The 112781-nt window shown below is 62.2% G+C and carries 107 protein-coding genes, 5 tRNA genes and 1 pseudogene (1 of these 113 only partly in view); 28 read left to right on the forward strand and 85 right to left on the reverse strand.

The window, feature by feature from the left end:
* Positions 1-176: 176 nt before the first annotated feature.
* From prpC to AC07Y9_RS01550, 3 genes are all read right to left on the reverse strand, one after another.
* Positions 177-1304 (reverse strand): bifunctional 2-methylcitrate synthase/citrate synthase, encoded by a 1128-nt coding sequence (gene prpC / locus AC07Y9_RS01540; protein WP_087088669.1) that lies wholly within the window; start codon positions 1302-1304, stop codon positions 177-179.
* Positions 1305-1487: 183 nt separating this feature from the next.
* Entirely contained in the window at positions 1488-2384 is an 897-nt protein-coding gene (gene prpB / locus AC07Y9_RS01545; protein WP_009042912.1) for a methylisocitrate lyase, read from the reverse strand.
* Between the two features lie 11 nt (positions 2385-2395).
* Entirely contained in the window at positions 2396-3091 is a 696-nt protein-coding gene (locus AC07Y9_RS01550; RefSeq protein WP_102678789.1) for a GntR family transcriptional regulator, read from the reverse strand.
* Between the two features lie 269 nt (positions 3092-3360).
* Here AC07Y9_RS01550 and rloA point away from each other — a divergent pair, with 269 nt between their 5' ends.
* From rloA to pabB, 4 genes are all read left to right on the forward strand, one after another.
* The gene (gene rloA / locus AC07Y9_RS01555; protein WP_007930640.1) at positions 3361-3903 is read left to right on the forward strand and encodes a retropepsin-like aspartic peptidase RloA; all 543 of its coding nucleotides are present in this window, start codon (positions 3361-3363) and stop codon (positions 3901-3903) included.
* 5 nt (positions 3904-3908) lie between these two features.
* Entirely contained in the window at positions 3909-5441 is a 1533-nt protein-coding gene (gene rloB / locus AC07Y9_RS01560; protein WP_097134335.1) for an osmotic stress tolerance membrane protein RloB, read from the forward strand.
* On the forward strand, positions 5441-6427 hold the full coding sequence (locus tag AC07Y9_RS01565) for an alpha-L-glutamate ligase-like protein (RefSeq protein ID WP_007930638.1): 987 nt from the start codon (positions 5441-5443) through the stop codon (positions 6425-6427). Before rloB ends, AC07Y9_RS01565 begins: the two co-directional genes overlap by 1 nt.
* A 243-nt stretch (positions 6428-6670) precedes the next feature.
* Complete coding sequence (pabB, locus tag AC07Y9_RS01570; RefSeq protein WP_102678788.1) at positions 6671-8014, forward strand: aminodeoxychorismate synthase component I; 1344 nt, start codon at positions 6671-6673, stop codon at positions 8012-8014.
* Positions 8015-8133: 119 nt separating this feature from the next.
* On the opposite strand, the gene thrH is transcribed toward pabB, so the two are convergent.
* Entirely contained in the window at positions 8134-8751 is a 618-nt protein-coding gene (gene thrH / locus AC07Y9_RS01575) for a bifunctional phosphoserine phosphatase/homoserine phosphotransferase ThrH (protein WP_009047891.1), read from the reverse strand.
* A 169-nt stretch (positions 8752-8920) separates the two neighbouring features.
* On the opposite strand from thrH, the gene AC07Y9_RS01580 reads away from it, so the two are divergent.
* The 3 genes from AC07Y9_RS01580 (at position 8921) to AC07Y9_RS01590 (ending at position 12536) form a co-directional block, all read left to right on the forward strand.
* Positions 8921-9655 (forward strand): phosphoadenylyl-sulfate reductase, encoded by a 735-nt coding sequence (locus AC07Y9_RS01580; protein WP_007930635.1) that lies wholly within the window; start codon positions 8921-8923, stop codon positions 9653-9655.
* 549 nt (positions 9656-10204) lie between these two features.
* Entirely contained in the window at positions 10205-11752 is a 1548-nt protein-coding gene (locus AC07Y9_RS01585; protein ID WP_009042905.1) for an NCS1 family nucleobase:cation symporter-1, read from the forward strand.
* 55 nt (positions 11753-11807) lie between these two features.
* Complete coding sequence (locus tag AC07Y9_RS01590; RefSeq protein ID WP_009042904.1) at positions 11808-12536, forward strand: aspartate/glutamate racemase family protein; 729 nt, start codon at positions 11808-11810, stop codon at positions 12534-12536.
* Positions 12537-12593: 57 nt separating this feature from the next.
* Here the strand turns inward: AC07Y9_RS01590 and AC07Y9_RS01595 are convergent, their stop codons facing one another.
* A complete protein-coding gene (locus AC07Y9_RS01595) occupies positions 12594-13517 on the reverse strand; it encodes a LysR family transcriptional regulator (RefSeq protein ID WP_102678787.1) in 924 nt (307 codons plus the stop codon).
* A gap of 127 nt (positions 13518-13644) precedes the next feature.
* Between AC07Y9_RS01595 and AC07Y9_RS01600 the strand changes: the two genes are divergently transcribed.
* Complete coding sequence (locus AC07Y9_RS01600) at positions 13645-14391, forward strand: 3-oxoacyl-ACP reductase family protein (RefSeq protein ID WP_009042902.1); 747 nt, start codon at positions 13645-13647, stop codon at positions 14389-14391.
* A 158-nt stretch (positions 14392-14549) separates the two neighbouring features.
* On the opposite strand, the gene AC07Y9_RS01605 is transcribed toward AC07Y9_RS01600, so the two are convergent.
* The 9 genes from AC07Y9_RS01605 to AC07Y9_RS01645 all read right to left on the reverse strand — a co-directional run bounded on the left by AC07Y9_RS01605 (position 14550) and on the right by AC07Y9_RS01645 (position 18682).
* Complete coding sequence (locus tag AC07Y9_RS01605) at positions 14550-15245, reverse strand: HAD-IA family hydrolase (protein ID WP_062823147.1); 696 nt, start codon at positions 15243-15245, stop codon at positions 14550-14552.
* Between the two features lie 190 nt (positions 15246-15435).
* Positions 15436-15612 (reverse strand): hypothetical protein, encoded by a 177-nt coding sequence (locus AC07Y9_RS01610; RefSeq protein ID WP_256581614.1) that lies wholly within the window; start codon positions 15610-15612, stop codon positions 15436-15438.
* A 182-nt stretch (positions 15613-15794) separates the two neighbouring features.
* Positions 15795-15983 carry a hypothetical protein gene (locus tag AC07Y9_RS01615; protein ID WP_007923002.1) on the reverse strand — a complete coding sequence of 63 codons (189 nt, stop codon included), beginning with the start codon at positions 15981-15983 and terminating at the stop codon, positions 15795-15797.
* Positions 15984-16025: 42 nt separating this feature from the next.
* Positions 16026-16184: a hypothetical protein gene (locus AC07Y9_RS01620; protein WP_009042898.1), complete on the reverse strand. Its 159-nt coding sequence runs from the start codon at positions 16182-16184 to the stop codon at positions 16026-16028.
* A gap of 116 nt (positions 16185-16300) precedes the next feature.
* Positions 16301-16708 carry a hypothetical protein gene (locus tag AC07Y9_RS01625; RefSeq protein ID WP_102678389.1) on the reverse strand — a complete coding sequence of 136 codons (408 nt, stop codon included), beginning with the start codon at positions 16706-16708 and terminating at the stop codon, positions 16301-16303.
* A gap of 351 nt (positions 16709-17059) precedes the next feature.
* Positions 17060-17248 (reverse strand): hypothetical protein, encoded by a 189-nt coding sequence (locus tag AC07Y9_RS01630; protein ID WP_007922997.1) that lies wholly within the window; start codon positions 17246-17248, stop codon positions 17060-17062.
* Positions 17249-17474: 226 nt separating this feature from the next.
* A complete protein-coding gene (locus AC07Y9_RS01635; protein WP_007922994.1) occupies positions 17475-17846 on the reverse strand; it encodes a cupin domain-containing protein in 372 nt (123 codons plus the stop codon).
* A 138-nt stretch (positions 17847-17984) separates the two neighbouring features.
* Positions 17985-18269 carry a hypothetical protein gene (locus AC07Y9_RS01640; protein ID WP_009042896.1) on the reverse strand — a complete coding sequence of 95 codons (285 nt, stop codon included), beginning with the start codon at positions 18267-18269 and terminating at the stop codon, positions 17985-17987.
* 323 nt (positions 18270-18592) lie between these two features.
* Positions 18593-18682: transfer RNA gene (locus AC07Y9_RS01645), tRNA-Ser, on the reverse strand.
* Positions 18683-19000: 318 nt separating this feature from the next.
* Between AC07Y9_RS01645 and AC07Y9_RS01650 the strand changes: the two genes are divergently transcribed.
* The 3 genes from AC07Y9_RS01650 to AC07Y9_RS01660 all read left to right on the forward strand — a co-directional run bounded on the left by AC07Y9_RS01650 (position 19001) and on the right by AC07Y9_RS01660 (position 21729).
* Positions 19001-19690 carry a crotonase/enoyl-CoA hydratase family protein gene (locus AC07Y9_RS01650; protein WP_009042893.1) on the forward strand — a complete coding sequence of 230 codons (690 nt, stop codon included), beginning with the start codon at positions 19001-19003 and terminating at the stop codon, positions 19688-19690.
* Between the two features lie 213 nt (positions 19691-19903).
* Complete coding sequence (locus tag AC07Y9_RS01655) at positions 19904-20626, forward strand: lysophospholipid acyltransferase family protein (RefSeq protein WP_007928160.1); 723 nt, start codon at positions 19904-19906, stop codon at positions 20624-20626.
* Positions 20627-20757: 131 nt separating this feature from the next.
* Positions 20758-21729: a magnesium and cobalt transport protein CorA gene (locus tag AC07Y9_RS01660; protein ID WP_101337248.1), complete on the forward strand. Its 972-nt coding sequence runs from the start codon at positions 20758-20760 to the stop codon at positions 21727-21729.
* Positions 21730-21810: 81 nt separating this feature from the next.
* On the opposite strand, the gene AC07Y9_RS01665 is transcribed toward AC07Y9_RS01660, so the two are convergent.
* The 3 genes from AC07Y9_RS01665 to AC07Y9_RS01675 form a co-directional block, all read right to left on the reverse strand.
* The gene (locus AC07Y9_RS01665) at positions 21811-22539 is read right to left on the reverse strand and encodes an amidotransferase (RefSeq protein WP_092418144.1); all 729 of its coding nucleotides are present in this window, start codon (positions 22537-22539) and stop codon (positions 21811-21813) included.
* A gap of 104 nt (positions 22540-22643) precedes the next feature.
* Complete coding sequence (locus AC07Y9_RS01670) at positions 22644-24788, reverse strand: 3-hydroxyacyl-CoA dehydrogenase NAD-binding domain-containing protein (protein WP_102678390.1); 2145 nt, start codon at positions 24786-24788, stop codon at positions 22644-22646.
* 25 nt (positions 24789-24813) lie between these two features.
* A complete protein-coding gene (locus tag AC07Y9_RS01675; protein WP_102678391.1) occupies positions 24814-26019 on the reverse strand; it encodes an acetyl-CoA C-acetyltransferase in 1206 nt (401 codons plus the stop codon).
* 687 nt (positions 26020-26706) lie between these two features.
* Here AC07Y9_RS01675 and AC07Y9_RS01680 point away from each other — a divergent pair.
* Positions 26707-27519 (forward strand): c-type cytochrome, encoded by an 813-nt coding sequence (locus AC07Y9_RS01680; RefSeq protein ID WP_102678392.1) that lies wholly within the window; start codon positions 26707-26709, stop codon positions 27517-27519.
* A 405-nt stretch (positions 27520-27924) separates the two neighbouring features.
* On the opposite strand, the gene AC07Y9_RS01685 is transcribed toward AC07Y9_RS01680, so the two are convergent.
* From AC07Y9_RS01685 to AC07Y9_RS01735, 11 genes are all read right to left on the reverse strand, one after another.
* Complete coding sequence (locus tag AC07Y9_RS01685; protein WP_009042886.1) at positions 27925-28266, reverse strand: ribonuclease E inhibitor RraB; 342 nt, start codon at positions 28264-28266, stop codon at positions 27925-27927.
* Positions 28267-28488: 222 nt separating this feature from the next.
* Positions 28489-28746: a hypothetical protein gene (locus AC07Y9_RS01690; protein ID WP_007928144.1), complete on the reverse strand. Its 258-nt coding sequence runs from the start codon at positions 28744-28746 to the stop codon at positions 28489-28491.
* A gap of 113 nt (positions 28747-28859) precedes the next feature.
* Positions 28860-29468 carry an START domain-containing protein gene (locus tag AC07Y9_RS01695; protein WP_007928143.1) on the reverse strand — a complete coding sequence of 203 codons (609 nt, stop codon included), beginning with the start codon at positions 29466-29468 and terminating at the stop codon, positions 28860-28862.
* A gap of 43 nt (positions 29469-29511) precedes the next feature.
* Complete coding sequence (locus AC07Y9_RS01700) at positions 29512-29766, reverse strand: YkgJ family cysteine cluster protein (RefSeq protein WP_080710501.1); 255 nt, start codon at positions 29764-29766, stop codon at positions 29512-29514.
* Positions 29767-29934: 168 nt separating this feature from the next.
* Complete coding sequence (locus AC07Y9_RS01705; protein WP_102678393.1) at positions 29935-30447, reverse strand: translation initiation factor 2; 513 nt, start codon at positions 30445-30447, stop codon at positions 29935-29937.
* A gap of 79 nt (positions 30448-30526) precedes the next feature.
* Positions 30527-31966, reverse strand: coding sequence for an aminotransferase-like domain-containing protein (locus AC07Y9_RS01710; RefSeq protein WP_007928140.1), 1440 nt, complete (start codon positions 31964-31966; stop codon positions 30527-30529).
* Positions 31967-32168: 202 nt separating this feature from the next.
* Positions 32169-32981, reverse strand: coding sequence for an OmpA family protein (locus AC07Y9_RS01715; protein WP_053260229.1), 813 nt, complete (start codon positions 32979-32981; stop codon positions 32169-32171).
* Complete coding sequence (locus tag AC07Y9_RS01720) at positions 32978-33334, reverse strand: DUF4398 domain-containing protein (RefSeq protein ID WP_009042881.1); 357 nt, start codon at positions 33332-33334, stop codon at positions 32978-32980. Before AC07Y9_RS01720 ends, AC07Y9_RS01715 begins: the two co-directional genes overlap by 4 nt.
* Before the next feature lie 9 nt (positions 33335-33343).
* Positions 33344-34168 carry a substrate-binding periplasmic protein gene (locus tag AC07Y9_RS01725; RefSeq protein WP_053260228.1) on the reverse strand — a complete coding sequence of 275 codons (825 nt, stop codon included), beginning with the start codon at positions 34166-34168 and terminating at the stop codon, positions 33344-33346.
* A gap of 82 nt (positions 34169-34250) precedes the next feature.
* The gene (locus tag AC07Y9_RS01730) at positions 34251-35180 is read right to left on the reverse strand and encodes an electron transfer flavoprotein subunit alpha/FixB family protein (protein WP_009042879.1); all 930 of its coding nucleotides are present in this window, start codon (positions 35178-35180) and stop codon (positions 34251-34253) included.
* A 2-nt stretch (positions 35181-35182) separates the two neighbouring features.
* Positions 35183-35932: an electron transfer flavoprotein subunit beta/FixA family protein gene (locus AC07Y9_RS01735; RefSeq protein ID WP_007928126.1), complete on the reverse strand. Its 750-nt coding sequence runs from the start codon at positions 35930-35932 to the stop codon at positions 35183-35185.
* Positions 35933-36478: 546 nt separating this feature from the next.
* Between AC07Y9_RS01735 and AC07Y9_RS01740 the strand changes: the two genes are divergently transcribed.
* On the forward strand, positions 36479-38143 hold the full coding sequence (locus tag AC07Y9_RS01740; protein ID WP_062823162.1) for an electron transfer flavoprotein-ubiquinone oxidoreductase: 1665 nt from the start codon (positions 36479-36481) through the stop codon (positions 38141-38143).
* Positions 38144-38318: 175 nt separating this feature from the next.
* On the opposite strand, the gene AC07Y9_RS01745 is transcribed toward AC07Y9_RS01740, so the two are convergent.
* Positions 38319-39209, reverse strand: coding sequence for an AraC family transcriptional regulator (locus tag AC07Y9_RS01745; protein WP_102678394.1), 891 nt, complete (start codon positions 39207-39209; stop codon positions 38319-38321).
* A 179-nt stretch (positions 39210-39388) separates the two neighbouring features.
* On the opposite strand from AC07Y9_RS01745, the gene AC07Y9_RS01750 reads away from it, so the two are divergent.
* Positions 39389-40441, forward strand: coding sequence for an NAD(P)-dependent alcohol dehydrogenase (locus tag AC07Y9_RS01750; protein ID WP_102678492.1), 1053 nt, complete (start codon positions 39389-39391; stop codon positions 40439-40441).
* Positions 40442-40529: 88 nt separating this feature from the next.
* Here the strand turns inward: AC07Y9_RS01750 and AC07Y9_RS01755 are convergent, their stop codons facing one another.
* From AC07Y9_RS01755 to AC07Y9_RS01780, 6 genes are all read right to left on the reverse strand, one after another.
* Positions 40530-41327: an IclR family transcriptional regulator gene (locus tag AC07Y9_RS01755; RefSeq protein WP_053260224.1), complete on the reverse strand. Its 798-nt coding sequence runs from the start codon at positions 41325-41327 to the stop codon at positions 40530-40532.
* A 55-nt stretch (positions 41328-41382) separates the two neighbouring features.
* Positions 41383-42501, reverse strand: a complete 1119-nt coding sequence (locus AC07Y9_RS01760; RefSeq protein ID WP_102678395.1) for an MFS transporter — start codon at positions 42499-42501, stop codon at positions 41383-41385.
* A 135-nt stretch (positions 42502-42636) separates the two neighbouring features.
* Positions 42637-43785, reverse strand: coding sequence for a galactonate dehydratase (dgoD, locus tag AC07Y9_RS01765; RefSeq protein ID WP_102678396.1), 1149 nt, complete (start codon positions 43783-43785; stop codon positions 42637-42639).
* Positions 43786-43832: 47 nt separating this feature from the next.
* Positions 43833-44453 (reverse strand): 2-dehydro-3-deoxy-6-phosphogalactonate aldolase, encoded by a 621-nt coding sequence (locus tag AC07Y9_RS01770; protein WP_102678397.1) that lies wholly within the window; start codon positions 44451-44453, stop codon positions 43833-43835.
* 13 nt (positions 44454-44466) lie between these two features.
* Positions 44467-45465, reverse strand: a complete 999-nt coding sequence (locus AC07Y9_RS01775) for a 2-dehydro-3-deoxygalactonokinase (protein WP_102678398.1) — start codon at positions 45463-45465, stop codon at positions 44467-44469.
* Positions 45466-45928: 463 nt separating this feature from the next.
* A complete protein-coding gene (locus tag AC07Y9_RS01780) occupies positions 45929-46408 on the reverse strand; it encodes a GNAT family N-acetyltransferase (RefSeq protein ID WP_007928100.1) in 480 nt (159 codons plus the stop codon).
* A gap of 263 nt (positions 46409-46671) precedes the next feature.
* Between AC07Y9_RS01780 and AC07Y9_RS01785 the strand changes: the two genes are divergently transcribed.
* Both AC07Y9_RS01785 and AC07Y9_RS01790 read left to right on the forward strand, forming a co-directional pair.
* Positions 46672-47322: an HD domain-containing protein gene (locus AC07Y9_RS01785; RefSeq protein WP_102678399.1), complete on the forward strand. Its 651-nt coding sequence runs from the start codon at positions 46672-46674 to the stop codon at positions 47320-47322.
* A 131-nt stretch (positions 47323-47453) separates the two neighbouring features.
* Positions 47454-48643 (forward strand): annotated as a pseudogene (locus AC07Y9_RS01790) (MFS transporter).
* Positions 48644-48959: 316 nt separating this feature from the next.
* Here the strand turns inward: AC07Y9_RS01790 and AC07Y9_RS01795 are convergent.
* A complete protein-coding gene (locus AC07Y9_RS01795) occupies positions 48960-49940 on the reverse strand; it encodes a DUF3829 domain-containing protein (protein WP_102678400.1) in 981 nt (326 codons plus the stop codon).
* Positions 49941-50336: 396 nt separating this feature from the next.
* On the opposite strand from AC07Y9_RS01795, the gene AC07Y9_RS01800 reads away from it, so the two are divergent.
* Complete coding sequence (locus tag AC07Y9_RS01800; RefSeq protein WP_102678401.1) at positions 50337-50717, forward strand: Rho termination factor N-terminal domain-containing protein; 381 nt, start codon at positions 50337-50339, stop codon at positions 50715-50717.
* 76 nt (positions 50718-50793) lie between these two features.
* On the opposite strand, the gene AC07Y9_RS01805 is transcribed toward AC07Y9_RS01800, so the two are convergent.
* The 8 genes from AC07Y9_RS01805 to AC07Y9_RS01840 all read right to left on the reverse strand — a co-directional run bounded on the left by AC07Y9_RS01805 (position 50794) and on the right by AC07Y9_RS01840 (position 58289).
* The gene (locus tag AC07Y9_RS01805; protein WP_102678402.1) at positions 50794-51726 is read right to left on the reverse strand and encodes a PfkB family carbohydrate kinase; all 933 of its coding nucleotides are present in this window, start codon (positions 51724-51726) and stop codon (positions 50794-50796) included.
* Complete coding sequence (locus tag AC07Y9_RS01810; protein ID WP_102678403.1) at positions 51719-53185, reverse strand: purine-cytosine permease family protein; 1467 nt, start codon at positions 53183-53185, stop codon at positions 51719-51721. The genes AC07Y9_RS01805 and AC07Y9_RS01810 overlap by 8 nt, the downstream gene beginning before the upstream one ends.
* 155 nt (positions 53186-53340) lie before the next feature.
* Positions 53341-54339, reverse strand: a complete 999-nt coding sequence (locus AC07Y9_RS01815; protein ID WP_087088731.1) for an ADP-ribosylglycohydrolase family protein — start codon at positions 54337-54339, stop codon at positions 53341-53343.
* Entirely contained in the window at positions 54336-55049 is a 714-nt protein-coding gene (locus AC07Y9_RS01820; RefSeq protein ID WP_007928081.1) for a GntR family transcriptional regulator, read from the reverse strand. Before AC07Y9_RS01820 ends, AC07Y9_RS01815 begins: the two co-directional genes overlap by 4 nt.
* Positions 55050-55119: 70 nt before the next feature.
* Entirely contained in the window at positions 55120-55683 is a 564-nt protein-coding gene (locus tag AC07Y9_RS01825; protein WP_102678404.1) for a DUF1285 domain-containing protein, read from the reverse strand.
* A gap of 21 nt (positions 55684-55704) precedes the next feature.
* Entirely contained in the window at positions 55705-56307 is a 603-nt protein-coding gene (locus AC07Y9_RS01830; RefSeq protein ID WP_102678405.1) for a DUF4823 domain-containing protein, read from the reverse strand.
* A 235-nt stretch (positions 56308-56542) separates the two neighbouring features.
* Positions 56543-57511 carry a GTP 3',8-cyclase MoaA gene (locus AC07Y9_RS01835; protein ID WP_007928078.1) on the reverse strand — a complete coding sequence of 323 codons (969 nt, stop codon included), beginning with the start codon at positions 57509-57511 and terminating at the stop codon, positions 56543-56545.
* 139 nt (positions 57512-57650) lie between these two features.
* Positions 57651-58289, reverse strand: a complete 639-nt coding sequence (locus AC07Y9_RS01840) for a TetR/AcrR family transcriptional regulator (RefSeq protein WP_007928069.1) — start codon at positions 58287-58289, stop codon at positions 57651-57653.
* 78 nt (positions 58290-58367) lie between these two features.
* On the opposite strand from AC07Y9_RS01840, the gene AC07Y9_RS01845 reads away from it, so the two are divergent.
* Positions 58368-59501, forward strand: coding sequence for an aminotransferase class V-fold PLP-dependent enzyme (locus tag AC07Y9_RS01845; protein ID WP_102678406.1), 1134 nt, complete (start codon positions 58368-58370; stop codon positions 59499-59501).
* A gap of 217 nt (positions 59502-59718) precedes the next feature.
* Here AC07Y9_RS01845 and AC07Y9_RS01850 read toward each other — a convergent pair whose 3' ends face one another.
* The 12 genes from AC07Y9_RS01850 to AC07Y9_RS01905 form a co-directional block, all read right to left on the reverse strand.
* A complete protein-coding gene (locus AC07Y9_RS01850; RefSeq protein ID WP_007928065.1) occupies positions 59719-60504 on the reverse strand; it encodes a TatD family hydrolase in 786 nt (261 codons plus the stop codon).
* An 82-nt stretch (positions 60505-60586) separates the two neighbouring features.
* Positions 60587-61573: a DNA polymerase III subunit delta' gene (locus AC07Y9_RS01855; protein ID WP_009042853.1), complete on the reverse strand. Its 987-nt coding sequence runs from the start codon at positions 61571-61573 to the stop codon at positions 60587-60589.
* On the reverse strand, positions 61566-62198 hold the full coding sequence (gene tmk, locus AC07Y9_RS01860; protein ID WP_007928062.1) for a dTMP kinase: 633 nt from the start codon (positions 62196-62198) through the stop codon (positions 61566-61568). Before tmk ends, AC07Y9_RS01855 begins: the two co-directional genes overlap by 8 nt.
* Before the next feature lie 19 nt (positions 62199-62217).
* Complete coding sequence (gene mltG, locus AC07Y9_RS01865; protein ID WP_102678407.1) at positions 62218-63438, reverse strand: endolytic transglycosylase MltG; 1221 nt, start codon at positions 63436-63438, stop codon at positions 62218-62220.
* Positions 63439-63441: 3 nt separating this feature from the next.
* Complete coding sequence (gene pabC / locus AC07Y9_RS01870) at positions 63442-64257, reverse strand: aminodeoxychorismate lyase (protein WP_102678408.1); 816 nt, start codon at positions 64255-64257, stop codon at positions 63442-63444.
* Positions 64257-65501 carry a beta-ketoacyl-ACP synthase II gene (gene fabF / locus AC07Y9_RS01875; protein WP_007928055.1) on the reverse strand — a complete coding sequence of 415 codons (1245 nt, stop codon included), beginning with the start codon at positions 65499-65501 and terminating at the stop codon, positions 64257-64259. The genes pabC and fabF overlap by 1 nt, the downstream gene beginning before the upstream one ends.
* A gap of 111 nt (positions 65502-65612) precedes the next feature.
* Positions 65613-65849 carry an acyl carrier protein gene (gene acpP / locus AC07Y9_RS01880; RefSeq protein ID WP_003175607.1) on the reverse strand — a complete coding sequence of 79 codons (237 nt, stop codon included), beginning with the start codon at positions 65847-65849 and terminating at the stop codon, positions 65613-65615.
* Positions 65850-66045: 196 nt separating this feature from the next.
* Positions 66046-66786: a 3-oxoacyl-ACP reductase FabG gene (gene fabG, locus AC07Y9_RS01885; RefSeq protein WP_053260206.1), complete on the reverse strand. Its 741-nt coding sequence runs from the start codon at positions 66784-66786 to the stop codon at positions 66046-66048.
* 16 nt (positions 66787-66802) lie between these two features.
* Positions 66803-67741, reverse strand: a complete 939-nt coding sequence (gene fabD / locus AC07Y9_RS01890) for an ACP S-malonyltransferase (RefSeq protein ID WP_009047834.1) — start codon at positions 67739-67741, stop codon at positions 66803-66805.
* Positions 67742-67867: 126 nt separating this feature from the next.
* Positions 67868-68878, reverse strand: a complete 1011-nt coding sequence (gene plsX, locus AC07Y9_RS01895; RefSeq protein ID WP_102678409.1) for a phosphate acyltransferase PlsX — start codon at positions 68876-68878, stop codon at positions 67868-67870.
* 3 nt (positions 68879-68881) lie between these two features.
* Positions 68882-69064, reverse strand: a complete 183-nt coding sequence (gene rpmF, locus AC07Y9_RS01900; protein ID WP_003179396.1) for a 50S ribosomal protein L32 — start codon at positions 69062-69064, stop codon at positions 68882-68884.
* A 13-nt stretch (positions 69065-69077) separates the two neighbouring features.
* Positions 69078-69605: a YceD family protein gene (locus AC07Y9_RS01905; RefSeq protein WP_007928051.1), complete on the reverse strand. Its 528-nt coding sequence runs from the start codon at positions 69603-69605 to the stop codon at positions 69078-69080.
* A gap of 105 nt (positions 69606-69710) precedes the next feature.
* On the opposite strand from AC07Y9_RS01905, the gene AC07Y9_RS01910 reads away from it, so the two are divergent.
* Positions 69711-70289: a Maf family protein gene (locus AC07Y9_RS01910; protein WP_102678410.1), complete on the forward strand. Its 579-nt coding sequence runs from the start codon at positions 69711-69713 to the stop codon at positions 70287-70289.
* 56 nt (positions 70290-70345) lie between these two features.
* Here the strand turns inward: AC07Y9_RS01910 and sppA are convergent, their stop codons facing one another.
* From sppA to rluC, 3 genes are read right to left on the reverse strand one after another with little or no spacing between them, the layout of a single operon-like run.
* Positions 70346-71335 carry a signal peptide peptidase SppA gene (gene sppA, locus AC07Y9_RS01915; RefSeq protein ID WP_009042847.1) on the reverse strand — a complete coding sequence of 330 codons (990 nt, stop codon included), beginning with the start codon at positions 71333-71335 and terminating at the stop codon, positions 70346-70348.
* An 18-nt stretch (positions 71336-71353) separates the two neighbouring features.
* Positions 71354-72016, reverse strand: a complete 663-nt coding sequence (locus AC07Y9_RS01920; RefSeq protein ID WP_102678411.1) for an HAD-IA family hydrolase — start codon at positions 72014-72016, stop codon at positions 71354-71356.
* Entirely contained in the window at positions 72006-72962 is a 957-nt protein-coding gene (gene rluC / locus AC07Y9_RS01925) for a 23S rRNA pseudouridine(955/2504/2580) synthase RluC (RefSeq protein ID WP_102678412.1), read from the reverse strand. Before rluC ends, AC07Y9_RS01920 begins: the two co-directional genes overlap by 11 nt.
* A 716-nt stretch (positions 72963-73678) precedes the next feature.
* Between rluC and rne the strand changes: the two genes are divergently transcribed.
* On the forward strand, positions 73679-76885 hold the full coding sequence (gene rne / locus AC07Y9_RS01930; protein ID WP_102678413.1) for a ribonuclease E: 3207 nt from the start codon (positions 73679-73681) through the stop codon (positions 76883-76885).
* 103 nt (positions 76886-76988) lie between these two features.
* On the opposite strand, the gene AC07Y9_RS01935 is transcribed toward rne, so the two are convergent.
* The 12 genes from AC07Y9_RS01935 to AC07Y9_RS01990 form a co-directional block, all read right to left on the reverse strand.
* Positions 76989-77582, reverse strand: a complete 594-nt coding sequence (locus AC07Y9_RS01935) for a nucleotidyltransferase family protein (RefSeq protein WP_102678414.1) — start codon at positions 77580-77582, stop codon at positions 76989-76991.
* Positions 77579-78574: an XdhC family protein gene (locus tag AC07Y9_RS01940; protein ID WP_102678415.1), complete on the reverse strand. Its 996-nt coding sequence runs from the start codon at positions 78572-78574 to the stop codon at positions 77579-77581. The genes AC07Y9_RS01935 and AC07Y9_RS01940 overlap by 4 nt, the downstream gene beginning before the upstream one ends.
* On the reverse strand, positions 78574-80892 hold the full coding sequence (locus tag AC07Y9_RS01945) for a xanthine dehydrogenase family protein molybdopterin-binding subunit (protein WP_102678416.1): 2319 nt from the start codon (positions 80890-80892) through the stop codon (positions 78574-78576). Before AC07Y9_RS01945 ends, AC07Y9_RS01940 begins: the two co-directional genes overlap by 1 nt.
* A complete protein-coding gene (locus AC07Y9_RS01950; protein ID WP_007931672.1) occupies positions 80889-81359 on the reverse strand; it encodes a (2Fe-2S)-binding protein in 471 nt (156 codons plus the stop codon). Before AC07Y9_RS01950 ends, AC07Y9_RS01945 begins: the two co-directional genes overlap by 4 nt.
* 248 nt (positions 81360-81607) lie before the next feature.
* Positions 81608-82627 carry a UDP-N-acetylmuramate dehydrogenase gene (gene murB / locus AC07Y9_RS01955; RefSeq protein ID WP_102678417.1) on the reverse strand — a complete coding sequence of 340 codons (1020 nt, stop codon included), beginning with the start codon at positions 82625-82627 and terminating at the stop codon, positions 81608-81610.
* A complete protein-coding gene (locus AC07Y9_RS01960) occupies positions 82624-83088 on the reverse strand; it encodes a low molecular weight protein-tyrosine-phosphatase (protein ID WP_007931667.1) in 465 nt (154 codons plus the stop codon). Before AC07Y9_RS01960 ends, murB begins: the two co-directional genes overlap by 4 nt.
* Positions 83088-83852: a 3-deoxy-manno-octulosonate cytidylyltransferase gene (gene kdsB, locus AC07Y9_RS01965; RefSeq protein ID WP_102678418.1), complete on the reverse strand. Its 765-nt coding sequence runs from the start codon at positions 83850-83852 to the stop codon at positions 83088-83090. The genes AC07Y9_RS01960 and kdsB overlap by 1 nt, the downstream gene beginning before the upstream one ends.
* Positions 83849-84034 (reverse strand): Trm112 family protein, encoded by a 186-nt coding sequence (locus AC07Y9_RS01970; RefSeq protein WP_007931663.1) that lies wholly within the window; start codon positions 84032-84034, stop codon positions 83849-83851. Before AC07Y9_RS01970 ends, kdsB begins: the two co-directional genes overlap by 4 nt.
* A gap of 22 nt (positions 84035-84056) precedes the next feature.
* Positions 84057-85067: a tetraacyldisaccharide 4'-kinase gene (gene lpxK / locus AC07Y9_RS01975; protein WP_102678419.1), complete on the reverse strand. Its 1011-nt coding sequence runs from the start codon at positions 85065-85067 to the stop codon at positions 84057-84059.
* Complete coding sequence (locus AC07Y9_RS01980) at positions 85067-85495, reverse strand: ExbD/TolR family protein (RefSeq protein WP_007931660.1); 429 nt, start codon at positions 85493-85495, stop codon at positions 85067-85069. Before AC07Y9_RS01980 ends, lpxK begins: the two co-directional genes overlap by 1 nt.
* Positions 85492-86127: a MotA/TolQ/ExbB proton channel family protein gene (locus tag AC07Y9_RS01985; RefSeq protein ID WP_173679740.1), complete on the reverse strand. Its 636-nt coding sequence runs from the start codon at positions 86125-86127 to the stop codon at positions 85492-85494. Before AC07Y9_RS01985 ends, AC07Y9_RS01980 begins: the two co-directional genes overlap by 4 nt.
* Positions 86128-86229: 102 nt before the next feature.
* A complete protein-coding gene (locus AC07Y9_RS01990) occupies positions 86230-88461 on the reverse strand; it encodes a DNA internalization-related competence protein ComEC/Rec2 (RefSeq protein WP_102678420.1) in 2232 nt (743 codons plus the stop codon).
* 148 nt (positions 88462-88609) lie between these two features.
* On the opposite strand from AC07Y9_RS01990, the gene AC07Y9_RS01995 reads away from it, so the two are divergent.
* The gene (locus AC07Y9_RS01995) at positions 88610-89125 is read left to right on the forward strand and encodes a DUF2062 domain-containing protein (protein ID WP_007931653.1); all 516 of its coding nucleotides are present in this window, start codon (positions 88610-88612) and stop codon (positions 89123-89125) included.
* A 48-nt stretch (positions 89126-89173) separates the two neighbouring features.
* Here the strand turns inward: AC07Y9_RS01995 and AC07Y9_RS02000 are convergent, their stop codons facing one another.
* From AC07Y9_RS02000 to AC07Y9_RS02015, 4 genes are all read right to left on the reverse strand, one after another.
* Positions 89174-89953: an ABC transporter permease gene (locus tag AC07Y9_RS02000; RefSeq protein WP_007931651.1), complete on the reverse strand. Its 780-nt coding sequence runs from the start codon at positions 89951-89953 to the stop codon at positions 89174-89176.
* A complete protein-coding gene (locus tag AC07Y9_RS02005; protein WP_007931649.1) occupies positions 89950-90882 on the reverse strand; it encodes an ABC transporter ATP-binding protein in 933 nt (310 codons plus the stop codon). The genes AC07Y9_RS02000 and AC07Y9_RS02005 overlap by 4 nt, the downstream gene beginning before the upstream one ends.
* A 132-nt stretch (positions 90883-91014) precedes the next feature.
* Positions 91015-91638, reverse strand: coding sequence for a glutathione S-transferase family protein (locus AC07Y9_RS02010; RefSeq protein WP_102678421.1), 624 nt, complete (start codon positions 91636-91638; stop codon positions 91015-91017).
* Positions 91639-91680: 42 nt separating this feature from the next.
* Complete coding sequence (locus AC07Y9_RS02015) at positions 91681-92340, reverse strand: transglutaminase-like domain-containing protein (RefSeq protein ID WP_007931646.1); 660 nt, start codon at positions 92338-92340, stop codon at positions 91681-91683.
* 246 nt (positions 92341-92586) lie between these two features.
* Between AC07Y9_RS02015 and AC07Y9_RS02020 the strand changes: the two genes are divergently transcribed.
* Both AC07Y9_RS02020 and AC07Y9_RS02025 read left to right on the forward strand, forming a co-directional pair.
* The gene (locus AC07Y9_RS02020; protein ID WP_102678422.1) at positions 92587-95034 is read left to right on the forward strand and encodes an acyl-CoA dehydrogenase; all 2448 of its coding nucleotides are present in this window, start codon (positions 92587-92589) and stop codon (positions 95032-95034) included.
* An 84-nt stretch (positions 95035-95118) separates the two neighbouring features.
* Positions 95119-95526: a PA2817 family protein gene (locus AC07Y9_RS02025; RefSeq protein WP_007931642.1), complete on the forward strand. Its 408-nt coding sequence runs from the start codon at positions 95119-95121 to the stop codon at positions 95524-95526.
* 73 nt (positions 95527-95599) lie between these two features.
* Here AC07Y9_RS02025 and AC07Y9_RS02030 read toward each other — a convergent pair whose 3' ends face one another.
* Entirely contained in the window at positions 95600-96583 is a 984-nt protein-coding gene (locus AC07Y9_RS02030; RefSeq protein ID WP_009042832.1) for a LysR family transcriptional regulator, read from the reverse strand.
* A gap of 91 nt (positions 96584-96674) precedes the next feature.
* Between AC07Y9_RS02030 and AC07Y9_RS02035 the strand changes: the two genes are divergently transcribed.
* From AC07Y9_RS02035 to AC07Y9_RS02045, 3 genes are all read left to right on the forward strand, one after another.
* Positions 96675-97301, forward strand: coding sequence for an alanyl-tRNA editing protein (locus AC07Y9_RS02035; protein WP_007931638.1), 627 nt, complete (start codon positions 96675-96677; stop codon positions 97299-97301).
* A gap of 101 nt (positions 97302-97402) precedes the next feature.
* Positions 97403-98173, forward strand: a complete 771-nt coding sequence (locus tag AC07Y9_RS02040) for a 2OG-Fe(II) oxygenase (RefSeq protein ID WP_007931636.1) — start codon at positions 97403-97405, stop codon at positions 98171-98173.
* Between the two features lies 1 nt (position 98174).
* Positions 98175-98813, forward strand: coding sequence for a LysE family translocator (locus AC07Y9_RS02045; protein ID WP_009042830.1), 639 nt, complete (start codon positions 98175-98177; stop codon positions 98811-98813).
* Positions 98814-98880: 67 nt separating this feature from the next.
* Here the strand turns inward: AC07Y9_RS02045 and AC07Y9_RS02050 are convergent, their stop codons facing one another.
* The 4 genes from AC07Y9_RS02050 to AC07Y9_RS02065 form a co-directional block, all read right to left on the reverse strand.
* A complete protein-coding gene (locus AC07Y9_RS02050) occupies positions 98881-99702 on the reverse strand; it encodes an alpha/beta hydrolase (protein ID WP_102678423.1) in 822 nt (273 codons plus the stop codon).
* A gap of 442 nt (positions 99703-100144) precedes the next feature.
* Positions 100145-103021 carry an ATP-binding protein gene (locus AC07Y9_RS02055; RefSeq protein ID WP_102678424.1) on the reverse strand — a complete coding sequence of 959 codons (2877 nt, stop codon included), beginning with the start codon at positions 103019-103021 and terminating at the stop codon, positions 100145-100147.
* 316 nt (positions 103022-103337) lie between these two features.
* Positions 103338-104297: a fimbrial protein gene (locus AC07Y9_RS02060; protein ID WP_102678493.1), complete on the reverse strand. Its 960-nt coding sequence runs from the start codon at positions 104295-104297 to the stop codon at positions 103338-103340.
* A 107-nt stretch (positions 104298-104404) separates the two neighbouring features.
* Positions 104405-105121, reverse strand: coding sequence for a fimbrial biogenesis chaperone (locus AC07Y9_RS02065; RefSeq protein WP_102678425.1), 717 nt, complete (start codon positions 105119-105121; stop codon positions 104405-104407).
* 1077 nt (positions 105122-106198) lie between these two features.
* Here AC07Y9_RS02065 and AC07Y9_RS02070 point away from each other — a divergent pair.
* Entirely contained in the window at positions 106199-109651 is a 3453-nt protein-coding gene (locus tag AC07Y9_RS02070) for a GLUG motif-containing protein (RefSeq protein WP_102678426.1), read from the forward strand.
* 129 nt (positions 109652-109780) lie between these two features.
* Here the strand turns inward: AC07Y9_RS02070 and AC07Y9_RS02075 are convergent, their stop codons facing one another.
* The 5 genes from AC07Y9_RS02075 to AC07Y9_RS02095 all read right to left on the reverse strand — a co-directional run bounded on the left by AC07Y9_RS02075 (position 109781) and on the right by AC07Y9_RS02095 (position 111687).
* Positions 109781-110995, reverse strand: coding sequence for a sugar transporter (locus AC07Y9_RS02075; RefSeq protein ID WP_102678427.1), 1215 nt, complete (start codon positions 110993-110995; stop codon positions 109781-109783).
* Positions 110996-111274: 279 nt separating this feature from the next.
* Positions 111275-111350 (reverse strand) — tRNA-Gly (locus tag AC07Y9_RS02080).
* A gap of 3 nt (positions 111351-111353) precedes the next feature.
* A tRNA-Glu gene (locus AC07Y9_RS02085) sits at positions 111354-111429 on the reverse strand.
* A gap of 104 nt (positions 111430-111533) precedes the next feature.
* Positions 111534-111609, reverse strand: a tRNA-Gly gene (locus AC07Y9_RS02090).
* 2 nt (positions 111610-111611) lie between these two features.
* A tRNA-Glu gene (locus AC07Y9_RS02095) sits at positions 111612-111687 on the reverse strand.
* A 365-nt stretch (positions 111688-112052) separates the two neighbouring features.
* Here AC07Y9_RS02095 and AC07Y9_RS02100 point away from each other — a divergent pair.
* A protein-coding gene (locus tag AC07Y9_RS02100; RefSeq protein WP_007931618.1) for a hypothetical protein crosses the window boundary here: on the forward strand, positions 112053-112781 show its 5' portion. Its footprint extends 42 nt past the window's final position; 729 of the gene's 771 nt are visible here — the first part of the coding sequence; it begins with the start codon at positions 112053-112055; its stop codon lies beyond the right edge, outside the window.

Here is a 112781-nt window from a genome sequence, read left to right on the forward strand (position 1 = left end):
GTCACGGTGATTGCAAAAGGTGGTGCTGGCACCGGCACTGAACCGCCCTCTGTAGGAGCGAAGCTTGCTCGCGATAGCGGTGTAACGGTCGACATAGATGTTGAATGTCATTCCGTCTTCGCGAGCAAGCTCGCTCCTACAGGGCTTCGGGTTCAGCCAGTGACAGCGGCCACCGGTCAGCGACGTTCGATTGGCACGAACTTGCGCTGTTCAACGCCGACGTACTCGGCGCTTGGACGGATGATGCGATTGTTGGCGCGCTGTTCGAACACATGGGCGGCCCAGCCGGTCAGGCGCGAGCAGACGAAAATCGGGGTGAACAGCTTGGTCGGGATGCCCATGAAGTGGTACGCCGAGGCATGGTAGAAATCGGCGTTGGGGAACAGCTTCTTCTGCTCCCACATGGTCTTGTCGATGGCTTCGGAAACCGGGAACAACACCTTGTCGCCCACCTCAATGGCGAGCTTTTTCGACCACCCCTTGATCACCTCGTTGCGCGGGTCGTTGTCTTTGTAGATCGCGTGGCCGAAGCCCATGATCTTGTCCTTGCGCTCGAGCATGCCGAGGGTGCCCTTGATCGCCTCTTCCGGCGAAGCAAAGCGCTCGATCATCTCCATCGCCGCCTCGTTGGCGCCGCCGTGCAGCGGGCCGCGCAGCGAACCGATGGCCGCGGTGACGCAGGAGTACAGGTCCGACAGGGTCGAGGCACAGACCCGGGCAGTGAAGGTCGAGGCGTTGAATTCGTGCTCGGCGTAGAGGATCAGCGACACGTTCATCACCTTGGTGTGCAGCTCGCTCGGTTTCTTGCCGTGCAGCAAGTGCAGGAAGTGGCTGCCGATGCACGGCTCGTCGGTCACGCAATCGATGCGTTTGCCGTCGTGGCTGAAGCGGTACCAGTAGCACATGATCGCCGGGAAGGCGGCCAGCAGACGGTCGGTTTTGTCGCGCTGCTCGGAGAAATCCTGTTCCGGCTCGATATTGCCGAGGAACGAGCAGCCGGTGCGCATCACATCCATCGGATGGGCGTCCGCCGGAATGCGTTCCAGCACTTCCTTGAGCGCCTGCGGCAGGTCGCGCAGCTTGCTCAGCTTCCGGGTGTAGGCGTCCAGTTGCGCCTGGGTCGGCAGCTCGCCGTACAGCAGCAGGTAGGCCACTTCCTCGAACTGCGCGTCAGCCGCCAGTTCGCGGACGTCGTAACCCCGATAGGTCAGCCCGGCACCGGCCTGGCCCACGGTCGACAAGGCAGTCTGTCCGGCCACCTGGCCACGCAGGCCAGCGCCACTCAATACTTTTGCTTCGGCCATTGCTCTCTCCAATCTTGAATTTGTTAGGGAATCGGCAAATCGTCAAAACCAATACTGCTTTCTGTAGCCGCTGCCGCAGGCTGCGACAGGACCGAAGATCCTCCTGCGTCGAGAGGCGCGCCGCGGCCGTGCCTGCCGATCGCAGCCTGCGGCAGCGGCTACAGGTTTTGCATCAGTACGGCATCACCCCTTCTTCTGGGCGAACAGCGCATCGAGCTTCTGCTCGAAGGTGTGGTAGTCGATGCGGTCGTACAGTTCCATGCGGGTCTGCATGGTGTCGATCACGTTCTGCTGGGTGCCATCGCGACGGATCGCGGTGTAGACGTTCTCCGCCGCCTTGTTCATGGCGCGGAACGCCGACAGCGGGTACAACACCAGGGAAACATCCACGGATTTCAGTTGCTCGGTGGTGTACAGCGGCGTGGCGCCGAACTCGGTGATGTTGGCCAGGATCGGCGCTTTCACCCGGCTGGCGAAGATCTTGTACATCTCCAGTTCAGTGATGGCTTCCGGGAACACCATGTCGGCGCCGGCTTCGATGCAGGCGGCGGCGCGATCCAGGGCCGACTCCAGCCCCTCCACCGCCAGGGCGTCGGTGCGGGCCATGATCACGAAGCTGTCGTCGGTGCGGGCATCCACCGCGGCCTTGATGCGGTCGACCATTTCCTGCTGGGAAACGATCTCCTTGTTCGGCCGGTGGCCGCAGCGCTTGGCGCCGACCTGGTCCTCGATATGAATCGCCGCCGCGCCGAACTTGATCATCGACTTGACGGTGCGCGCCACGTTGAACGCCGACGAACCGAAACCGGTGTCCACGTCCACCAGCAGCGGCAGGTCGCAAACGTCGGTGATGCGGCGCACGTCGGTCAGCACGTCGTCCAGCCCGGTGATGCCCAGGTCCGGCACGCCGAGGGAGCCGGCCGCCACCCCGCCACCGGACAGGTAGATCGCCTTGAACCCGGCGCGCTTGGCCAGCAGCGCATGGTTGGCATTGATGGCGCCGACTACCTGTAACGGTCGTTCGCTGGCGACCGCATCGCGAAAGCGCTGGCCTGGAGTGCTCTTGTTGTTGGAACTCATGACTCACCTCTCTAGGGCGCGCACTCTGGAAAGTGACGGGCAATGTTGCGTTTGGAAGCACCGATGTGACGGCGCATCAACAACTCGGCCAGTTCGCCGTCGCGATCGGCAATGGCATCGAGAATCCGGTGGTGCTCGGCGAACGCCTGGTGCGGGCGATTGGGCGTGGCGGAAAACTGGATGCGGTACATGCGCACCAGTTGGTACAGCTCGCCGCAGAGCATCTGCGTGAGGGTGCTGTTGCCGGCGCCCTGGATGATCCGGTAATGGAAGTCGAAATCGCCTTCCTGCTGGTAGTAGCCGAGCCCGGCCTGAAATGCCGCGTCGCGCTCGTGGGTATCGAGGACCCGGCGCAGCTCGTCGATTTCCTCGTTGGTCATGCGCTCGGCGGCCAGGCGGCAGGCCATGCCTTCCAGGGATTCGCGGATTTCATAGAGCTCGATCAGTTCGGCATGGCTCAGGGACACCACCCGCGCCCCGACATGGGGCACCCGCACCAGCAGGCGCTGGCCTTCCAGACGGTGGATCGCCTCGCGCAAGGGGCCACGGCTGATGCCGTAGGTGCGCGCCAGTTCCGGCTCGGAAATCTTGCTGCCCGGGGCGATCTCGCCCTTGACGATGGCCGCCTGAATGCGTCTGAAGACGTTTTCGGACAAGGTTTCCGAATCGTCCTGCGTCACGGCGGGGGGATCGAGCTGATCCAACATATTGTCGACACCTTGAAAATCAATGCGACAAAAACTAGCCAATACAACTCATGCAGTCAAAGGAAAAATAGATATTGTCGACAATCGTCTAATAACCCTTTGCACCAAACCGGCACAAAAGCCCCCGCCCCGCCGCTGGCGCCATAAAACCAGCATGCTAGAATGCCGCCCGCATTTGCCTGTCACATTAATAAGGCAGCACACGAGGGAGCTTGCGCAGCAATGCCAGTCGCCTTGAACTGAAGAACCCATGCAACGCACCAGGATCTATGAGACTCAAGGCCTTCTCCATACTGTTCTGCCTGCTCGGCCTGCCGGGCCTGAGTGCCGCCGCCGGCAAGACCGTTTACGGTCTGAATGAATACGCCAGACTGTCCGGGATCGACCTGGAAGTCGCCGCCAAGCTCGACACCGGCGCCAAGACCGCCTCTCTCAGCGCCCGCGATATCAAGCGCTTCAAGCGCAATGGCGAGTCCTGGGTACGCTTTTACCTGGCCATCGACGCCGCCCATTCCCACCCCATCGAACGTCCGCTGGCCCGCGTCAGCAAGATCAAGCGCCGCGCCGGCGACTACGACCCCGATGAGGAAAACAACAAGAAGTACACCGCGCGCCCGGTCATCGAACTGGATATCTGCATGGGCGGAGCCCTGCGCAGCATAGAAGTGAACTTGACCGACCGCAGTGCATTCCAATACCCGCTCTTGATCGGTTCCGAAGCGCTCAAGCGCTTCGATGCACTGGTCGACCCCAGTCTTAAATACGCTGCTGGCAAACCTGCCTGCGCCACCGACGCTCATACCGCAGAGTAATTCCAATGCGCTCTCTTACCCTCCATCTGAAAATCCTGATCGCCATCCTGGTGGTGCTGGGCATTTCGATCACGGCCTATCAGATTTTCGTGCTCGGCATCCCGGTGACCGAAGACGCCACCGACGACCTGTGGAATATCGACGCCAAGGTCGAGTTCGTCGCCAACGCCAAGGACCCGATCAAGATCCAGATGTTCGTGCCGCCGCTGAGCCGCGACTATGTCAGCCTGAACGAGAGCTTCATCTCCAATAATTACGGGGTGGCGGTGAACCGCGTCGACGGCAACCGCAAGGTGACTTGGTCGGCCCGCCGCGCCAAGGGCAACCAGACCCTCTACTACCGCCTGGTGCTGACCAAGCGCTACACCGCGGAAAAAGCCAAGATCAAGGGCCCGACCTTCCGCGACAGCATCGCCGTCGAAGGCCCGGAAAAGATCGCCGCCGAAGCCCTGCTCGCGCCGATCCGCCAGCACTCGGCCGACGTCGAGACCTTCATCAGCGAAGCCATCAAGCGGGTCAACAACAGCAGCGACGACAACGCCAAGATGCTCCTGGCGGGCGATCCGTCGCCGGCGAACAAAGCCAAGATCGTCGACCTGCTGCTGTCCATCGCCCACGTGCCGATGGAAAAGGTCCACACCATTCGCCTGGTGGCCGACCAGCCGCAGGCCCCGGAACTGTGGCTGCGCAGTTTCAACGGTACCGACTGGCTGTACTTCAACCCGGAAACCGGCGAACAGGGCCTGCCCAGCGACCGCCTGCTGTGGTGGATCGGTGACGACAACCTGATCACCGTCGATGGCGGCAAGAAAGCCACCGTCACCTTCAGCCTGAACAACAGCGAAATGAACGCCATTCGCCTGGCCAAGCTGACCGACGAGAACACCGACGCCAACTTCCTCGAATACTCGCTGTACGGTCTGCCGCTGCAGACCCAGCAGACCTTCATGATCATGGTGATGATCCCGATCGGCGTGCTGGTGATCCTGGTACTGCGCAACCTGATCGGCCTGCAGACCCTGGGTACCTTCACCCCGGTGCTGATCGCCCTGGCCTTCCGCGAAACCCAGCTGGGCTTCGGTATCGTGCTGTTCACGGTGATCACCGCGCTCGGGCTGTCGCTCAGGTCCTACCTGGAACACCTGAAGCTGCAGATGCTGCCGCGGCTGTCGGTGGTGCTGACCTTCGTCGTGGTGTTGATCGCCGCCATCAGCCTGTTCAGCCACAAGCTCGGCCTGGAACGCGGCCTGTCGGTGGCCCTGTTCCCGATGGTGATCCTGACCATGACCATCGAACGCCTGTCGATCACCTGGGAAGAACGTGGCGCCGGCCATGCGATGAAAGTCGCCATCGGCACGCTGTTCGCCGCCTCCCTGGCACACCTGATCATGAGCGTGCCGGAGCTGGTCTACTTCGTCTTCACCTTCCCGGCGATGCTGCTGATCCTGGTGGGCTTCATGCTGGCGATGGGTCGCTACCGCGGCTACCGCCTGACCGAGCTGATCCGTTTCAAAGCCTTCGTCAAGGCTGATTCGTAATGTTCGGCCTGTGGAAGACCTGGAAGGCCCTGGAAGCCCGGGGCATCATGGGGATCAATCGGCGTAACGCGGACTACGTGCTCAAGTACAACAAGCGCAGCCTGTACCCGATCGTCGACGACAAGATCATCACCAAGGAGCGCGCGATCAAGGCCGGCATCCATGTGCCGGAACTGTACGGCGTGATCTCCACCGAGAAGGAAATCGACAAGCTCGACGAGATCATCGGCGGGCGCAACGACTTCGTGATCAAGCCGGCGCAAGGCGCCGGCGGCGACGGCATCATCGTGATTGCCGACCGTTTCGAGGGTCGCTACCGCACGGTGTCCGGCAAGATCATCAGTCATGAAGAAATCGAGCACCACATCTCCAGCATCCTCACCGGCCTCTATTCCCTGGGCGGCCACCGTGACCGGGCGCTGATCGAATACCGGGTGACCCCGGACCAGATCTTCAAGAGCATCAGCTACGAAGGCGTGCCGGACATCCGCATCATCGTGCTCATGGGCTACCCGGTGATGGCCATGCTGCGCCTGCCGACCCGCCAGTCCGGCGGCAAGGCCAACCTGCACCAGGGCGCCATCGGCGTCGGTGTCGACCTGGCTACCGGCCTGACCCTGCGCGGCACCTGGCTGAACAACATCATCGCCAAGCACCCGGACACCACCAATGCGGTGGACGGCGTGCAACTGCCCTACTGGGACGGCTTCATGAAGCTGGCGGCCGGCTGTTACGAGCTGTGCGGCCTGGGCTACATCGGGGTCGACATGGTGCTGGACCAGGAAAAGGGCCCGTTGATCCTCGAGCTCAACGCCCGCCCCGGCCTGAACATCCAGATCGCCAACGACTGCGGCCTGACCCAGCGCACCCACGCGGTCGAAGCGCACCTGGCAGAACTGAAAGCCCGCGGCATCAGCGAAACCGTCGAGCAGCGCGTGCAGTTTGCCCAGGACCTGTTCGGCCATATCCCGGCGGTGGAAGGCTAGACCACAGCAACGGAAAACCCTGTAGCCGCTGCCGCAGGCTGCGCCCGACCGCGAAGCGGGCGCCGCTTTCGACATCGCCGAGGACCTTCGGTCCTTTCGCAGCCTTCGGCAGCGGCTACAGGGTATGCGGCGAGGCGGGCAATGCGTCGTAAACCGGGCAATCGCCGACATCCCCACTAGGAGCAAATCCCTGAGGGGACTACAATCGCCAGCCGCGCTCCTCCGATGGCTGATCCGCCCCGCATGTCGACCTGTTCTGTACACCCGCTGCCCTATCGCACCAACCCCGCCGAGTATTTCGCGGCGATCCGCCATGCTCCTGGTGCCGTCCTGCTCGACAGCGGCCGGCCCAGTGCCGAACGCGGCCGCTATGACCTACTCAGCGCCTGGCCACGGACGCAGTTGGCCGTCCTCAAGGACGAAAGCGGCGAAGATTTCCTGCAACGCCTGCGGCTCAACCTGGACCAATTGGGCCAGGCGGCGATCCCCGCGCCTTACCAGTTGCCTTTCGCCGGCGGACTGATCGGCTACCTGAGCTACGACTTCGGACGCCATCTGGAACGCCTGCCCAGCCAGGCCCTGGATGACCTGCAACTGCCCGATGCGCGCTTCGGCCTCTACGACTGGGCACTGATCAGCGACCATCAGCAGCGCACCAGCCAACTGGTGTTCCACCCCGCGCTTGCCGCCAGCGAACGCCAGCGCCTGATCGCCCTGTTCGGCCAGGCGCCAGTCAGCGCCAACGACAGCTTCAAGCTCAGCGGGCCGATGCTGCCTGACCTCAGCGCCGCGCAGTACCAACAGGCGTTCGAGCGCATCCAGGCGTACATCCAGGCCGGCGACTGCTATCAGGTCAACTTCGCCCAGCGCTTTCGCGCGCCCTGCGCTGGCGATCCGTGGGTTGCCTACTGCGCGCTGCGGGCGGCCTGCCCGACGCCTTTTTCCGGGTTCCAGAGCCTGCCGGAAGGTGGCGCGGTGCTGAGCCTGTCGCCGGAGCGCTTCGTGCGGATCAGTGATCGACAGGTGGAAACCCGGCCGATCAAGGGCACCCGCCCGCGCGGCCAGGATGCCGCCGAAGATGCGGCGAACGCCGCCGAGCTGCTGGCCAGCCCCAAGGACCGCGCGGAAAACCTGATGATCGTCGACCTGCTGCGCAACGACCTGGGCCGCACCTGCCGCATCGGCTCGGTGCGGGTGCCGGAGCTGTTCAGCCTGGAGAGTTACCCCAACGTGCACCACCTGGTGAGCAGCGTCACCGGTGAACTGGCGGACGACAAGGACGCCCTGGACCTGATCGCCGGAAGCTTCCCCGGCGGCTCGATCACCGGCGCGCCGAAGATCCGCGCGATGCAGATCATCGACGAGCTGGAGCCGACCCGGCGCGGGCTGTATTGCGGTTCGCTGCTGTACCTGGACGTGCGTGGCGAGATGGACAGCTCGATCGCCATCCGCAGCCTGCTGGTCAAGGATGGACAAGTCTGCTGCTGGGGCGGTGGCGGGATTGTCGCGGACTCGGACTGGCAGGCCGAGTATCAGGAGTCCATCACCAAGGTGAAGGTCCTGCTGGAGACCTTGCAGAACCTCTGATCATGCCCCTGTAGCCGCTGCCGAAGGCTGCGATAGGGCCGCAGGCCCTTCAGCGTTGGGGAAGACGCCGCGGCCGTACCGGCCGATCGCAGCCTTCGGCAGCGGCTACAGGTACAGCGTTACAAGCTCAATTCGCGATTCGACGCCTTGAGGAACTCCTGCTTCAGCTCGGCAAAGCTGTGCACCGCCGGGAACTGCGGAAACTCGCGAATCACGTTGTCCGGGGCATGGAACAGAATGCCGGCATCGGCCTCGCCGAGCATGCTGGTGTCGTTGTACGAATCCCCCGCCGCGATCACCCGGTAATACAGGCTCTTGAAGGCCAGCACCGACTGGCGCTTGGGGTCTTTCTGGCGCAGCTGGTAACCGGTCACCCGGCCGCTGTCGTCGGTGACCAGGCGGTGGCACAGCAGCGTGGGAAAGCCCAGCTGGCGCATCAGCGGCTGGGAAAACTCATAGAAGGTGTCGGACAGAATCACCACCTGGAAACGCTCGCGCAGCCAGTCGACGAACTCGATGGCGCCGTCCAGCGGCTTGAGGGTGGCGATCACTTCCTGAATGTCCGAGAGCTTCAGGCCGTGCTCGTCGAGAATCCGCAGGCGCTGCTTCATCAGCACGTCGTAATCGGGAATATCCCGGGTGGTCGCCTTGAGGGATTCAATCCCGGTTTTTTCGGCAAAGGCGATCCAGATTTCCGGGACCAGTACACCTTCCAGGTCGAGACAGGCAATTTCCACAAGACACTCCCATTTGTATTGGTTATTCGAGCGAGCAAAAGGACTGCCGAACTCTAGCGATTCGACCTGGCCCACGCAACGCGAGGAGCGCGCCAGCCGGGGGCGGATTTTGTTACCATCGCCAGTATCTAGAGCGCTCAGCGCCACCGACCTGTAGGAAACCGCCCTGATGAGCCCATCGTTCAATGTCGCTGAACTCGCCGCGACCTATGCCCAAAAATCCGCCCAGGACATTCTCAAACTGGCATTCGCCGAGTTCGGCGATGACCTGTGGATCTCTTTCAGTGGTGCCGAGGATGTGGTGCTGGTGGACATGGCCTGGAAGCTGAACAAGAACGTCAAGGTGTTCAGCCTCGACACCGGGCGCCTGCACCCGGAAACCTACCGCTTCATCGAGCAGGTACGCGAGCACTACAAGATCGATATCGAAGTGGTTTCGCCGGACCACGCCAAGCTCGAACCCTTCGTCAAGGAGAAAGGCCTGTTCAGCTTCTACAAGGATGGCCACGGCGAGTGCTGCGGCATCCGCAAGATCGAACCGCTGCGCCGCAAGCTGTCCACCGTCAGCGCCTGGGCCACCGGCCAACGCCGCGACCAGAGCCCGGGTACCCGCAGCCAGGTGGCGGTACTGGAGATCGACAGCGCCTTCTCCACCCCGGAACGCACCCTGTACAAGTTCAACCCGCTGGCGCAGATGACCAGCGAAGAGATCTGGGGGTACATCCGCATGCTCGAGCTGCCGTACAACAGCCTGCACGAACGCGGCTTCATCAGCATCGGCTGCGAGCCTTGCACCCGCCCTGTGCTGCCGAACCAGCATGAGCGCGAAGGCCGCTGGTGGTGGGAAGAAGCCACGCAGAAGGAATGTGGCCTGCACGCCGGCAACATCATCAGCAAGGGCTAAAGCCCCAATTCCTCTTTCTTCTGTTCTGCCGGAGTGAAGCTGGCTCGCGAAGCGGTGTGTCAGATACGCCGTCTCGCGAGCCAGCTTCGCTCCTACAGAAGCCCCTCCTTCCGGTAAAAATCTTGTACACATAAGTGTCACCGCAGGTGCCATTTTTGTGTGCACTTTATGCCTCTACGCCCCAAAAAGTTACACCCTCCTCCCTGGGCCATTCTCCACCCCGCTCACACCCTACCCCCTCGAAAAATAAATACCTGTTCGAACGGTCAATTTATAACTTTGCAATTTCAGTCATTTAGAAATTATTAAGAACAAACAGAAATTATCGGTCGCTTGCTTAGATTGGGATCTGGCACGGAAGTGGCTTAAGTCGCTTAGCATCTTGTATACAACTTAAATAAAAAATACATACACTTTATATCCGCAAGCCGGGTTCCCGAATCCGCCTGCAGATGCCCAGAACCCAGTGATTCCCGGACTGCGCCGAAGACTGCCGAGCCTTGCGCTCAAGCACAGTCAGCGCGGATCCGCGATCAGGAGCCTGCCGGAATGCGTACCAGTCCTTCCAATAACATCGCACTGGATTTGCCCTCTTCCCATACCCACGCCAACCTCGACCCCAGCATCGCCCGCGGCACCGCTTCGCCGGTCGACCTCAGCCCGCGCCTGCACAACCGCGACCTGGCGCCGACCAAGGTCGAAGGCCGGCGCTGGGGTGGCTACAGCATCTTTGCGCTGTGGACCAATGACGTGCACAACATCGCCAATTACTCCTTCGCCATCGGCCTGTACGCCCTGGGCCTGGGCGGCTGGCAGATCCTCCTGTCCCTGGGGATCGGCGCGGCGCTGGTGTACTTCTTCATGAACCTGTCCGGCTACATGGGCCAGAAGACCGGCGTGCCCTTTCCGGTGATCAGCCGTATCAGCTTCGGCATCCATGGCGCGCAGATTCCGGCGCTGATCCGCGCGGTGATCGCCATCGCCTGGTTCGGTATCCAGACCTACCTGGCCTCGGTGGTGTTCCGGGTATTGCTCACGGCCATCCACCCCGGCTTCGCCGACTACGACCACAACTCGATCCTCGGCCTGTCTAGCCTGGGCTGGGTGTGTTTCGTGGCGATCTGGCTGGTGCAGCTGGCGATCCTCGCCTACGGCATGGAAATGGTCCGGCGCTATGAGGCCTTTGCCGGCCCGGTGATCCTGGTGACCGTTGCCGCCCTCGCCGCCTGGATGTACACCCAGGCCAACGCCAGCATCGCCTGGTCGATCCGCGAGCCGTTGAGCGGTGGCGAAATGTGGCGCCAGATCTTCGCCGGCGGCGCGCTGTGGCTGGCGATCTACGGCACGCTGATCCTCAATTTCTGCGACTTCGCCCGCTCTTCGCCCTGCCGCCGGACCATCAAGGTCGGCAACTTCTGGGGCCTGCCGGTGAACATCCTAGTGTTCGCGGCCATCACCGTGTTGCTCTGCGGCGCGCAGTTTCAGATCAACGGCAAGATCATCGAAAGCCCGACCGAAATCATCGCCTCGATCCCCAACACCTTCTTTCTGGTACTCGGTTGCCTGGCATTCCTGATCGTCACCGTGGCGGTGAACATCATGGCCAACTTCGTCGCCCCGGCCTTCGTGCTCAGCAACCTGGCGCCGAAATACCTGACCTTCCGTCGCGCCGGGCTGATCAGCGCGACCCTCGCGGTGCTGATCCTGCCGTGGAACCTCTACAACAGCCCGCTGGTGATCGTGTACTTCCTGTCCGGGCTCGGTGCCCTGCTGGGGCCGCTGTACGGGGTGATCATGGTTGACTACTGGCTGCTGCGCAAAGGTCGGATCAACGTGCCCGAGCTGTACAGCGAGCACCCGCAAGGCGCGTATTTCTACAGCCGCGGGGTCAACCTGCGGGCGGTGGCGGCATTCGTTCCCTCGGCGCTGATCGCCATCGTCCTGGCCCTGGTGCCGGGGTTTGCCAGCGTCTCGCCCTTCTCCTGGCTGATCGGCGCCGGCATTGCCGGCCTGCTGTACCTGATCGTCGCCAAACGCCAGCCCTACTATGCGGATGTCAGCGGCGAATCCATCGCCGTCGATAACGTCAGCCACTAACCTTGAACGGCCCGCCTGCAGCGGGCCCCGAATGCCTCAACGATAAGGACAGCCCATGCGAATTCTCGTGGTCAACGTCAACACCACCGACTCCATCACCCAGGCCATCGCCCGCCAGGCCCAGGCCGTGGCCGCGCCCGGCACCGAAATCATCGGCCTGACCCCACACTTCGGCGCCGACTCCATCGAAGGCAACTTCGAAAGCTACCTGGCCGCCATCGCCGTCATGGACCGCGTGCTGTCCTACGACCAGCCCTACGACGCGGTGATCCAGGCCGGTTATGGCGAGCACGGCCGCGAAGGCCTGCAGGAGCTGCTCAACGTGCCGGTGGTGGACATCACCGACGCCGGCGCCAGCACCGCGATGTTCCTCGGCCACGCCTATTCGGTGGTGACGACCCTGGATCGCACCGTGCCGCTGATCGAGGACCGCCTGAAACTCTCCGGCCTGTACGACCGTTGTGCCTCGGTACGGGCCAGCGGCCTGGCAGTGCTGGAGCTGGAAGAGGACCCGGCGCGTGCCCTGGAAGCCATCGTGCGCCAGGCCGAACTGGCGGTCAGCGAAGACAAGGCCGAGGTGATCTGCCTGGGCTGTGGCGGCATGGCCGGCCTGGACGAGCAGATCCGCCAGCGCACCGGCGTACCGGTGGTGGACGGCGTGACTGCGGCGGTGACCATCGCCGAATCCCTGGTGCGCCTGGGGCTGTCCACCTCCAAGGTACGCACCTACGCCACGCCACGGCCGAAGACCATCATCGGCTGGCCAGGGCGCTTCGGGCGCTGAGCCATCGCCTGTCGCGAGCAAGCCCGCTCCTGCCAGGAAGCGGGTTTGCGCGCCTCTTCAAACCGCGCTGAAACGTCGCTCCAGACCCTGCTCGGCGAACTGCTCGATCACGAAGTCGACGAAGGCCCGGGTCTTGCCCGGCAACAGTTTGTGCTCGGCGTAATAGATCGAGATGTTGCCGTCGTCGACGTACCAGTCCGGCAATACCCGCACCAGGGTGCCGGCGTTCAAGTAACCGACGGCGAACGGCATGCTCACCAGGGCCACCCCCAGGCCCTGGGCGGCAGCGGCGCAGGCCGCTTCCGAATCACTCATGGTCATCCGTGCCTTCAGGCTCAACGGGCTTTGCTGCCGGGTGCGACTGGTCAGGGCCCAGGAGCGCACCCGCCCGGTCTGTGGCGAGCGGATCAGGATGCCTTCGCAATATTGCAAATCCTCGGGCTGCTCGACCGCCGAGCAGCGCGCCAAATAGTCCGGCGAGGCCACCAGGATGCGGTGGGCCGGGGTCAGCCGTCGCGCCACCACCCCTTGGGGCAGCTCAAAGCCGCCGCCGATCGCCGCGTCGAAACCCTGGCCGATCAGGTCCACCTGGCGATTATCGAAATGCCAGTCCGGGCTGATCTCTGGGAAACGCCGCAGGAATTCGCCGAGCATGGGCACGATGTACAGCCGTCCAAACACTGTGCCCATGCTGACTTTCAAAGTACCCGCCGGACGCCCTTCGGCGCTGGCCAGGTTGGCCACGGCGTTCTGGATGGTGTACAGGCTGGCGCTGACCTCGCCAAGAAACAGTTTGCCGGCCTCGGTCAGGGTCAGGCTGCGGGTGCTGCGCTGAAACAGCCGGACCCCGAGCCGAGCCTCGAGCTTGGCCACGCTTTTACCCACCGCGGCGGGGGTCAGGCTCAAGCGTCGCGCGGCTTCGGCAAAGCTGCCGACTTCGGCGCTGCGCACAAAGCATTCGATGCTGCTGAAGGTTTCCATGGCGCCTCACTATAAACTTCTGGTTTATACAGACTAGAGCGATTCCTATCTACACAGCACCTAATCCGAAGTCGATACTCGACTCCAACCACAAGGCAGCCCGCCTTGGACTTTTTTGGAGAACGACATGACCACTCAATCCCTCAGCGGCAAAGTAGCCCTGGTTCAAGGCGGTTCCCGCGGCATCGGCGCGGCCATCGTGCAACGCCTGGCGGCCGAAGGCGCCGCCGTCGCCTTCACCTATGTCAGCTCTACCACCAAGGCCGAAGCCTTGCAGGACAGCATCACCGCCGCTGGCGGCAAGGCCCTGGCGATCCTCGCCGACAGCGCCGATGCCGCGGCCATCCGCCAGGCGGTCGAGAGCACGGTCGAAACCTTTGGTCGCCTGGACATCCTGGTCAACAACGCCGGCGTCCTGGCCATCGGCCCGCTGGAAGACTTCAAGCTGGAAGATTTCGACCGAACCCTGGCCATCAACATCCGCAGTGTGTTCGTCGCCACCCAGGAAGCGGCCCGGCATATGGGCGAAGGCTCGCGCATCATCAACATCGGCAGTACCAACGCCGAGCGCATGCCCTTTGCCGGTGGCGGTACCTATGCCATGAGCAAGTCGGCCCTGGTCGGCCTGACCAAAGGCCTGTCCCGCGACCTCGGCCCACGGGGCATCACCATCAACAATGTGCAGCCCGGCCCAGTCGACACCGACATGAACCCGGCCCACGGCGACTTCGCCGAAAGCCTGATCCCGCTGATGGCCATCGGGCGCTATGGCCACGCGGAAGAAATCGCCAGCTTCGTGGCTTACCTGGCAGGCCCGGAAGCGGGTTACATCACCGGCGCCAGTCTGACGATCGACGGCGGCTTCAGCGCCTGATTCCTGTGCCCATGAAAAACGCCGGGCCACCTCCATCAGGTGGTCCGGCGTTTTTGTAGCCGCTGCCGCAGGCTGCGATCGATTCCACTGGAGGCGCCGCACTTGAGACCGCTGAAGCCCTGGCGGGCTTATCGCGGCCTGCGGCAGCGGCTACAGGTTCAGGACCACGCCAACTGCGGCAAACCACAGGCCGCCGGCTGGAAGCCCTTCAGCGAACGCAGGATGGCATCGGCATGGGCGTACTTGGCGTCCGCCATCGCCGGATCGGGAATGGCGATCGCGGTCATCCCCGCCGCCTTCGCCGCGGTGACACCAAAGGGCGAATCCTCGAACACCAGACAATCCCCGGGCGCGACACCCAGGCGCCGAGCGGCGGTAAGGAAGATGTCCGGCGCCGGCTTGGCCGCGCCCACTTCCGGGTCGTCGGCGGTGACTATGGTGTCGAACAGCGCGAACCAGTCGCCGTGCAAGGTGGTTTTCTGGGCGAAAGACTGGCGCGAAGAACTGGTGCCCACGGCAATCGGCACGTTATTGGCCTTGAGGTGCTGCACCAGCTCCTGCGCGCCCGGCATCGCCAGCGCCCGGGGAAAGCGTTCGCGCATCAGCGGCTCGCGAATCACCAGGAACTCCTCGGGCGTGATCGGCAGATCCAGGGCTTGCACCACGTAGCGGGCCAGGTCCGCGGCGCCACGGCCAATGATGTTCTGCTTGATCGTCCAATCGAAGGTGCGGCCATAACGATCGGCGATGATCTGCGTCACCTCGGTGTAGATGCCTTCGGTGTCCAGCAGCAAACCGTCCATATCGAAAATCACGGCCTTGATCGGGCCCACGTCATTCAACTGTGCATTCATCGCATCTGATCCGTTAACAAAAAACATCCCGGGGAGCGGCTCAGGTACGGCCAGTTTCTTGCCCGATTAAAGGGTTCAGCAGCATAGCCGCGGCAGATGACGGGGAGCAACCGCGGGTCAGCGTGCAGGCAGACAAAAGCCCGGACAGGCCGGGCTCGCTGGTCTCGACATCATGAGTGAACAAAGCACGCTAGCGTCCCGCCCGTCCGCTGCCGCCTCCTGGCCCCCCGGTGCCACCGCCCGCGCTACCGGTTCCACCACCGGCACCGCCGCCGCCCATGATGGAACCATTGACGCCAGTGGAGCCCATGCCGCCGCCCTGGCCGGAAGAGTCGCGCGATTTATCGACCCGTGAACGGCTGTCCATGACACCCACACCATTCCCGCCCAGGGCTCCTGGTCGCAGCATGAGATCGTTGCCGGAACCACCCTCGAACGACCGCAGCGGAGGATTGGCCGGGGCTCGTCCGTCAGCGGACTCTGCCAGGCTGGAGAAACAGAAAATCGACACCAGGGCGACCAACACCAGGCTCAGCAGTTTTGCGCGGCTCACGACGCGCCTCCCGGGGCGGTGCGCCGCTTGCCCCTGGCCGCCTTGCGCTGCGGCTCGGGTCGAGACAGCTCCTGCTCGGCGTTGGCATCCGGGAGGATCTGCTCGGGACTCAGCGCATCCGTGGGGGAAGGCAGCGGATATTCGGGCGTGTCATCCCGGTCGATAGGTTTCGGATCATGCTTCATAGGCACCTCACACCGCTCATGCCGGCGTGCTGGAAGCAGACTTCACGGGCCCTTTTCCTCCGACTCGCCTGCCTCATCGTCATCGCTCAGCGGCACCAGGGCGTCATCCATCAACGAGCCCGGATCTTCATTGCCTGGATCGTTGACCAAGGGCACGCCCGAAGCGTCCTGTTCTTTCTTGCCTAGGGTTTCTGGAATCATGGCAAACCTCGTCGACACAGTGTGTCCATCATTGAATTCGAGGGGCTGGAACGCTATTCGTTCCCATAAAAAAGCCCGGCACGAGGCCGGGCTTTTTTTTGCGCACCGCTGCAGAATCAGTCGTGCTTGTGTTTATTCTTGTGCTTTCTGCTGCCGGAGTGATGGTCATCGTCACCCATGCTGCTGCCCAAAGCGCCACCGGCCGCGCCGCCCAGGCCTGCGCCGATGGTCGAGCCAGTGCTGCCGCCCAGCTTGTTGCCGATCACCGAACCGCCAGCCGAACCCAAGCCGCCACCGATGGCCGCTTCGGTCCGACTGCCCTTACGGGCACCGACCGCACTGCCGGCAGCGCCGCCAAGGCCCGCACCCACCGCGGCGCCCGTGCTGCCGCCAATCTGTTGTCCCACCACATTGCCCAGCGCGCCACCCAAACCGCCGCCGACCGCAGCAGTGCCATCACCGGCGGCCATCGCACCTTGAGCAGCCAGAAGCCCCAAAACCAGAGCAGGCAGTGTTAAACGCATGATGTAAACCTCGAAAAAGATGCTGGAGAGTCATTCTAAAGCGATGCCTGACTAAAGCTGAGCGGCGACAGCAGAACGCTGTGATCCTTTTAGTCACAGTCTTGGACCGTTTTTGCGCAAAGAGTTTTCAGCCAGGCAAAAAAAAGCCCGCTGGGGAGACGGGCTAATAGGATTTGCTTTAACGGATGAGTCGAGCCTACGCAGTCGTTTGTGAATAAAGTGTGAAAACCCCGCTACCCTGTGCAACGGATAAGACGAAAGGTCCAACTTCATTCAAATCAATCGCGGCGGCCCATTGTTCAGGTAACAAAAACCCCGCCCGGAAGCGGGGTCGTTCGGTATGTATGAAGGCTACCTTCTCTTAGGAAGCGCCGCTTTCGGGAAAAACTTTGTCTGGGTCACCCTGGGTAACGCACTGGCCCTGGTCTTGCCTACCGACGCCTTGGCCGGTGGCTCGCTGTCAAACGCTGCCTGACCGCAGCGCACCAGGTTGTTGATTGGGAACTCATCCCCGTTGTCCTCGATATAAGGATCGCTCATCTCCCTGCTCCCTCCAACAACCGGTCGATACCGGCAAGCACCTGACTGCCTAGAAAATATCGACCGTCACGGCTTTTCAGACTAGCCGGTCATTTAAGGACTTGTAGTTCACAAGAGAAAAGACCGACGAATGGCCCAAGCTGGAGTTCTTCGTCCAAGGGTGTGGATCGTCGCTGAAAAAGGAACTGATGGCTTGCATCAGCTCCTTTTTCCGGGTGTATTTCGCCTAGACCTTACGAGCGTAGTTGCTGGCCCCGAACCAGTCGACCACCACCACGGTTTCATCCCCCACCACCCAGGCGTCGTGACCTTTAGGCAGGGAGGTGATATCACCCGGCCCGGCGATGATTTCGGTGCCGTCATCCATCAGGATCGCCAGCCTGCCGGCCACGTGATACTGAAAGTGCGGTGCCTGGCAACTCGGTGTCTGCGCCAGCGGTTTAATGTCGTTCGACCAGCGCCAGCCCGGCTTGAAAGTGAAGCGCCCCACTTCACACTGACCGATCTTCAGGATCTCTGCCTTGCCATTGGAAAACTCGCGGGTCTCATCCGGTTCGGAGAAGGATTTATGCTCGGTGACCTGTTCGTGCGTGGACATGATGGTGTCCTCGATTGAGTAGCTGCAAAGCCTGCCGACGCCGGCAACATCACCCCACGCCCGCAGACAACCAGCATCGCCCCACTCGATGCGCCTGACCATTCTAGACCTGAAAGCGTGGGGTGCCCGGGACAAACGCTAAACGTACGGCTGCCCATCAAAGCCCCGAGGCAGGCGCTGCAATCCGGCCATGGCCGTCAGCCGTTGGGTCCAGGCTGCACGCCAGTCGCTTGCCGCGTGCTCTGCCTTGGCTTTGCGCGCCGCTCGACGTGCAGCATTGCGCTGATTCTTACGGGCTTCCTTGAACACCTCGGTATTGCGGCAACTGCGGCATTTGACCCGCGCCGGCTCGGTGCTGGATATGAGATTGGAACCCTTGTGGCCGCAGGCCAGATGCCCGGCGACCTTGAAGTGAATGACCATTGTGCGTCTCCTCGTAGCCATTACGGAGCACAGAAAACCGCACGCTGATGCCCGCCTGATATCGGCGGAAAACCTCACCCTCAAGGTGACTTGACCGCCAGGCTTCGCAGGGGTAACAAAGCCAAAGACCACTCAAGTATCCAGCGTGATCGATACCTTGCTGGAGCAACCTTGGCTGTTGCGAACTCGTAATGGTTTTGACCATCGCGGGGAAACGGCGTTCAGCAAAGAAGCCGCTCGCCCACTGCCGCGATTAAGCAGCCCCAGAAAGCACAAAACCCCTGGTTTCTCGAGGAAACCAGGGGTTTTGCGTAGATCGAATATGGCGGTTGAGGAGGGATTCGAACCCTCGATACAGTTTCCTGTATACACACTTTCCAGGCGTGCTCCTTAAGCCACTCGGACACCCAACCGTGTCTCGTCAAACCGATTCAGTCTGTCGAGGCGCGCTAATGTAGTCGAAAGCTTTTCTGATGGCAAAGGTTTTTTTGAGAATTTTCATGCGCTTAAGACATTTCTTCGGATTGCGGCACTGCGCTGGCATCAGCGCCATGGCAAACCGGCCAATCTCTGGCCTGGCTGGCAGCTATATAAGAGGGCCGATCCGCGCCCCAGGTGGCCGGCTACGCTTGTCAGGCCAGAAAGGGCTGACTCACCAGTCAGTCACAGCGCTTTACCTGACCTGTGACCGTGAGTAACGTCTGCCCCACTTCAATACAAGGAATTGCGTCATGAGTGAGTTGATTTCTTACCACCTCGAAGACGGTATCGCGACCCTGACCTTGAGTAATGGCAAGGTCAATGCCATTTCCCCGGATGTGATTGCCGCCTTCAATGCCGCGCTGGACCAGGCCGTCACCGATCGCGCGGTGGTGATCATCACCGGGCAGCCCGGCATTCTGTCGGGTGGCTACGACCTGAAAGTGATGACCGCCGGCCCTAAAGAAGCCGTGAGCCTGGTGACCTCGGGGTCGACCCTGGCCCGTCGCCTGCTGTCGCACCCCTTCCCCGTCATTGTCGCCTGCCCTGGGCACGCCGTGGCCAAGGGCGCGTTCCTGCTGCTGTCCGCGGATTACCGTATCGGCGTCGAAGGCCCGTTCAGCATCGGCCTGAACGAAGTGCAGATCGGTATGACCATGCACCACGCCGGCATCGAGCTGGCCCGTGACCGCCTGCGCAAATCCGCGCTGCACCGCTCGGTGATCAATGGCGAGATGTTCGACCCGCAAGGCGCGGTGGATGCCGGCTTCCTCGATAAGGTGGTGAGCGTCGAGGAGCTGCAAGGCGCCGCCCTGGCCGCCGCGCGTCAACTGAAGAAGATCAACATGACCGCCCACAAGAACACCAAGCTGAAAGTGCGCAAGGCGCTGCTGGAAACCCTGGACAACGCGATCATCCTCGATCAGGAACACCTGGGCTAAAACCTGGGCCCACCGCCCACAGCCCGACCCGCGCGTCGGGCTTTTTTATGCCCGCACCACGAGAAAGACTGCGCGATGCTCTAGTTCGCCACTGAGCAAAGAGTCGGAAACATGCGCTTAAACATCGGCCATCTTCCCCTTCTATACAGGTAATTGCCGAAAACAGTGCACATCCGTACACTGCGCCACCTTTTGTCCCCGGTGGGCCTGTAGATGCTGTATCTGTTTCGTATGTTATTGATGGGCCTGCATTTTGTTGCAGCGGGAATTCTCGGCGTGGTGCTGGGGCTGTGCCGCCCGTTCAACCCGGATAACAGCCGCCTGTGCGCGCGCCTGTATGCCTTGCCGGCCATGTGCATCCTGCGCCTGCGGGTCAAGGCCGAAGTCGGGCCGCTGATGGACAAGCCCAAGAGCTGCGTGATCATCGCCAACCACCAGTCCAACTACGACCTGTTCGTGTTCGGCAACGTGGTGCCCCGGCGCACCGTGTGCATCGGTAAAAAGAGCCTGAAATGGGTGCCGCTGTTCGGCCAGTTGTTCTGGCTGGCGGGCAATGTGTTGATCGACCGTGGCAACGCGCACAAGGCGCGCCGCTCGATGTTGACCACCACCCACACCCTGCAACACAAGGACACCTCGATCTGGGTGTTCCCGGAAGGCACCCGCAACCTCGGCGAGGACCTGCTGCCGTTCAAGAAAGGCGCCTTCCAGATGGCCATCGCCGCCGGCGTGCCGATCGTCCCGGTGTGCGCCAGCAGCTACATCCGCCACATGCGCCTCAACCGCTGGCGCAGCGGCAGGATCCTGATCCGCTCGCTGCCGGCGATCCCCACCGCCGGGCTGAGCCTGGACGACATGCCGAGGCTGATCGAGCAATGCCGCGAACAGATGCGCGAGTGCATCGAGTCGATGGACCGCCAGCTACAGACCGCCTGAAAACAGCCCGCCGCATGCGGGCTTTTTTATTGCCGGCGAACTCCGCCCAGCAGGCTGACTCTGATCAGTCATGGGGCTAAGCTGCACGGAGTCTCACTCCTCATTTCGATAAGAAGAAGCGAACAGGAACCATGGGTAGAGTTGTTGCCGCCGCAGTCTACAGCGCGGGTAAAAAAGTCACTGACATCACCCTCGACGAAGGGGCGGCCTGGGCTGCCAAACCCGGGCACTTCGTCTGGATCGGCCTCGAAGAACCCAACGCCCAGGAACTGGCCAATCTGCAGCGCCAGTTCAACCTGCACGAACTGGCCATCGAGGACGCCCTGGAAAAACACAGCCGGCCGAAACTCGAAACCTTCGGCGACGCGCTGTTTATCGTCACCTACTCCCCGGTACGCGAAGCCGGCAAGCTGGAGTTCATCGAAACCCATATCTTTGCCGGCAATGGCTACATCATCACTGCCCGCAATGGCCACTCCAAATCCTATGGGTTCGTGCGTCAGCGCTGCGAGGCACGACCGCTGCTGCTGGAGCACGGCGAAGACTTCGTGCTCTACGCGCTACTGGATTTCGTCACCGAGAACTACCAGCCGGTCAGCGAAGCGATCCATGCCGAGATCGACGAACTGGAGCACAGCGTGCTGTGCAGTTCGCTCAACGAGGGGGATATCCAGCACCTCCACAGCCTGCGTCGCGATGTGCTGCGCCTGCGCCGCTATGTAGCGCCCATGGTGGAGATCAGCGAAGAGCTGCAGAAGCTCAGCTTCCCCTTTATCGACAAGAACATGCGCCCGTACTTTCGCGATGTGCAGATCCACGTCACCCGGCAGATGGAAGACCTGGCGACCTTGCGCGACATCGCCAGCCAGACCATCGAGATCGGCGTGCTGCTGGAGGCCTCGCGACAAAGCGTCGTGCAACGCAAGTTCGCCGCCTGGGCGGCAATCCTGGCGTTCCCGACCGCGGTGGCGGGAATCTACGGAATGAACTTCGACAACATGCCCGAGCTGAAGATGCACTACGGCTACTTCGGTGTGCTGGCGTTTCTGGTGCTGGGCTGTACGGGGTTGTGGGCGAGCTTCAAGCGCTCGGGGTGGCTCTGACAGCAGAGCCGGGCCGGACGCTCCTGCAAGGGCCTTGAGGCCATTGTAGAAGCGAGCCGGCTGGGCGATGCGGCTATGGATTCAAACCGATCCGGCCTGCGGCTTGTGCGCCACAAAACGCATCATCCACTCGGCAACGGTGTTGCCGTGATGATCCCGGTCCAGACTGGCGATGCCTTTTTGATAGACCTGTTCGCCCAGGTGCTGCTGGCGCAGGTCCAGCAAGGCCCGCGAATAGTCGTGGATGAACTCCGGGTGGCCCTGGAAGCACAGCACCTGGTCATTGATGTGATAGGCCGCGAACGGGCAGAAATCGCTGGAAGCGATGACCGTGGCGTTTTCCGGCAAGGCCGTCACCTGGTCCTGATGGCTGATCAACAGCGTCAGCTCTTCCACCACCGGGCTCATCCACGGCGCCTTGGCCGCCAGCTTGTAGTTGTGGGTACCCACGCCCCAGCCCTGGGTCGCGCGTTCGCTCTTGCCGCCCAGCAGCAACGCCAGCAACTGATGGCCAAAGCAGATGCCCAGCAGTTTGTCGCCGCGCTGATAGCGCTCCAGCAGGTAGGTCTTGAGGGTTTGAATCCAGGGATCGGTACCGAAGGAGTCGGCCTTGCTCCCCGTGACCAGGTAAGCGTCGAAGCTTTGGTCGTCGCTCGGGTAGTGGCCCTGCATCACGTTGTAGACGGTAAATTCGGCAGCGATGGGCTGCTGTGAAAACAGGCGCTGAAACATCTGCCCGTAACCCTGATATTGATCGACCAATTCTGGACGCAGGATGTCGGTTTCCAGAATGCAGATGCGTAGCGACATAAAAAATACCTGACACGTGATGGGAATAATGAACACCCCAGAGCCTGCCTTGAAACGCCCGATCAAGGCAAGCCCCGCGATGTATCACTTTAGTCCCTTCAGCCTCAGAACAACTGGCCCTTGGCGGCCTTCTCCAGCAGCAACGCCGGCGGCGCGAAACGCTCGCCATATTGCTCGGCCAGGTACTGGGCCCGGGCGATAAAGTCCTTCAGGCCGTACTGGTTGATGAACTGCAAGGCCCCGCCGGTCCAGGCCGCGAAGCCGATACCGAAGATCGAACCGATATTGGCATCGGCCGTCGAGCGCAACACGCCCTCCTCCACACAACGCACGGTTTCGATGGCCTGCACGAACAACAACCGGTCGCGCACGTCCTGCGGCGAAATCTGCCCATCGGCTTTCTCGAAGCGGGTTTTCAGCTGCGGCCACAAGTGCTTCTGCCCCCCGGCCGGGTAGTCGTAGAAACCACCGCCCGCCGCCTTGCCTGGGCGCTTGTATTCATTGAGCAGCAGGTCGATCACGGCGAAGGCCGGATGCTCCGGCAACGACTTGCCTTCGGCCTGCAAGTCCTTGGCGGTCTGTTGGCGGATATGGCTCAACAGGCTCAGGGAAACCTCGTCGCAGATCGCCAGCGGGCCGATCGGCATGCCCGCCTTGCGCGCCTCGGTCTCGATCATTGGCGCGGCCACACCCTCACCGAGCATGGCAATGCCTTCGTTGGTGAAGGTGCCGAACACCCGCGAAGTGAAAAAGCCGCGGCTGTCGTTGACCACGATCGGGGTCTTCTTGATCTGCTGGACGAAGTCGAAACCGCGCGCCAGGGTTTCGTCGCTGGTCTGCTCGCCCTTGATGATTTCCACCAGGGGCATTTTTTCCACCGGGCTGAAAAAATGCAGGCCGATGAACTTGCCTTGATCCGGTACGGCCCTGGCCAGGCCGCTGATCGGCAAGGTCGAGGTGTTGGACGCAATCACCGCCTGTGCCCCCACCACCTGCTGCGCCGCCGCCGAGACCCTGGCCTTGAGCTCGCGATCCTCGAACACCGCCTCGATGATCAGGTCGCACCCGGCCAGGTCGGCGTCCTGCTCGGTGGTGCGGATCCGCGCCAGCGTGGCGTCACGCTGTTCGGCGCTCAATTGGCCACGGGCGACCTTCTTCTCCAGCAGCGCCGCCGAATGGGCCTTGCCCTTCTCGGCGGCCGCCAGGCTGATGTCCTTGAGCACCACCTCGATGCCGGCCACCGCACTGACATAGGCGATCCCGGCGCCCATCATCCCGGCACCCAGCACCCCGACCTTCCTGGTCACATAGGGCGCGAAGCCTTGGGGCCGGGAGCCACCGGCATTGATCTCGTTGAGCTGGAACCAGAAGGTGCCGATCATGTTTTTCGCCACCTGGCCGGTGGTCAGCTCGGTGAAATAGCGGGCTTCGATCAACTGCGCGGTATCGAAATCGACCTGGGCGCCCTCCACTGCCGCACAGAGGATTTTCTCCGGCGCCGGCAGGCAGCCCTGGGTCTTGCTGCGCAGGATCGACGGCGCAATGGCCAGCATCTGCGCGACTTTCGGGTGCGACGGCGTGCCCCCGGGGATCTGGTAGCCGGCCACGTCCCAGCGCTGCTTGGCCGCCGGGTTGGCGACAATCCACGCCCTGGCCTTGGCCAGCAGGTCGTCGCGGTCGCTGGCCAGTTGATCGATCAGGCCGGCTTTCAGCGCCTGCTGCGGTCGGACCTTCTTGCCTTCCAGCAGATACGGCAGGGCTTTTTCCAGCCCCAGCAAACGCACCATGCGCACCACCCCGCCACCGCCCGGCAACAGGCCGAGGGTCACTTCCGGCAGGCCGACCTGCAGCGACGAATCGTCCAGCGCCACCCGGTGATGGCAGGCCAGGCAGATCTCCCAGCCACCGCCCAGGGCGGCGCCGTTGATCGCCGCGACCACGGGCTTGCCCAGGGTTTCCAGGGCCCGCAGCTGGCCCTTGAGGGTCAGCACCATGTCATAGAAGGCCTGGGCTTCGGGCTTGCCGACCTTGATCAATTCATTGAGGTCGCCGCCGGCGAAGAAGGTCTTTTTCGCCGAAGTGACGATCACCCCGGCAATCGATTCCTGCTCGGCTTGCAGGCGGGCCACGCAGGCGGCCATGGCCTCGCGGTACACCGCGTTCATGGTGTTGGCGCTCTGGCCCGGCATGTCGATGGTCAGAACGACGATCTGGTCCTGGCCCTTTTCGTAACGGATGGCTTGGGTCATGAAAGTGTTTCCTTGAAGTCAGGGCTCAGAGGCGTTCGATGATGGTGGCGATACCCATGCCGCCGCCGACGCAGAGGGTCGCCAGGCCATAACGCTGGCGCCGCGCTTCCAGCTCGTCGAGCAAGGTGCCGAGGATCGCGCAGCCGGTGGCGCCCAGCGGGTGGCCCATGGCGATGGAACCGCCATTGACGTTGACCTTGTCCGGGTCGATGGCCATATCCTTGATGAACTTCAGTACCACCGAAGCGAAGGCCTCGTTGACCTCGAACAGGTCGATGTCCTCGACCCGCAGCCCGGCCTTGGCCAGCGCCTTGCGCGTGGCCGGCGCCGGCCCGGTGAGCATGATGGTCGGATCGGTGCTGGTGACCGCCGTGGCGACTATCCGCGCCCGTGGCTTGAGGCCCAGCGCCTGGCCCTTGGCCTCGGAACCGATCAGCATCAGCGCCGCGCCATCGACTATCCCTGAGCTGTTGCCCGGGGTGTGCACGTGGTGGATCCGCTCGACATGGCTGTAGACCCGCAAGGCGGTGGCGTCGAAGCCCATCTGGCCGATCATCTCGAAGCTGGGCTTGAGCTTGCCCAGACCTTCGAGGGTGGAATCGGCGCGTATGAACTCATCATGATCCAGCAGGACGATGCCGTTCTGGTCCTGCACCGACACCAGGGACTTGCTGAAAGCCCCCGCCGCCCTGGCCCGCGCAGCCTTTTGCTGGGACTGCAGGGCAAAGGTATCGACATCCTCACGGCTGAAGCCTTCCAGGGTGGCGATCAGGTCCGCGCCTATGCCTTGCGGGGTGAAATGGCTGTGCATATTGGTTTGCGGGTCAAGCACCCAGGCACCGCCGTCGCTGCCCATGGGCACCCGCGACATCGACTCGACACCGCCGACCACCACCAGGTCCTCGAAGCCGGAGCGCACTTTCATCGCGCCCAGGTTCACCGCTTCGAGGCCCGAGGCGCAAAAACGGTTGATCTGCACTCCGGCTACGCTGACGTCCCAGTCGGCGACCAGCGCCGCGGTCTTGGCGATGTCGGCCCCCTGGTCGCCGATCGGCGTCACGCAGCCGAGCACGATGTCGTCGACCTGGCTGGTGTCGAGTCCGCTACGCCGCTGCAGGGCCTCGAGCAGCCCGGCCAGCAGGTTCACCGGCTTGACGCTGTGCAGGGCGCCGTCGGCCTTGCCTTTGCCACGGGGGGTGCGTAATGCATCGAATATCAAAGCCTGGGTCATGACGTCCTCGAACCGCTGTGCAGATGAATGATGACAGGGCTCCCACTCTTGGCCCCGAGGGCCCCGGATTCAATGACCGATGCGCTCACTGACCTTGACGGTCACGCTCAGACGAACGGTAGTGAGCTAATGGATTCCGCCCGCCGCATAACGGAACTGTCTAGACAAAGGCCGGGCAAGAAGATGGCAATAAGCCTCATGCGTTTTTTAAAGCATCCGCCTATTAGCTGATATGAAATGGATCTAAGCCAAGGGTTACAAGGCCCCTAAGGTAGGAACTGTAGGCAGTGAATCGTTGCAGCCGGGTCTTGCCGGTGCACGTGTAAGAAAAGGGACACATCGCCTGACCAGAGTGAAGCGGCAGGCATGCATTTGATGTTCAGGAATAACAACAAAAGGCATTCAGCCATGTTCAAGCATTCGAAAGTCCGTCAAGCGGGGCTCATTCTGTTCGCAACCACCTTGCTTCTGATTTTGCCGAATCTAACCAAAGTGATCGGCTAGAGGCGTGGCCATCCCGTCACGCAATTGCATCTTTGTGCTCCGGTTCGCTACCGGGGCAGGCGCTTGTGTGCCACTCTTTCTGACGCCGCGGCCACGCTGAATCAGGGCGTCGTCGCGCTTATCAGAAAACTGGAGACAGGCCGTACGCGCTGCTCTCCACCCCAGCGACGGAACAGCGATCAATTGAAATCTCTTATCCTCCTGTGCAGCGCCCTGCTGCTCACCACACCCGTGCATGCCGCGCAGCTGACCCTGGAACTGGGGGCCGGCAGTCGCACCTGGCAGACCGAAGAACTGCTCAAGCACCCTCAGGCCCGGAGCATCACCGTCAAGGATGACGTGTCGTACAAACGCGACATGAGTTACCGCGCGGTGCCGATCTCGGCCCTGCTCACCGGCATCAAGGCTGATGACCATCTGCAGGCTGTCGCCCTGGACGGTTTCGCCGCCGAGTTGCCCGCCGCCCCCCTGCTCAACCAGGACGGCGCCCAGGCCTGGCTGGCCATCGAAGACCCGGCCAAGCCCTGGCCGCCCCTGGCTGAAGGCAAGCACAGCGCCGGGCCTTTCTACCTGGTGTGGACCAACCCGCAGGCCGGTCATATCAGCCCCGAGCAATGGCCGTTCGAAGTGGCAAGCATCAAGCGCCTGGCGCCGGTGGCCGAGCGTTTCCCGGCCCTGCGCCCGGACCCCAAACTGGCGGCCGGCGACCCGGTGAACCAGGGCTTCGCCCTGTTCCAGAAGAACTGCCTGGCTTGCCATCGCCTCAACGGCGCCGGCGACTCGCAGTTCGGCCCGGACCTGAATATCCCCTACAGCCCCACCGAGTATTTCGGTGCGGACTTCCTCAAGCGTTATATCCGTGACCCACAGAGCCTGCGCCGCTGGCCACAGGCGAAGATGCCGGCCTTCGCAAGCAGCGTATTCCCGGATGCCGAGCTGGAGTTGCTGGTGGGGTATCTGGAGCATATGGCGGGACGTAAGCAGCCTGGGCAATAAAGCTGGTTTGGGGAGGTGCTGTCCAGAATGCCATCGCAGGCAAGCCTCGCTCCTTACAGTCGGGCGAACTCCCCGGCAAGTGCTCCATTGCAATGCAGTGGCTATCGACGGCATAGCCAGACTTGATTTCACCGCTTGGGCAAAACTGCGCAAAATTCGCTGCAACAGCGCAGATGACTTCAGTACCACCACGGTGCGCAGTCGACGCCCCACCCTTCATGGCGCCAATGGCAGCCGGACCCGGAATGTCCCCGACCGGTTTCCTCTCCTACCGGTCTTCCCTTTTGGCCACCCTCAGCGGGTGGCCTTTTTTTACCCGCTTTTTTTGTAGGATCCCGAGGGCAGAAACGAAATCGGCCGACCCGAAGGTCAGCCGATGCTGAGTCTTGACGCTATTCATATGCACTAAACGAGTCGCCCTCGAACCTCCTGCTTCACGCCCCAACCTTCAATGATCCCGCCCAGGGGCGCGACCACCGCTTCAAAGTCCTGCTCGAAATCGCCGATGCCGCCGTAGGTGGCGTACATCACCTTGCTCAGCTCCAGGTACCAGGCGCCGTCATCGCGCACGCTGACCTGGGCATTCAAGGATTCACCGCGGAACTGCCCTGCCGCCCTGCGTGCCCGCTCCTCGTCCGGAAAAATGGCGTAGAACTCGATGGGATGGAATCGTGAAAAGTCGAAACCGCCTTCTTTCATGCGGCGCAGCACGCTGCTGCTGATGTCTTCTTGATAGGCTGTGCTCATGAAACGTCCTCCTCAAACCGATGGATAGACTTTCCGTACTCCCTTGCCTGTCACCGCACGGTGCAGGCTTGCGGCGAGAAGATCGCCGCCAGGAAACAAGCATGTAGCTGACAAGACCAGACCTTAGCGATTCATTCGCTGATCTCGAATGCAGAGTAGCGCCAAGACGCAGGCGCTGCCAAGGTCTGGGTTAAAGCTCGGTGGAGCTTTGCACATTAAAGATTAAATCGGCGTAATGCTGAGGATTTGAATGCTGTTCTGATCTTTCAGGCTCTTGAGCGTAGGGTCGTCGGTGCGCCCTTCCAGATCGTTGAGGTCAAGCTCGGCCGGAACCGGCAAAAGCTTTGCGCGAATCAATTGTGCCGCCTCCTCCATGCTGGGCTGCTGCTCACAGTCGAACTGCTCGACTGACTGGACACCATGATCGTCAACGAAAGTGACTTGCCACTTTTGCATCAGTGCCTCCTTGATGAAGCCCATGGATGGACTCACAAGATGTCGACCCTGAAGAACCAAGGATCGTTCAAACCAAAGGCCCGGCGGTGCCATTAAAAAAGGCTGCCCTGGGGCAGCCTTTGCGCAACGATCGGCGCTTACGGTTTCTCGGCGCGCGCCTTCAATGCCTTGAGGGTGTTGAACGGCGCATCCACGACAAACTTGTTGGCCAGCCAGGACGGCACGCTGCCGCCCGGTTCGGTGTGCACCTGATAGGTCACTTCGACCTGGTCCGCGCCCTTGGGCACGAACTTCCAGAAGCCTTCGACCTGGGCAACACGCACGAAACCTTTCTCCTCGGGAAGGTAGGTCGGTACGCCTTCGAGCTTGCGGGTCAGGCTGCCATCGGCCGCTTCGCTGGTGGTGACGTGCAGCACCGAATCACGCGGCGTGACCGGCCATGGGGTGTTGAACTGGGTGTAGGTCCAGCTCTGCTCACCTTCGTGCTTGAGCAGTTTCTGCGACTTGCATTCGTGAATCCAGGCGCAGGCGCCCGTCACGTCGTCCTGCAAAGCGCGCAGCTTGGCCACGCTGGTTTTCATGGTGGTCACGCCCCGGTAGGCCTTGTATTTGGAGCCGGCCACTTCACTCAAGGAGACCTTGATGCCGTCTTCATCCTTGGCCGTTTGCCAATCTTCGGCGTGGGCGGTTGCCGAGAGCAGAACGGTCAACCCACAGAGCACAGCAATTCGATGCAGCGAACCCATTGTCTTATTCCTTATTGTTGAAGTTCCGTTCATTGAAAACACTTCACGCCGCCGTCATTTGCTCCCACCAGCCCAACAAGCGGATAGCCTCTTCCCGACTGCCGCCACAGACTTCTACATCGGCCTGGAACGCACCACAGACGGCGGGCCGTTCGGGTTGGCCGAACAAGCCGCACAGCAGTTCGACAGAAAGATGGATGCAACGTTCTCCGGCCGGTTTGCCATTGGGCATTCCGGGAATCGGGGTACTGATGGAAGGGGCAATGCAACAGGCGCCACAGCCTTCACGGCAGTTCATGACGACAAGCTCCTCGCGACGGGCAAAGTATTGAAATGACGCGGACTAGAGTAACCGCTAAAACAGCCGTTTGAAATTGGCCGCCCACGGGTTTTTACGCTCAGGCTCGCGTGACTGACCAGTCTCCGACAAAGCGTCAGGGCTGCGGGTCACAGTCAGGATGAGGGTTTACTGCTTGAATTCGAAATCCAGCGCCGCGCCTTCCACATCACGCCGTTCGTCATTGCGCAGCTGCAACTGCATTTCGTTGCTCAGCAAGCGGCCGTTGAGCTGGAACGGACTGTCGTCCTTGGGTTTCTCGCCGAACATCGGCGGCAGCAACGGGGTGCGCTTGGGCTGGTTGACCGAGCCGATCGGCTGCAATTGCTTGACCATTTCCGGCGGCAGGCTCAGATCGACATTGGCCGAAGGCAAACGCGTCCTCACGATCTCACTGGCAGGCTTGGACTTGGAAGCGATCGGCGCGCGCCTTTTCTGTGCCTTGGCCTTGGGTTTGGCCTTGCTGGTCACTGCCGCCTTCTTTACCGGCGCGGCTTTCTTGGCTGTCGCGGTTTTCTGCGATGTATTCGCGGTGGCGCTTGCCGCGACCTTTTCCTGGGCCGGAGCCGCCAGAACGCTGGCCGTGCCGAAAGCACTCAATACGCTGACCAATACCCAGGCAACAGGAAAAATCGCTTTCATAGAGAGACAACAGGATCGGCGGCAAAGAGCCATATGCTCGCCTGTTGACCGCGCGAAAACAAGCACGGTAACCGATCCTTCAAAAACCGCCCGCGGCCTCCTGGCACAGCTGGCTGGCCAACATGCCCAAGGTCATCAGTGCCCGTTCGGCCTCGCGATTCCATGGGGTACCGCAGTTGAGGCGAATGCAGTGGTTGAACTGCTCGGTATTACTGAAGATCAGCCCCGGCGCGATACTGATGCCCTGCTGCAATGCCCGGACATGCAATTCCTGGGTATTGACCCGCCCCGGCAGGCTGACCCAGAGAATGAAACCGCCGTTCGGACGGGTAATCTGCGTGCCCTCCGGGAAGTACTGCTGCACCGCCAACTGAAAGGCGCTGAGGTTCTTGCGGTACTCCTGGCGGATGAAACGCAGATGCCGGTCGTAACCGCCGTTCTCCAGGTAGGCCGCAACGCCCATCTGCGTGACGCTGCAGGCCGAGTGGGTGCTGAAGGTTTGCAAACGCTGGATTTCCTGCTGGAACTTGCCGGCAATCATCCAGCCGATACGCACGCCGGGTGACAGGGTCTTGGAAAAGCTCGAGCAATAGATCACCCGATCCAGACGGTCATAGGCTTTCAGCGCCTTGGTACGACCGACCTCGAACATCAGTTCGCCGTAGATATCGTCCTCGACCACCTGGATATCGAAATCCGAAGCCAGGCGCAGCAGTTGTTTCTGCCGCTCTTCCGGCATGGTGCCGCCCAGTGGATTGCTCAGGCGCGTGGTCAACACCAGGGCCTTGATCGACCACTGGTTGGCCGCCAGTTGCAGCGCTTCCAGGCTCATGCCGGTGGAAGGGTCGCTGGGAATCTCGATGACCTTGAGCCCCAGCAGGTCGGCCAGTTGCAACAGGCCGTAGTAAGTCGGCGACTCCGCGGCGATCAGGTCGCCCGGGCGGGTCAGCACGCGCAACGACATCTGCAGGGCATCCACGCAGCCGTGGGTGATCACCACTTCGGAGGGGTCGACCACCACGCCAGCGTCGCGCATGCGAATCGCCACCTGTCGGCGCAACGGCTCGAAGCCGGGGCTGAACATGTAGCTGAAGGCGCGCGGGCTGTGGAAACGGGTGACCTTGGCCAGTTGCTGGTGCAGCGCCCGCACCGGCAGGTAATCGACACTGGGCACCGCGGCGCCCAGCGGAAACACGCCTTCACGGCGCGACTCCACCAACACTTGATGAATGATGCTGCTGCGCGTTACCAGGCCCGGCCGCTCGACCCGGGCGATGTCCGGGGTCGGCGCGGTCAGCGCCGGGGTCTGGTGCACGTAATAGCCCGACTGCGGACGGGCGCGGATCAGCCCCTGGTCCTCGAGATTGGCGTAGGCCTGGAGCACCGTGGCATGACTGACGTTGAGCTGGGAACTCATCTTGCGTACCGAAGGTACGCGTTCCCCGGGCTGGTACACACCACGACGGATATCTTCAGCCAGCTGCTGAGCGATACGTTGATAAAGCAAGAGATTGGTCATGACGCTGCACTCGATTTCACCGGCATTTTATTCTTGTGGATGACGATACCGGAACAGTTCATAAGTGTACTGGGACAGTTGCCACAATAGTCGACCATACAGGGCAGTGTCAGCAAAAACTGTACTGTTTTGTGTGCCAATCGTCAGGCACAAAAAAACCCGGCTCCGCGGGGGAAACCGGGTTGTCTTGAGCCGCCGCGTCTTAGCGCGCGGCGCCCAACTGGCCTTTCTCGTCGGAGAAGACGATTTCCACCCGACGGTTCTGCGCCCGCCCACGCTCCGAGGCGTTGGCCTCGACCGGGTACTCATCGCCATAACCTTCGACCTGGACCCGTTTCTCCTCGACGCCCAGGTCCACCAGGATATCGGCCACGGCCTGCGCCCGGTCGCGGGACAGTTTCAGATTGCTCTGCTTGTCGCCGGTGTTGTCCGTGTAGCCCTCGATCCGCACCACACGCTTGGGGTTCAGTTGGAGAAACTGCACGACTTTGAGCACGGTACGATTGGCCGAGCTCTTCAGCTCCGCTTCGCCGGTGTCGAACAACACATCGCCCAGGGTCATCACCAGCCCACGATCGGTCTGGGTCGTGGCCAGGTTAATGATCTGCTCTTCCAGCCACTTGCCCTGTTGCTGCACGCTCAGCAGCTTGGCCTCGCGCAGGGCCAGTTGCAGGCGCTGGCGTTCGAGTTCGAGCTTGGCCGCCTGCTCCTGGTTCAGCGCCTGGTTGGTGTGCTCGCGAGCGATTTCGCTGTAGCGCTGGCTGAGGTAGGCGTAGTGCACCACATCCGAACCGCTGCCCCAGTAGCTGGACAGGCGATCGGCCCGGGCCAGGGACTCACCAGCGCGGATCACATCCTTGGGCGCGATGCGCAGCACATTGGAATCTTCCTTGACCTTCTGGAAGTCTTCGCCGGCCTGTTCCAGCGCTGCTTCGCTGCGTTGCCCGGCGCAGCCGTAGAGGCCGGTGCAGGCGATCAGCAGCACGCCACTCAATACCTGGGTCAGACGAATCATTGGGCATCTCCCAACTGCTTGCGCAGACGAGTGATGCGAGTCTGGACGAGGTTCAGCTGTTCCTGGCTTTTCAGGGTCAGGACCCGCGCCTCGGCCAGGCGCGCATCCAGCTCCGCCTGCTCGGCACGCATGCGCGCGTGCTTGAACGACTCTTCCTGCATGTTGCGTTGGGCACGGGCGAATTTGTCCTCGGCCAGTTTCATTTCCGGCACATCCTCTGCCGTGGCTCCCACGGCCTTGGCCTGGGCCAGGGTTTGTTCGGTCAGGCGCATTTGTTCATTCGGCGCCGGATCGGCTGCGCAACCCGCCAGAGCCAGGACGGCCAGGGCAGCGAAAAGAGGTCGAATACTCACTAGAAATCCCTACTGTTTGGGGGTGCTGACAGGTTGCTGCAACTGTGCCTTCCAACGCTCGAGATTGCGCTGCAGCACGGCTTCCGTCAGACCGGACGCGGGCAATTCTGTCATCTTTTTCGCCAACTGTCCGCGCAACCATGGGTCGTTGCAGGCGGAGTTGTGCGAGATGGCCAGGAACAGCCCAGGTTTGTCGGCAGGCTGCGGGAATGCCAGCAGATCGTTGGCCATGCCCAGCGACTGGGCCAGGGCCATGCCGGCGTAACGTCCGGCCAGTACGTACTCCACCTCCCCCAGCAACAGTTTCTGGAATGCCTGGGTCAGATTCGGCATGCGGGTCAGGCTCAATTGCTCCTTGGCGAAGGCGTCGAAGGACGGCGTCAGGCGCGCCCTTTCCGACAATGCGCCGGTATGCCCATGCAGGTCCGACGGCTGGCTGTAGCTCAGCGTCGAGCCCTTGCGGGTCCAGACCAGGAAATCGTTCTCCAGCAGCGGCGGATGAATGTAGTCCAGCGCTTCCAACTCACTCACTGTCAGCGGCGCGTCGGCCAGCATGTCCATACGCCCGCTGCGCACTTCGTCCAGGGCGGCGGAGCGTTTGCCGGCATACAACAACTCGACCTTGATCCCCAGTTCCTGCGCCACGTGTTGCAGCAGTTCGGCGCTGGCGCCAATCAGGTGGCTGGGGTCCTGCGGGTCGCGCCACAGATACGGCGGGGCATCCGGACTGCCGGTCACCACCAGGCGCTCGCATTTACCGGCGGCCATCGACGACAACGGCATCAGTGTCAGCCCCAGCAGCACTGACAGGCCACCCAGGCGGCGCAAATCCATGGCGAAATTCTCCCACTCAAATCCCAGACAATAAAAAAGCCCGGCCAAAAGACCGGGCTCTCTTATAAGTGAAGCCGCTGGATTAGACCAGCTTCTCCAGCTCTGGTACGGCTTCGAACAAGTCCGCCACCAGGCCGTAATCGGCCACCTGGAAGATCGGCGCTTCTTCGTCCTTGTTGATCGCAACGATCACCTTGGAGTCTTTCATGCCGGCCAGGTGCTGGATCGCGCCGGAAATACCGACGGCAATGTACAGCTGTGGCGCCACGATCTTGCCGGTCTGGCCGACCTGCATGTCGTTGGGTACGAAACCTGCGTCGACCGCAGCGCGCGAAGCACCCACGGCAGCGCCCAGCTTGTCGGCCAGGGCGTACAGGTGTTTGAAGTTGTCGCCGTTCTGCATGCCGCGGCCGCCGGAAATGACGATCTTGGCAGCAGTCAGTTCAGGACGGTCGGACTTGGCCAGCTCTTCGCCGACGAAGCTCGATTTGCCTGCGTCGTGAGCGGCAGCAACCGCTTCGACAGCGGCCGAACCGCCTTCGGCGGCAACCGGATCGAAACCGGTGGCGCGCACGGTGATGACCTTCACGGCGGCGTTCGATTGCACGGTAGCGATGGCGTTACCGGCATAGATCGGACGCTTGAAGGTGTCGGCGCTTTCTACCGAGATGATCTCGGAGATCTGGTCGACGTCCAGCTGCGCGGCCACGCGCGGCAGGATGTTTTTGCCGTTGGAAGTGGCGGCGGCCAGGATGTGGCTGTAGCCCTTGCCCAGCTCTGCTACCAGAGGGGCAACGTTTTCCGGCAGTTGGTGAGCGTAAGCGGCGTTGTCGGCCGACAGGACTTTGCTCACGCCAGCGATTTTCGCCGCGGCTTCAGCCACGGCGCCAGCGCCCTGGCCGGCGACCAGAACGTGGATGTCGCCACCGATTTTGGCAGCGGCGGCAACGGTGTTCAGGGTGGCCGGAGCCAGCACCTTGTTGTCGTGTTCAGCGATTACCAAGATAGTCATGATCAGATTACCTTCGCTTCGTTTTTCAGTTTCTCGACCAGTTCAGCGACCGACTTGACCTTGATGCCCGCGCTGCGTGCAGCCGGCGCTTCGACTTTCAGGGTCTTGTTGGTAGAGGCGGTGGAAACGCCCAAAGCATCAGGAGTCAGCACTTCAAGCGGCTTCTTCTTGGCTTTCATGATGTTTGGCAGAGACGCGTAGCGCGGCTCGTTCAAACGCAGGTCGGTGGTGACGATCGCTGGCAGGTTCAGCGAAACGGTTTGCAAGCCACCGTCGATTTCACGGGTCACGGCAACCTTGTCGCCCGACACTTCGACCTTGGAGGCGAAGGTGCCTTGAGCGTAACCGCTCAGGGCTGCCAGCATCTGGCCGGTCTGGTTGTTGTCGCTGTCGATGGCTTGCTTGCCAAGGATCACCAGCTGAGGCTGTTCCTTGTCGACCACGGCCTTGAGCAGCTTGGCCACGGCCAGGGAGTTCAGTTCATCAGCGGACTCGACGAGGATGGCACGATCGGCACCCAGCGCCAGGGCGGTACGCAGTTGCTCTTGAGCAGTAGCGGGACCGATGGAGACGACGACGATTTCAGTCGCTACGCCTTTTTCTTTCAGGCGTACGGCTTCTTCCACTGCGATTTCGCAGAAAGGGTTCATCGACATCTTGACGTTGGCGAGGTCGACGCCGGAATTGTCCGCCTTGACGCGAACCTTGACGTTGTAATCGACAACGCGTTTGACAGCTACAAGAACCTTCATGGATTCCTCGTTACTCTCCGGTGAAAAGAAAGTCGCCTAGGCGAACCTGGCGGTTGATGCTCATCGGGCACAAGGGCACCTCTAAAAACGCTGGCATGGACTCTTGCAACAGCAGACAGATGACCTTGCTCACGGGATGATGACCGTTCGTCAGTAGCGACTGGCCGGTCATTCTTTATCGCGGCGTGTAAACTGCGCGTTGCGTCACCTTGTACTGCCTTCGCCCTGTCTTTAGAGGTGCTCTTGAAACCAACAGTCAGCCTACGGCGAGCGCAAAACCGACCGTATCTTGACCGGAACGCCTATTCTGGTCAATACGCCAAAATGGCCAGTCATAAGCCGCGCTTCTTTGATTTACATGGGCTGCAGCAAATTCAAACAAACGTTTGTATTGGACGCTAAGAGTGGTGTAGATATAATGCGCCGCCTAGAGAGAAAGGCGGGTCGTTCATTGTCCCCTCCCCTGTTTGGCGGAGAAAACCATCGATGCGACACCCAACCTCCAATTAGAAAAAAACCGTTGAGCCTTGAGTAGGAGATAGCCTAGTGGAACGCGAATACATGGAATTCGACGTGGTCATCGTCGGTGCCGGCCCCGCTGGCTTGTCCGCCGCCTGCCGACTGAAGCAGAAGGCCGCCGAAGCCGGTAAGGAAATCAGCGTCTGCGTGGTCGAGAAAGGCTCCGAAGTCGGTGCTCACATTCTTTCCGGCGCCGTGTTCGAACCGCGCGCCCTGAACGAGCTGTTTCCGGACTGGAAGGAGCTCGGCGCCCCGCTGAACACCCCGGTCAAGCGCGATGACATCTATGTCCTGAAAAACGCCGACAGCGCGACTAAAGTTCCCGACTTCTTTGTGCCCAAGACCATGCACAACGAAGGCAACTACATCATCTCTCTGGGCAACCTGTGCCGCTGGCTGGCCCAGCAGGCCGAGAACCTGGGCGTGGAAATCTACCCGGGCTTCGCCGCCCAGGAAGCGCTGTTCGACGAGAACGGCGTGGTCCGCGGGATCATCACCGGCGACCTGGGTGTCGACCGCGAAGGCAATCCGAAGGAAGGCCTGTACACCCCCGGCATGGAACTGCGTGGCAAGTACACCCTGTTCGCCGAAGGCTGCCGTGGCCACATCGGCAAGCAACTGATCAAGCGCTTCAACCTGGACAGCGACGCCGACGCCCAGCACTACGGCATCGGCCTCAAGGAAATCTGGGAAATAGATCCGGCCAAGCATCAGCCAGGCCTGGTGGTCCACACCGCCGGCTGGCCGCTGGACATCATGGGCACCGAGAACACCGGCGGCTCCTTCCTTTATCACCTGGAAAACAACCAGGTGGTGGTCGGCCTGATCGTCGACCTGTCCTACAGCAACACCTACCTGTCGCCGTTCGACGAATTCCAGCGCCTCAAGCATCACCCGGTGCTCAAGCAGTACCTCGAAGGCGGCAAGCGCGTCAGCTACGGCGCGCGCGCCATCTGCAAAGGCGGCCTGAACTCGCTGCCGAAGATGGTGTTCAAGGGCGGCGCGCTGATCGGTTGCGACCTGGGCACCCTGAACTTCGCCAAGATCAAGGGCAGCCACACCGCCATGAAGTCCGGCATGCTCGCCGCTGACGCCGTGGCCGATGCGCTGTTCGCCGGCTCCGAAGGCGCCGACGAGCTGAACACCTATGTAGAAGCGTTCAAGTCCAGCTGGCTGTACGAAGAACTGTTCGCCAGCCGCAACTTCGGCCCGGCGATCCACAAGTACGGCGCCATCGTCGGTGGCGGTTTCAACTGGGTCGACCAGAACCTCTTCGGTGGCAAGCTGCCGTTTACCCTGCACGACACCAAGCCGGACTACGCCTGCCTGAAGCTGGCCGCGGACTGCAAGAAGATCGACTACCCGAAACCGGACGGCAAGCTCAGCTTCGACAAACTCAGTTCGGTGTTCATCTCGGGCACCAACCATGAAGAAGAACAGCCTTGCCACCTGAAGCTGACCGATCCGAGCATCCCGATCGGCAAGAACCTGCCGCTGTACGATGAGCCTGCTCAACGCTACTGCCCGGCCGGGGTGTATGAAGTGATCACCAAGGAAGACGGCGAGAAGCGCTTCCAGATCAACGCCCAGAACTGTGTGCACTGCAAGACCTGCGACATCAAGGACCCTGCGCAGAACATCACCTGGGTCGCGCCGGAAGGCGCGGGCGGTCCGACTTACCCGAACATGTAAGGCGTACGCTTGAAGAAAAAAGGCTCCCGAATGGGGGCCTTTTTTATTGCTGGCGCCACTGCCCTGCTTCTATAGGAGCACAGCTTGCGTGCGATAAGGCCTTGGCGATGTATCTGTCAGACCGTCTCACCCTTCATCGCGGGCAAGCCTCGCTCCTCCAGACGAGCGCCTCCCATCACGCTGCTCGCTCATCCCCCGGATTGCGCTCGAAGTAACGCTTGTATTCACGGCTGAATTGCGAGGTGCTCTGGTAGCCCACCCGATGCGCCACCTGGGCCACGCCCAGCCCTTCCCCCAGCAGCAACTGCTGCGCCTTGAGCAAGCGCAGGCGCTTGAGGTACTGCACCGGCGACAGCAGTGTGCTGCGCTTGAAGTGCTCATGAAAGGTCGAGGTGCTCATGTTCGCGCAACGGGCCAGCGTCTCGACGTTCAGCGGCTCGGTGTAATGCTCGTGCAAGTGATTCAGCGAGGCCGCCACCCGGGCAAACTGCCCGTGCTGTTCCACCAGCGCGCGCAGTACATCGGCCTGCGGCCCTCGCAAGACGGTGAACATCAATTCGCGCAAGCGCGCCGGGCCCATCACCTTGCACTCCAGAGGATCGTGCAGGCAGCGCAGCAGGCGCTCCACGCAACCGCGCATCGTGTCGTCGAGCACCACCGAAGTCATCGACTCCGGGGTCTGCGCCTGGGCGCTGCGCCCCGCGGCAACGCCCATCGCCAGCACCAGCTCGCCCAACAGCGCCCGGTCGATGGCGATGGACACCCCCAGCAACGGCGCATTGGGCATGGCGAAGGTCTCGCACTCGAAGGGCACCGACAGCGCCTGGATCAGGTAATGCCCAGCGCCGTACTCCAGGGTCCGCGGGCCCAGGTACGCCAGCTTGCTGCCCTGGGCGATGATCATCAGGCTCGGCTCGTAGATATGCGGGCCGCGGGCCACGTCGCAACTGGCCCGTAACACCTGAACCCCGGGCAGCCCCGTGGGAACGAAACCGTCGCGGGTCGCAAGAGGCTGGATCAGGGACACCAGGGTGGCATTGGCATCGAGATGGCGGGTCAACAACATGGGGAAAACTTCACGGAAAAAGGGATGAAAACATCATCGCAGGTCTGCACGCCAATGCCGCGCGCAAATGGCCGATGGCGGAGGAATAGGCATGACATGCCGAGGAATCGCCATGTTCGCGCCAGGGAGCGGCGCCGAGAATGGCCCGCCTCATCTGTCAGTGCTTTGCGAGGTTCATCATGTACACAGCCATCGGTTACGCCGCCCAGTCCGCCACCACGCCCCTCGCCCCCATGAGCTTTCAGCGCCGCAGCCCGCGCCCCGACGACGTGGCCATCGAGATTCTCTACTGCGGCGTCTGCCACTCCGATATCCACCAGGCCCGCAATGAATGGGGCATCGCTGTGTACCCGCTGATGCCGGGCCACGAAATCGTCGGCAAGGTCACCGCCGTCGGCGCCCAAGTGACCAGGCACAAGGTGGGCGACCTGGTCGGCGTCGGCTGCATGGTCGACTCCTGCCAGCATTGCGAAGCCTGCGCCGCCAACCTGGAGCAATACTGCCTGGAAGGCCCGACCATGACCTACGCCACCCCGGACCGGGTCGACGGCAGCAACACCATGGGTGGGTACTCCGACAGCATCGTGGTCAACGAGCACTTTGTCGTGCGCATTCCCGAGAAACTCGACCTGGCCAGCGCCGCGCCGATCCTCTGCGCGGGCATCACCACCTACTCGCCGCTCAAGCATTACGGGGTGAAGGCCGGCGACAAGGTGGGCATTCTCGGCATGGGTGGCCTGGGCCACATGGGTATCAAGTTCGCCAAGGCCCTGGGCGCAGAAGTGACCCTGTTCACCCGTTCGGCGAGCAAGGCCGAGGAAGCCCGTCGCCAGGGCGCCGATCATGTGATCGTCTCCACCGATGCCGAGCAGATGAAGGCCGCGGCCGGCCGCTTCGACTTCCTGCTGGACACTATCCCGGTGCAACACGACCTCAACCCCTACCTGGATACCCTGCGTTTTGACGGCGTACACATCCTGGTCGGCCTGATCGAACCGGTGGACCCGCCCGTGCACGCGGCCAAGCTGGTACTGGGCCGTCGCGTGCTGGCCGGCTCGCTGATCGGCGGTATCGCCGAAACCCAGGAAGTGCTGGATTTCTGCGCCGAGCACAACATCACCTGCGACATCGAAATGCTCGACATCCGCCAGATCAACGAGGCTTACGCGCGGATGATCGCCGGCGATGTGAAATACCGCTTCGTCATCGACATGGCCACCCTCAAGCAATAAATGCAGTCCCGTAGGAGGCTTGCCCGCGATGGCGATGGACCTGGAAAAATCCCATCGCGGGCAAACTCCTCTCCTCCATAAGCCTGAGTCAGCCGCCGAGCTCGGCGGAGATGCCAGCGGCGGCCTGCTTGATCACCGGGATCAGTTCGGCCATCTTTTCCAGCGGCATGTACGGCACGGTGCTGGCGATGCTGATACCGGCGACGATCTGGCCGCTGGCATCGCGGACCGGCGCCGCCACGCAACGGATCGACGGTTCGTTGTCCTCCAGGTCGAAGGCATAACCTCCCGCCACATAGTCCTGCATACGCTGCTGGAACTGCTCCCAGGTCGGCTCTTCGTGCTGCGGCCAGAGCGCATTCCTGCCCCCCGCCGGCAGGCTCGCTTCATACAAACGCTGCCACTCCTGGGGCGTGCTATCGAGCAGCAGCGCCTTGCCGATCCCGGTGCGCGCCAGCGGCATGCGATGGCCGACCCGCGAACGCATTTCCGGGCCGTTGCGCCCCGGGTTCTTGTGCAGGTACAGCACATCGTCGTCTTCGCGGATTGCCAGGTGAATGGTGTCGCCGGTCAACGCCGACAGCTCATCGAGGAATGGCCTGGCCAGGGTCACCAACGGCAAGGCCTCGCGGGCCTGGAAACCCAGCTCGATCAGCTTCGGCCCCAGCAGGTAGCCGACCTGCGGCACTACCCTCAAATAACGCTCGTCCACCAGGCAACTGGCCAGGCGATGGGTGGTGCTGCGGGTGGTGCCGATCAGCCGGGCGATTTCCTTGAGGTCGCGGGCACCGCTGGCCACGGCCTGCACCACCGCCAGGCCACGGAGCAATGTCTGGGTACCGGTGGGGGCGGCATCCTTGGCGGTCTTTGCTGCGTCGTCCTGCATATCCAGCCTTCCGAGGGTGAGAACGGGCGGCATTATGGTCGCCCGCCCCCCGCCACTACAACTCGATACGCTCGACCTTGCCCACCAGCAGCACGTAGGACAGGGCCCCCGCCAGCGCCAGCACGGCAATGTAGGTAATGGCCGGGGCAAAGGAGTCGCCGCTGGCCAGGAAGCCGATGACGATCGGCGTGGCGATCGCCGACAGGTTGCCGATGAAGTTGAACACCCCGCCAGTCAGCCCCAGCAACCGCGCCGGCGCCAGGGTCGAGACCAGCGACCAGGTGATCGAGGCCAGGCCGTTGCCGAAGAACGCCAGCGCCAGGAAGGCAATCACCAGCGGCGTCGACTCGACGAAATTGGCGCCGATGATCGAGGTGGAAATCAGCAGCCCGCCAATGATCGGCAGCTTGCGGGCAAAGCCCACCGAGGCGCCACGCCGGATCAGCCAGTCGGAGAAGAACCCGGAACACAGCACGCCGACAAAGGCCGCGAGGAACGGCAGCGACGCCAGCAGGCCGGACTTGATGAAATCCATGCCGCGGTACTTCACCAGGTAAGTGGGGAACCAGGTGAGGAAAAACCACAGGGTCGAATTGAGGCAGAACTGCCCCAGATAGATGCCCCACAGCTTGCGCTTGCTCAGGACAATCCCCAGGTCGGTCCAGCTGAAACGCGCCTTGCTCCTGTTCGTCTCACGCTGGATATCCACCAGGCCGCCGCCCTGGCGGATCAGGTCGATTTCCGCCGGGTTGGCGCCCTTGAAATCCCGTGGTTCGCGATACACCGCGTACCAGATCGCCGCCCACAGAATGCCCACCGCACCGGTGACGACAAACACCATGTGCCAGCCAAAGGCATGCTGCAGCCAGGCCAGCACCGGGGTGAGAAAAGCCAGCCCGACAAACTGCCCGGAAGTGTAAAAGCCGATGGCCGTGGCACGCTCGCGCTCGGGAAACCAGGTGGTCACCACCCGGCTGTTGATCGGATAGGCCGGCGCCTCCAGCGCGCCCACCGCCATGCCCAGGTCGCGGGTCAAGGCCGGCGCGGCGATCGACAGGTTGCTGCGGTCCAGGTAGTTGATCACCACCGTGATGAACAACAGCACCATGATGAAAAAACGCTTGCGGCTCGGCGCGACCAGCGACGCCTGCCCGGTGAAGGTTTGCGGTTGCATGGGGATGCCTCTTCTTATGGTTATTGAGGGCTATGCAGCTATGTACCTGGAGGAACGGGCTTGCTCGCAATAGCGTCGGTTGCTGCACCGCGCCGGCATCGCGAGCAAGCTCGCCCCTATCAGCAATGAATCAACTCACCATTCGGCGAAGCTGCCGTCGGCGTGGCGCCAGATCGGGTTGCGCCAGCGGTGGCCGATGGCCGCGCGCTCGATGACGTATTCCTCGTTGATCTCGATGCCCAGGCCCGGGCTGTTGGGAATCTTCACCATGCCTTGCTGGTAGTCGAAGACGTGCGGGTCCTTGACGTAATCCAGCAGGTCGTTGCTTTCGTTGTAATGGATGCCCAGGCTCTGCTCCTGGATGAAGGCGTTGTAGCAGGCCGCGTCCAGTTGCAGGCAGGCGGCCAGGGCAATCGGCCCCAGCGGGCAATGCAGGGCCAGGGCCACGTCGTAGGCTTCGGCCATGTTGGCGATCTTGCGGGTTTCGGTGATGCCGCCGGCATGGGAAGCATCCGGCTGGATGATGTCGACGTAACCTTCGCTGAGCACCCGTTTGAAATCCCAGCGCGAGAACAGCCGCTCGCCCAGGGCGATCGGGGTATTGGTCAGCGGCGCCAGTTCCTTGAGGGCCTCGTAGTTTTCGCTGAGCACCGGTTCTTCGATAAACATCAGCTTGTAGGGATCGAGTTCCTTCATCAGCACCTTGGCCATGGGCTTGTGCACCCGGCCATGGAAGTCGACGCCGATCCCGACGTTGGGGCCGACTGCGTCACGTACCGCGGCGACGTTGGCCAGGGCCAGGTCGACCTTGTCGAAGGTGTCGAGGAACTGCAGCTCCTCGGTCCCGTTCATCTTCACCGCGGTAAAACCACGCGCCACCGCCTCTTTAGCGGCACGCGCGGTATCGGCCGGACGGTCGCCGCCGATCCACGAGTAGACGCGGATCTTGTCCCGCACCTGGCCGCCCAGCAGGTCGCTGACCGACACCCCCAGGGCCTTGCCCTTGATGTCCCACAGTGCCTGGTCGATCCCGGCCAGGGCACTCATGTGGATGGCGCCGCCGCGGTAGAAGCCGCCGCGGTAGAGCACGGTCCAGATGTCCTCGATATTGCGCGGGTCCTTGCCGATCAGGTAATCGGCCAACTCGTCCACGGCGGCGGCCACCGTGTGCGCCCGCCCTTCGACCACGGGCTCGCCCCAGCCGGTGACGCCCTCGTCGGTCTCGACCTTGAGAAAGCACCAGCGCGGCGGAACGATAAAGGTGGTCAACTTAGTGATTTTCATCTTCTTGTCTCTCTTGTCGGATGCAGCGCCGAGGGCGCCAAAAAGTCTTAACGCAGCGCATTCCAGGCGGCGACATAGGCCTTGGCGCGGGTCGCCACCTCGGCGGCGCTCATCCCTGGCTTGAACAACCCGGAGCCCAGGCCGAAGCCCTTGACCCCGGCGTCGACGAACACCTGCATGTTGTCCGGAGTGATCCCGCCTACCGGTAGCAACACGGTGCCGGCCGGCAATACCGCGAGCCAGGCCTTGACCACCGACGGGCCCATCTGCTCGGCGGGAAACAGCTTGAGCACGTCGGCGCCTTCGGCCAGCGCGGCAAAGGCCTCGGTCGGCGTGGCTACGCCGGGCGACAGATAGAGGCCGGCGGCCCTGGCCGCGCGCAGCACCTTGGGGTCGCTGTGGGGCATGACGATCACCTGGCCACCCGCGGCCTTGACCTGCTCGACCTGCTCCGGGGTCAGCACCGTGCCGGCGCCGATCAGGCAATCGGCGGGCAAGGCGTCGCGCAGGATGCGGATGCTGTCAAAGGGTTGCGGCGAATTGAGCGGCACCTCGATAACCCGAAACCCCGCCTGATACAGCGACTCGCCGATGGCCGCCGCTTCTGGCGGACGCAGTCCCCGGAGAATGGCAATCAGGCCGTTATGTGCCAGTGCTTGCTTGAGCATGTCGGACCTCTTTTCAAGGATGAGCGCAAGGGACGCGCGTCAGCAGCCCGGCCGCTTCGGCCAGGTGCCATAGACCGCGTTCGGTGGCCTGTTCGGCCAGGATTGCCCGGGGAAAACCGCAGGCGGACAAGGCCCGGCTGTAACGGGCGCAAAGCTGGGAATTGCCGATCAGCACGATCGACGGCAACGGGTCGCTGTGGCGCCGGCGCCGCTGCACAGAGGCCAGTGCGCAAAGTTCGTGGCCGATCAGTAGGCCCGACAGATAGTCCGGCTGGGCGCGGCCGCTGAGTTCACCGGTCAACCCCAGGCTGCGGGCGCTGAACAGGGTCGACAGCGGGCCGATTTCGCCCTCGGCGGACAAGGCCACCTGCACGCCGCGGTCGAAGGCCTCGGCGTCGAATGCCGCGCCACGCTCCTGGGTGCGGCCGAGAATGCTGTGTTGACTGAGCACGGCGAACAGCTCGCCGGTCATGAAGGTGTCGAAATGGACGATGCAGCCATCGGCCACCTGCACCCATTTGGAATGACTGCCGGGCAGGCCGATCAGCACGTCGTTCCCTGCCCCGTCCGGCAGCTGCGGCAGCGCCCCCAGCACCTGGGTTTCTTCGCCCCGCATCACGTTCGGCAAGCGCGAACGCTGGATCACCCCCGGCACGATATGCACGTCCACCCCGCGCCGACTGCGCAAGGTCACCAGGGCCTGCCCGAGCTGGGCGACATCCGCCGGGGTCTCGCAGTAACTGGCCTCGCGCCAGCCCTGGGCGCTGCCGACCATGCCGCAGGCAATCACCGGCAGTCCCGGTTGCGCGTCGAGCCAGTCGCCGCAGGCCTCATCGAAGGCCAGTTCAAAACCATCGTCGCAGCGCTGGCCGGCAATCATCCGCGCCACCTTCGGCAACTGCATGACCCCCGAGGTCAACGCGCGCTGTTCCAGCACCTGGCCGCCTGCTGCGAGCTTGTAAGCACGAAGGGACGTGGTTCCCCAATCGAGCGCGATCAATTGCGCCTGCATCGCTTCACCTGTGAGTTGTTTTTGGCAGTGAGTGCGTAAGAGCTGATGGCGGCGACTATAAACCCGACTCGAATAAAATCTCAATATATAAATATCATTCCCATATTATGGGATAATACACTGTGGCCGCTGCCGAAGGCTGCGATAGGACCGAAGATCCTCCAGCGATCTCAAGACCCTGCACCCGCTGCGACGCAATGCCGCCCAGGCTGGACGCAACCTCGCAGGCTCGGCAGCGGCTACAGGGCTTGGTGTCGGCAGGCCGGGCGGATGTTAATCAGGGGGCTAGGCGCGTGCTGCGCCGGATATATCAGAGGAGGTCGAAGCTAAGCCGACCAGAGGCGATGCCCCCTGGGGGCATCGAAACGCGGGAATTTGAGTTCAGCGAAAGCCCTGCGCCAGGGGCGGCCTTGTGGGTCACTTTTTGCCGAGGCGGCATGTCGGCGTTGGGTAAAGCGGCCGGTCAGCCCTGGGCGAACGCGCGCAGCACATCACCATCCATGCGGTACCTCACCCACTCTTCCTGGGGCTGGGCGCCCAGGGATTTGTAGAACTGGATCGCCGGTTCGTTCCACTCCAACACGCTCCACTCGAAGCGCCCGCAACCGTTGTCGCAGGCGATCCGCGCCAGGTGCCGCAGCAGCTGTTTGCCAGCGCCGCCGCCGCGTTGTGCGGGGGTGATGTAGAGGTCTTCCAGGTACAGGCAATTGCTGCCCAGCCAGGTGGAATAGCTGAAGAAAAACACCGCGAAGCCGATCGGCACGCCATCGCGCAGGCAGATCAGGCCGTGGGCCGTGGCGCCCTCGCTGAACAGGCTGCGCTCGATGTCGGCGACGCTGGCGATGACCTCATGGCGAGCACGTTCGTAATCGGCCAACTCCCTGATGAAGGCAAGGATTTGCGGTGCATCGCTGGGCACGGCTGGACGGATTTCGACGGACATCGGCGGGTCTCGGTTGGAAGGCAGGCGGCCATATTAGATCGACAGGGGAAGGACATGCACGGGTATTTCACAGGGACATGCCTGGAGGTCGTGACGGGTGATTGTCCATGTCGGAATTGCCCGATACCTGTAGCCGCTGCCGCTGGTTGCGATCGGTCGCAAAGCGCACGGCACTTTTATCGACGCCCGAAGGTCCCGCGGGCCTTATCGCAGCCTGCGGCAGCGGCTACAGTGTGCGCCTGTATTTTTACTGCCTGGCTGAAATGACTTCCGACGCTTTTGCTCCCCTGCCCGATCTCGCCAACACCCTGCTGCCCCACGCGCTGGAGCCCGTCGACGACGGTGCCCACGACCTGTCGCACCTGCAGCGGGTGTGGGCCAATGCGCGGCGCATCGCCCGGGAAGACGGCGGCGATCTGCAAGTGCTGCTGGCCGCCACCCTGCTGCACGATTGCGTCGCCGTGGAAAAGAGCTCACCGCTGCGCGCCCAGGCCTCGCGCCTGTCGGCGGAAAAGGCCTCGGCCCTGCTGCACCGACTGGGCTGGCCCGAAGCGAAGATCGCCGCGGTGGCCCACGCCATCGAAGCCCACAGTTTTTCCGCCGCCATCGAGGCTTGCACCCTGGAGGCGAAGATCCTGCAGGACGCCGACCGTCTCGACGCCCTGGGCGCTCTCGGCGTGGCCCGCACCTTCTATGTCGGCGGCCGGTTGAACCGAGCCTTCTACGACCCCCACGACCCGCACGCCGAACACCGCGGCTACGACGACCTGAACTTCACCCTCGACCACTTCCACACCAAGCTGCTGCACCTGGCCGAGGGTTTCCAGACCGTGACCGGCGCGCGCCTGGCGCAGGTGCGCCATGCCCGCCTGAAGCGCTTCATGGACGAATTCATCGACGAGATCGGTGGCTGACTTACTCCGCTGCGGGCTAATCCTGAAGCCTGCAAGATCACAACTAACGCGACAGCCGCCCATGGTAGAACGGCGCCTCATGAATCCAACAAGAACGAGGCCTGCGCATGTCCAGCGCTACCCCACCCCCCATGGTTCCAGCCAGGCTGTTCGGGCTGTTCTGCGTTGCCAGCTACCTGCTGTCGCTGTCCTATGGCTCGACCTTCCTGCTCTCGCTGCTGATCGGCTCGCGCGGTGGCAATGAGCACGATGCCGGCAGCGTGATTTCGGTCGCCATGCTCAGCACCTTGGTCGCCGTGATCTTCTCCGGGCACCTGTCGGACCTGCTGGGCGCCGCGCGCTCGATTGCCCTGTTCGGCTGCCTGCTGGTGGTCGCCAGCCTGGGCTTTGCCCTGGCGCCGGGCTTCGGCGATGCCCTGCTGTTTTTCGGCCTGACCCTGGGCCTGGGCTGGGGCGTGTTCTACACCCTGGGGCCGATCATCGTGGCGATGATGGTGGCGCCGGCGCAGCGGGCCAGGTTCTTCGCCCTGTTGTCGGGCAGCATGATGAGCGGCATCGGCTCGGGCCCGTTGCTGGGACGGCTGGCCAATGCCCTGGGCTACCCGTTGAGCACGGCGTTTCTGCTTGCCGCGGCCGCCAGCCTGATCGGCGTACTGATCTTCTGGCGCCTGGGCGCGCTGCTGAAAAGACACCCCAGCCATCTGGGGCCGGCGCGGCGAAAATCAGTTGGGCCAGCAGCGCCCGGGTGCTCTCGTCGAAGGCGTTGTTCCCGATCCTCATGGTCGCTCTCGGCGGCTGCGTATTCGGTGGCCTGTCGAGTTTCCAGACCAGCTACGCGGCCTCCCGTTCGCTGGACTATTCGCTGTTCTTTCTCGGTTTCATGGCAGCCGCCATCGGCAGCCGTTTGCTGATCGCCGGCTTCGTGGTCAAGCGCGACGCCTATCGCGCGGCATGCCTGCTCTCGGGGCTGATGCTGGGGTCGATCCTGATGTTCCAGCTGCTGGTCGATGACGCGACGAGTTATCTGCTGGCCGCCGTGGCGCTGGGGGTCGGCTACGGCCTGACGTACTCGGTGATCAACGGCCTGGCCGCCAACGAAGCTCCGCCCGGCGACACCTCGCAAGCCTTGCTGCTGTTCAGCCTGGCCTACTTCATCGGGGTGTTCGGCTTTCCGCTGCTGGCCGGACGGATCATCGTCGAACAGGGCATGTCGGCGCTGATGCTCACGGTGCTGGGCATCGCGCTGCTGAATTGGCTGATCAGCGTCGGGCGCCTGGTCTGGCGCGGGCTGAAACCCGAAGAGGTCGCGCAGAACGCCTGAACCGTTCATCAGGCCCCCATCAAAATCGGCGGCAGCCCAAGATCAGGTAGCGACTCCAAAAAACCCATGGAGGCGACATCATGATCAACTCCAGGCTGACCTGGCCGGACTGCTGTCCTCGGCGGAGGAACTCGGCTTGATCCAGGAGGGCCATGTCAACCGCGACCAAGCGGCGAACATATCGTGGACCCACCGATCAAGCTGACGGCTACTGGCGTCGAAATGGCCCGCAAACTGGACGCCTGGCCGACGGCCGCGGGCAGCCGCTCAGCGTTACTGGCGCCCGCGTGACGACGCGGGCGCCAGCCACCTCGACTCAGCAGGTCGGATGGTTGAAGCGATTGATCATGTTGCCGTAGGTGCGGTTGTAGCGGTTGGCCGAGCGGACGATGCTCGAACTCTGCATGTGTGCCGGCAGGTTCTTCATCGCGCCCTCGGGAGCACGCTTGTACACCCCGTCCTTGACGTCGCGGACGATCGAACGCGACTGGCCGATGAACTCATTGATTTCCAGCATGCCGCCACCGCACGACTTGCCGCTCTGTGCGGCCTGGGCGCTGACCTTGCCATTCCAGCCCGCAGCCGCGTCAGCCACCAGTGCCAGGGACTTCTCGAAGGCCGCCAGGGCCTGCGGATCGTTCGGTTCGGCGAACAGCATCTCGGCATCCGCGGTGTTGAGTTTGCCGTAGTAGATCAGCCCGGCACGGTAGTAGGCCGCGGTGTCTTTCGGCGCTTCATCGAATGCCTGCTTGGTCAGCGCCAGGTCACGCGCCCCAAGGCCAGCGTAGAAGTCCTGCTCCTTTTCGCTGACCGCGGTCAGGGCGGCCAGGTAGGCCTGGCCCTGGCGACGGGCCAGGTCGCCGTTGTCGCTCAGGTAGCCCTTGGAAGTGGCGTAGTTCTGCAGTTCATGGCTCAAGGGCGAGAGGGTTTTCAGGGCCGCGGAAAAGGCCTGGGCCGCCTGGTCCACTTCCGGGATTGGCGTATCGATGGCCAGTGCGCCATCCAGGGCCCGGCTCAGGCGATCGATGAGGATATCGTTGCCAATGCTGAAGGCAGTGATCGGCGCCTTGCCCGCCAGGGCCGGCACCTCGTACTGCTGGTAACGCTGGAGGAAGGTCTGGAAGGATTCGCTGATGCTGTTCGCCGCACCGACGTACTGGTTGTATTTCTCTATTTCCTGTTGCCGGGTATCGACCTGCGCGACGGGCTGGCTGACCTTTTCACTCTTGTCGCCACAACCGGCCAGCAGCACGCTGCCGCCCAACAGGGCCGCAGCCAAAAACATCCGGGTATTCATTGGTTCATTCCTTTAAAAACAGGCCACGACCAACCGCACGGCAGCGACAGACCGGTGACGGGGTTGGATGGGCACAACAGGGGATTGACGGCAGGCGTGCCGTGTCGATCAGCCGCCCCTGATCTGGGGCGTAAGAATCATCCATGAGTAACTCGCGAAAAGGCCTGAGAGTTCGTCAGACGCATCCATTTCCGGGGCAGGCATTGTGCGAGACTTCCCCCGCCCTGGCAAACCTCGGACCGCCCTGGCCTGCCCCTCTTGCGCGAAATGCCACGCTTCTGTGATAGCGATCACACCCTCTGGCGAGGTATCCAGAGCCCGCCCGTCGATTCCCGGGCACTTATCGGCCTTTTCCCCGCCCCAACTTCAGGTACTCATTGCCAAAGGAGAGCCCTCATGCCTCGTGGAAGCAAAGCCAAATACACCGCCAAACAGAAGCGCAAGGCCGCGCATATCGAAGCCGGCTACGAAGCCAAGGGCGTGCCCAAGGACGAGGCCGAAGCGCGCGCCTGGGCCACGGTGAACAAGCAGTCCGGTGGAGGGGAACGGGCTGGCGGCTCCGGGCAACGCACACCGGCCTCGGAAAAAACCGCCGCGCGCCAGTCCTCGGCCAGGCGTGCCGTCGCCAGCCGTGAAGGACATGCCCGCAACAGCACGACGTCGCTGAGCACCCAGACGAAGGACAGCCTGCTGAAGGAGGCCCGAACGAAGAACATTCGTGGCCGCTCGACCATGAGCAAGCAGGAACTGATCGAGGCATTGCGCAAGGCGGGATAAACCATGGATCGCGAGCAGGCCTACTCCCGGCGGGAACGAGCTTGCTCGCGATCGCTCTCGTTCAGCCGGCAAACGCCTAGGCTCGGACGCTATCCCCATTGACCAGCGCATCCACCTCCGCTGCACCCGGCGCGGTGGCCGGCCCCCAGCGGGTCACCGCCAGGGCCGCCGCGGCGTTGGCCCGGCGCGCCGCCTGCACTGGTTCCAGCCCCTGCGCCAGCGCTGCGACGAAGACTCCGGCATGGGCATCGCCAGCGCCGTTGCTGTCCACCGCCCGGACCTTGAAGCCCGGCACATGGGCGCTATGGCCATGCTGGCTGACCCAGCAGCCCTGCGGCCCGTCCCTGACCACCAGCAACACCTCCTGCGACAGTTCGTCATGCAGGCGTCGCAGGGCTTCGGCGATGGTCGAGGTCCCGGTGAAGCGCAAGGCCTCGACGCTGTTGCTGGTCCAGATATCGATACGCGGCAGCAGCCGGCGCATGGCCGCGGAGTCCGGCGATTCCACCAGCGGGCCCGGATCGAACACCACCTGGATCCCCTGCGGCAAGGCCAGCAGCCAGTCCAACAAAGCCTCGGCCTTGCCGACATGCAGCAGGCTGTAGCCGCTGACATAGACAAAGTCATCGGCCTGCACCGCGACACCGTCCAGGTCCTCGGCCGACAGCTGGCCTTCCACCCCGATATAGGAAATGAAGCTGCGTTCGGCCGTGGATTCGGTCAGCGCCACGCACAGGCCGGTGTCCTCGGTGCGGCTGGCCTCGAGAGCGATCCGGATGCCCTCGGCGCGCATCGCCTCCCGCGCCAGCTCCCCGAAGCGACCGTTGCCGTGTCGCCCCAGGTACAGCACCGGCAAGCCGTTACGCTGGGCGGCAGCCATCACGTTGAAGCCGCCACCAGCCTCGAAACTGGCGGACTGCGCCAGCACATCGCCGCCGGAGCTCGGCAGGCGCTCCACGGACATCACCAGATCGACGATAACCTGGCCGGTGTGCAGCATTCTAGGCATTGGCATTCTCGACAAAAGCACCGCGGCGATCCCTGGCCCCGCCCAGCACGGCATACACGCCGCCGGCTACCAGGAAGGTGACGATCCAGCCCAGGCCGTTATGACCCAGCCAGGAATCGGCCAGCGGCCCGGCGAACCAGACGTTCTCGGCGCTGGTACCGATGGTGGTGAAGCTGAAACCCAGCACTATAGCCAGTGCCCAGGCACCGAAGGCCCGCCATTCGATACCGCCGCGATACCAGTAGGCGCTGCTCGGGCTGACGTCCAGCAGATCCTTGGGGCTGTAGTAGTGACGATGGATCAGGTCGACCACGAAGATCCCGACCCAGGCGGTGAGAGGCACTGCCAGCAAGGAAATGAAGGTAATGAATGGCCCGTAGAAACTCTCGGCAATCAGCATGAAGTAGATAGAGCCGGCGAAGATCGCCACGATGTCCACCACCACCGCGTACACCCGCTTGACCTTGAGCCCCAGGGTCAGGGTGGTCAGGCCGGCCGAGTACACCGACAGGTTGTTCGACAGCAGCAGACCGCCGAAAGCGGTGATCAGGTACGGCACCGCCATCCAGGTCGGCAGCATGTCGCGAATCGCCACGATCGGGTCGGTGGCCGAAGCCAGGTCATCGTTGCCCACCGACAGCAGGCCACCCAGGGTAATCAGCAGCACCAGCGGAATGCCGGCGCCGAAGGCCGCCGATGCCACCAAGCGCGAGGCCTTGACGCTGCTGTGCTGGTAACGCGACATGTCGGCACCGGTATTGGCCCAGCCGATACCGGTGCCCGCGGCCATGGTGCCGATACCGATGATCATCGCGCTCAACGGCGCCGGGGTGGCGTTGAACACCGCGCTCCAGTCGATGGTGGCGCAGAGGAAGCCGCCCACCAGCAGGTTCAGCGCACCGAACACATAGGTGGCCCACTTCTGGATCACCAGCAAGGTGGCGTGGCCGAGGCCGGAGACGGCCAGGGTCAGCAGCACGAAAATGCCGATGAACAGCAGGGTCAGCAGCGGCGCACTCTTGGCTTCCACCGGCGAGCCGAACAGGATCGAACACAGCGACAGCAGGGCGAAGGCAGCGGTAGTGGTATTGACGGTTTCCCAGCCCACTCGCGACATCAGCGACACCAGGGTCGGGCCGATATTGCCGCGCACGCCGAAGATCGCCCGCGACAGCGTCAGGCTCGGCGCCCGCCCGCGACGCCCGGCGATGGAGATGATCCCCACCACCGCGAACGAACCGGCGGCGCCGAGGATGGCAACGATGATCGCCTGCCAGATCGACAGGCCACGAAAGGCCACCAGGGTCGCCCCCAGCGGCAAGCCGAGGATGCTGATATTGGCGGCGAACCAGACCCAGAACAGTTGCAGCGGATGGCCGTTGCACTCGCCTTCCGGCACCGGCTCGATGCCGCGGGTTTCCAGTTGCCCGGCGCTTTGCCCGGGGTTCGATGCACTCATGAAAAAGCTCCTGTTGCCCTTGTTGTGATTGTCGGCAATTTCGGAAGTCGATCAGACATCCCGGCACTCCTCGCCGTTTCCTGCTATCCATGGCAAAAATGCTTCAGCGACGGCTCGCGCACAGGTGGTGGGAGCCTTGGCCATGCAGCCAGTCTTTAACGCAGGGCCAGCAGCCCCTGCACCAGCGGTTCGAGGTCCAGGTCGTTGACCTGCTTGATCTGCTCGATCAAGGCGGCCGGCCAGCACTCCATCCCCTGGCAGGCACCGAGCATCGCGCCGAGGATCGCGGCAATGGTATCGGTGTCGCCCCCAAGGCTCGCGGCCATGCACAGCGCTTCGAACGCCTGCAGCTCGCCGATGGCCACCTGATGCGCCAGGGCGAAGGACACCACCACCGATTCCTGGGACGCGACGGAGGTGCCGATCACGTCGTACAGCAGATCGGCCAGCAGCGCCTTGTCGCTTTCGACGCTGAGGGTGCGCGCCCAACTGATGCGCGTGGCAATACGGCCGCCAGCCACCCAGTGACCATGCCGCTCCGCTTCCAGGGCGATCTGCACGCCGATCTGCAAGGCGTCACCCAGCGGCACGCCATTGATCCCAGCGGACACTACCGCCGCCACCGCCGCCGCGCTGGAGATACCCAGTGTGGTGTTATGGGTGACCTGGCAAGCTTCCACCACCGCGCGGATGAAGCCCTGGACATCGTCGACGTTCGCTGCGATGCCCACCGGGGTGATGCGCATCGCCGCGCCGTTGGTGGTGCCGTAGCGCCCGGCCTCTTCCGCGGTATGGCCGGCGAGGATCATCTCGATGGCGCGCTTGGTCGAGGGGCCCAAAAGGTCCTGGGAGCCCTTGGCCTGCATCGCCGCTTCCCACTCGATCAGGCTGTGGGCCAACGCCGCCGGTTCGATCCGGCCCTTGCCCGCGACCAGCAGGTCGCCGACCAGGATCGCCTGCTCGGTGTCGTCGGTGATCGAGCCCTTGGGCATGTTGGCGGCGATCGGTTGATCGGGGCCGGCGTCCTCCAGGCGATGGATGGCACCGAAACGCTGCTTGATCTGCTGCCGGCTCAAGGATTGGGTCGGCATGCCCAGGGCATCGCCCAGGGCCAGCCCGTAAAAGGCGCCCAGAGCGCGATCCAGCGGGATCATTTCTGCGCTCCAAATTCCAGGTGCAGGCGAAAGTGCAGCGGGTCGAGAAAACTCTCCACCTGCTCCATGAAACGCCCGCGGCGGTCATAGGTGGTCCGCAGGGCCTTGAGAAACACACTGCCGGCCGGACGTCCCAGCAGTCGTGCCTCTTCTTCACCCAGTGGCTCGGCGCCGATCCATTGATCGCCGCGCTCGCCGATATAGCCGTAGGCGGCCAGGGTAATGGTCAGGGAATCATCGATCAGCCCTACTCGCGGCAGGCTTTCCAGGCCTCCGGTGGCAGGCATCAGGGAACGTTCAAGGGAAACCACGGTGCCGTCGGTAGAGCGTCGGCGCCGGTCCAGGGCGATGAACTGGTCAGTGCCGAAGCGACTGAGCAGGTCGGGACGCTGCACCGCTTCCAGGCGCAGCAGCTCGGTGTTGATCAGCGCCCCGCTGTCCGCCAGGGCCTGGGCCCAGCCGTTTTGCTGGTCCAGCACCACACCATCAAAGGTGACGATGGAGCCGACCCCGCTCTGGGTGGCGATGTAGTTGCGGCGTTTGAGTTCGGCCAGGGCCTCACGCAGGGTGCCACGACTCACCGAGAACTCCTGGGCCAACTGATGCTCGCCCGGCAGCAGGAAACCGTCCTCCATGAGGCCGCTTTCGATGCGTCGGATCAGTTCATCGACCACGCGTTTTTTCTTGTCAAATCGAACATGTCTAATCATGTACAAATTGATACCCGAAAGGGGATCTTCGTCGCAAGATATTTATTCGATCAACAAGAGGTTTCGCAGCTCAGGGCTCCAGGCCGATCGGGAAGAACACCCCGCCGCTCCAGACGCCCAGCCAGTTCTGACCGTCGATCGGACGGCTCACCGCCAGCTCCACCAGTTGGTAGAACACATTGCGGTGCACCAGCGCCTCCAGATTGCTGCGTACATGAACGTAAGGCGCCGGCTCCTGGGTCTGCGGGTCGATCACCACTCGCAGCGGATGCTCGCTGCCGGCGCTGACCTGCTCGTCGACGTTGGTGGTAAAGCGCAGGACCTGGACCTCGCCTTCCCCTTCGACCTCCAGGGTGACGGCGACAAAAGGCGCGTCATCGACCTTGATGCCGACCTTTTCCACTGGGGTGATCAGGAAGTAGTCATCGCCGTCGCGGCGAATGATGGTGGAGAACAGCTTGACCATCGGTTTGCGGCCAATGGGGGTACCCAGGTAGTACCAGGTGCCGTCGCGGGCGATACGCATGTCGATATCGCCACAGAAGTCGGGGTTCCACAGGTGGACCGGCGGCAAGCCCTTCTGCGCCTTGGGAATCTGCGCCAACAGATCGTTGGCTTTGCCCGGACCACTCATGCTGCTCTCCTCGTGCTTGGCTTAATCGCTCAAGCCTAACAGGCTGCGGGCGTATTGTTCGAGCGGCGGGCCAAGCAGGTCTTCCGGCTTGTTGTCGTGGAACGTCAGTAAACCGCCACGACTGCGAATCCGCGCGGTGTCGATCAGATACTGGGTACTGGTCTCGATCAGCATGATCTGAATCACGCCGTTGTCGATCCCCAGGCGATCCACGGCTTCCTGGTCGAACCATTCATCGGAGTTGCCGATGCGGTCGTCGGCCTTGGCGAAGCGGGTGTACAGCAGGTAATGCGCACCCACCTCACGGGCCTCGGCCATGGCCTGGTCCAGGCCTTCCGGCGCCCGGGCGCGGCGGACCATGGGGAAGTATTCGATAAAGCCCTTGAAGGCTTCCTCGGCCACCACGTTGGGGCGCGGGTAAGCGCTACCCGGCGGCGCAAAGGCGCCCTGGGCGATGAAAATGAACGAGTCCGGTTGAACGCGGAACGAGTTGGCGCGCTGGGTATTACTGTGATCGAGAAAACCCGCATCACTCATGTGATAGCGAACGCCCTCGCCCATATCGCTGACATTCATGCAGCCGCCGAGCCCCAAAAAAGCCAGCAGCAAAACCAGGCTACGCATCCTTCCCTCCAGAAGCCGGTGACGGAAAACCGGCGAATGGCCACGAGATGCAGCTTCCGCGCCAGCTCATGCTCCTCTAGCCGCTGCCGCAGGCTGCGAATGGCGGCGCAGCAGCCACAAACCCGGTGAAGGCTATTGGCTGGAGAGAAATGGGTCGCCTGGATTGGCGAGGGCTACGCCCTCGATCGCAGCCTGCGGCAGCGGCTACAGAGGACGGGGATCAGGGAGATGGGGTTTAGCCGCCGATGATTTTCATCACCGTCGCACCACCGGAGAATGCCACGTCCTGCTTGTCGCCCAAGGCTTTGACCAGCAAGCGCTGCAAGGCCGGCAAGGCCTGGTGGCGCGGCTTGTCCAGCAGATCGCCGACGTAATGCCGGTTACTCGACGACAGGCAACCGTGCAGCCAACCGGTGGACGACAGCCGCAGGCGCGAGCAGGTCCGGCAGAACGGTACGCTTTCGTTGGCGATCACGCCGAAATGGCCCTGCCCCGGAATTTCATAGCGCACTGCGGTGGCGTCCACCGGCGCATCGGCCTGCAGGTATTCGTAGCGCTCGCCGATCAGGCTCAGCAGCTGCTGCAGACTGACGAACTGCTGCAGGAAAGCGTTGGAATCGCTGGCCAGGTGGCCCATGCGCATCAGCTCGATAAAGCGCAGTTCATAGCCACGTTCCAGACAGTAGTCGAGCAGCGGCATTACCTGGTCCAGGTTCTGCCCGCGCAGCGGCACCATATTGACCTTGATTTTCATGCCCGCCGCGCGAGCCTGGTCCATGCCGTCGAGCACGGTCGCCAGATCGCCGCCACGCGCAATGCCGCGGAAAGCCGAGGCGTCCAGGGTATCGAGGGAAACGTTGATGCGCCGGATACCGGCATCCACCAGCAACGGCAGCTTGCGTGCGAGCAATTGGCCATTGGTGGTCAGGCTGATGTCTTCCAGCCCCATTTGCCCCACCGCCGCCATGAAGGCTTCGAGTTTCGGACTGACCAGGGGCTCGCCGCCGGTGATCCGCAGGCGTTCAATGCCTGCTGCCTCGATCAGATAGGCCACGCCGCGCGCCATGGCCTCGGCCGACAACTCGTCCTGGGCAGCCACCAGCCGCTTGCCGTTGGGCACGCAGTAGGTACAGGCGTAGTTGCAGGCAGAAGTCAGGCTGATACGCAGATTGCGAAAACGCCTGCCTTGACGATCAACGATCATGGATGACTCCGGCGAAGGAAGAGTGAACCGACCAAAACCTGACTAAAAAATCAGGTTTTGGCAAGTCCCATGCCTGAGTATATTCCTGGGACACTGCGCCATATAGAGAAATCATGGCGCCATAAGGCCACTGAATGAATCAGCTGCCGGAGCTATCCGGGTCGCGCTTGCGCTTGTTGCCCATGCGCACGCCGATGTCCATCAGGAACTGGAAGAAGCCTTCCTGGTCTTCCAGCACGTTGCTCCAGAACGGCGAGTGATACAGCGCCACTGCGCCATGCACCAGCGCCCAGGCCGCGCAATAGTGGAAGTAAGGCGGCACGTCTTCGAGCTTGCCTTCGCTGATGCGGCCCTTGATCAACAAGGTCAGGCGTTCGAAGTTGGAAGCACGGATCTTGTGCAGCTCCTCGACCATTTCCGGCACCTGGTTGCCCTTGACCACCTTCTCTTCCAGGCGATCGAACAGCCGGTAACGCTGTGGATCACGCATGCGGAATTCGAAGTAGGCCCGGGACAGGGCTTCCTTATCCTTGTCGACATCGGCAGAGTGCAGCAGCTCGTTCAGGTCGCGCTCATAATCGAGCATCAGGCGCAGATAAATCTCCGCCTTGGACTTGAAGTGCTTGTAGATGGTCCCTTTGCCGATACCAACGGCATCAGCGATCATCTCGACGGTGACGCTGTCTTCACCTTGATCGAGGAACAGCTTGAGCGCGGTATCGAGAATTTCTTGCTCACGGCGACGAAACTCACGGACCTTACGAGGTTCTTTCTGCATAAGAAAAGGTCTGTCGGGGTCAAAATCGAAGCCGCGTATTATGCCTAAATTGCGCCAAAATGCACGGATCATCCGACCATGACTATGTTTCTTGATGAATTTGTACAGGCCCCGGGCCTGCGTTATTTGAATCACGCAGCTGTCGCCCCCTGGCCGAATCGGGCCGCCGAAGCCGTGGCGCGCTTCGCCAAAGAGAACGTTTTGCTGGGCGCGCGGGACTATCCGGACTGGATGGCCCTTGAGCAACGCCTGCGCGAACGCCTGATGCGCCTGCTAAATGCACCGTCAACGGATGACATCGCGCTGGTCAAAAATACTTCGGAAGCGCTGTCATTCGTCGCCTTTGGTCTGCCTTGGGAACAAGGTGACCAGATCGTCATCAGCGACGAGGAATTCCCCTCCAACCGCGTCGTCTGGGAAGCCCTGGCCAGCCAGGGTGTGGAAGTGCTGCAGGTCAGCCTCAAGGGCGACGATCCGGAAGGCGCGCTGCTGGCCGCCTGCGGGCCGCGCACCCGGCTGATGGCGATCAGCGCGGTGCAGTTCGCCAGCGGTCTGCGCCTGGACCTGCAGCGCCTGGGCGCCGGCTGCAAACAACAGAACGTGCTGTTCTGCATCGACGCCATCCAGCAACTGGGCGCCCAACCCTTCGATGTCCAGGCCTATCAATGCGACTTCGCCATGGCCGACGGCCACAAATGGATGCTCGGGCCTGAAGGCCTCGGTGTGTTCTATTGCCGCAGCGAGCTGCGCGCGCAGCTCAAGCTCCATGAGTTCGGCTGGCACATGCTGGAACACATGGGCGATTACAGTCGCAGCGCATGGGAACCGGCCAAGAGCGCGCGGCGCTTCGAGTGCGGCAGCCCGAACATGCTCGGCGCCATGGCCCTGGAAGCAAGCCTGTCGTTATTGGAAGAAGTGGGCATGGAACACGTGGCGACCTTGATCGCCGAACGGGTCCAGTGGCTCCAGGATGGCCTGAATGCTATCCCCGGCGTACGCCTGCACACCCCGCTCAACCCTGCCCGACGCGGCGGAATTTTCTCGTTCAGTATCGATGGCATCGATAATCAGGTGGTTCATGAGGCGCTGCAACAGCAGCAGGTGGTGTGTATTCCCCGTGGTCCCGGGGTTAGATTTTCACCGCATTTCTATACCGAAAAGCGCGTAATCGACGAAACTCTCGCCATCGTGGCTGATATCGCCCGGCAATGAGAACTCAAGCGAAGCGCTCGTATTCCAAATTTGTTTAAAAAACGAGCAAGGCCAACTGGACTGAATTCAATAGTGATCAATACTTGAAATGTCGGCGTGACATCTCCCCCAAGTGAAGCGCCGATGAAGGTACCAAGGGATGGTGTGCCTTTGTTTTACTCCTAATGGTCTTAACCCGGATTCACCCCCCAGAACCCGGGTTTTTTTTGCCTGCGATTCAGCCCTTGACGTGCGCCAGCGGGAACAGACGCTTGAAGTTCTCGGTGGTCTGTTCGGCAAAACGCTCGTAGGGCTCCCCACGCAGCATGGCCAGGAACTCGGCGACTTCACGCACATACTGCGGCAGGTTGGGCTTGCCGCGATAAGGAATCGGCGCCAGGTACGGCGAATCGGTTTCCACCAGCAAACGGTCGGCCGGCACCTGGCGCGCCACGTCCCGCAGTGCATCGGCATTGCGGAAGGTGACAATCCCGGACAGGGAAATGTAGAAACCCAGGTCCAGCGCGGCCTTGGCCATGTCCCAGTCTTCGGTGAAGCAGTGCAGGACCCCGGCTTGCGGCAACGCCGCTTCACGCAGCAGGGTCAGGGTATCGGCGCGCGCGCCACGGGTGTGGACGATCACCGGCTTGCCGGTCTGCTGGGCGGCTTGCAGGTGCAGACGGAAGGATTCCTGCTGCAACTGCGCGGCTTCCGGTTCGTAGTGGTAATCCAGGCCGGTCTCGCCGATGGCCACCACCCGCGGATGGTTCAGTTCCTGTAGCAGCCAGTCGAGGGCTGGTGCGGCGCCAGGCTGGACATCCAGGGGATGGACACCCACCGAGCAATCGACGTCGTCATAACGCTCAGCCAAAGCCTTGACGTCGGCCGCATTGTCGGCGCTGACGCCAATGCACAGGAAATGCCCGACACCGCGCTGACGAGCCGCGTCCAGGGCGGCGTCAAGCGAGCCGTCGTGGGCGGCGAGGTCGAGGCGATCGAGGTGACAATGGGAATCTACAAGCATAAGAAGCGACAACCACATTCGGTCAATGAACAGGCCGGCCCGAGCGGCAGCCGGCGATTCGGTTTGTTTCCAGGCGCCGCCGTCAGTTGCGCGCGGGCAGTGCGGCCCACTGCACCAGCAAGGCTTCGAGCAACAGCACCCGATTGAGGTTGGCCTTGTTCAACACCTTCTGGCGCTGCGCAAGAATCCAGTCCTGGATCTCCAGAACCTTGGCCTGGGAGGACTTCTGCGCGAGGTACTGCACCACTTTGCGCATATCGGCCAATCCCAGCCCCTCCTCGTCCTGCGTCAGCTGATAGCGCAGGATCAGGCTCGACCAGTCGCAGAACCAGTCGAATAGCAGTAGCAAGGGTATCGCATTCCAGCCTTCGGCCAGCTGGGTCGGCGATTGCTGCTGCTTGAGCAACTTCTTCACCCCGTCGACCACCTGCGCCCGCTGCTCCCGCGCGCCCTGGGCTTGCAAGCTGACAGCCGCCAGGGGCGAACCGGCCGCCAGGGTCAACAGCTCGACCCGCTCCTCTTCCGAGCAGTCCGGCAGGGCCTTGCTCAGCCATTGCAGGCTCATGGCCTCACTGGGCAGAGGACAGGCCTGCTGCACGCAGCGACTCTTGATGGTCGGCAACAAGCGGCTCGGCTGGTGGCTGACCAGCAGCAACACCGTATCGCCGGACGGCTCTTCGAGGCTTTTCAGCAGCGCGTTGGAAGCGTTGATGTTCATCGACTCCACCGGCTCGATCAGCACCACCTTGCGCCCGCCCAGTTGCGCGGTCTGCACCACGAAGCTGACCAGCTCGCGCACCTGGTCGACCTTGATCGCCTTGTCCGCCTCCTCCGGCTCCAGCACGTAGTTGTCCGGATGGCTGCCGGCCTGCAGCAGCAAGCACGACTTGCATTGCCCACAGGCATCCAGCCCGGCCGGACGCTGGCACAGCAGGCGCGCCATCAGGCGCTCGGCCAGCGCACGCTTGCCGATGCCCGCCGGGCCATGGAGCAGATAGGCGTGGGCATGCTGCGCTCGGCCCGCCAACTGCTGCCAAAGTTCGTCCTGCCAGGGAAAGGCCTCAGCCACGGTGCAGCTCCAGCAATTTCGGCAACAGGGCGTCCAGTGCTTGCTGGACCTGGGACAGCGGCTGCGCCGCATCCACCAACAGGTAACGTGCCGGATCGGCCGCCGCGCGCTTCAGGTACGCCTGGCGTACCGCATCGAAGAACACCCGGCCTTCCAGCTCGAAACGGTCCAGGCGGCCACGGGCGCTGGCGCGGGCCAGCCCCACTTCGACCGGCAGGTCGAACACCAGGGTCAGGTCGGGTCGCAGCTCACCCTGAACGAACTGCTCCAGGGTCGCGATACGCTCCACGGACAAACCACGACCACCGCCCTGATAGGCGTAGGTGGAATCGGTAAAACGGTCGCACAACACCACCGCGCCACGGGCCAGCGCCGGACGAATCACCTCGGCCAGATGCTGGGCGCGCGCGGCGAACACCAGCAACAGCTCGGTATCGGGATTCATGACCTCGTCGCCGGGGGTCAGCAGCACCTCGCGGATCCGCTCGGCCAAGGGCGTACCGCCCGGCTCGCGAGTCAGCAACACCTCGATGCCAGCGGCGCGCAGGCGCTCGGCCAGGTATTCGCGGTTGGTGCTCTTACCCGCGCCTTCCGGGCCTTCCAGAGTAATAAACAAGCCAGTCACAGGCAGTCCTTAATCAAAGTCATTGCGGGCTTTTCGGCTCGGGCTCGACGGGAGTTTCGAGCGGTGCTTGCGGCGGTACTTCCGGACTCACTTGGGGAGCCTCCTGAGAAGGCTCTTCAGGGGACGCCTGCGGAACCGCCTCGGGCGCCGTATCGGGTGACGCCGCCGGAGTCGACTCCGGAGTTTCGGAAGCCGCCGGGCTGCCCGCCGGTGCCGGGCTGGAACGATAATCGGCGCGACGCTTGAGCTGGAACTCGCGCACGGCATTGTTATGTGCATCCAGATCGTCGGAGAACACATGGCTGCCATCGCCACGCGCCACGAAATACAGACTGCTGCCCGGCACCGGGTTGAGCGCGGCATGGATCGCCTCGCGACCGACCATGGCGATCGGCGTCGGCGGCAAGCCACTGATCACGTAGGTGTTGTAGGGGGTCGCTTCCTTCAGCAGGGCGCGGGTCAACTTACCGTTGTAACGCTCGCCCAGACCATAGATCACCGTCGGATCGGTTTGCAGCAACATACCCACCTGCATGCGGCGCACGAATACCCCGGCAATCTGTCCGCGCTCCTGGGGCACGCCGGTTTCCTTCTCCACCAGCGAGGCCATGATCAGCGCCTGATAAGGCTCGGTATAAGGCACATCGGCAGAGCGCTTGTTCCATTCCTTGGCCAGCACCTCGTCCAGGCGGCTGTAGGCTTTTTCCAGCAGCTCGACATCGGTCATCCCACGTACGAAACGGTAGGTATCGGGAAAGAACCGGCCTTCGGGGAAAACTCCGCCGTGACCGAGTTTTTCCATGACCTCACTGTCACTCAACCCATTCAGGGTCTGCTCGAGCTTGTCATGCTTGGCCAACGCCGCGCGCACCTGACGGAAGGTCCAGCCTTCCACCAGGGTCAGGCTGTACTGCACCACTTCACCACGCTGCCAGACCCCGATCAGGCCATGCGCGGTCATCCCTGGGGTCATGCGGTATTCGCCGCTGTGCAGTGGCTGTCCTTCCATGTTGAAGCGCCAGTACAGGCGCAGCCAGAACGCGTCCTTGAGAACGCCATTGGCTTCCATACGGTTGAAGGTACCGCCTGGCGTCGAGCCAGCCGGCACGTCGAGCAATTGCTCTTGGGTCAGGTTGAGAGGCTGCTCCAGCGCCGAGTTCAACTTCCAGGCCGAGGCGCCCAGCGCCAGACCTGCCAGAACCAGTCCGGTCTCCAGCAGAAGCAATAGTTTACGTCTCACAAATCAGGCATCCAGTAGCGTGCGGGCAATGCGTTGCAGTTTACGGGTGAGCGGTCCGGCCGACCAGCGCAGCGCGCCACAGGCAAGCACCGGCCAAATGCCATAGACACTGTTGCAGACAAAGACTTCGTCGGCCTGTTGCAACTGTTCGAGACTGATGTCGGCGATTTCCGTGGGAATAGCCAACGACGCGGCCTGAAACAATATTTCAGCGCGCATCACTCCGGCGACCCCGCAACGGCTCAGATCGGCCGTGAACAAGGCACCGTCGCGCACCAGGAACAGATTGCTGAACACGCCCTCGATCACCCGCCCGGAAACGTCGAGCATCAAGCCTTCGGCATGCTCGCTGTCCTGCCACTCGGAACGGGCAAGAACCTGCTCCAGTCGGTTGAGGTGTTTGAGGCCGGCGAGCAAGGGCTGCTCGGACAGGCGGGTGGTGCAAGGGAACAGTCGAACCCCCTGCTCGGCATGCGCCGCCGGATAAGCAGCCGGCGCATTGCCCTGGAGGATTCGCCGCGGCCGCGCCCGCGGGTCGGCGGCATAACCGCGCTGACTGTCACCCCGGGTGAGGATCAGCTTGAGCACGCCCTCCCCCAACAGCGAGGCGTAGGCGGTGAGTTCGCTGCGGATCAACGCCTGATCGGCAACGATGGCCAGGCGCGAACAGCCCTCGGCCAGGCGCAGCAGGTGCCGCTCCAGCAACAAGGGCTGGCCCGCCCTTACCGCGATGGTCTCGAACAGGCCATCGCCATAAGCCAGGCCGCGGTCCTTGAGCGACAGAACGTCAGCCGGCTGACCGTCGACCCAGCTGTCCATCAGCCGGCGAACCGGCGGAACACCAGGGAGCCGTTGGTACCGCCGAACCCGAAGGAGTTGGACAGCACCACGTCGATGTCCATGTTGCGTGCGGTGTGTGGCACGAAATCCAGGTCGCAACCTTCATCCGGCTCATCGAGGTTGATGGTCGGTGGCGCTGCCTGGCTGTTGATCGCCAGCACGCTGAAGATGGCCTCGATGGCACCCGCGGCACCCAGCAGATGGCCGGTCATGGACTTGGTGGAGCTGATCGCCAGCTTGTAGGCGTGATCGCCGAACACACTCTTGATCGCCTCGGCTTCCGCCAGGTCACCGGCAGGTGTCGAAGTACCGTGGGCATTGATGTACTGCACCTGCTCGACGTTCAGCTTGGCGTCACGCAGCGCATTGGCGATGCAACGCGCCGCGCCGGCGCCATCGGCGGGTGGCGAAGTCATGTGGTAGGCATCGCCGCTCATGCCAAAACCGATCAGTTCGGCATAGATGGTCGCGCCACGGGCCTTGGCATGCTCCAGCTCTTCGAGCACCAGCGCGCCGGCACCGTCGGACAGCACGAAGCCATCACGGCCTTTGTCCCAAGGACGGCTGGCACGGGTTGGCTCGTCATTGCGGGTCGACAGCGCGCGGGATGCGCCAAAGCCACCCATGCCCAGGCCGCAGGCAGCCATTTCAGCGCCACCGGCGATCATCACGTCGGCTTCGCCGAAGGCAATATTGCGGGCCGCCATGCCAATGCAGTGGGTACCTGTGGTACAGGCCGTGGAAATGGCGTAGTTCGGCCCCTGGGCACCCAGATGGATGGACAGGAATCCGGAAATCATATTGATGATCGAGCCAGGCACGAAGAACGGAGAGATTCGACGCGGGCCGGAATCATGCAGCGTGCGGCTGGTTTCCTCGATATTGGTCAAACCGCCAATACCCGACCCCATGGCAACGCCGATTCGCTCGCGGTTGGCATCGGTCACTTCCAGGCCGGCATTACGCACTGCCTGAAAACCGGCCGCCAAGCCGTATTGAATGAACAGGTCGAGCTTGCGAGCCTCTTTGACCGACAGGTATTCCTCGACATTGAAGCCCTTTACCGAGCCGCCAAAACGGGTGGAATAGGCAGAAAGGTCGGTGTGTTCGATCAGACCAATGCCACTGCGGCCAGCCAGAATGCCCTGCCAACTGCTCGGAACATCCGTACCCAGTGGCGACAACATACCCATACCGGTGACTACGACGCGTCTACGCGACACAGCACTCTCCTTTTTTCTAATGACGACACTTTGCATCAGGCCTAAAGAAAAAACCGCACGCCGTAACGGCAGTGCGGTTTTTCCATGACAGCAAAAGACGACTAAATACGATTAAGCCTGGTGGCTGGTAACGTAGTCGATAGCTGCTTGAACGGTAGTGATCTTTTCAGCTTCTTCGTCAGGGATTTCGGTCTCGAATTCCTCTTCCAGAGCCATCACCAGCTCAACGGTGTCAAGGGAGTCGGCACCCAGGTCTTCAACGAAGGAAGCGGTGTTAACAACTTCTTCTTCTTTAACGCCCAGTTGCTCAGCAACGATTTTCTTGACGCGCTCTTCGATGGTGCTCATACCTTGTTTTCACTCCTAATGGACAAATTCAGGCAGCTGGCCAGTGGGTAAGTGTATAGAAAGGCTTTTCAGCTTTTCAACTGAAAGCTTCACTCCTCAAACCCTTTGGCCACCTGCCTATAAATTGATTGCAGCTTTATAACGGATTTTAGACAGCTCGTATGACATTTTTTTGAAGCAATCCGTCACATTTAACTCACATGTACATCCCGCCGTTCACCGGGATTGTAGCCCCGGTCACGTATGCCGCACCGTCGGATGCAAGAAAAGCGACCACTTGCGCGATCTCTTGAGCCTGCCCCAGACGACCCAGCGGAATTTGTGTTTGCAGCGCTTCACGCTGCGCTTCAGGCAAGTCGCGGGTCATGTCGGTATCGATAAAACCCGGAGTCACCGAGTTCACGGTAACCGACCGCGAGCCAACCTCACGCGCCAGAGCACGACTGAAACCTTCCAGGCCCGCCTTGGCGGTGGCGTAGTTTACTTGGCCAGCGTTGCCCATGGCACCCACCACCGAACCAATACTGATGATTCGACCCCAGCGAGCCTTGGTCATGCCGCGCAGAACGCCCTTGGACAGGCGATAGAGACTGTTCAGGTTGGTATCGATCACGTCGTACCACTCGTCGTCTTTCATGCGCATCATCAGGTTGTCACGGGTAATACCGGCGTTGTTCACCAGGATCGCCGGCGCGCCGAACTGCTCCTGAATACTGGCCAGCACGGCAGCAACGGACTCGTCGCTGGTGACATTGAGTTCAAGGCCAGTGCCTTGAATGCCGTTTTCCTTCAACGTGGCAGCAATAGCCTCGGCGCCCGAAGCGGAGGTTGCGGTACCCACAACGATCGCGCCCAGGCGACCCAGCTCAAGCGCGATGGCCTGGCCAATACCGCGGCTGGCGCCGGTAACCAATGCAACTTTACCTTGCAGACTCATGCAGGCTTCTCCTAATTCAGACCAACGCTGCGCGAGCGGCAGCGAAGGCATCTGGGGTGTTCAGGTTAGAGGTCGATACGCCTTCGGCGCAGCGCTTGTTGAGACCCGCCAGGACCTTGCCCGGACCGCACTCGACCAGCTGGGTAGCGCCCTTGGCGGCCAGGGTCTGCACCGACTCCACCCAACGCACCGGCTTGTACAGCTGCTCCAGCAGGTCGCGCTTGAGGGTTTCGAGATCCGGCGCCACATCGGCGCTGACATTCTGTACCAACGGAATCTGTGGCGCCTGCCAGTTAATGGCGGCAATCGACTCGGCGAAACGCTCGGCAGCCGGACGCATCAGCTCGCAGTGTGATGGCACGCTGACGGGCAATGGCATGGCGCGCTTGGCGCCACGTGCCTTGCAACCCTCGATGGCGCGCTCGACAGCGGCCTTGGCGCCGGCGATCACCACCTGGCCCGGGGAGTTGAAATTGACCGCGCTGACCACTTCGCCTTGTGCGGCTTCGGCACAAGCGGCCAGCACATCGGCATCTTCCAGGCCGAGAATCGCCGCCATGCCGCCCTGCCCTGCAGGAACGGCTTCTTGCATCAACTGGCCGCGACGCTCTACCAGCTTCACGGCTTCGCCCAGAGTCAGGCTGCCAGCGGCAACCAGAGCGCTGTATTCACCCAGGCTATGGCCGGCAACGAATGCCGGGCGCGCCCCGCCCTCCGCCAGCCACAGACGCCACAGGGCGATAGAGGCGGTCAGAATGGCCGGCTGGGTTTTGTCGGTTTGATTGAGCAGCTCTTCGGGACCCTCTTGGGTCAAGGCCCAGAGATCGTAGCCCAGAGCATCGGAAGCTTCTTTGAAGGTTTCGAGGATCAACGGGTACTGCGCGCCCAACTCGGCCAACATGCCGAGGGACTGCGAGCCCTGTCCTGGAAAGACGAATGCAAGGGATGCAGACATGTAACAAGCCCCTAATGATCTTGTCGTCGGAGAATTGACGCCGCACCGTGGTGGACGCAAGAAACTGAGAGTTGGATGGCAAATTGAACTGAGCGGTCACATTTAAGCATTTCCGAGTGCAAACGCCTAAAGCAACATATCTTCGAGCCGCCCATGCAGGCGCTCAGGGAGGTTTTCCTGGATCTCGATCAACGCCCGTTGAATCGCACTCTGGAAGCCCTGAACCCCTGCCGAACCGTGGCTTTTCACGACTATTCCCTGCAAGCCGAGAAAGCTCGCACCATTATGCCGCGCCGGCGCCAGATCAGCCTGCAGGCGCCGCATCAGCGGCAATGCCAGGGCGCCGACCACACGGGAAACCGCGTTTTGCTTGAACAGGGATTCGATGCGCGCGGCAATCATGGTCGCCAGCCCCTCGCTGGACTTGAGCAGGATGTTGCCGACAAAACCGTCGCACACCACCACGTCCGCCTCGCCGCGATACAACCCGTCGCCCTCGACAAAACCGATGTAATTCAGACCCCGGGCATTCTGCAGCAGGCTAGCTGCCAGCTTGACCTGCTGATTGCCCTTGATGTCTTCAGTACCGATATTGAGCAACGCCACTCGCGGACGAACGACCCCCAGCGTCTCGGCTGCCACCGACCCCATGACCGCAAACTGGAACAGATGCTCGGCGCTGCAATCGACGTTTGCCCCCAGATCCAGCAGCTGGCAATAGCCGCGCTGGGTTGGGATGGCTGCCACCATCGCCGGACGATCGATGCCCGGAAGGGTTTTCAACACATAACGCGACAACGCCATCAGCGCGCCGGTATTGCCGGCACTGACACAGGCCTGAGCCTTGCCATCACGCAGCAGCTCTAACGCCACCCGCATGGAGGAGTCCGGCTTGCCACGCAGAGCCTGGGAAGGCTTTTCATCCATGCCAATGACTTCTGCGGCGGGCACAACCGTCAGGCGCGCGCGATCCACAGCCGAATGACCGGAAATCAGTTCTTCTAGAAGGAAAGGTTGGCCGACAAGGGCCAGGTGCAGCGAGGGGGTGGCAGACAGGCAAGCAAGGCTGGCCTGAACAATGCTGCGGGGACCGAAGTCCCCGCCCATTGCGTCAATCGCGATGACTTGAGCGGACAAGGATTACTCGTCAGCGCCCTTGTCGATCACTTTACGACCACGGTATACGCCTTCTGGCGATACGTGGTGACGCAGGTGAACTTCACCAGTGGTCTTTTCTACGGACAGGGTGCTAGCCTCGAGAGCGTCGTGCGAACGACGCATGTCACGGGCAGAGCGGGATTTTTTGTTCTGCTGAACAGCCATAATTGATTAACTCCTAAACGTTTGGGTCACGCTTTAACTGCGCCAATACACTGAACGGGTTGGACCGCGTTACCTCGTCCTCGCTCGGTTCGGGCTCATCGAGACCCGCCGGCTGCTGGCATTCTTCCGGATGATGAGCAGGCACGATGGGCAAGGCGAGCAAAAGCTCCTCCTCGATCAAAGCCTGCAGATCCAAAGGATCTTCGCCCAGTTCCAGCACGTCATAACCTTTCGGCAACGACTGGGTATTCGCACCCTCCTTCACCACAGCGTAACTGCATTCGCTGTGGATCGGCAGGGTGACCAGCTCAAGACAACGCTGGCAAACCATTTTGACTTCAGTGTCGATAAAGCTGTGGATCACCACAGATTTACGTTCATCTCGTTCAAAAACGAATTTAGCCTGCACCGTACCGACATCGTCGGAAAGCGGGTCGCAGAGTCTCTTCAAATCGGCCAGCAGCAGTTCACCTTGAAGGGTGGTGCCACGGTCAGCCAATTTGCGCGGGTCAACGTGAGGTGGAATCGGGTCATTCAACATAGGCGCAGCATTATAGGGATGCCCCCGGCCATGTCAAAGGAAATTCAGCCCTGTCCGTCACTTGCAAGCCCCGCTAGAATTCGCGGCCAGCCTCAGGAGATGCGCATGCTGCCTTTATTACTTGCCTCAAGCTCGGCCTACCGGCGCGAATTGCTCACCCGCCTGCGCCTGCCATTCACCTGCAACTCACCGGATATCGACGAAAGCCATCGCCCCGGCGAATCCGCCAGCGACCTGGTCAAGCGCCTCGCCGAAGAGAAAGCCCGAGCGCTGGCCGCCACCCACCCAGGACACTTGATCATTGGCTCGGACCAGGTCGCGGTGCTCGGCGAGCGCATCATCGGCAAGCCCCACACTTTCGAAAAGGCGCGCGAGCAATTGCTCGCCGCCAGCGGCGCCAGCGTGACCTTTCTCACCGGCCTGGCCCTGCTCAACAGCAAGAGCGGCCACTGCCAGGTCGACTGCGTACCCTTCACCGTACATATGCGCGAGCTGAGCCCTGCCCGCATCGAACGCTACCTGCACGCCGAACAACCTTATGACTGTGCCGGCAGCTTCAAGGCCGAGGGCCTGGGCATCAGCCTGTTCCGCAGCACCGAGGGCAGCGACGCCAGCAGCCTGATCGGCCTGCCGCTGATCCGCCTGGTAGACATGCTGCTCGCCGAAAGCGTGGAAATCCCCTGACCACCCACACTAAAAAAGCCGGCCCATAGGGCCGGCTCTTTTTTAAAACAGCGCAATCAACGCAGTGTCGGCCCCTGAAAGCCCATCCACATGGCCAGATGCTCGGCAACACTGGCGCCCAGCTTTTTCGAGAAGCGATCGAAAGGCGACTCCTGCACGGTGAAATCCACCAACTCCTTCTCGCCGACCACATCCCGGGCAACCGAGCTGGCACTCCCCAACCCATCGATCAAGCCCAGTTGCAGTGCCTGCTCGCCGGACCAGACCAGACCAGAGAACAGCTCCGGATGATCCTTGTCCTTGAGACGCTCGCCACGCCCCTGCTTGACGCTGGCGATGAACTGGCGATGAGTGGTATCCAGCACGCCCTGCCAGAACTGGGTTTCCTCGGGCTTCTGCGGCTGGAATGGGTCCAGGAACGACTTGTGCTCACCCGAGGTGTAGGTACGACGCTCCACACCCAGCTTCTCCATGGTACCGACGAAACCATAACCGGCCGCCGTGACCCCGATGGAACCGACCAGGCTCGCCTTGTCGGCATAGATCTGATCGGCGGCACTGGCAATGTAGTAGGCGCCGGAAGCTCCCAGGTCGGAAATCACTGCATACACCTTGATATCCGGATGCAAGCCACGCAGGCGACGGATTTCGTCATAGACATAACCCGACTGCACCGGGCTACCGCCAGGACTGTTGATACGCAGCACAATGCCTTTGACCTTCGAGTCCTCGAAAGCCGCACGCAAGCCGGTCACGATGTTGTCGGCGCTCGCCGACTCCTTGTCCGCGATCACGCCCGTCACCTCGATCAATGCCGTGTAACCAGCCCCGCGGGTGGCGGTTTTTTCCATATCCATCAATGGCGTAAACAGCGCCAGGGCCACAAGCAGATAAACAAAGGTCAGGAGTTTGAAGAAAATCCCCCAACGCCGCGAACGCCGCTGCTCTTGCACACCGGCCAGCAGGGTCTTTTCCAGCAGTTTCCAACTCTTGTCGTCAGCACTGTCGGCAGCCGATTTACTCGGCGCTTTCCATTCGTCGCTCATGCTTTTACCCCAAAAGACTCAATTGCCCCGCTGGCCGAGCCAGGCATGCAATTGAGGAAAACTATCGATAGACAGGCGCGGCTCGTAAGCCTGCAAGGCTTCCAGCGATTGCGCGCCATAACCGACCGCAACCGATGCCATGCCCGCGTTACGCGCCATCAGCAGGTCGAAAGAGGAATCCCCCACCATCAACGCCTGCTCGGGGCGCACCTCGCAATACGCCAGGATCTGCTCGAGCATCAGCGGATGAGGCTTGCTCGCGGTTTCGTCAGCAGCGCGAGTGATGTCGAAATAATCTTCCCAGCCATGCGCCTTCAACACCCGATCCAGGCCACGCCGTGCCTTGCCGGTCGCTACCGCCAGATGATATCCCTCGCTCCGGAAAGCTTCGAGAGACTGCACCACCCCGGCGAACAACGGAGAAGGCTCGGCCTCGAGAGCGATGTAGTGATCGGCATAGTGCTGGCGAAAATCTACCAGCTCGGCATCGCTGATGTGCGGATACAGTGTGCGGATCGCCTCCGGCAATCCCAGACCGATAATGCCCTTGACCGCAAAATCGTCGCACCGGGCAAACCCCGAGCGATCGGAGGCCACATGCATGGCCTCGACTATCCGACCAATGGAGTCTGCCAGGGTGCCGTCCCAATCAAAGATCAGCAGCTTGTAATCAGGGTGCACTCAGGCGCTCCACGGTCTTGGCCCACATTTCATCTACCGGCGCCTGCAATTTCAGCTCGCCGCCATCGGGCAACGGCACGGTCAGCATGTAGGCATGCAGAAACAGGCGCTTACCGCCCAGGTCACGGATTTCCTTGGTGAAATCGTCATCGCCATACTTGCTGTCGCCGGCAATGCAATGCCCGGCATGCAGGGTATGCACACGGATCTGGTGAGTACGACCGGTCACCGGCTTGGCTTCGACCATGGTGGCAAAGCCACCGAAGCGGCGCAGCACCTTGAACACGGTCAAGGCCTCCTTGCCCTCTTCGTTCACTTCGACCATGCGCTCGCCGGAACGCAGGTTGCTCTTGAGCAGCGGCGCACGGACCTGCTTGATCGAGGTCGCCCAGTTGCCGCGCACCAGCGCCATGTAGCGCTTGTCGACACCATCGCCGCGCAAGGCTTCATGCAAATGACGCAGCATGCTGCGCTTCTTGGCGATCATCAGCAGGCCGGAAGTGTCGCGGTCGAGACGGTGAACCAGCTCCAGCTCCTTGGCGTCCGGGCGCAACTGACGAAAGGCTTCGATCACCCCGAAATTCAGACCGCTGCCACCATGCACAGCGATGCCGGCGGGCTTGTTGATCACGATCAGGGCTTTGTCTTCATAGACAATCGAAGCCTCCAGGCGCTGCAACAAACCCTGCGCCACGGGCACGGGCTCGTCACGCTCCGGCACGCGCACCGGCGGCACGCGCACGATATCGCCCGCCTGCAGCTTGTATTCGGGCTTGATCCGGCCCTTGTTCACCCGCACTTCGCCTTTGCGCAAAATGCGGTAAATCAAGGTCTTGGGCACGCCTTTGAGCCGAGCGAGGAGGAAATTGTCGATTCGTTGGCCGGCATATTCCGGCGAGACCTCAAGCAGTTGAACGCCTGGGGTCGAGGGGGCAGTAGTCGTCATGGCGCAAATGATAACAATTTTTTATGGAATTGAAGCACTTAATGATTACTGCTATAGTCGCGAACGCCGCCAAAAGCGGCCTGGACAGCGGACCAACGGCCAACAGCCGGCCCTGACCAACGCAATTCACCAGGATGCGAGGCCGTCCTACGGGGCTTTCGCTACGAACGGTGGAGTTTTGCAGTTGTAACAAGCGCAGGTGACATGAGGCCTGAAGCACGCCGAAAAGCAGAGTTTCCACTCGCCTTTCGAGCAAATATTCACGGCCAGTTCACAAAGTGCAGTCAGCTACGAACGAACCCGAGCGAGCGCTTCGGAAACACCGCCTAAATTAGCCATGATGCGTGAGCTCCCCTTTCGGAGCTCACGGTAAATGCCAACCCGCTGCGGATTCTGCGCGCGGCAGCACCCGAATTATCAGGGATACGTGTAGGGTGGAGATGCACAACCGTCGGACTGTGTAGCATTAGGCTTTATCAAGACGCTTCATCTCGTCCACAGTCGCCGGTTGATTCCTCCTCCTGATTGAGCTTTTGCTTAAGAGGTGCCTTTTGTCACCCCAGCAAGCAGGACGCGTGAGTCGCGAGTTCGCCCCAACTGGCCGGATTTCGCTAGACACTGGAGCGGCCAACCGCTCCTGACGCACCTGACACCGACCGTGAGAAGTCGTGTGTGCCGAACGCCGTTTCCGGCAGCCCGGAAACCGACGGTACTACATGAAAAGAATGCTGATTAACGCAACTCAACCCGAAGAGTTGCGTGTTGCACTGGTAGATGGCCAACGCCTCTACGACCTGGACATCGAATCCGGTGCACGCGAGCAGAAGAAGGCCAACATCTATAAAGGCCGTATCACTCGCATCGAACCAAGCCTCGAGGCTGCCTTTGTCGATTTCGGCTCTGAGCGCCACGGTTTCCTGCCCCTCAAAGAAATCTCCCGCGAATACTTCAAGAAAGCTCCCGAAGGCCGCGTCAATATCAAGGACGTCCTGAGCGAAGGCCAGGAAGTCATCGTTCAGGTCGAAAAAGAAGAACGTGGCAACAAGGGCGCAGCCCTGACCACCTTCATCAGCCTGGCCGGTCGTTACCTGGTGCTGATGCCGAACAACCCGCGTGCCGGTGGCATCTCCCGTCGCATCGAAGGCGAAGAGCGCAACGAACTGCGCGAAGCCTTGAACGGCCTGGTCGCCCCTGCCGACATGGGTCTGATCGTTCGCACTGCCGGCCTGGGCCGTAGCAGCGAAGAAATGCAGTGGGACCTCGACTACCTGCTGCAACTCTGGACCGCCATCAAAGAAGCCTCGCTGGACCGCGCAGCGCCTTTCCTGATCTACCAGGAAAGCAACGTGATCATCCGCGCCATCCGCGACTACCTGCGCCAGGACATCGGCGAAGTGCTGATCGACAGCGTTGAAGCCCAGGACGAAGCCCTGACCTTCATCCGCCAGGTGATGCCGCAGTACGCCAGCAAGATCAAGCTGTATGAAGACAGCGTTCCGCTGTTCAACCGTTTCCAGATCGAAAGCCAGATCGAAACCGCCTTCCAGCGCGTCGTCGAACTGCCTTCCGGCGGCTCCATCGTTATCGATCCGACCGAAGCCCTGGTGTCCATCGACATCAACTCGGCGCGCGCCACCAAAGGCAGCGACATCGAAGAAACCGCCCTGCAGACCAACCTGGAAGCAGCGGAAGAAATCGCTCGCCAGTTGCGCCTGCGTGACATCGGCGGCCTGATCGTCATCGACTTCATCGACATGACGCCGGCCAAGAACCAGCGCGCCGTGGAAGAGAAAGTCCGCGAATGCCTGGAAGCCGACCGCGCTCGCGTCCAGGTCGGTCGCATCTCGCGCTTCGGCCTGCTGGAAATGTCCCGCCAGCGCCTGCGTCCATCCCTCGGTGAAAGCAGCGGCATCGTCTGCCCACGCTGCAACGGCACCGGCATCATCCGCGACGTCGAATCGCTGTCGCTGGCGATCCTGCGCCTGATCGAAGAAGAAGCCCTGAAAGACCGCACCGCCGAAGTTCGCGCCCAAGTGCCGATTCCGGTTGCTGCCTTCCTGCTCAACGAAAAACGTAATTCGATCACCAAGATCGAACTGCGCACCCGTGCTCGTATCGTCATTCTGCCGAACGACCATCTCGAAACGCCGCACTTCGAAGTCCAGCGTCTGCGTGATGACAGCCCGGAAGCCGGCATCAACCAGTCCAGCTACGAAATCGCCGCTGCCGCTGCCGAAGCCGAAGAAGTCCAGCCAGCCGCCGCGACCCGCACCCTGGTTCGCCAGGAAGCCGCCGTCAAGACCGCTCCAGCCCGCGCCAACGCACCGGTCCCAACCGAAGTGGCCGCCGCCCCGGTTGCCGCTCCGGCCGCCGTTGCCGAGCCAAGCCTGTTCAAGGGCCTGGTGAAATCCCTGGTCAGCCTGTTCGCCACCAAGGAAGAGCCAGCCGCTCCGGTCGTGGTTGAAAAACCGGCCACCGAGCGTCCTGCACGCAACGAAGAACGCCGCAACGGTCGTCAGCAGAGCCGCAATCGCAACGGTCGCCGCGACGAAGAGCGCAAGCCACGCGAAGAACGCGCCCCTCGTGAAGAGCGCGCACCGCGCGAAGCCCGCGAAGAGCGTCAGCCACGCGAAGTCCGCGAGGCTCGCGAGGAAGTCCAGGCCACCGCTCGCGAAGAGCGCGCGCCACGTCCGCCACGTGAAGAGCGTCAACCACGCCCACCACGTGAGGACCGCAAGCCACGCGGCGAGCGCGAAGAGCGCGTGCGTGAACTGCGCGAACCGCTGGACGCTGCTCCTGCCGCTGCCGCCGAAGAGCGTCCGGCTCGTCAGCCACGCGAAGAGCGTCAACCGCGTCCACCGCGTGAAGAACGCCAACCTCGCGCCGAACAGGCCGCTGCCGTAGCTGAAGAAGAGCTGCTGCCGAACGAAGAGCAACTGCAGGAAGACGGTCAGGAGAACGCCGAGGGCGATCGTCCACGCCGCCGCTCCCGTGGCCAGCGTCGTCGCAGCAACCGTCGTGAGCGTCAGCGTGACGCCAACGGCAATGTGATCGAAGGTTCGGAAGAAAACAGCGAAGAGCCAAGCAGCGCCGATCTGGCCGCAGGCCTGGCGGTAACCGCTGCCGTTGCCAGCACCGTGATCAGCGCCCCGGCCGAAGCCCAGGCTCACGAGCAGGCCGAACGTGCCACTGCTGCCGTCCAGGAAGCCGCACCGACCGTCGAAGCACCGGTCGTCGAGGCCACCACTGCGGTAGAGATTCCAGCAGCACCTGCTGTTGAAGTCGCCCAGGTTCGTGAAGAACAGCACGAAGAACAGGCTGTGCAACCTGCAATTTTTGCAGAACAACCTGCAGTCGTTGCCGAGCCAGTGGTCGAAGCGCCAGTCGCCGAAGCACCAGCGGCAGAGCCAGCCCAGGAAGCGCCTCGTGCCTTCGAGCGTGCCGCCGAGGCGATCGTTGCCGAAGCGCCTGCACCAGTCGCAGAAGTTGTGGCTGAAGCAGTCGTGGCTGCTGAACCTGTAGTTGCCGAGCCTGTGGCTGCCGCACCGGCAGCGCCGGTTGAGGCACCTGCCGCCGAAGTGGCTGCACCGGTTGTCGAGGCCGCTCCGGTCAGCGCCCTGACCAGCACCGGTCGCGCGCCAAACGACCCACGTGAAGTGCGTCGTCGCAAGCGCGAAGCCGAGCGTCTGCAGAAGGAAGCCGAACTGGCTGCCGCTGCTGCCGCTGAAGCTCCGGCAGAAGCCGTAGTGGCCGCCGAGCCTGCGCCGGTGGTTGCCGAGGCGGTCGAGGCAGCTCCTGCTGCCGAACCGGTCATCGAGCAACCTGCCCCTGCCGCCGACGAAGCCCCGCGCTCCGTCGAAGAAGTGGTAGAGCACAAGCCCAAGGCCCAGGAAGAAGAGCACGAGCCTAAACCCCTCGTCTGATTCCTAGCCCGATAAAAAGCCCCGCCTGGTCACCCAGGCGGGGCTTTTTTATGCCTGCAATTCTTCGATCAACATCTTCGCCGCGAAAGCGAGCCCAGCGATCTCAACCGGTAAAAACCAACGCCTGCGGCGTATCCACATCCCACAACACGCCTGCATCCGCCAGTTCCACCTCGACGACCTGCCCCACGGCAAACAGCGGCCTGGCTCCTCGATCCCCGGTCAGGCTCTGCAACGCCTGACCAAAGGCCGCGCCAAAAGCCACCGGGTGACCATAGGCCCCCTTATAAACAGGCACCCGGACCATTTGCTCGCTCAGTTCCCGCACCACGCTCTCGATACTCGACGGCAGGATAAAGGGCATGTCCCCCAGCACCACCAGCCAGCCACTGGCATCGGCGCAGGCTGCGACGGCGGCCGCGAGGCTGTCGCCCATGCCCGGCGAATCCAGAAGCACCACCTGGCAGCCATAGGCTTCAGCCAAGGCAATCACCTCGGTACGGTCCGGCGTTGTCACCAGGACTCTACGGGCCAGCAGTGCGGGCAAGCTCCTCAGGACCTGCTCGACTACCGGCCTGATCACCGCGTCTCGTCCCAGGCATGGAGCCAGCAACTTGTCTTGCCCGCCCCCCGCCGCCTGCCGATAACGGCTGCCCTGCCCTGCGGCCAGGATGACCGCGCACAGCGACTCGCTCACGCGCTCACCTGCGCAGCCACTTGGGGCGGCTTTTTCTGCAACAGGTCGATGCCGTTCTTGGTGGCGACGATCTCCGACATCACCGACAGGGCAATCTCCGCCGGTGTATGGCTGCCGATATGCAGGCCGATGGGCCCGTGCAAGCGTTCGATGGCCTGCGGCTCCAGCCCCAGCTGGGCCAGATTCTCCCGACGCTTCTGACTATTGACCCGAGAGCCCAGCGCCCCGACGTAAAACGCCCGGGAATTGAGCGCGGTCAACAGCGCCATGTCATCCAGCCGGGGGTCATGGGTCAGCGCGACAATGGCCGTACGCTCGTCGGTCTCGATATTCAGCACCGCATCGTCCGGCATTCCCGGCACAAAACGCCCGTGCTGCTCTTCCCAACCGTAGACAAACTCCTTGCGCGGATCGCAGATCAGTACTTCGAAGTCCAGCAGCCGCGCCATTTCCGCCACATACCGCGACAACTGCCCGGCGCCGATCAGCAACAGCCGCCAGCGCGGGCCATAGATCGCCCGCAAGGTGGTGTCATCGAAGCTCAGCACGTCGATCTTGCTGGCCGGCTTTAGCAACACTTCACCGCTGCTCAGGTTCAACTCCCGGGCGACGATTTCATGCGCCTCGCAACGAGCCAGCAGTTCCGCGACCCAGCCCGGATCGCCAACCCGCTCCTCGGTCAGGCGCAAGGTGCCGCCGCACGGCAGGCCAAAACGCGCGGCCTCCTCGCGGGTCACGCCATAAGTCACCAGTTGCACCGGCGGCCCGTCCAGAGGCAGGCGTCCATCGTGCAAACGGGCGATCAGGTCGTCCTCGATGCAACCGCCCGAGACCGAGCCGATCACCATGCCGTCTTCGCGCAAGGCCAGCATCGCGCCCGGTGGCCGCGGCGCGCTACCCCAGGTCTGGACCACGCTGTACAAGGTCACGCGCTGACCCGCGCGGCGCCATTCCAGCACGCTGCGCAGGACATTCAGGTCGACGCTGTCCATCAAGCCTTGCCCGCCTGTTGCCAGCCCTGCAGCTGGTAACGCACTGGCAGGTTGCGAATGCGCTTGCCGGTGGCGGCAAAGATCGCGTTACACAGGGCCGGCGCGATCGGCGGCACGCCCGGCTCACCGACACCACCCAACGGCACATCGCCTGGTGGCGTCACCAGATGCACGGCCACTTCCTTCGGTGCCAGGGACATGCGCGCCACTTCATACATATGGAAGTTGTCTTGCTGGACCTTGCCGTCCTTGAAGCTGATCTCGCCCACCACCGCATTGCCCAGGCCCATCACACAGGCGCCCTCGAACTGCGAGCGGATACGCTCGGGATTGATCTGCGGACCGCAGTCCACGGCGATATCGGCCTTGTGCACGATCAAGGTGCCATCATCCTTGACCTCGACCTCGATCACCGCCGCCACATAGGTGACGAAGCTGTAGTGCACCGCCAGCCCCAGGCCGCGGCCCTTGGGCAGGCTGCGGCCCCAGCCCGCCGCCTTGGCCGCCGTCTCCAGCACGCCACGCATACGGGCGGTGTCGATCGGGTAACGCTCCGGCGACTCACCGTAGTTCCACTCTTCGCTCAAGGTCCGCGGATCGATCCGGCGATCCGGCCCGAGCAGTTTGAGCTGGTACTTCAACGGGTCCTGGCCCGCCTTATGGGCCAGTTCGTCGACAAAGCTCTGGATGGCGAAACCGTGCGGGATGTTCGACACCGAGCGATACCAGCCAACCCGGGTATGCGCAGCGGCCTCGGGGTTTTCCAGGCGCACGTTGGGAATCGCATAGGCCAGGTTGGTGAAGCCCATGCCCAGCTCGAAGGCGGCCTCATGGTTCATGCCCGGGGCGAACAGCGCGGTGATGCTCGGCGCCACGGTGCGGTGCAGCCAGCCGGACGGCATGCCGTCCTTGTTCAGGCTGGCCTTGAGGTATTCCGCCGACACGGTGTGGAAGTAGGAATTGTGAATGTCGTCTTCGCGGGTCCATTGCACCCGTACCGCCTTGCCCGGCACTTCCTTGGCGAGAATCGCCGCCTCGAGGATGAAGTCGGGCTTGGATTTACGCCCGAAGCCACCGCCGAGCAAGGTGATGTTGACCGTCACCTTGTCGAAGGGAATACCCAGACGCTCGGCAATACGTTCGCGGGTCACCTGTGGCGCCTGGCTCGGAGCCCAGGCTTCGCACTGGCCGTCCTTGAAGCGCGCCACGGCGACCATCGGTTCCATCGGCGCCTGCGCCAGGTGCGGCAGGTAGTAGGAGGCCTCCAGGCTGCTGTCGGCGCTGCCCATGGCGTCGTCGATATTGCCGGTGCTGCGTACTACCTTGCCGGGCTTGAGCGCCGCGGCTTCCAGTTCCTTGCGGTAGGCAATCGAGTCGTAGCCGGCGTTGACGCCATCGTCCCACTCGATCTTCAACACATCGCGGCCCTTGATCGCCGCCCAGGTATTGCTGGCGATCACCGCCACGCCGCCCAGCGACTGAAACTCGGAAGGCAGCGGGCGACTTTCGATCGGCACCACCTTGATCACGCCCGGCACCTTCAGCGCCGCGCTGCCATCGAAGGATTTGACCTTGCCGCCATAGACCCGTGGGCGCGCAACCGTCGCGAAGAGCATGCCGTCGAAATGCACGTCGGCGCCGTAGACCGCCTGGCCATTGACGATGTCCGCACCGTCGATGGCGCGGGTGCCCTCCTTGCCGATGTAACGGAATTCGCCCGGCTGCTTCAGGCGCAGGCTGTCGCGCGCCGGCACCGCCAGGGCGCTCGCCGCGGCGGCCAGGGCGCCGTAGCCCAGTTCACGGCCGCTCGGCTGGTGGACCACTTTATGCAACTGTGCCCGGCACTCAGCCAGCGGGACTTTCCATTGTTCGGCCGCTGCCTGCTCGAGCATGGTCCGCGCCGCCGCACCGCAGCGCCGCATCGGCTCGTACCAATGGCGCATGCTGCGCGAACCGTCGGTGTCCTGGTTACCGAACAGCGCCTCGTCGCCCGGCGCCTGCTTGACCTTCACCAGCGCCCAATCGGCCTCCAGTTCGTCAGCGACCACCATGCTCAGGCTGGTACGCACGCCCTGGCCCATTTCCGAACGGTTGCAGAGCACGGTCACGCTGCCGTCGGCGGCGATACTCACGTACACCTTGGGGTCATCGACCCAGCCGTTGGGCATGCCGTCGGCACCGAACTTCTTCTCTTCGGCGAAGGCGTCCTGCCAGCCCCAGCTGGCCGCCAGCACCAGTGCGCCGGTGGCACCGACGCCTTTGAGAAAACCGCGGCGGCTGAGGTTGCTCAAGGCAAAATCATTCGGCAGCTGGCTCATGCCTTGGCCTCCTTCAGGTGGGTGGAGGCCTGGCGGATCGCCGTCTTGATCCGGTTGTAGGTGCCGCAGCGGCAGATGTTGCCGACCATGGCGGCTTCGATCTGTTCGTCGCTGGGGTTGGGGTTGACCTTGAGCAAGGCAGTGGCCGACATGATCTGCCCGCCCTGGCAGTAGCCGCACTGGGCCACCGCGCTGTCCAGCCAGGCCTGCTGCACGACTTTGCCGACCGGGTCGCTGTGCAGGTTGTCGATGGTGCTGACATTCTGCCCGACCACCGAGCCAATCGGCGTGATGCAACTGCGCGCCGGGGAGCCGTCGATATGGATGGTGCATGCGCCGCACAGGCCCATGCCGCAACCGAACTTGGTGCCGTTGTAGCCCGCCACGTCGCGGATAGCCCAGAGCAGCGGCATGTCCTCGGTGACATCCAGTGGGTGATCTTGACCGTTGAGTTTCAGGGTAATCATGGGCACGCCCGCATATTTTCCGTTTATGGGGTCGAGCAATCTGCCGTTGAGTACAACGACTTGCAGGAGCAGATCGACTCAGGCTAATGGGCTCTCTTATGAAGACGGGGAGTCTTCACCGGGCCTTTGGGGGTACAAATAGTTGCATTGTTAGCAGGCTAAGTTAAGCCGCAATTAACAAAAAAGCCTTGCAGGGTGTGAACCCGTGCAAGGCTTTGCTGGCGCGTCTTGAGCTTAGCTCAACAAGCTCAGTAGAGATTGGGCTCCATCTCCAGCTGAACATGGAAGCGCTCGGCAATATCCTGCTGGATCCTTCGCGCCAGGCTCAGCAGCTGCAAGCCCGTGGCACCGCCATAGTTGACCAGCACCAGCGACTGCAAGCGATGCACCCCGGCATCGCCATCGCGAAACCCTTTCCAGCCCGCCTGCTCGATCAACCAGCCAGCGGCCAGCTTCACCTGCCCGTCCGCCTGTGGATAACCTACCAGCCCCACATGCCGCTGCCTGATCTCCGCCGCCAGCGCAGCGGACACCACCGGGTTCTTGAAGAAACTGCCGGCATTGCCCAGTACCGCCGGGTCCGGCAGTTTTTCGCTGCGGATGCTGCAAATGGCGCGACTGACATCGCTGGCCGTCGGCTGCTCGATGCCCTGCTCGCTCAAGCGCTGGCGCACCGGGCCATATTCCAGATGCAGATGCTCGCTGCGGGCCAGGGCAAAACGCACCCGCAGAATCAGCCAGCGGCCGGCCTCTTGCTTGAACAGGCTGTCGCGGTAGGCGAACTGACATTCTTCCAGGCTGAAATCGCGCAACTCGCCGCTCTGCCGATCCAGTGCGGTGAGGCCGGCGAACACATCCTTGATCTCAACCCCGTAGGCACCGATGTTCTGCATCGGTGCGGCGCCCACAGTCCCCGGAATCAGGCTGAGGTTTTCCAGGCCGGACAAGCCCTGTTGCAAGGTCCACTGCACGAAGGGATGCCAGGTTTCACCCGCTTCGGCTTCGACTACTACCTGCTGGCCATCGTCGCTCAGCAGACGAATACCGCGGGTACTCATGCGCAAGACCAGCGCTGGAATATCCGCGGTCAGCAGCAGGTTGCTGCCGCCGCCAATCACCAGCAGCGGCAGTCGATGCTGCGCCGAACAGGCCAACGCCTCACGCACGTCGGCGTCGCTGTGGGCCTCGGCGAACAGCTGCGCGCGCACATCGACGCCGAAGGTGTTGAAAGGCTTGAGGGAAACCTGGGACTGCAGATGCAAGCTCATAGCCGCCCCTTCAGCTCGATCACCAGCCGGTCGCTGGCGTACTCGATCAGGTCCAGCACCTGTTCGAAACCTTGCTCACCGTCGTAGTAAGGATCCGGTACCTCGTCCACCGCCGCCTCGTAGCGGCGCAGGAACAGGTCCAGCTCGGCCTTGCCCTGGGCCGGCTGCAACGCCTTGAGGTTGCGCAGGTTGCTCTCGTCCATGGCCAGGATCAGGTCGTAGCGAGCAAAGTCCGCGCTGCTGACTTGCTGCGCGCGCTGGGCCGACAGGTCGTAGCCGCGCAACAGCGCCGCGCGCTGGCTGCGCTTGTCCGGCGCCTTGCCGATGTGCCATTCGCCGGTCCCCGCGGACGCGACTTCGACCCGATCGGCCAGCCCCGCTTCGCGCAACTTGTGGCGCAATACGCCCTCCGCCGTCGGCGAACGGCAGATATTGCCCAGGCAGACAAACAGAACCCGCATCAGGCCTCCAGCAGGCGACGAACGCGCTCAAGGTCTTCGGCAGTATCGACACCACCAGGCGGCGCTTCCAGGGCATCGGCGACATGGATACGCACGCCGTGCCACAAGGCCCGCAACTGCTCCAGCGACTCGGTGTTCTCCAGCCAGCACGGGCCCCAGTTGACGAAGTCATGCAGGAAACCGGCGCGGTAGGCATAGATGCCGATATGGCGGCGATAAGGCACGCCTTCCGGCAGCAGGTCGCGATTCTTCGCAAAGGCGTCGCGCGCCCACGGCAAGGTGGCGCGGCTGAAGGTCAGGGCCAGACCATTGATGTCGCTGACCACCTTGACCACGTTCGGGTTGAACAGGGTCTCGACGTCCTCGATCGGCTCGGCCAGGGTGGCCATGCTCGCTTCGGTGTGGGCAGCCAGGTTGGCGGCCACCTGGTCGATCACCGCCGGCGGGATCAACGGCTCGTCGCCCTGGACATTGACCACGATGGCATCCGCGGCCAGACCCAGCTGGCTGGCGACTTCCGCCAGGCGATCGGTCCCGGAGTTGTGGTCCTCGCGGGTCAACACCGCTTCGGCGCCGAAGCCCTGGCAGGCTTCGACGATTCGCGCGTCGTCAGTCGCTACCACCACACGCTGGGCGGCGCTCTTGCAGGCCTGTTCCCAGACGTGCTGGATCATCGGCTTGCCGGCGATCATCTGCAGCGGTTTACCCGGCAGGCGGGTGGAGGCGAATCGAGCTGGAATGACAACGGTAAAGGCTGTGGTCATTTATCCAGGCGCTCGTCGGTGCTGAGGGTGCGGGCTTCGCTTTCCAGCATGACTGGGATGCCATCGCGAATCGGATAGGCCAGGCCGGCGCCCTTGCTGATCAGCTCGGTCTTGTCGGCGCTAAGCTTGAGCGGTCCCTTGCAGATCGGGCAAGCGAGGATATCGAGCAATTTGGTGTCCATGAGAATTCCCTGGATAGAAGCGTTAAGGCAGAAGACGAGCGGGCAACAGGCGCATCAGCTGCGTATCGAACCAGGCCACGAAGGCCGGGGATGGCACAGCATCCACCGCCAGGTACCACCAGTCGGGAGCCGCGAAGGCACGGCACTTCACCGCATCCTTTTCGGTCATGACCAGCGGCAGCGCCGGGGTGAAACTCAGCGCCTGCGCGCTGTATTCGGCGTGGTCGGCGAAAGCATGCGGGACAGGCTGCCAGTGTAGCGTTTCAAGGGTAGTGAAGAAACGTTGCGGATTGCCGATACCGGCCACCGCGTGCAATGCCTGCCCCGGCGCGAAGTGCTCAAGCCCGCGGCGCTCGCCGCTTTGCAGATTGACCAGGGCGGTGGGCACCAGGCGAAAGGCGAAGCCATCCTCGCGATCGTCGCTGGCGCCGTTGTAGAGCACTGCGTCGACGCTTTGCAGGCGCTCGACCGGCTCGCGCAGCGGCCCGGCCGGCAGGCAACGCCAGTTGCCCAGCCCGCGCGCGGCGTCGATCAGCACCAGTTCGAGGTCGCGGGCCATGCGGTAATGCTGCATGCCGTCGTCGGAGAGAATCAGGTCCAGCGGCTCGGCGGCCAGCAGGGCTCGCACGGCACGACTGCGATCGGGGTCGATCATCAGCGGCACGCCGCTGCGCTGGACGATCAGTAAAGGCTCGTCGCCGGCGACAGCGGCGCTCTGCTCGGCGGCGACCCGCCATGGCCACTGCGGCGGCTTGGCGCCGTAACCACGGCTGACCACGCCGACCCGCAGCCCGCTGCGCTGGCAATGCTCGATCAGCCACAGGATCAGCGGCGTCTTGCCGGTACCGCCCACGGTGATATTGCCGACCACCACCAGCGGCACCGGCGGCTGGTAAACATTGCCCTCACCGGCCAGGAAGCGTTCGCGCTTGCGCACCACCACCCGGCGATAGAGCCACTCCAGGGGCTGCAGCAGTTTCAGCGCGGGATGGCCGTTGTACCAGGCAGCGAGCAAGCGATCGGACATGGCCATCAGGGTGCTGGCGCCGCCTCGACGGTGGTCATGCGCAGATGGCTGAAACCGAGCTTGCCGGCGGCGTCCATCGCGGTAATGACGGCCTGGTGCTGGGCCTTGCCGTCGGCACTGATGGACAGCGGCAGGTTGGTGTCGCCCGCCGACTCCTTCTGCAAGGCTTCGATCAGGCTGGCCAGGTCGCTCTTGGGCAGCACCTGGTTGTTCACCGAAAACACCCCGTCGGCGCTGATAGCGATATCCAGTTGCTTGGTCTGCTGGTCTTCGGCCGGCGAGCCGCTGACGGCCTCCGGCAACTCGACGCGCAACTGGGTTTCCCGGGTAAAGGTGGTGGTCACGACGAAAAACAGCAGCAGGATAAACACCACGTCGATCAACGACGCGAGGTTGATATCGATGGTTTCCCGTGGCTTGCGGCGGAATTTCACGCTTTGCCCTCGGCCAGATCGACGTCGCGGTCACCCTGCACCACTTCGACCAGTTTGATGGCTTCCTGCTCCATGCCAACCACCAGCTCATCGACCCGGCGTTGCAGGAAACGGTGGAAGAACACTGCCGGAATACCGACCATCAGGCCGGACGCGGTGGTGATCAACGCCTTGGAAATACCACCGGCCAGCACCGCGGCATTGGTGGTCATCCCCGAGCCCATGAACGAGCTGAAAATATCGATCATGCCCAGCACCGTACCCAGCAAGCCCAGCAGCGGGGCCATGGCGGCGATGGTGCCGAGGGCATTGAGGTAGCGCTCCAGTTCGTGGATGACCCGGGCGGCGGCTTCCTCGATGCACTCTTTCATGACCTCGCGGCCATGCTTGGAGTTAGCCAGGCCGGCGGCCAGGATCTCGCCCAAGGGCGAATGGGCGCGCAGTTCCTTGAGCTTGTCCTTGTTCAGCTGTTTGTCCTTGATCCAGCGCCACACCTGGCCCAGCAGATGAGGCGGGGTGACGCGGCTGGCCCGCAGGGTCCACAGACGCTCGGCAATGATGCCGACCGCGACAATGGAACTCAGAATGATCGGCAACATCATCCAGCCGCCGGATTTGACCAATTCCCACACAGTGACAGTCCCCTCGAAAAAGTGCGCCACTCTAACATAGGGGCCGAATGCACCGAAGAACCTGATGTCGCATGCCTTCAGGCTTTAATAACTCTCGGTTATTTAAGGAGATAGTGGCCATTTGCGCCAAAAGCGCCGCTGCGCCCGCAGGCTCGTCGGTTCGGTGTAAGTGCCCAGCATCAGCCGCAGCGCTCCCTGCTCCGCACTGTCGTAAATGGCAGTCCCTTGCTGGCGATAACGTTCGACGACCTGCGGGTGCGGATGCCCAAACCCATTGCCGTGCCCACGGGAGATCAGCACCGCCGAAGGTGCAAGGGCCTTGAGCAGGGCCGCGGACGACGAGCTGCGGCTGCCGTGGTGCGGCGCCTGCAACCAGTGGGTCTCGACGGCCAGCGGGGTATCCAGCAAGGCGCGTTCGGCCTGGGCATCGATATCCCCCGTCAGCAGCAAACGCTCGCCCTGGGCCTCGACCTGCATCACACAGGACTTCTGGTTACCGTTCTGCGCACCTGCCCATTGCCACAGGGAAAAACGCACCCCGTCCCATTGCCACTGCTCGCCGCTGGCGCAAGGCTCTGCCGGCAAATATGCCGGCAAACCCTCGGGATCGCCGCTGACCAGCCTGGCCACCGGCAAGCCGCGCTGAATGGCCTCGGCGCCACCGGCATGATCGGCATCGGCGTGGCTGAGCAGCATCAGGTCGAGGTGCGCGACGCCCAGCTTGCGCAAGGACGGCAGCACCACCCGCGCGCCCAGGTCGGAGTCCCCCAAACGCGGACCGGCGTCATACAGCATCGCGTGCTCGCGAGTCCGTACCAGCACCGCCAGGCCCTGCCCGACATCCAGCTGCCAGACTTCCGCCTCGCCATATGGCAGCGTGTTTTTCGGCGGGAACACCACCAACAGCAGCATCGGCCAGCCCAAGGGACGCAGCGGCACGCCCGCAGGCAGCAACAACAGCAAGGCTCCCAGCGCGCTGATGCTCCAGGCCCAGAGCGGTATGGCCGGCGCTATCCACGCCGGCCACTGGGCAGCCAGCAGGGTCAGGCCGCGGAACAGCAGGTCCAGCAAACCACCGGCCAGCCAGAGCAAGCCTTCGCCCAGGTAAGGCACCGCCAGCAACAAGGTGCCGAGCAACGCCGGCGGCAGCACCAGCAGGCTGATCCAGGGTTCCGCCAGCAGATTGGCCAGCGGCCCGCTGAGACTGATGGGCAACCCCAGCGCCAGCAGCACCGGGCACAGGCCGATGGCGATCAACCATTGAATACGGGTCCAGGACTGCCACCAGCGCCAGCCTCCCAGGCGCCCGCCAAAGATCAGGATCAATACCGCCACCGCGGTAAAGGACAGCCAGAACCCCGGCTGCAGACTGGCCAGCGGCTCGAACAACAACACCGCATTCAATGCCAGCAGGAACGGCCACCAGGCGCCCAGGTGGCGAAAGCGCAGGCGCCAGATCAGCACCAGGGCCACCATCACACAGGCACGGCGCACCGGCACATCGAACCCCGCCAGCAACCCGTACCCCAGGGCCGAGGCGAATGCCAGCCCGCAGGCCCAGGGCAGCCAGGGCCAGCGTCCGGGCCACAGGCCGTAACGGGCCAGCCCCGCCACCAGGGCGTACATCACCGCGGCCAGCAAGCTGATGTGCTGCCCGGAAATCACCATCAGGTGCACGGTCCCGGTGTCTTGCAAGACACGCCAGTCTTCCTGGCTCAAGCCCGAACCATCGCCCAGCACCAGGGCCGCCAGGCCGCCGGCGCGCCCGTGGGCATCGACTTGCAGCAAGCGCTGGCGAATGCGCGCGCGCCAGCCACCCTCCGCGGCAACCAGCAGTTGCCCATCCTTGACCATGCCCGTGGCGCCGATGCGCTGGGCCAGCAGCCAGGCCTCGTGATCGAAGGCTTGCAGATTGACCAGGCCGGCAGGTCGCTTGAGCTTCACCGCCAGGCGCCAGCGTTCGCCGCTGTGCACCGGCGGCCCGCCATACCAGGCCAGGCGCAGGCGTTGCGGGATCCGGCCGCGCCGCGCCCGCCCGTCTTCCAGCTCGAAACGCACCAGCCCCTCGGCCTGCTGCGGCAACCCCACCACTCGACCTTCGAGCCAGCGAGTCTGCCCGTCGAGCGGTTCCGCCAAACGATCATCCAGCGCCCATTGCGCGCTGATGCAGGCCCACGCCAGGCCCAACAGAAAAAGGGCCAATGGATAGGTGCGAAACGGCAACAGCATCAAGGCCACTACCGGCAGCACTGCCAGCCATCCGATCGCTGGTAGCGCCGGCAAAAAGCGCAGGCATAAAAGCCCCGCCGCCAACGCCAGCATCCCTGTGCGCATAAGCCCGTCCTTGAGCAGTTTTTGAGTGTTGCCACTCCTTGGCTTAGCTCAGCGGACCGGGGGCCGGCTTTATCATTTGTCACAAAGTCTGAATGGGCGCCTTCTAGAATCCGGGCATACTTGCCGCTTGAACTGACCGAGAAGCCTTATGCCCCGGCGCCTATTCAAACGTTACATGCCAGATCCGACCAGCATCAGGGAACACAAGTCCTTACGCTTTCTTGGCACGTTGCTGCATGACCCCAACCTCTGGCACCTCAACCGGCACTCCGTGGCGCGCGCCATGGCGGTCGGTTTGTTCGCGGCCTTTATGCCGATCCCGGCGCAAATGCTGCTGGCAGCCGTGCTGGCCATTTCCGTGCGCGGCAACATGCCAATTGCCGTGAGCCTGGTCTGGCTGACCAATCCGATCACCATGCCACCGGTGTTCTTCTGCACCTATCAGATCGGTGCCTGGTTGATGAACGTACCCGCCCGGACCCTGCCCGACGAACTGACCTGGGAATGGATCAGCGGCGAACTCTCGACCCTCTGGCAACCCTTCCTGCTGGGCTCGCTGGTGGCCGGCCTGGTGCTGGGCGCCCTCGCCTATTGCCTGACCATGCTGTACTGGCGCTGGTGGGTCAGCCGGCAATGGCGCCGCCGCAAGCAGAGCCGGCTGTAGAAACGCAAACGGCCTCCCGAGGGAGGCCGTTGTCGTTTCTGCGCAGGCTTACTGGCGCATGCCGCGACCGCTGACCAGCAGACGGGCACAACCGAAGTACAGGACCACGGTCGCCACCAGCATGAAGGTAATGGCCACGCTGATCTGGATGTCGGAAACCCCAAGGATGCCGAAACGGAAGGCGTTGACCATATGCAGCACAGGGTTGGCCAGCGACACCGTCTGCCAGAACGGTGGCAGCAGGGTGATGGAGTAGAACACCCCGCCCAGGTAGGTCAGCGGGGTCAGCACGAAGGTCGGGATGATCGAGATATCGTCGAAATTGCGCGCGAACACTGCGTTGATAAAGCCCAACAGGGAAAAGATCGTCGCGGTGAGGACCACCACCAGCAAGGTGATGCCCAGGTGATGCACCTGCAGGTGGGTGAAGAACAGCGACAGCAGGGTCACGATCACTCCCACCGCCAGCCCCCGCAGGACACCGCCCAGGGTGTAGCCGATGAGGATGGTGTGCGGCGACACCGGCGACACCATCAACTCCTCGATGGAGCGCTGGAACTTGCTGCCGAAGAAACTCGAGACCACGTTGCCGTAGGAGTTGGTGATCACCGACATCATGATCAGGCCCGGCACGATGTACTCCATGTAGGTGAAACCACCCATGTCGCCGATCTGCCGACCGATCAGGTTACCGAAGATCACGAAGTACAGAACCATGGTGATCGCCGGCGGCAGCAGGGTCTGCGGCCAGATCCGGGTAAAACGCCGGACTTCGCGATAGACGATAGTGTTGAGCGCGACAAGGTTGGGCCGTAGCTCGGAACTCATACCGCCACCTTCGACAGGTTTTTCTCCACCAGGGACACGAACAGCTCCTCAAGGCGATTGGTTTTGTTACGCAGGCTCAGCACTTCGATGTTCTGCTGGGCCAACTGGCTGAACAGCGCGGTGATGCCCACGGCTTTGTCGACCTGGACTTCCAGGGTGTGGCTGTCCAGCAGTTTGCTTGGATAACCGATCAGTTGCGGCGCCACCTTCAGGTCGGTCTTCAGGTCGAGCAGGAAGGTTTCCACATGCAGCTGGCTGAGCAACTGACGCATGCTGGTGTTCTCGACGATGGTGCCGTGGTCGATGATGCCGATATTGCGGCACAGCTGCTCAGCCTCCTCCAGGTAATGGGTGGTGAGGATGATGGTGATGCCTTTCTGGTTCAGCTCGGTGAGGAAGGTCCACATCGAACGCCGCAGCTCGATGTCCACGCCGGCAGTCGGTTCGTCGAGGATCAACAGGCGCGGCTCGTGCACCAGGGCGCGGGCAATCATCAGGCGGCGCTTCATGCCGCCGGACAGCGAGCGCGACGGCACATCGCGCTTGTCCCACAAGCCGAGCTGGGTCAGGTACTGCTCGGCCCGCTCCTTGGCGACCTTGGTCGGGATACCGTAGTAACCGGCCTGGGTCACCACGATGTCGAAGGTCTTCTCGAACTGGTTGAAATTGAATTCCTGTGGCACCACGCCGATGCAGCGCTTGAGCGCGGCGGGCTCGCGGTCCAGGTCATGGCCGAAGACATTCACCGTGCCGCTGGTCTTGTTGACCAGGGTCGAGAGGATGCCGATGGTGGTGGATTTGCCGGCACCGTTAGGGCCGAGCAAGGCGAAGAAGTCACCTTCGGCGACATCCAGATCGATACCACTCAGGGCCTGGAAACCGTTGCCGTAGGTTTTGGTTAGCTGCCGGATGGACAGAGCGGAACTCATATCGGATTTACGCACCAAGAAGGGAGAACATTATAGGTAAGGGCGGACCGCCTGCATTGCAACGGCGCCGGATACACCCAATGGTGCTTGCCGACGCCGCACAAGTACAGTCACCCGTATTGATAGTCAGTATTAAGTCAACGCGGTCATCACCGCCTTGCGGTAGGCCGGACGCTGTTGCAGGCGAGCGTACCAGGCTTGCAGATTAGACAATTGCGGGCGTTCGATAGGCATTTCGAACCAGGCATAAATGAAGCTGCCCAGAGGGATATCGCCGATGCCGATTTCCTCGCCGGACAGGTAGGGATGTTCGGCCAGGGCCTGGTCGACCACGGCCAGCAGTTCGCCGCAGCTGTTCAGCGCGGCATTGATCTTGTCCCAGTCCTGCTGGTGGGCCGGCGTGCGCAGCACACCCCAGAACAGGTGCCGGAAGGGTTCGGCGAAGGTCGAGGTGGTCCAGTCCATCCACTTCTCGGCCGAAGCCCGCACCTGTACATCGCTCGGGTACCAGGCCGTGCCGGCGGCATGGCGCGCGGCGAGATAACGCACGATGGCGTTGGACTCCCACAGCACAAAGCCGTCGTCCTCGATCAGCGGAATCCGCCCATTGGGATTCATCGCCCGATATTCCGGGGTATCCACCACACCGAAGGCACCACCGGCATCCACCGCCTCGTAGGTCAGCCCGAGCTCTTCGGCGCACCACAATGCTTTCCTGACATTCGACGAGTTTTTCCGACCCCAGATCTTCAGCATGACCGCTCCTCAGTGATGAATGCCGAGGCAGTCTACGCCGGATCAGACCTGACTCAAATCACTCTGCATGTCGCCCAGCAGCAACGGCATCTGCTCGGCGAACAGATGCGGATAACACTTTTCCAGGTGTTTGAAGAAGAAGGTCTCGGGGACGTCGGCGAATTGTCCGTGGTCCAGCACGTATTCCATCATCTGCTCGCCCTGGCGGTTGAAGGGGTGGAATACGCTGTCGTGGCGGCCATCGAACTCCAGGGGCGCCACATCGTACATCTCGCAGAGTTTCCGGTTGAACGCCGGCGTGGCCTTGACCCAGCGTCCTTGCAAGTACAGCTCGGTATAGCCGTGCATGGCAAACACATCACTGCGCAGCAACTCCAGCAAACGCGGGGTCGACAAGTGATTGCGCACGTCCGCCAGGCCGATCCGCGCGGCGATCCCGCAATGCCGCGCGCAGCCGGCAAGCAGGGTGGCCTTGGGCACGCAGTAACTTTCGCCGGTAGCCAGGGCATGGCTGCCACGCAGGGTCTCGGGGTCGCGACTGAAGGTGTAGGGGTTGTAGCGCACGGCCTCGCGCACCGCGTAATAGAGGTTCACCGCCTGCTCCAGCGGATCGCTGCTGGCGCCACGATGAGTTTCCGCGAACTCCACCACCGCGGGGTGGTCACTATCGATGAAGCGGCTGGGACTCAGGTACTCGTGCATGGGGATGATCTCCGAGTGAAGTCCCGAGTCTAACGACGGCCTCCTCCCAGCGATAACGACGTTTCGGCCAAATATCAGAGGCTGCCGCTTCGAGCCTGACAAGATCGACACGTTGCTGACCCGATGCCTGACGCACTGCGTCCGCTTCTTCTTACCGCTGCAAGCGCACTGCCCTGTCACCCCTTTTGTCGGATGCCGACTAAGCTCTGTGGGTGATTTTGCCCCTGGTTTCACGGAGGATTAAATATGCTGTTGTTGTGGATACTGGTTCTGCTGGTCGGTATTGCCTACCTGGCCCACCGCCGCATTGCGCCCCTGCCCGCCCTGGGTGTGGTGGCCGTCTACCTGCTGGCCATGGGCGCCTTCAGCCGTGCACCGGGCTGGCTGCTGCTGATCTTCTGGGTATTGCTGGCCGCGGTGGCAGCGCCCTTGCTACTGCCCGACCTGCGCCGCAAGTACTTCAGCGCCCCGCTGTTCAGTTGGTTCCAGAAAGTCCTGCCACCGATGTCGCAAACCGAACGCGACGCCATCGATGCCGGCACGGTCTGGTGGGACGGTGAACTGTTCAGCGGCCGTCCGGACTGGGACAAGCTGCTGGCCTACCCGAAAGCGCAACTGAGCGAAGAGGAACAGGCCTTCATCGACGGCCCCACCGAAGAGCTGTGCGCCATGGTCAGCGACTGGCAGATCGGCCAGTCCATGGACCTGCCGCCTGCGGCCTGGGAGCACATCAAGCAACACGGTTTCTTTGCCCTGATCATCCCCAAGGAGTTCGGTGGCAAGGGCTTCTCCGCCTATGCCCACTCACAGGTGGCGATGAAACTGGCGACCCGCAGCGGCGACCTGGCGTCCACCGTGATGGTCCCCAACTCCCTCGGCCCGGCCGAGCTGCTGCTGCATTACGGTACTGACGAACAGCGTAACCACTACCTGCCGCGGCTGGCCCGTGGCGACGATATTCCCTGTTTCGCCCTCACCGGCCCGCTGGCCGGTTCCGACGCCGGCGCCATGCCCGATACCGGGGTGATCTGCAAAGGCCAATGGCAAGGCGAGGAAACCCTCGGCCTGCGCCTGAACTGGGAAAAGCGCTACATCACCCTGGGCCCGGTCGCCACGCTCCTCGGCCTGGCCTTCAAGGCCTACGACCCGGACCATCTGCTGGGTGACGATGAAGACCTGGGGATCAGCCTGGCGCTGATTCCGACCGACACCCCCGGCGTGGAGATCGGCCGTCGCCACCTGCCGCTCGGCGCTGCCTTCATGAACGGTCCGAACTCCGGCAAGGACGTGTTCATTCCCCTGGACTTCCTTATCGGCGGCCAGGAAATGCTCGGCAAAGGCTGGATGATGCTGATGAACTGCCTGTCGGTCGGCCGCTCCATTTCCCTGCCGGCCGTCGGCACTGGCGCGGCCAAGTTCACCAGCCTGGTGACCGGCCAGTATGCCCAGGTGCGTGAGCAGTTCAACGTCCCGCTCAATGCCTTCGAAGGCATCCAGGAAGCCCTGGCCCGCATCGGCGGCAACGCCTGGCTGATGGACAGCGCGCGCATGCTCACGGCCAATGCGGTCGATCTGGGGGAAAAGCCTTCGGTGCTGTCGGCGATTCTCAAGTACCACCTGACCGAACGCGGTCGCGAATGCATCGGCCACGCCATGGACGTGCACGGCGGCAAGGCCATCATCATGGGCCCGAACAACTACCTGGGCCGCAGCTGGCAAGGCGCGCCGATCTTCATCACCGTGGAAGGCGCGAACATACTCTCGCGCAACCTGATGATCTTCGGCCAGGGCGCCATTCGCTGCCATCCGTTCGTGCTCAAGGAAATGGCCCTGGCCGGTCGCGAAGACCACGATCAGGCGCTGGTCGAATTCGACGGCCTGCTGCTCAAGCACATCGGTTTTGCCGTGGGCAACGCGGCCAGCACCCTGGTGCTGAACCTGGGCCTGGGGCACTTCGAACAGGCGCCGGGGGACAAGCTCAGCCAAGGTTATTTCCGCGCGCTCAACCGCCAGGCCGCGGCCTTCGCCATGCTGGCCGACCTGAGCATGATGTTGCTGGGCGGCGAGCTGAAGCGTCGCGAACGCCTGTCAGCACGCCTCGGCGATGTGCTCAGCCATATGTACCTCGCTTCCGCCGCACTCAAGCGCTACCACGACCTGGACTCGCCGGAGCATCTGCGGCCGTTGTTCACCTGGGCCATGGAAGAAAGCCTCGGCCAGTCGGAACGAGCCCTGGACGAACTGCTCGAGAACTTCCCGAACCGGGTGCTGGGTTGCCTGCTGCGGGTGGTGGTATTCCCGTTCGGCCGCCGTCACAAAGGTCCGTCCGACCAGCTGGACGCCGAGGTCGCCGCAATCATCGGCCGGGCCAAGGGCGACCCGACCCTGGAAGAGCTGCTGGCCGGCTGCTACCGCCCACAATCGACGCAGGACCCGGTCGGCGCCCTGCAACACGCCTTCGACTTGTTGAGCGCCAGTCACCCGCTGCAGAAAAAACTGCACGAGGCGCTGAAAAGTGGCCAGGTCAAACCGGTGGCCGGTGAACATGCCATCGACGCCGCGCTGGAGGCCGGCGTGTTGCAACCGGTGGAAGCCCAGACCCTGCGCGAGGCTGAAGCCGCCCGCCGCAAAGTCATCGATGTCGATGATTTTGCCAAGGAAGAGCTGACCCTGAGCGAAGGGAAAACCCGCTAAGGCGCAGGACCGTCAGGCGGATTATGAAACCGGGCGCGGGAGCTATATACTCCCGCGCCCGTTTTGCTGTTGAGGACTCATGTCATGTCCAACGTCGTCGCCGATCATCTCGTCCTGCTCGACCATTTGCGCAGTATCCTGGTCGCCGTGGGTGAAGCCGAGCAGGTTCCCGAAGAAAGCCATGCCTTGTTCCTGGAACGCTTCGACGAACTGCGCGCCTCGCTGCCGATCGACCCGATCGAAAGCCAGTACCTGGGCCAGGATCTGCTGTGCCAGGTGATGCAGCGTTATCCACAGGTCGCCCATCTGGTACCGCGCGACCTGCTGTGGTTCTTTGCTGGGGATTGCCTGCACTACATGCCCGACGAGGAAATCGACCTGTACCAGGCGCTCGAAGAGCGTCGCTACGAGGCCGAGCAGAATGATGAACCGTTCGACTGGAACCAGGAAAAGCAACTGCTGGCGCTCTCCGCCCAGGACAGCAAGCACTGAGTCCGGCCCGGACACTACAAAGGCCCGCACGGTTGAACCGGCGGGCCTTTTTTTCTACCCATGAGTGGCTGGCTCAACCCGCGCCATCGCCTTCGGGCTGTTCGTAGCCTTTCGCCTCCTGCTTGCCCTGCCGGCTCAAGGTCGGCTCCTTGGCCAGGCACTCCACCAGGTAATCGATGAATACCCGCAGCTTCGGCGGCAGGTAACGGGTTGGCGAATGCAACAGCCAGGCACCGCCATGGTAGGAAGCGAGAAACGTCCAGTCCGGTAGAACCTGCACCAGCAAGCCCTGCTCCAGGGCATGCCGCGCGGTGAAGTACGGCAAGCTGCCGATGCCGATATGCTCCAGCACCGCCCCCAGCCGTACCCCGGTGTGATTGGCCGCATAACGCCCACGCACACCAACCGTCACCGACTTGCTGCCCTTCTTGAACTTCCAGCGCGCATCGCTGGGGGTTTCACCCAGGTAAATGCAACTGTGGTTGAGCAGATCGTGGGGATGGCTCGGCGTCCCGTGCTCGGCCAGGTACTGCGGTGTGGCGCACAGCATGTGATCGATGGTCAACAACTGGCGCCCGACCAGCCCCGCCGGCGGCCGATCGGTGATGCGGATGGCCAGGTCCACGTTGTCGTCGATCAGGTCGATGTTGCGATCTTCCAATAACAACTCGACATCGACCTTGGGGTAACGCCGCAGAAACTCGGGCATGTACGGATGCACGACAAAACGCCCCACGGCCTTGGGCACGCTAACCCGCACCAGCCCTTCGGCCTCGTGGGTGAACTGACCGCTGATTTCCATCACCGACTTGGCGGCGCTGACCATCTCGCTGCAGCGCTTGAACACCTCCTCGCCCCCTTCGCTCAAGCGCAACTTGCGCGTGGTGCGTTGCAGCAAGCGAGTCGCCAGCGCCTTCTCCAGACGGGAAATGCTGCGACTCACCGCCGAGGGTGACGAACCCAACTGGCGGGCGGCTTCGGAGAAGCTGCCGACCTCGACGACCTTGACGAAAATCGCCATTTCGCCCAGCAGCGGAAGGGGAAGATTTATGCTCACAGCACAACAGTCCTTTGAGGTTTGAACGGATTATCACGCAATTCCGCCGCGCCATATAATTAAAAAAGGTATTTTAATAAGGGCACGGAATATGACGCTTCGCCTCTTTTTTCATAATGATGAACTCAAGGCCAACGTTGAAGTGCTCGAATGCACCCCGCAGGACAACGAATTCGCGGTGATCCTGCGTGCCACGATCTTTCATCCCCAAGGCGGCGGCCAACCCTGCGACACCGGCTGGATCGGCGAAAGCCAGGTGTTGCGCGTGGTCCAGGAGCCCGAGCGAATCATTCATTACGTCAGCCAGCCGGTGCAACCGGGCATGGTCCAGGTCCAGGTCGATGAACAGCGCCGCCAGTTCAATACCCGCATGCACTCGGCCGGGCACCTGATCGGTCATTTCGGCGAAACCCGCGGCTGGGTCCCGGTCAAGGCCCATCACTGGCCTGGTGAGGGCCGCGTGTCTTTCAAGCCCGGGGACAGCCCGCAGGAACTCGACGTCGACAGCCTGCAGAGTGGCATCGATCACTGGATTGCCGCCGACCTGCCGCGCCTGGTCTCGCTGCGTGAAGGCTCGCGGGAAATCGGTTTCGGCGAGCTTCCCGCCTATGGCTGCGGGGGGACCCATGTGAAGCGCCTGAAGGAATTGGGCAACGTCACTATCGCCTCCCTCTCGCAGAAGAAAGGAATGCTTTCGGTTCACTACCACGTGGACTGATTCATCGGCGGTGTCGCCTTGCACATCACGCGACGCATCGCCTGACACAGGGGAAACCCGCGTGCGCGGGTTCGACGATTATCGGATAGAGGGATCTGCAGATGATGCTTGACGTCGAGCGTCTCGATGAGACGTGCATAAAGAAACTGGCCCAGGAACAAGTGCTCGCCCTGCGCATCAAGAATTTCCTGCCGCACACCCAGGCGATCCAGCTGGGTGACAAGATTCTCGCTCCCGGCTTCGAGGGCTACATCAACGCCCCCAGCATCGGGCGGATCGGCATGGCGTTTTATGAGGCGGAAAACCAGCCGCTGCTGATCGAAGACTATTTCGAACGCGCCACCGCCAACATCGCCGAACTGCGCACGCGTTGCGCACCCTATGCGTCTCCCGTCGACACCCTGCGCTGCATGCTCGACGAGTCCTGGCCGGCCGGCGCCCACCTGGAAAACCTGTACGGGCGCAAGATGTACGTTGGCCTGTCGCGGGTGGTGAAACCCGGGGTGTGCTTCCTTGCCCATCACGACATTTTCGCCAAGGACGCCCCCGACAGCTTCCAGGCCCACAGCCTGGAGGCGCAGTTCGCCTGCAACCTCTACCTGAACATGCCTGACGCGGGTGGCGCCCTGCAGATGTGGAATCACGATATTTCCCCGGACCAGTTCGACGACATGCGCGGCGACAGCTACGGCATCGAGCCCGCCCTGCTCGGCACACCCTCGCTGGAGATCCGCCCGGAGCCCGGGGATTTCATCATGTTCAACTCAAGGCGCATGCACGCAGTCACCCCGGGGGTGGCCAACCCGCGCCTGAGCCTTTCCTTTTTTGTCGGCTATCGCGGCAGCTCGTCCCCCCTGACCTTCTGGAGTTGAAATGCTTTCCAACTATCTAGGCGAATTCCTGGCCCTGGCGACCATCCACTTTCTCGCCGTGGTGGCTCCCGGGCCTGACTTTGCCGTGACCATCCGCCAGAGCGTGCGCTTTGGCCGGGTGGTCGGGCTGTGCACGGCCATCGGCATCGGTGCGGGGATTTCCGTGCATGTGCTGTACACCCTGCTGGGGGTCGGTGCGCTGATGCATACCACGCCATGGCTGCTGAACGTGGCCAAGGTGGTGGGCGGTGCCTACATTCTTTATCTCGGGGTCAGCCTGTTGCGCAGCAAACCCAAGACATCGATCGAGGGCAGCGACACGAACAACGATCAGGTGCAACGGCAGACCTTGCCCAAGGCCTTCATGACCGGTTTCCTGACCAACGCCACCAACCCCAAGGCCACGCTGTTCTTCCTGGCGATTTTCACCACGGTGATCAGCGCCACCACGCCCCTCAAGGTGCAGGCGCTCTACGGTGTATGGATGTGTTGTGTGAACGCGCTGTGGTTCGTGATCGTCGCGCTGTTCTTTTCCAGCCCGCGGGTGCGCTTGCTGTTCATGCGTATGGGCCACTGGTTCGAGCGAACCATGGGAGTGATCCTGATTCTGTTCGCCGGACGCCTGATCCTGTCGATGTAAGCCCCTGCTCAAGCGAGCCGCCAGCAACTGACGGCTCGACACAGGCTTGCTCAGTTCCGATCCACGATCAGCTGACGGATGACAAGGCCTGAAGCAAGATTCCCTGCGGTTTTGCCATTTCGTCCAGGACTGAAAAGTGCGTGCAGCCCGGCACGTGAATCAGCTGCACAGACTCTCCTCGGGCCAACGCTTGCTTGGCGTATTCATCAGACTGGCGGACCAGTTCCGACAGTTCGTCGGCACCTACCGCCACCCATGTATGGGCGCCCTTGCCGATATGGTGCAGCGGGCTATAGGCATTGATCTCCGCTTCCGAGAGACTCAGTTTCTGGTTGAGCCACGACAGGCTTATGGGCTCCAGGTCGACCAATGCGCTGATCGCCAGGACATCGGTCACCCATGGGTGCGAACGGAACTGGATCGCCAGGTGGCCTCCTGCCGAGTGCCCGCTCAGGACCACCTTGTGCCCCGCAATACCCAGGTGATCAACGTCGGCCTGGAGATGCTCGAGCAGGCTGCCAATTTCACTGACGATCTGTGTCATCGAGGCTTGCGGCGCGAGCGTATATTCGGCCAGGACGACGTTGAACCCCGCAGCCAGGGGACCGGCGGCGATGAAGGCGAAATCTTCCTTGCTGCAATTCTGCCAATACCCGCCATGGATGAAGATGAACGTCGGGGCGTCGGCTTTGCCACAGGGCAACCAGTCATAACGCTGCCTGGAGCCGGTGCCGTAAGGCAGATCGAGCCGGCCGGCCACAGAGGCGTAGAAACTGGCGCTGCGCGCCTGCAAATCCGCGTAGATACCGGGGAAATCCGGCACTGCCTCGGTGTTGTTATACGCCGCGTCGAGCTGGGCTTGATTCATGTCGCGATAGAGAGTGGTCATGGTCATCTCCGATGGAAGGAATGTTTAAAAGGGCTTGGTCAGCGGCCTGCGATTGGTGCGGACGTGTCCGTCATCGGGCAGGAAGGTTTCAGGGGAGCGGCTTCGCTGTCCACGGCTGCTCTCTGTGAGAGGAATGCCACGCGTGATTGGGGACTGTAGGCAGGGTGGTGTGCGGAACGCGGCTCGAATGCGCTAAAGAGTGAGTGGAGCCCAGGTCAGACGTAAATCAGCCGAATCTTAAATTTCTCTAGGATTTATCTTGCCATGGCCACCCTGGAGGAACGGCGCAACGGCATATCAACGTGAAGCGGGGAGATATTCAGGCGGGGGCCATGCAGGCCAGAGCGATGCAGGGAAAGCCGGCGCTGAATGCGTCCGGCCCGCTCAGTCAGCACCGCGATTATCCGGGATGGGATCTGTCCTGGTGACCGGTTCGTCGTGCTCAAGCCCGCGCAGGGGCTCGTTGAGTATTCTCCAGGGCCTGCCTCAGCACCTGCTGGGTCAGGGGCTTGAACACCACCTCATCCATGCCGGCGGCCAGGCAGCGCTGGATTTCCGCGTCCTCGGCACTGGCGGTCGCCCCCAGGATCCAGCAGCGCCGGCGCCCCTCCTCGCGCTCCATCTGGCGGATGCGCACGGTCAAGTCATAGCCGCCCAGGCGTGGCATCTGGCTGTCGGTGATCAACACATCGTACTCGGCGGCCAGCCAGGCTTCCCACGCCGCCTGCCCATCCTCGACCAGCGTCACGCGATGCCCCAGGACCAGCAATTGCTCTTCCAGCGTCAGCCGGCTGAACGCATTGTCCTCAGCAACGAGGATATTCAGCGAAAGCGGCTCCGTGCTCGCCTGCGGTACTTCTGCCGCGGCTTCGGCAGGCGCCTCGGCCAGAGGCAGTTGCAGGGTCACGCTGAAGCAGGAGCCTATATCCGGTTCGCTGCTCAGGACGATAGTGCCGCCCATGAGTTCGACCAGCCGCCGGGTGATGTTCAGCCCCAGCCCACTGCCAAAGGTTTGCCCGGCCTGAGCCGAACTGACCTGGGAGAATGGCTGGAACAATCTGGCCTGGTCCTGCTCCGAGATGCCGATACCGCTGTCGATGACCTCCAGCAACAGGTGCAGATGTTCTGCCTCCCGGCTGCCCGAGGCATGCAGCGTCACCCGGCCCCGCTCGGTGAACTTGATGGCATTGCTCAGCAGGTTGAACAGCACCTGTTTCAAATGCAGCGGGTCGATCAGCACCCATTGCTCCATGTCGCCGGTGAACCGCATCTCGAACGCCAGCTGCTTCTGTCGCGCCATGCCGACCACCAGGGGCGCGATCGCTTCGATCTGGGCCTTGATCAGCACCGCCTCGGGCGCCGAGTCGATCATCCCCGACTCGATCCGGTTCAGGTCGAGCACATTGCCGAGCAACAGCAGCAGCCCCTGTGCCGCCTCCTGCGCGACGGCCAGCGACGCCAGGTCCAGCTCGCCCCGTTCGGCCTTCTGCTGCACCACTTCCTGCAGGCCGATGATGGCGTTCAGCGGGGTACGGATCTCATGGCTCATGGTGGACAAAAAGATGCTCTTGGCCTCGTTGGCCGCTTCGGCCTTCTCCCGCGCCAGCGCCAGCTCGCCTTCGGCCTGGCGGGTCTTGCGCACCTGCCGGGTCAGGTAGAAACCCCAGATCAGCGACAACAGGACCAGCAAGCCGAAGACACCGCCAAGCCGGAGGATATTGCTGCGATGATCCCGCCAGAAATGGCTGCCCAAGGTAGAAATACGCGGCTCCCACTGCTCCACGATGTCCGCCACTTCCTCCGGGGTGATCGCCACCTGGGCCTTCTCCAGGATGCTGCGCAGCTCTTCCTGCCCCTTCAGCACCCCAAGGCTGACCGGTCGGGAGAACTCGTCGAGAATGCCGATTACGCGCAAGCGGTTGTTGAAACGCTGGGCGGACAGGAAACGACCGGTGTAGTCACTGCCGATGAACGCGTCGCTACGCCCGTCGTCGACACTACGCATGGCCTCCAGAAAGTTGGGATAGATCTGTAAACGGATATCCGGATAGTTCTGCTGGATGATCTGATTGACGAAATAACCCGGGACACTGGCCAGGCGCTTGCCTTGCAGGTCATTCAGGCTATGGAAAGGACTGCCCTGGGTACGGGCTGCCTTAGGTCCGGCCATCAGTACCACCGAGCTCCTCAGATAAGGAAGAAGGATATCCATATAGGCCTCGGTGTCGGTGTCGGCAGACGTAACCGAGGTCATCAGGGTCTTGCCCTCGGTTACCTGCGCGTTCATCTCGGCATAATTCTGCGCGCGGACAGGGCGGAACGTCAGGCCGCTGCGCTGGCTGAGCAACTTGAGATAGTCGGGGCCGATACCCCGCACCTGCCCACCGTTGTCCAATTGTCCCAGGGCGCCGAGAGAGTCATGGACAGTCACTGGGATTTCCGGATGGGCGTCCAGCCAACGGTTCTCGGCGGGCGTCAGCGTCACGCGCTGCTGAGTCAGGCGCAGGCTGCTCCCCGCACTCCAATTGCGCAGAATACTTTCGCTATGGCGTGAGCGAATGGTCGGAATGGCTCGCTCGATCACGGCATGCAGGCGAGTATCGGAGGCGCGCACCAGGAAGCCGAAACCACGGCTTTCCACCGGCGCGAAGTTTTCGATGTGCAGGTCCAGCAGGTAGTTGATGTTGAGCAGATAGTGGGCGGACACCGCATCATCGATCACCCCATCGACCTCTCCCAGGCTCAACGCCTCGAGCGCGCGCAGCGGCGAGGCGAATGGCAGGATCTGGCTGTTCGGATAAACCGCGGAGACCTTTTCCTCGACACGGTAGCCGGCAAACACCCCCAGCCGGGTGCCGGTTGCTTGTGGGTCGAAAGGACGGCCTTCGGCGGTTACCAGCACCGATTGGTTCGGTTCATAGGCCTGGGTCAGGAGCAGACCGTTATCCTCGGCATCCATCGCGGAGCCACCGCCGACCAGGTCAATCTCACCCTTGTGCAGGGCGATCAATGCCGCCTGCCGGGAAGGGAACTGACGGACTCTGGGGGGGATCTCGAACAGCAAGGCGAGGTAATCCGCGGTAACGCCCTGGAAACGATTGACGTCGAGCATGCCCAGCGGCGGATAGTCGGGCAATGCCACCCCGATCGTGAGTGGGCCTCTGCTTGCCAGCCACTGTCGATCCACTTCACTCAGCCATGGCCGGCTGGTCACTGCCACCCTTGCGACGAGGGAGATGTCAGGCTCCTGTGCGACCAGGGCGGGTGACAGAACAAGTAACAGGCAGAGAGCGACCATCCGACAACACGCTGGAATCATGGAATACCTTCCTGTGAATCGAACCCCGGCAACCTGCGCAAATGGGCCGTTGTCCCACGAGCAATAGCGTCACCCTCTTATGGAGAGTGCCGCTTTGATCTGTGGCAATGGGGGATGGATCAAGAGTGATCCGTCGGTATTCTAGCCGGGCGCCGGCGGTTGTGAAATCGAGCGGCGAGAGCCTTTCTCGACTGTGCGCGCCCTTGTGCTCTGGGGGCTCGGGAAGGCTGGACAGCAACTGGCTCGCGATAGCCATCCGATCGGGACAGGAAACAGGTCGGCGAGCAGAAGAATATGTGCCCGCCACCGATGACGATCAGTTGTAGTTGAGAACGAAGCTCATGGTTGCATCGCCCTTGCCCGGTTTTATCTCGCCACCTGTTGGAACGTATTTGGCGCTGCCGGAGAACCGGTAAATGGAGCCCTCCACCACCTCTCTATTCCAATCGAGGGCGATGGACCTGGCAATATTGAACGGCAACTTGACGCCCTTGTTATTGACCAGGGAAATACCAACTCCCGATGCAACGCCGGGCTGGCCCAGATTGACAAGTTTGAGCAGGCCGTCGGCCTGGGAGTTGCCTTCGAAGTAGACTTTTACCGGAACTTTCGTGTCAGGCTTCAAGCCGTCGCAGCGGACATCGAAGTTGAACGGCACCTCCCTGACGCTGCCCTTGGTAATATGTTCGATGGTCTGTTTACCCATTGGCACATTGACCGCCGCGCCCACCGATTCGCATCCGGCGAAAAACACATCGTTGACCAGTTCGGTAGTGCCTTGTCCTCTGACCTGGAAGGCAGCGCCTCCGATTAGCCAATCTATGGTGAATGCCATCGGCACACTTTTTCCTGACCCTACATTGCGATCGGTGCGAATGATCCTCATCACTAGAGAGTCAGGGAGAGGCCACTCCCCAACGCCATGAATTCCCTGTGAATAGAAAGGACACACCAAACCGTCAGTAAACCAGATCACACAGAATTGAACGCCGAGGCCCTTGACACCTGTTTCATACACATTAGGCACCCCCGATGGCTTCAGTGCAGTCTTGATTTTGGCAGTGAGACTATCCCCGGCCTCACACTTAGAAGAACCCTTCCAGAGCTTCACCTCACGCCTAGCAAGCTCCCCTCCAATAGGAGCGGCCTTAATGGTGGCCTGAGCGGGTAAAACAATGTCCAGTGTTTGCGGAACATTCGGAAGCGTGCAAATTGCAAACGCTTCCCGAGCAAACAGACCGGATAAAAATATCAAGATGAAGATCAGTTTACGCATATATAGAGAGCCCTTCCCCAAGCCCCATTTAGAGCCCAGATACAAGTCAATGATGACCAAAGAAAAGTAGCAAAAACGCTCTCGTCGCCACCAGATGACGCCAGGCCTCAGCCGGAAATGGCGCCGTCATATTTGAGGATTCCACCGAAATCGCCGATGACTTCGAATTCAACCTTGAGGTCGTTAGCCTGGACGCCGTTCGGCAGGTCCGCCATCTCGACCCGGGAAGTCGCAGTCGGCGCGACCATATCGATCGGCGCGGTGAAACTCTTGCTTCCCATCCGCAACGTGATCCCGGCAAAAGACAGGTGGAAAGCCGACGGGTTGGCCACTTCCAGATAGGGTTTGCCGTCTTTGGCAAGCAGGCGCCACTTCAGCTGTTGCGGGGCCTCCGTGACCTTGCCCGGTAGCCCGGCCGGCCGGTAGAACAGCTTGAGGCGCTGCTGCACGGCGATTTGCAGGGTATTTTCCTCCCGGGACTTTTGCGGAACCTCCCGCACGTTCAGCCAGTACACCGACTCCTTGTCGGTCGGCAGGCCCTTGCCGCTGTAGAGGATGCGCAACACCTGCTGCTGTTCGCCAGCCAGGCGCTTGAGCACCGGGGTGATGGCGAAAGGCACATCCTCGCTCTTATCGGCCGACTCGACCCAGGCCTGGAACATCAGGTCCTCGGCCGCGCTGTTCTTGATCACCAGGGACGCTTCCTTGCTCGGCGCCGCAAGCACCACACGGGTGTTTTCCAGGTTGATGCCGGCCTGGGAGAACGCAGGAAAAAACAGGGCGAAACTGGCCAGAATCAGTCCGGCGATAGCTGGAGTCTTCACGGTAAATTCTCTACCTCGGTATGCGTCGAAGGGCAGCCCCCCCGTTGTTACGCGCCATGCAAAAACATCGATGGACTCGACGAAGCGAACCGTGCGGGTATTCGTGACGTTCGAGAAAGGCAGGAGGCAGGAAAACTACAGTAGATAGGCGTCGTAATCAGTAGGACGATTCCTAAAAGGAACAACATGCTCACTCATATGCGAAAGCCGAAAAGAGCGAACAGAATAAGCAATCTCCCGCAGAGTCCATATCGCTAGATATCTAGCCTGCGCATCAGTACTTTCTAGAAACAAGTACTTTCGATCCAGAAACTCCAGACCGAGGGTATTTCTATTACCCCCTGACATTCGAAATATCATGCCGTCATGGATCTGATATTTCCAGACATGCATGAAGTATCAACCCTGTCGGCTTACATCCAGGTTTTAACTTAGACAACCCTCTCTCAGAACAAAAGCACCGCAGCCCGAAACCGCCCAGATTCGACCATCGAGAAGGCCTGCCAGGCAGGCCCAAGGCCCTGGCCCGCTGTTTTTGCGATGCCTCCCAAAGCGGAGAAAGCGGTGGTTTCCCCAGAAAATCGCGCTTCTGATTCTGCCACGCCATCGGTCGCCAGGCTGCAAGGACTTCAATATGACGAGCGCAATGGCTAGCTGCCTTACTTCAACTAGGAAAGCGCCGTATACCAGTTAAGAAAGTTCTGGTTTTTTATTTTATTTCCTTTTGTTAATTAATATAGCCCTCTGAGCAACCAGGCATTTACATGCAAATAACGCCAGCCTCAACGCTGGCACGCACAGGCTCGCAATCAATTCGATCGTGAATTCGGATAGTCACTCGAAACACTCGAACAGCCATTTTCTAGACGTTATGTAGCAGGTCTTATCTGACAAAAAACCCATGAATCTCCCTTGCCTGGAGGCCCATGAAATCAAGCACGGATTGAGACAAACAACTTCCCTCCCACATGGAGGGAAGGCGCCCCGGCTTTGCGTGATCGCCTCGGCGCCTGCCCCGCATTCGTTGTACCCGTTCTGCTGGGGGGATCAGCAGAGTATTCATATAGAGGAAGCATCATGAACAAAAGCTATGCACTGATCTGGAACCAGGCCACTGGTTGCTGGAACGTCGCCAGCGAAGGAACCCGACGCCGTGGCAAATCCAGCCGCCTCAAGGTCGTGATCGCCGCCGGCTTCTCGCTGCTGGGCCTGCTGGCCCAGGCCCCGGCCTTCGCCCTGCCGAACGGAGCGGCGATAGTCTCGGGCGACGCTGGCATCCATACCACGGTCGACGGCAAACATATGAGCGTCGATCAACAGAGCAACAAACTGATCACCAACTGGAACGACTTCAGCGTCGCTGGCGACGAAAGCGTCAGCTTCCACCAGCCCGGTAGCCAATCGATCGCCCTCAACCGGGTAGTGGGCACCAATGGCAGCGATATCCAGGGCCGCATCAATGCCAACGGCAAGGTGTTCCTGATCAACCCCAATGGCGTGGTCTTCGGCAAGTCCGCCCAGGTCAACGTCGGCGGCCTGGTGGCCTCCACCCAGAACATCAGCGACAAGGATTTCCTCGACGGCACTTACCGCTTTACCGGGAATTCCAGCTCTGCCGTGAGCAACGCCGGCCAGATCACCGCCAGCGAGGGCGGCAGCGTCGCGTTGCTAGGCGCCCAGGTCAGCAACAGCGGGGTGATCCAGGCGCAGATGGGCAGTGTCGCGCTGGGCGCGGGCAAGGACTTCAGCGTCAACTTCGACGGCAACGGCCTGCTCAACCTGCAGGTGAACGGTGCCGCGGTGGATGCCCTGGTGCAGAACGGTGGCCTGCTCAAGGCCGACGGCGGCCAGGTGTTGATGACCGCCAGCAGCGCCAGCAGCCTGCTGAAAAACGTGGTGAGCAACCAGGGCGTGATCGAGGCCAAGACCTTGCAGAACAAGGCCGGCAAGATTGTCCTGGACGGCGGCGACAACGGCATCGTCCAGGTGGCTGGGCGCCAGGACGCCAGCGCCCTGGGTGGCCAGGGTAACGGTGGCGTGGTGGAAAACCGCGGCGCCCGGGTCGAGGTCCAACTGGCTGCGCAAGTGGATACGCACGCCGACCAGGGCACGACCGGCACCTGGAAGATCAGCGCGGACGAGGTGAGCGTTTCCAAGGCAGAGAACGGCACGCGTAACGGCAATGCCGGCCCTACCCTGCACGCCGATACCCTGGCCCAGAACCTGGCCCGGACCAACGTCGAATTGAGCAGCAAGGGCAACCTGTCGGTCAACAAGGCGGTGTCCTGGAACAGCGGCAACAAGCTCGGCCTGACCGCCGAACGCGGCGACGTCCAGGTGAACGCAGCATTGAGCGCCACCGGCGACGGCGCGGCCCTGGCCCTGAATGCCGCGCAGGGTGGCATTCGCCTGAATGACGATGTCGCGCTGACCGGAACGGGAGCGAGCCTGGAGCTGAACTCCAAAAACGGCCACAGCCTCAAGGATGACAAGAGCGTCACCCTCTCCGGTGCGGATGCCCGCTTCAGCGCCAACGGCGAGTCCTACCAGGTGGTGCAGAACCTGAAGCAGTTGCGCGATATCGAAAAAAACATGAATGGCCGCTATGTACTGGGTAACCAGATTACCGGCCAAGGCAGCTTCAGGACACTTGGCGAAGATCGCTCCTTCACCGGCAAGCTTGATGGCCTGGGCAATACCATCAGCGACCTGTCGCTCTATAGCAGCACCGCCTTTGTCGGACTGTTCGGTACCAACGCGGGGCAGATCAGCAACCTGAACCTCGAACGCATTTCAGCCAGTGGTGCTTATTCCACCTACTACAACACCCAGGTCGGCACCCTGGCCGCGGTGAACATGGGTAGCATCCGCAACGTCAAGGCCAAGGACGTGCGGGTGACCGGAGCCTCTCATCTGAACTCGCTGGGCGGCCTGGTCGCGCTCAACCTGAACGGCGACATCGCCAACTCCTCGGCCAGCGGCCTGGTGATCGGCAACCAGTACACCTTTGCAATGGGTGGCCTGGTAGGCGAAAACGTTTCCAGCTCCGGTGGCGTGGCAAAAATCACCAATAGCCATGCCGATATCACCCTCCGGGGGCAGATGAATGCTGGCTCCAGAGGCGCGGGTGGATTGGTGGGTTCGAACCGCGGAGTCATCGCCAACGCCTCCAGCACCGGCACGATCGACCTCGCCGGCGCAAACCTGAACATCGGTGGCCTGGCCGGCGAAAATACTGGCGATGGCAGCATCAGCAACTCCCGCTCCAGCACCAATGTCTCGGGTAGCCGGGCTGGTCGGATCGGTGGCCTGGTCGGCTCCAACCAGGGTTCGCTGGTCAACTCTCACGCCAGCGGCGACGTAACCGGCAATGGCACGGAAGCGATCGGCGGCCTGGTAGGCAAGAATCAGGGTGGTTCGATTGCCAACAGCTCTGCCAGCAACAACGTGTCCGACCTGTACAGCAAAAATGTGGGCGGTCTGGTTGGCCATAACCAGGGCGGCCGCATCGATAACGCGTTGTTCTCCGGCGCGGTGAAAGGCGGCAGGAATGCCAATATCGGCGGCCTGATCGGCACGAACCAGAATGGCTCGATCAGCAACAGCTCGGCCAAAGGCAATGTGTCCGGTCTGTACGGTAGCAATGTGGGTGGCCTGATTGGCTACAACCAGAACAGCCGTATCGATAATGTAACGGTGGCCGGCACGGTGAAAGGCGATAGCAAGGCCAATATCGGCGGGCTGATCGGCTACAACGAAAAGTCCTCCATCGCCAACGCGTCCTCCACCTCCCTGTCCGTTACCGGCGGCAATGACGCCCTTATCGGTGGCCTCGTCGGCTATAGCCTGAATAGCAATATCGCCAACTCATCGGTATCTGCCACAGTGACCGCCGGCAACGGCAGCCAGAGCGGTGGTCTGGTCGGCTACAGCAAAAATACCGATATCACCAACGCCTCGGCAGCCGTCCTGGTGACCGCCGGCGACAATAGCCAGGTCGGCGGCCTGGTGGGCCACAGCCAGGATAGCCGTATCATCAACGCCTCCGCATCCGGCACGGTGAGCAGCGGTAACAATAGCCAGGTCGGCGGCCTGGTCGGTTACAACCAAAACAGCGACATCAGCAACGCCACGGCATCCGCCATGGTGAACGGTGGCGACGATAGCCAGGTCGGCGGCCTGGTTGGCAGACAGCAGGGCAAGGTCGCCAACTCCTCCGCCAAAGGTTCGGTCAACGGCGGTCGCTATAGCAGTGTGGGTGGCTTGGCCGGGATGAATGAAGGGGAGATCAGCAACTCCAAAACCACCAGTAACGTCAGCGGCGGTTACGGCGCGCGTCTGGGCGGGCTGGCGGGGATGAACTTCGGTACGCTGCGCCTGTCATCGGCAGGCGGCAAGATCGATGGTTCGCATGCCTCCGGACAGCTCTACGGTGGCCTGGTCGGCATCGACTTCAATTCGGACCAGCAATCCAGCAACAGCGTCTTTGGTGAAGCGACCAAGGTGCCGCAGGTTGGCCTGCAGTTCTGAGAACTGAAACCCTGCCCCCCGTCATAGGGAGGCAGGGCTTGTTGTCTGATTGAAAAGAGGGGCAATGATTCAGCCGAATCATTGCCCCCTCTTTTTTCCTGGCGCCTCTCGGCGCCCTGCTCCAGAGCTCTACTTCTCTGTCGCGACCTCAGCCCCGTCGGCGCCCGAAACGCTGGACCGGGTCAGGCGGTAGATGGATGCGCAGTAGAGTAGCAGCGCCAAGGTCGCCAGCAAGCCGCCGGCCAAGCCGATATAGGCGAACCCGAGTTGGCCCCCTACCCAGCTGCCAAGCAGCGCGCCGCCGCCGATGCCGATATTGTAGATCCCCGAAAACAGCGCCATTGCCACATCGGTAGCGTCCGGAGCGAGCACCAGGACCCTGGACTGCAGCGCCAGCCCGAAGCCCATGATCGCCATCCCCCAGATCAGGCTGAGCCCGCCCAGGTACGAGACCTCCCCGCTCAACGGCAACAGCAATGCCAGGCACAGAATAAGCAACGCCACCGTCACCAGCAGAAAGCGCTGCGGGCTGTAGCGGTGAAACCTGCTGAACAACAGCGAGCCGAAGATACCGGCGCCACCGAACAGCAGCAGGATGAGGGTCACCACATCGCCACTCAAGCCGGCCACCACCTTGATGAAAGGCTCGATATAGCTATAAGCCGTGAACTGCGCGGTGACCACCAGGGCCGTCAGCACATAGAGCGCTATCAGCGCAGGGCGCTTGAACAGCACCGGCAGGCTTCTGAGAGAACCCGAGTTCTGGCTGGGCAACAACGGCAGGCTCCTGGCCAGCCAGAAGACCAGCGCGGTAGCCAGGCCAGCAATCACGATAAAGGTGGTCCGCCAGCCCATGGCCTCGCCCAGCAACCTGCCGAGGGGAATACCCAGCACCATTGCCAAGGAAGTACCGGTGGCCAGCAAACCCAGGGCCTGGACCTGTTTTCCCGGTGGTGCCAGACGCACCGCCAGGGACGCGGTAATGGACCAGAACAGCGCATGGGACAAGGCCACACCGACCCGGCTCAGCAACAGCATGCCGAAACTCGTGGCCAGCCCCGACAGGATGTGACTGGCGATAAACATCCCGAACAGCACGAGCAACAGCTTGCGTCGCTCGACGTTGCGCGTCAGCAACATGACCGGCAGCGAAGTCAGGGACACTATCCAGGCATAGAGAGTGAGCATCAGACCGACCCGGGCCGTCGACAGGTCGAAGCTGCTGCCGATCGAGCTCAATAGCCCGACGGGAACGAACTCCGTGGTGTTGAACACAAAGGCCGCCAACGTCAGTGCGATGACCGCCCGCCAATTACCCTTAGTTGTCGCCACGGAGATACTCATTTAAAGGTGCACCACTCTATCGATGGTCAATCAGGCCCAGACCTTCGCAAACCCTGTGCCAAACGCCTACTCACAAAGGTTGGGCGCACGGTCAGGAGCATGCAGGCGCCGAACAGGATCTGCGCCAGCGTACAGGACAAGGGGAAAGCAGCGTCATCCCGCACTACAGAGGAGCAACGGACCGAAACGCGGCCACTGCCGACGGAAACGAAAAAAGGGTCCCGAATGGGACCCTTTTTCGATGAGCTACAGACCTTTGAGAATCTGTAGCTCTATGTTTGGAGCGGGAAACGAGACTCGAACTCGCGACCCCGACCTTGGCAAGGTCGTGCTCTACCAACTGAGCTATTCCCGCAAATGGCGTCCCCTAGGGGACTCGAACCCCTGTTACCGCCGTGAAAGGGCGGTGTCCTAGGCCACTAGACGAAGGGGACACGCTACCCGGAACACATGGTGTGTGTTTCGGTGTCCAGATCCGCCTCCGAAGATTTGGTTCTGGTTTCACTCAGCCCCGCCCGAAAGCAGTGCCGTTTAAAATTGGAGCGGGAAACGAGACTCGAACTCGCGACCCCGACCTTGGCAAGGTCGTGCTCTACCAACTGAGCTATTCCCGCATTGGCGTCCCCTAGGGGACTCGAACCCCTGTTACCGCCGTGAAAGGGCGGTGTCCTAGGCCACTAGACGAAGGGGACACGCTACAACATTCACTCCCTGCCGCGTTTCGCTGTGTGCTTTACGCTGCAAGTGGCGCGCATTCTATGGATGGATTGGAGGGTCGTCAACCCCCTGATATAAATTTATTTAAATCAATGACTTCGGGGTGGTTTGCGAGCCCTTTCGGGCATTTGTGCAGCCTGTGCCTTGACGCCTATATTCTGACACTCGACAAGACGCTATAGTCCACATCCTTAGGTGATGGCAATATGAAACCAGCCAGACATTTCCTATATAAGCAGAGAATCGGCCTGTTTCTGCTCGTCGACCTGCGCTAGGCGCCCCAAGGCTAAGTCACTACACTCGCCACTCGTACGCGAACCCCAGAAAGAGGTCTTACACGGTGACACCACTCATGATCACCCTGCTAGTAGTAGCCGGGATCGTAATATTGATCGCCATTGGCTACATGAACCATGTGGTGGAAAACAATAAACTGGAAAAGGCCCGTACCAAGGTCGAACTCAATGACCGCCTGCGCCGCTGCGGCGAAATCACCGAGACCTTCCCCGGCCAGTTCATGTCGCCAGGGCTCAAGTTGCTGATGACCCGCCTGGAACTCAACGTCGTTCAGCGTCTGTTGAACCTGAACAAGTCAGATGCCGCGCTCAAGGCGCGTATCGCCGAGTTGAACGCGCTGGTCGGCCAGGGCGAATCGATTCCAGTCAACAACCCGCCCTGCCCGATCCAGACCGAAGCCAAGGCCAAGGACGTGCGCTTTCTTCTGGAAGCCCTGCATGGCCAGGTGACTCGCGCCGCCCAGGACGGCTTCCTGCCGACCAACGAAGCCAAGCACTGGATCCGGGAAATCCGCCACATCCTGGTGCTGCTGCACATCGAGTTCTTCAACAACCTCGGCCAGTACGCCCTGCAGCAGGAACAACCCGGCCAGGCGCGCCTGGCGTTCGAGCGCGGTGTGCAATACCTGCGCAAGCAGCCGGACCCGGCGGTCTATCGGGAACAGCTGGAGTACCTGGAAAAACTCCTGGCCCGCTCCAACGCGATGGTGTTGACCAACACCCAGCCGGTCGAAGGCGAGGTCAACCAATTGACCGAAGGCCTGAAGGTCGTC

The sequence above is a fragment of the Pseudomonas sp. GW456-L12 genome (genome assembly GCF_059424045.1).

Excerpts from the sequence above, each read along its gene's own strand:
- AC07Y9_RS01835 (WP_007928078.1), bottom strand. The coding sequence starts at position 57,511 with ATGATCGTTGATCGTCAAGGCAGGCGTTTTCGCAATCTGCGTATCAGC.
- AC07Y9_RS02075 (WP_102678427.1), bottom strand. The coding sequence starts at position 110,995 with ATGAGTATCTCCGTGGCGACAACTAAGGGTAATTGGCGGGCGGTCATC.
- AC07Y9_RS01800 (WP_102678401.1), top strand. The coding sequence starts at position 50,337 with ATGCCTCGTGGAAGCAAAGCCAAATACACCGCCAAACAGAAGCGCAAG.
- AC07Y9_RS01695 (WP_007928143.1), bottom strand. The coding sequence starts at position 29,468 with ATGGGTTCGCTGCATCGAATTGCTGTGCTCTGTGGGTTGACCGTTCTG.
- AC07Y9_RS01910 (WP_102678410.1), top strand. The coding sequence starts at position 69,711 with ATGCTGCCTTTATTACTTGCCTCAAGCTCGGCCTACCGGCGCGAATTG.
- AC07Y9_RS01565 (WP_007930638.1), top strand. The coding sequence starts at position 5,441 with ATGTTCGGCCTGTGGAAGACCTGGAAGGCCCTGGAAGCCCGGGGCATC.
- rne (WP_102678413.1), top strand. The coding sequence starts at position 73,679 with ATGAAAAGAATGCTGATTAACGCAACTCAACCCGAAGAGTTGCGTGTT.
- AC07Y9_RS01610 (WP_256581614.1), bottom strand. The coding sequence starts at position 15,612 with ATGGACAGCCGTTCACGGGTCGATAAATCGCGCGACTCTTCCGGCCAG.
- AC07Y9_RS01725 (WP_053260228.1), bottom strand. The coding sequence starts at position 34,168 with ATGGATTTGCGCCGCCTGGGTGGCCTGTCAGTGCTGCTGGGGCTGACA.
- AC07Y9_RS01630 (WP_007922997.1), bottom strand. The coding sequence starts at position 17,248 with ATGAGCGATCCTTATATCGAGGACAACGGGGATGAGTTCCCAATCAAC.
- AC07Y9_RS02050 (WP_102678423.1), bottom strand. The coding sequence starts at position 99,702 with ATGACCACTCTCTATCGCGACATGAATCAAGCCCAGCTCGACGCGGCG.
- AC07Y9_RS01735 (WP_007928126.1), bottom strand. The coding sequence starts at position 35,932 with ATGAAGGTTCTTGTAGCTGTCAAACGCGTTGTCGATTACAACGTCAAG.
- AC07Y9_RS01715 (WP_053260229.1), bottom strand. The coding sequence starts at position 32,981 with ATGATTCGTCTGACCCAGGTATTGAGTGGCGTGCTGCTGATCGCCTGC.
- AC07Y9_RS01710 (WP_007928140.1), bottom strand. The coding sequence starts at position 31,966 with ATGACCAATCTCTTGCTTTATCAACGTATCGCTCAGCAGCTGGCTGAA.
- AC07Y9_RS01755 (WP_053260224.1), bottom strand. The coding sequence starts at position 41,327 with ATGCAGGACGACGCAGCAAAGACCGCCAAGGATGCCGCCCCCACCGGT.
- AC07Y9_RS01815 (WP_087088731.1), bottom strand. The coding sequence starts at position 54,339 with ATGATCCCGCTGGATCGCGCTCTGGGCGCCTTTTACGGGCTGGCCCTG.
- AC07Y9_RS01660 (WP_101337248.1), top strand. The coding sequence starts at position 20,758 with ATGGGTAGAGTTGTTGCCGCCGCAGTCTACAGCGCGGGTAAAAAAGTC.
- AC07Y9_RS01625 (WP_102678389.1), bottom strand. The coding sequence starts at position 16,708 with ATGCGTTTAACACTGCCTGCTCTGGTTTTGGGGCTTCTGGCTGCTCAA.
- pabC (WP_102678408.1), bottom strand. The coding sequence starts at position 64,257 with ATGGACAGCTGGGTCGACGGTCAGCCGGCTGACGTTCTGTCGCTCAAG.
- AC07Y9_RS01970 (WP_007931663.1), bottom strand. The coding sequence starts at position 84,034 with ATGGACACCAAATTGCTCGATATCCTCGCTTGCCCGATCTGCAAGGGA.
- AC07Y9_RS01950 (WP_007931672.1), bottom strand. The coding sequence starts at position 81,359 with ATGATTACCCTGAAACTCAACGGTCAAGATCACCCACTGGATGTCACC.
- AC07Y9_RS01780 (WP_007928100.1), bottom strand. The coding sequence starts at position 46,408 with ATGTCCGTCGAAATCCGTCCAGCCGTGCCCAGCGATGCACCGCAAATC.
- AC07Y9_RS01655 (WP_007928160.1), top strand. The coding sequence starts at position 19,904 with ATGCTGTATCTGTTTCGTATGTTATTGATGGGCCTGCATTTTGTTGCA.
- AC07Y9_RS01840 (WP_007928069.1), bottom strand. The coding sequence starts at position 58,289 with ATGCAGAAAGAACCTCGTAAGGTCCGTGAGTTTCGTCGCCGTGAGCAA.
- AC07Y9_RS01940 (WP_102678415.1), bottom strand. The coding sequence starts at position 78,574 with ATGGACAGCGTCGACCTGAATGTCCTGCGCAGCGTGCTGGAATGGCGC.
- AC07Y9_RS01945 (WP_102678416.1), bottom strand. The coding sequence starts at position 80,892 with ATGAGCCAGCTGCCGAATGATTTTGCCTTGAGCAACCTCAGCCGCCGC.
- sppA (WP_009042847.1), bottom strand. The coding sequence starts at position 71,335 with ATGAGCGACGAATGGAAAGCGCCGAGTAAATCGGCTGCCGACAGTGCT.
- AC07Y9_RS02015 (WP_007931646.1), bottom strand. The coding sequence starts at position 92,340 with ATGCACGAGTACCTGAGTCCCAGCCGCTTCATCGATAGTGACCACCCC.
- AC07Y9_RS01820 (WP_007928081.1), bottom strand. The coding sequence starts at position 55,049 with ATGATTAGACATGTTCGATTTGACAAGAAAAAACGCGTGGTCGATGAA.
- AC07Y9_RS01785 (WP_102678399.1), top strand. The coding sequence starts at position 46,672 with ATGACTTCCGACGCTTTTGCTCCCCTGCCCGATCTCGCCAACACCCTG.
- rpmF (WP_003179396.1), bottom strand. The coding sequence starts at position 69,064 with ATGGCTGTTCAGCAGAACAAAAAATCCCGCTCTGCCCGTGACATGCGT.
- AC07Y9_RS02020 (WP_102678422.1), top strand. The coding sequence starts at position 92,587 with ATGCTGTTGTTGTGGATACTGGTTCTGCTGGTCGGTATTGCCTACCTG.
- AC07Y9_RS02070 (WP_102678426.1), top strand. The coding sequence starts at position 106,199 with ATGAACAAAAGCTATGCACTGATCTGGAACCAGGCCACTGGTTGCTGG.
- AC07Y9_RS01685 (WP_009042886.1), bottom strand. The coding sequence starts at position 28,266 with ATGAGCACAGCCTATCAAGAAGACATCAGCAGCAGCGTGCTGCGCCGC.
- AC07Y9_RS02000 (WP_007931651.1), bottom strand. The coding sequence starts at position 89,953 with ATGAGTTCCGAGCTACGGCCCAACCTTGTCGCGCTCAACACTATCGTC.
- AC07Y9_RS01845 (WP_102678406.1), top strand. The coding sequence starts at position 58,368 with ATGACTATGTTTCTTGATGAATTTGTACAGGCCCCGGGCCTGCGTTAT.
- AC07Y9_RS02055 (WP_102678424.1), bottom strand. The coding sequence starts at position 103,021 with ATGATTCCAGCGTGTTGTCGGATGGTCGCTCTCTGCCTGTTACTTGTT.
- AC07Y9_RS01595 (WP_102678787.1), bottom strand. The coding sequence starts at position 13,517 with ATGGAAACCTTCAGCAGCATCGAATGCTTTGTGCGCAGCGCCGAAGTC.
- AC07Y9_RS01665 (WP_092418144.1), bottom strand. The coding sequence starts at position 22,539 with ATGTCGCTACGCATCTGCATTCTGGAAACCGACATCCTGCGTCCAGAA.
- AC07Y9_RS01605 (WP_062823147.1), bottom strand. The coding sequence starts at position 15,245 with ATGAATGCACAGTTGAATGACGTGGGCCCGATCAAGGCCGTGATTTTC.
- lpxK (WP_102678419.1), bottom strand. The coding sequence starts at position 85,067 with ATGGCCATGTCCGATCGCTTGCTCGCTGCCTGGTACAACGGCCATCCC.
- AC07Y9_RS01620 (WP_009042898.1), bottom strand. The coding sequence starts at position 16,184 with ATGATTCCAGAAACCCTAGGCAAGAAAGAACAGGACGCTTCGGGCGTG.
- AC07Y9_RS01670 (WP_102678390.1), bottom strand. The coding sequence starts at position 24,788 with ATGACCCAAGCCATCCGTTACGAAAAGGGCCAGGACCAGATCGTCGTT.
- rloB (WP_097134335.1), top strand. The coding sequence starts at position 3,909 with ATGCGCTCTCTTACCCTCCATCTGAAAATCCTGATCGCCATCCTGGTG.
- dgoD (WP_102678396.1), bottom strand. The coding sequence starts at position 43,785 with ATGAAAATCACTAAGTTGACCACCTTTATCGTTCCGCCGCGCTGGTGC.
- AC07Y9_RS01905 (WP_007928051.1), bottom strand. The coding sequence starts at position 69,605 with ATGTTGAATGACCCGATTCCACCTCACGTTGACCCGCGCAAATTGGCT.
- AC07Y9_RS01640 (WP_009042896.1), bottom strand. The coding sequence starts at position 18,269 with ATGGTCATTCACTTCAAGGTCGCCGGGCATCTGGCCTGCGGCCACAAG.
- AC07Y9_RS01580 (WP_007930635.1), top strand. The coding sequence starts at position 8,921 with ATGAGCCCATCGTTCAATGTCGCTGAACTCGCCGCGACCTATGCCCAA.
- AC07Y9_RS01805 (WP_102678402.1), bottom strand. The coding sequence starts at position 51,726 with ATGCCTAGAATGCTGCACACCGGCCAGGTTATCGTCGATCTGGTGATG.
- AC07Y9_RS01810 (WP_102678403.1), bottom strand. The coding sequence starts at position 53,185 with ATGAGTGCATCGAACCCCGGGCAAAGCGCCGGGCAACTGGAAACCCGC.
- AC07Y9_RS01700 (WP_080710501.1), bottom strand. The coding sequence starts at position 29,766 with ATGAACTGCCGTGAAGGCTGTGGCGCCTGTTGCATTGCCCCTTCCATC.
- AC07Y9_RS02040 (WP_007931636.1), top strand. The coding sequence starts at position 97,403 with ATGATGCTTGACGTCGAGCGTCTCGATGAGACGTGCATAAAGAAACTG.
- AC07Y9_RS01690 (WP_007928144.1), bottom strand. The coding sequence starts at position 28,746 with ATGGGCTTCATCAAGGAGGCACTGATGCAAAAGTGGCAAGTCACTTTC.
- AC07Y9_RS02045 (WP_009042830.1), top strand. The coding sequence starts at position 98,175 with ATGCTTTCCAACTATCTAGGCGAATTCCTGGCCCTGGCGACCATCCAC.
- AC07Y9_RS02005 (WP_007931649.1), bottom strand. The coding sequence starts at position 90,882 with ATGAGTTCCGCTCTGTCCATCCGGCAGCTAACCAAAACCTACGGCAAC.
- acpP (WP_003175607.1), bottom strand. The coding sequence starts at position 65,849 with ATGAGCACCATCGAAGAGCGCGTCAAGAAAATCGTTGCTGAGCAACTG.
- AC07Y9_RS01795 (WP_102678400.1), bottom strand. The coding sequence starts at position 49,940 with ATGAATACCCGGATGTTTTTGGCTGCGGCCCTGTTGGGCGGCAGCGTG.
- AC07Y9_RS01775 (WP_102678398.1), bottom strand. The coding sequence starts at position 45,465 with ATGCAGGCGCAATTGATCGCGCTCGATTGGGGAACCACGTCCCTTCGT.
- AC07Y9_RS01995 (WP_007931653.1), top strand. The coding sequence starts at position 88,610 with ATGCCCCGGCGCCTATTCAAACGTTACATGCCAGATCCGACCAGCATC.
- AC07Y9_RS02010 (WP_102678421.1), bottom strand. The coding sequence starts at position 91,638 with ATGCTGAAGATCTGGGGTCGGAAAAACTCGTCGAATGTCAGGAAAGCA.
- AC07Y9_RS01850 (WP_007928065.1), bottom strand. The coding sequence starts at position 60,504 with ATGCTTGTAGATTCCCATTGTCACCTCGATCGCCTCGACCTCGCCGCC.
- AC07Y9_RS01760 (WP_102678395.1), bottom strand. The coding sequence starts at position 42,501 with ATGCAACCGCAAACCTTCACCGGGCAGGCGTCGCTGGTCGCGCCGAGC.
- fabD (WP_009047834.1), bottom strand. The coding sequence starts at position 67,741 with ATGTCTGCATCCCTTGCATTCGTCTTTCCAGGACAGGGCTCGCAGTCC.
- fabG (WP_053260206.1), bottom strand. The coding sequence starts at position 66,786 with ATGAGTCTGCAAGGTAAAGTTGCATTGGTTACCGGCGCCAGCCGCGGT.
- AC07Y9_RS01675 (WP_102678391.1), bottom strand. The coding sequence starts at position 26,019 with ATGACCCAGGCTTTGATATTCGATGCATTACGCACCCCCCGTGGCAAA.
- AC07Y9_RS01635 (WP_007922994.1), bottom strand. The coding sequence starts at position 17,846 with ATGTCCACGCACGAACAGGTCACCGAGCATAAATCCTTCTCCGAACCG.
- prpB (WP_009042912.1), bottom strand. The coding sequence starts at position 2,384 with ATGAGTTCCAACAACAAGAGCACTCCAGGCCAGCGCTTTCGCGATGCG.
- AC07Y9_RS01745 (WP_102678394.1), bottom strand. The coding sequence starts at position 39,209 with ATGTTGTTGACCCGCCATCTCGATGCCAATGCCACCCTGGTGTCCCTG.
- AC07Y9_RS01705 (WP_102678393.1), bottom strand. The coding sequence starts at position 30,447 with ATGAAAGCGATTTTTCCTGTTGCCTGGGTATTGGTCAGCGTATTGAGT.
- AC07Y9_RS01990 (WP_102678420.1), bottom strand. The coding sequence starts at position 88,461 with ATGCGCACAGGGATGCTGGCGTTGGCGGCGGGGCTTTTATGCCTGCGC.
- prpC (WP_087088669.1), bottom strand. The coding sequence starts at position 1,304 with ATGGCCGAAGCAAAAGTATTGAGTGGCGCTGGCCTGCGTGGCCAGGTG.
- murB (WP_102678417.1), bottom strand. The coding sequence starts at position 82,627 with ATGAGCTTGCATCTGCAGTCCCAGGTTTCCCTCAAGCCTTTCAACACC.
- AC07Y9_RS01550 (WP_102678789.1), bottom strand. The coding sequence starts at position 3,091 with ATGTTGGATCAGCTCGATCCCCCCGCCGTGACGCAGGACGATTCGGAA.
- AC07Y9_RS01750 (WP_102678492.1), top strand. The coding sequence starts at position 39,389 with ATGTACACAGCCATCGGTTACGCCGCCCAGTCCGCCACCACGCCCCTC.
- kdsB (WP_102678418.1), bottom strand. The coding sequence starts at position 83,852 with ATGACCACAGCCTTTACCGTTGTCATTCCAGCTCGATTCGCCTCCACC.
- AC07Y9_RS01960 (WP_007931667.1), bottom strand. The coding sequence starts at position 83,088 with ATGCGGGTTCTGTTTGTCTGCCTGGGCAATATCTGCCGTTCGCCGACG.
- AC07Y9_RS01585 (WP_009042905.1), top strand. The coding sequence starts at position 10,205 with ATGCGTACCAGTCCTTCCAATAACATCGCACTGGATTTGCCCTCTTCC.
- AC07Y9_RS01825 (WP_102678404.1), bottom strand. The coding sequence starts at position 55,683 with ATGAGTGGTCCGGGCAAAGCCAACGATCTGTTGGCGCAGATTCCCAAG.
- AC07Y9_RS02060 (WP_102678493.1), bottom strand. The coding sequence starts at position 104,297 with ATGCGTAAACTGATCTTCATCTTGATATTTTTATCCGGTCTGTTTGCT.
- AC07Y9_RS01830 (WP_102678405.1), bottom strand. The coding sequence starts at position 56,307 with ATGCGTAGCCTGGTTTTGCTGCTGGCTTTTTTGGGGCTCGGCGGCTGC.
- AC07Y9_RS01770 (WP_102678397.1), bottom strand. The coding sequence starts at position 44,453 with ATGCTCAAGCAAGCACTGGCACATAACGGCCTGATTGCCATTCTCCGG.
- rluC (WP_102678412.1), bottom strand. The coding sequence starts at position 72,962 with ATGACGACTACTGCCCCCTCGACCCCAGGCGTTCAACTGCTTGAGGTC.
- AC07Y9_RS02035 (WP_007931638.1), top strand. The coding sequence starts at position 96,675 with ATGACGCTTCGCCTCTTTTTTCATAATGATGAACTCAAGGCCAACGTT.
- AC07Y9_RS02025 (WP_007931642.1), top strand. The coding sequence starts at position 95,119 with ATGTCCAACGTCGTCGCCGATCATCTCGTCCTGCTCGACCATTTGCGC.
- AC07Y9_RS01650 (WP_009042893.1), top strand. The coding sequence starts at position 19,001 with ATGAGTGAGTTGATTTCTTACCACCTCGAAGACGGTATCGCGACCCTG.
- rloA (WP_007930640.1), top strand. The coding sequence starts at position 3,361 with ATGAGACTCAAGGCCTTCTCCATACTGTTCTGCCTGCTCGGCCTGCCG.
- AC07Y9_RS01730 (WP_009042879.1), bottom strand. The coding sequence starts at position 35,180 with ATGACTATCTTGGTAATCGCTGAACACGACAACAAGGTGCTGGCTCCG.
- AC07Y9_RS01600 (WP_009042902.1), top strand. The coding sequence starts at position 13,645 with ATGACCACTCAATCCCTCAGCGGCAAAGTAGCCCTGGTTCAAGGCGGT.
- pabB (WP_102678788.1), top strand. The coding sequence starts at position 6,671 with ATGTCGACCTGTTCTGTACACCCGCTGCCCTATCGCACCAACCCCGCC.
- AC07Y9_RS01590 (WP_009042904.1), top strand. The coding sequence starts at position 11,808 with ATGCGAATTCTCGTGGTCAACGTCAACACCACCGACTCCATCACCCAG.
- AC07Y9_RS01615 (WP_007923002.1), bottom strand. The coding sequence starts at position 15,983 with ATGAAGCATGATCCGAAACCTATCGACCGGGATGACACGCCCGAATAT.